An 83,534-nucleotide genomic window follows, 5' to 3' on the forward strand; every position below is an offset into this window, starting at 1 on the left:
TGGGCCGGCCTGTCCGGCGACTACCACGCCGCCGACGGCTGGGTCAGGCTGCACTGCAACTATCCGCATCACGCCGAGGCCGTGTGCCGCGCGCTGGGCGTGCCGGACGACCGGGACGCGGTGGCTTCGGCCGTGGCGGGCCGGAACTCCTGGGACGTGCAGGAAGCCGTGCTCGCCGAGCGCGGTGCGGCCGCGGCGATGCGCACCCGCGAACAATGGTTGCGTGGCGAGCAAAGCCAGGCGCTCGCCCAGGCGCCACTGGTGGACTTCTCCCCGATCGCCCCGTCTCCGGCGCGTCCTCTGTCTACTTCGGACCGTCCGCTTGGCGCGGTGCGGGTGCTGGAACTGACGCACGTGATCGCCGGCCCCGTCGCCGGGCGAGCGCTCGCCGCGCACGGGGCGGACGTGCTGCACATCGGGGCGGCGCATCTGCCCGTGCTGCCCACGCTGATGATGGACACCGGGCTCGGCAAGCGCTCCGCGCACCTGGATCTGCGCACGGACGCCGGGCGGGACCGGTTGTGGCGACTGATCTCCGAGGCCGACGTGTTCCTGCAGTCGTTCCGGCCGGGCGCACTGGCCGGGCTCGGCTTCACACCCGAACGGCTCGCCGAGGCGCGGCCGGGGATCGTGCTCGTCGAACTGGACGCCTACGGCTGGTCGGGCCCGTGGGCCGCGCGCCGCGGGTTCGACAGCCTGGTGCAGATGGCCAGCGGGATCGCCGCCGAAGGTGGTCTGGACAAGCCGCGGCCGCTGCCGGCGCAGGCGCTGGACCACGCCACGGGCTGGCTCGCCGCGGCGGCCGCGATGCTCGCCCTGCGGCGCAGGACCGTCGAGGGCGGTAGTTGGCGTGCCCGGCTGTCACTGGCCAGGACCGGGCTGTGGCTGGACTCTCTCGGCCGCCTCGAGGACGGCGGCGAACTGGATGTGTCCGGACTGCTGACGGAGACCGCCAGCGTCTACGGCACGCTCACCCATGTACGGGTGCCGGGCACGCTGCCCGCGTCGAATCCGCGCTGGGAGAACGGGTCCCCGTTGCCCGGAGCGGATCCGGCGGAGTTCCGGAAATGCTCCGGAAATGCTCGTCCGAAGAATTAGTTGACAACCCGGCCGGTATTTGAGGAATTTTTTTCCGAGGTCACGAAAAGTGGCTGATTTATTGCGCAACTGAGCCTGTTTGCCCTTTTTGCCGCCTTTACTTCGTGATTATTCGGAACTGTGCTCGCGATGTGGTTTCGCGGCGTCATGGCCCCTGTCAGAATCGTTGGCGGGCCGTCGTACGCGGACTGTGGGGAGGGCTCGCCGATGATGATCGAGTGGCCGTTTCGCGGACGTGAGGCGGAACTGTCCGCGATTCGTGCGGCCTTCGCGGACCCCGAGGTGTGTGGTTTGGTACTCACCGGGCGCGCCGGTGTCGGAAAAACACGACTGGCCCGGCATGCTTTGTCGGAAGCCACCGCGAATGGCGCACACACATTATGGGTGCGCGCGACCGCGGCGGCCCGCGCCATTTCTCTGGGGGCTTTCGCGCATTTGCTTCCCGGAAACATCGACAGCGCGGACCCGGCGCGCCTGCTGAACCAGACGGCCGGAGCTCTGGTGCGGTCGGCGGAGGGCAGGCGGCTGGTGCTGTGCGTCGACGACGCGCATTTGCTGGACGACCTCTCGGCGGCGCTGGTGCACCAGCTCGCGGCCACCGCGACGGCCTTCGTCGTGGTCATCGCGCCGCACGGGGTGGACGTGCCGGGACCGGTGTTCGCCATGTGGAAGGACCGGGTCGCCGAACGGCTCGACATCCGCGAGCTGTCCCGCGAGCAGACGGCGGAACTGGCCGAGGCCGCGCTGGGCGGGCGGCTCGACGGGGCGGCCGAGCACCGGCTCTGGCATCTGACGCTGGGAAATCCGCTGTTCCTCCGCGAGCTCGTGCAGGGCGGGATCGAGGCCGGCACGCTCACCGAACGCGACGGCGTGTGGCGCTGGACCGGTGAGCTGAGCGCGACTCCCCGCCTGGTGGAGCTGATCTCCGCGCGCACCGAACGCGCCGATCCGGACGAGCGGATGCTGCTGGAACTGCTCGCCTTCGGTGACCAGCTGGGCAGCGAACCGCTCGTGCGCCTCGGCGGGGCCGCGGCGCTGGCCGCCACGGAACGCGCCGGGCTGATCGTCTCCGAACGCCAGGGCCGCAGGCTGTCCGTGTGCCTCGCGCATCCGCTCTACGGGGAGGTCATCCGGCAGCGCACGTCGCCGCTGCGCCAGCGCCGAGTCCACCAGATCCTCGCGGAGATGCTGGAGGCCACCGGTGCGCGGCGCAAGGAGGACCCGCCGAAACTGGTCCGGTGGCGGCTCGCCGCGGGGCTGCCCACCGACCCGCGCCTCGTGTGCAGCGTGGCGGAGTCGTTGGTGTGGACTGATTTCGCGCAGGCCGAGCAGCTGGCCACCCAGGCCGTGCAACTCGGCGGGGGGTTTCGCGCGCGGTACCTGCTCGCGCGGTTGCTGGCCGGGCGCGGCCGCCACGACGCGGCCGACAGGCTCTTCGGCGAGGTGGCCGAGGACGCTCTGTCCGACGAGCAACGGTCCGGGGTGGAGGCCGCGCGCGCGGCCAACGTCGCCTTCGGCCTCGGCGATCCGGCGCGCGCACTGGCGAAGACGAGCGATCCGGTCGTGCGAGCGGCGATCCTGGCCGAACTGGGCGATTGCGGTACGGCACTCGAACTCGTCGGGCCGGTGCTGGACGAATCGGACTGCCCCGGCGTGCGGCGGCTGGCCGCGCTGACGGTCGCGGCCTCCGCGCTGGTCAAGACCGGCCGGACGCGCGCGTGCCTGAGCGCGGTCGAGGAGGGGCTCGTCGTGGCGCGGCATTCGCGGGAGGCGACCGTGCCCGGCGCACGCGTCCGGCTCGAACTCGCGCGGTGCGCGGCGCTGGCCGCGGCGGGCAGGCTGGAGGAGGCCGAGGATCGCGCGGCGGAAAGCTATCGGGAGGCGCTGGAGCACCGGTGGCCGTCGGCGATGGCGGGATGCGCGGCGGCGCTGGGGGTGGTCGCGCTGGGCTACGGAAACCTACCGGCCGCCGTGCGCTGGCTGCGCGAAGCGCTGACGCACACCGATCTCGACCGGCCCTATCCGTTCCGGACGGCGGTGCTGGCCCACCTGGTGCGCGCGGTGGCGATGACCGGGCGGGTGGCGGAGGCCGACCGGCTCCTGGAGCAGGACCTGGCGCGGCACCCGTTCTTCGCGCGGTGGGAGTCGTCCTGCCGGGCATGGGTGGCCGCGGCCGGCGGGGAGACCTCGCGCGCGGTGGACCTCGCGACCGGGGCGGCGGACCTGGCGCGCGAGGAGCAGCGGTGGGCGGAGGAACTGGTGGCGTTGCACGACATCGTGCGGTTCGGGGCGGCGCAGCAGGTGCTCGCGCGGCTGGAGAGCACCGCGGCGCGGGTCGGCGGGGAGTTCGCTCCGCTGTATTCCGGGCAGTGTCAAGCAGTCGCGGCGGGAGACGGGACCGCGCTCGACGCGATCGCGGACCGGTTCGCGGCCGCCGGGGCACGGTTACTCGCCGCGGAAGCGGCGGCACAGGCGACCAGGGCCCACCGGGTAGTGGGCCGTGTGGGCAGTGCGGCGGCGTCGGCGCGGCGGGCACGGGCCTGGCTGGAGACCTGTCCGGAGGCCCGCACCCCCGCGCTGTCGCTGCTGGAGACCCCGCTTGACCTCACCGTTCGGGAGCTGGAGATCGCCCGGCTGGTGGCGACGGGCCTCACCAGCAGGGCGGTCGCGGACCGGCTTGTGGTGTCGGTGCGCACGGTCGACAACGTGCTGCACGGCGTCTACGCGAAGCTCGGGATTTCGGGCCGTGGGGAGCTCGCGTCGGTGATCGGGATGCCGGGCGCGGGCGTGCCGGAGAGTAGGTCGGCACCGGTGGGCGAGTAGCCGGGGGCGGGCCGGCGCCGCGATCCGAGTAGCCCGTTACTCATGTCGCGCGCGGCGGCCGGGCCAAGACTGGTCTCACGGCAGGGAGACCGGCTCCCACCGAAAACCTAGGGAGACAAGGAAATGACCACTTCTTCGGGCGACACCTTCCAGAACGAGCAGGGCTCCGGCGAGGGCGGCAACCAGTTCAACGAGCAGGCCGCGAGCGGTTACGGCAGCGGGGACGTCTTCCAGAACGAGCAGGGCTCGGGCGGCTACGGCGGGAACCAGTTCAACGAGCAGGCGGCCAGTGGTTACGGCGGCGATGTGTTGGAGAACGAGCAGGGTTCCGGTGGTTACGGCGGGAATCAGTTCAACGAGCAGGCCGCGAGCGGTTACGGCAGCGGCGACGTCTTCCAGAACGAGCAGGGCTCGGGCGGCCGCGGCGGGAACCAGTTCAACGAGCAGGCCGCCGCGGGGCGGGCTTCCGGCGTTGTCTTCGAGAACGAGCAGGGGCGCGCGGGCTATGGCGGTGGGAACCAGTTCAACGAGCAGGCTGCGACGGGGCATGGTTCGGGCGATGTGTTCCAGAACGAGCAGGGGCGCGCGGGCTATGGCGGCGGGAACCAGTTCAACGAGCAGGCTGCGACGGGGCATGGTTCGGGCGATGTGTTCCAGAACGAGCAGGGCTCCGGCGGCTACGGCGGCAACCAGTTCAACGAGCAGGCCGCGACGGGGCATGGTTCGGGCAGTGTGTTCCAGAACGAGCAGGGCTCCGGCGGACACGGCGGCAACCAGTTCAACGAGCAGGCCGCGACGGGGCATGGTTCGGGCAGTGTGTTCCAGAACGAGCAAGGCCAGTCCGGTCACGGCGGTGGCAACCAGTTCAACGAACAAGCGGCCACCGGACGCGGGCACGACGTCTTCCAGAACGAGCAGGCGCACTCCGGCCACGGCTACGAGGGCCACCAGTACAACGAGCAGGCCTCGACCGAGCACGAGTACCACGAGGTGCACCCACTCGAGCACGAGCACGAGCATCTGGAAAGTCACCACCTGCACGACGTAGACCCGCACAGCTAGTCCACATCGGACGAAAGGAATGGCGATGTCCGGCCAGCAGGAGCCGAGTTCCGCGGTACGCGCCGCGCTCGACACCCTCGACCTCGCGGCGCGGGGCAGCCGCGCCTACGGGCGGGAAGACCTGGCGCGGCGGCTCACCGAAGCCCGGCACCTGCTGACCGAGCCGGACATCACCGTCTATGTCGTCGGGGAATTCAAGCAGGGCAAGAGTTCCCTCATCAACGCGCTGCTGACCGCCAAGGTCTGCCCGGTGGACGACGACATCGCCACCGCGGTGCCCACCGTGGTCCGCTACGCCGGCGAGTCCGGCGCGCTCGTCACCTACGAACCCGCCGACCCCGCCGCGGAGCCCTGGACCGAGCGCATCACGCTCGAACAGCTCACGTCCTACGCCTCCGAGGCGGGAAATCCGCACAACATCCGCAAACTGCGCAGCCTCACCGCCTCCATCAAACGCCAGCTGCTCGCGGGTGGGCTGGTCCTGGTCGACACCCCGGGCGTCGGCGGCCTCGGCTCGCTCCACAACGCCGTCACCGTCAGCTCCCTGCCGCGCGCCCACGCCGTGCTGTTCCTCTCCGACGCCTCGCAGGAGCTGACCGCGGCGGAACTACGGTTCCTCGCCACCGTCCGCGAACTGTGTCCCACCGTCCTTTTCGTACTGACCAAGACGGACCTCTATCCACAGTGGCGCCGCATTCTCGAACTCAACACCCGCCACCTGGCCGAGCGTGGGATTCACATCGAGCAGCTGCCGGTGTCCTCCGAACTCCGCCTGACCGCCGCGCGCTCCGCCGATCAGGACCTCAACGTCGAATCCGGCTTCCCGCGCCTGGTGGAACGCCTGCAGACCGTGGTCGCCGACGCCGAACGCTACGCCGTCTACTCGGCGGGCGCGCACGTCGCGTCGGCGGCCGGGCAGCTCGGCGCGGCGCTGCGCACGCGCCGCACCACGCTGACCCATCCCGAACGATCCGCCGGGCTTGTCACCGAGCTCGACCGGGTGAACAGCCGCGTCGACGCACTGCGCAGCCGGTCCGCGCGCTGGCAGCAACTTCTCGCCGACGGGTTCGCCGACATCTCCTCCGACACCGACTACGACCTGCGCACCCGCTCCCGCGCCGTACTGCACGAGGGGGAGCAGGCCATCGACGAGGGCGATCCGGCGAAGAACTGGCCCGAGTTCGAGAAATGGCTGCGCCAGCGGCTGGCCAACGAAACACTGGAGAACTACGCCAAATTCGTGCGCGACGCCCGCGAACTGGCCGGCCGGATCGCCGAGCACTTCGAACTGGCCGAGGCGCAGGCCGTGCTGCCGCCCGAGGTGCGCGCACCGGTCGGGGTGACCGACCGGATCGCGATCGACTCGTCGTTCACCACCGCCCGCGCCCGCGGCGCCACCGGGATGGCCGCGTTCCAGAAGGCCTACAGCGGTTTCCTGATGTTCTCGATGCTCACCAAGATCGCGACGCTGGCGATTCCCACGCCGTTCGGCCTCGCCGCCGGGCTGCTGCTGGGCCGCACCGGTTTCCTCGACGAACGCCGCAGGCAGCTGGAGAAGCGCCGCACGCTCGCCAAGAACGCGGTGCGCCGGTTCGTGGACGAGTTCAACCTCCAGGTGGGCAAGGACTCGCGCGACGCGATGCGCCAGGTGCAGCGCGAACTGCGTGACGCCTACGCCGCCCGCGTCGACGAACTCCAGCGGTCCACGGCCGAAGCGCTCGCCGCGGCCAGCCAGGCGGTGCGCGACGACAAGGCCGAGGCCGACGAGCTCCAGCGGCTGGAAAAGGACCTCGCCGCGCTGGACCTGCTGAGCAAACGCGCCGAGGAGCTGACCTCGCGGTCCGCGCCCGCACTCACGGCGGTGTCGCGGTGAACGCGCCGTTGCTCGGTGAGGTGCGCGCGCTGATCGGGCGCGCCGGCGCCGTCTACGCGGGCACCCCCGCCGAACCGCTGCTGCGCCGGCTCGCCGCCCGGCTGGACGAACCGTTGCGGGTGGCCATCGCGGGCCGGGTCAAGGCGGGAAAGTCGACGCTGCTCAACGCGCTCGTGGGCCAGGAACTGGCGGCTACCGACGCGAGCGAATGCACCAGGGTCGTGACCTGGTACCAGAACGGGCCCACCTACCGCGCGACGCTGTTTCCCACCGGCGGCGCGCCACGCCAGCTGCCGTTCGGGCCGCCCGATCTCGCAGAGCTGCCGCCCGAGCAGGTCGACCGCATCGTCGTGGACTGGCCCTCGTCGTGGCTGCGTTCGATGACGCTGATCGACACGCCGGGGCTGGGCTCGGCGAACCAGGCGGTGTCGGCGCGGACCGAAGCCGCGTTGCTGCCCGAGCAGAACGGGACGAACAACGCGGACGCGGTCATCTACCTGATGCGTCACGTGCACGGCGACGACGTGCGGTTCATGGAGGCCTTCCATGACGAGCCGGCCGAACGGCACCCGGTCAACACGATCGGCGTGCTCTCCCGCGCCGACGAGGTCGGCCACGGCAGGCTGGACGCGCTGACGTCCGCGGCACGCATCGCCGAACGCTACGCCCGCGACACGCGCGTCCGCGCGCTGTGCCAGACGGTGGTGCCGGTCGCCGGGCTGCTGGCGTCCTCGGCCGCGTCGTTGCGCGAGCGCGAGTACCGCTGCGTGCGGCTGCTGGCCGCCGCCTCCGATGCGGACCTGAGCGGGCTGCTGCTGTCCGCGGACCATTTCACCGGCGCCGAGTCACCGGCCGAGGTGTCCCCGCAGGAGCGCGCGGCGCTGCTCGACCGGCTGGGCATGTTCGGCGTCCGGCTCGCGATCCAGCTCAGCCGCGCCGACACCACCGCGGGCGCGCTTTCGGGCGAGCTGCTGGCGCGCAGCGGCCTGCACCAGCTGCGTGCACTGCTGACGACGCGGTTCGCCGAGCGCGCGGGACTGCTCAAGGCGCGCTCCGCGCTCAAGGCGGTGGAGCCCGTGCTGCGTGCCGACGGCCGGTTGCTGCCGGAGTGGGAACGGATCGTGGCCGGCGCGCACGAGTTCGCCGAACTGCGGCTGATCGACCAGATCCGCGTCGGTGCCGTTCTGCTCACGCGCGAGGAGGGTGTGGACGCGGAGCGGCTGCTCGGCGGAGCGGGCGCGGACGTGCCGTCCCGGCTCGGGTTGCCCCACGACGCGGGCGAATCGCTCGTCCGCCGCGCCGGGGAGGACCAGTTGCGCCGCTGGCAACGCCGGGCCGAGCATCCCGCCTCGCCACGCGACGTGCGGGACGCGGCCCGCGTGCTCGTCCGGACCTGTGAAGGAATCCTGCTGGCCCGCGCGCGATCGGATACGAGATCATGAGCACCGACCGGCCCGGCCGCAAGGCGGCCGCCGCGGCCGCGGGACTGACCGCCGGGGTGGCCGCGGAACTCGCGGGCACCGCCGCGACCACCGGCGACACCGCGCACGCGGACCCGGCCCCACCCGCACCCGCGCCCGAGCCGGCCGCACCGGACCAGCATCCCGACGGCGGCACCGAAGGCCACACCTGGCATCCGACCTCGGAAAACACGACCGTCACGCACGGCCCCGACGGGTCGGTGGGCGCGTCCACCGACACCGTGTGGCGTCCGGAGGGCGCACCCGCCACACCGGGCGCGGACGTGCCGACCATCGAGGAGTTCGAGCAGATCGACGTGCGCGAGGACGCGTTCGGCAACTTCATCGTCGACGCCACCGAACGCGTCGTCGTGCACGACCACGGCCACGACAAGGTCTACGAGGACCACCAGCATCTCGTGGTGCCGGGCAGCGGCACCCCGGGCGGCACCGATCTCGACATCACCGAACGTGAACACGTCGTGGTGCACGAAAACCGCGACGGCACCATCTCCGTGGACGAATCGAACACCCTTACCGTCGACACCCGTCCCGACGCGGCCGGGACGGGCGAGATCGACGTGTGGCAGGAGGAAGGCGTCGCGTTCGGTCACGGGCAGCCCGGCGTCGGCGTCAACGAGCAGGAGCAGGCGAACATCGACGATCCCTTCGGCGGGGCCGACACCGTGCACCAGGACGAGCGTTCCGGCTCGCTGTCCATAGTGGACAAGCCGGCCCACGACCCCGCGGAGCTGGCCGGCCCGCACGTGACCGTCCACACCGGAGCAGAACCCGCGCCGGTCGTGACACCGGCGGCGACCACTCCGCACCAGCCGCCGGCACCCCCGCAGCCACCACCCGAACCGCACGAGCAGCCGGAGACACACCACGACGCCGTCGAGGCCGATCCGGTCCCCGTTCACGACCACCTCGACCACGCGCACGGAGGCTGACATGGGTTACGGACTGGGCATCGACCTCGGCACGACCTTCACCGCCGCGGCGATCGACCGCGACGGGCACGCCGAGATGGCGACCCTGGGCGACCGGACCGCGTCCATTCCGTCCGTGGTGCTGCTGCGGTCGGACGGCACGGTGCTCGTCGGCGACGCGGCGGACCGGCGCGCGGCCGCCGAATCCGACCGGGTGGCCAGGGAATTCAAGCGGCGGCTCGGGGATCCGACGCCGATCCTGCTCGGCGGCGCGCCTCAGTCGGTCGCCTCGCTCATGGCGCGGTTGCTGGGGCACGTCGTCGCGCACGTGTCGGAGCGGCAGGGGGAGTCACCGGCCGGGATCGTGCTGACCCATCCCGCGAACTGGGGGCCGTACAAGCGGGAACTGTTCGCGCAGGTGCCGCGCCTGGCGGGGCTCGGCAGGACCGGCCTGATCACCGAACCCGAGGCGGCGGCGGCGCACTACGCCGCGCAGGAGCGCCTCGACGAGGGTTCCGTCGTCGCGGTCTACGACCTCGGCGGCGGCACCTTCGACGCGACCGTGCTGCGCAAACGCGCCCGCGGTTTCGAGATCCTCGGGGTGCCGGAAGGGATCGAGAACCTCGGCGGGGTCGATTTCGACGAGGCCGTCTTCGGGCACGTGGACCGCGCGCTCGACGGGCAGCTGTCCCGGATCGACCCGGACGACCCGAACGCGGTCGCGGCCGTGGTCCGGTTGCGCAAGGAATGCGTGCTGGCCAAGGAAGCGCTTTCCGCGGACACGGAGACCACGATTCCGGTGCTGGTGCCCGGAACGCAGACCGAGGTACGGCTCACCCGCGGCGAGTTCGAGGAGATGATCGCGCCGTCGCTGGCGGCCACGATCCAGTCGCTGCGCCGCGCGCTGGCCTCCGCGCGGCTGAGCCCGGCCGAGGTCACCGCCGTGCTGCTGGTCGGCGGCTCCTCCCGCATTCCGTTGGTGGCGCAACTCGTTTCGGCCGAACTGGGGCGGCCGGTCGCGGTCGACATCCATCCCAAGAACGGGGTCGCGCTCGGCGCCGCCGCGCTCGCCTCGGCCCGTGTCCAGCCCGAGCGCCCCACCGAGGTGGTGACGCCGGCCGAACCGCCGCCGGCCACTGGGACCAAGGTGATGCCCGCGGCCGCGGCCGCGTTCGGTGCCGGCGCGCCGGCCCCGGTGCTCGGCAAGGCGGCCAAGACGGGCACGGACGAGGGCCGTGTGAACAAACGCCGTCGCGGCGTGCTCGCGGGCATCACGGCCCTCGCGGTCGCGGCGATCGTCGGCATCGCCGTCGCGGTGAGCAACGCTTCGACACCCTCGGGCGGAAGCGGGCCGGCCCCGGCCACGCCACCGCCCGCGGTCACGACGACCGGCGCCGCCTCCGGCGCCGCGCAACCCGTTCCGCAGAACCAGGAACCGGCGCACTCGACCACCCGCGAGAATCCACCGCCGAATACGCCGAAAACGACCAGACCGACACACGACACCACCACGACGCGGCCCACAACTACCGTGCCCACAACAAAATCGACACCCGTCTCGGCCGGCCCGACTTCATAATGGGAAGGGCCGGACGAGAGGGGACTCGTTATGTATCGATGGCTGACCGCAACGACGATCGCCGTCGCGGCAGTGGGAATCGCGGTGGCCGGATGCTCACCCGCGCACCCGTCCGCGAACGGGGCCACGGCGTCCGCACCGGCGCGGCCCGCGGTCGCGGCCGTGCGGCTGACGATCAGCCCGGCGGACGCCGGCCGGGACGTGGCACCCGACCAGCCCATCGTGGTAACGGCGGCGGGCGGCCAGGTCCGCGACGTCAGCGTGCGCACCGGTGGTGACCAGGTCTCGGGCTCGCTCGACGCGACCCACACGACCTGGCGCAGCAGCACCGGGCTCAACGTGTCCCAGACCTACACGGTGACCGCGACCGGTGTCGACGCCGCGGGACTGACCACGACCGCGACCAGCACGTTCAGCACGCTCACGCCGTCGAGCACCTTCCGCACCCACATCTTCGAGGGCGACCACGACACCTACGGCGTCGGCATGCCCATCGAGCTGACGTTCAGCAAGGCGATCAAGAACAAGGCCGCGGTGGAGCAGGCACTGCGGGTCACCACGTCGCAGCCGGTGGTCGGCGCGTGGTCGTGGATCGACGACGAGCACGTGGACTTCCGGCCACGCGACTACTGGCCCGCGCACACCACCGTCAGCTTCACCGGGCTGCTCGACGGGGTGCAGGGCGCGCCCGGCGTCTACGGCGCCGCCGATCTGACCCAGACCTTCCTCATCGGCGACTCCCTGATCGTCACGGCCAGCACGACCACCCACCACATGCAGCTCTACCGCAACGGTCAGCTGCAGTACGACTGGCCGATCAGCACCGGGAAACCGGGCCACGACACGCCGAACGGGACCTACCTGACGATCGACAAGGCCAACCCGCAGGAGATGAAGCCCTCCGACATCGCACCCGGCCGGCCCGGCTACTACGACGTGCAGGTCCCGTGGTCGGTCCGGTTCACCTGGAGCGGCGACTTCCTGCACGCCGCCTCGTGGTCGGTGGGGCAGCAGGGCAGCGTCGACGTCAGCCACGGCTGCGTCAACATGCCGCCGGCGGCCGCGCAGACCTACTACCAGGAGGAGATCCCCGGCGACCCGGTGACCATCACGAACAGCCCGCTGGCCGGGACCGCGGGGGACGGCTGGACCGACTGGTTCGATTCCTGGCAGCAGCTGCTCGACCACAGCGCCACGCACGAAGCCGTGCAGGCGGGGCCGGACGGAAGCACGTTCGTCGCGCCGTCGGACCTGCCGGCCTCGACCGCGAGCGCGCCGCTGACCACCTCACCGGCCAACAACGCGGCCGGGGCCTGAGCCGGTCAGTCCTTCGGCGTCAGCCGCAGCGAGATCGAGTTGATGCAGTAACGCTGGTCGGTCGGCGTCGGGTAGCCCTCGCCGGTGAACAGGTGACCGAGGTGGCTGTGGCAGGTCGCGCACAGCACCTCGGTGCGCACCATGCCCAGCGATCGGTCCTCGCGCAGCAGCACCGCGTCGGAGTCCGACGGGTCGAAGAACGACGGCCAGCCGCAGTGGCTTTCGAACTTGGTGTCGCTGCGGAACAGCTCCGCGCCGCACGCGCGGCATTCGTAGACACCCTCGGTCTTGGTGTCGGTGTACTCGCCGGTGAACGGGCGCTCGGTGGCCGCCTCGCGGAGCACCGCGTACTCCTCCGGCGCGAGCTGCTCCCGCCATTCCTGTTCGGACTTGACCACCCGGGGCGTCGTGCCGGTGACAGGTTTCATGCGTTCCAGGCTACCCGGCGAGCCAGTGCAGGGCCCGGACCACGATGTCCCATGAGGCAACGATCACCCCGAACACGATGAGCGCCGCGACCGTGGCCGCGACCCACCAGGTCAGCCCGCCGGCTCGGTTGCTGGAATCGGCGAAGTCGGCGACCTTGTGCAGCGAGGACTCCACGGTGAAACCGGGCTCGCACCGGCGCATCCGGTCCAGATGCGCCGCGAACGCCCGCACCTCGGGATCGTCCGGGTCCAGCCCGGCCAGATCCTCGTCGGACTGGTGGTTGCGCTCACTCGCGGCCATACGACCACGGTAGGCCATCAACCGATGCGCGTGTCAGCGTCGATCAGCAGCTGGCCGTTGGTGCTGACCACGCGCCAGTGCGGCCTTCCGACGCCGGTGATGTCGACGTACATGTCCACCGAACCGTCGGCGTTGGCGCCGTTGTCGGCGCGGATCGACCGGTAGCCGTTGATCTTGTGTTCGGTCCAGTAGGCCTGGAACTGCGCCTGACTGCCGAAGACCGCCTGGGCTGCCGGGGTGAGCAGCCGCCACGCCGCGTCACCGCCGGCGGCGCTGATGTACTGGTCGACCACCGCTCCGGCCTGGGAGAAGCCGACCGCGCCCGCGTTGGGCGTCTGGCCGAGCCCCGCTGAGCTGGCCGAGCTGGAGGCGCTGGAAGGCGCGGAGCTGGCGGGCCGGCCACCCGACGCGTTGGGCGTCGTCGTGCCGGCGTCCTTCGAGGTCCCGCCCTGGTTGAGGACGATCAGCAGCACCGCCGCGACGACGACCACCGCCGCGGCGACCGAACCGATCACGATGCCCTTGCGCTTGCCGGAACCGGAGGCCGGGGCCTGCTGGGGTGCGGGACCGTCGGGGCGGATGAAGGCCGCGGTGGGATTGCGGGGCGAACGTGGTTGCAGGGGCGGCGCGGCGGCAGCGGCGGCCGCCGGGTTCTGCGTGCGCTGCCACGGGGGGCGCTCGGCCGGGGCCTGCGGAGGCGGCGGGTCGGCCGGTACCGCCGCGGGCTGGCGGCCGCCGCCGTAGAGCGGGGGAGAGACGAGCGTGCCCGCGCTGGACTCCGGCTCGCCGGAGGCCAGCGCGGAGAGCTTGTCCCGCGCCTCGGCCATGCTCGGGCGCTCCGCCGGCTCGACGCGCAGCAGGCTCATCAGCAGCGCGGTGGCCTTTCCGGACTGGCGCGGCGGGATGACCTGCCCGTTCGCGGCCGTGTAGAGCAGCGCGAGCTGGTTGGTGCTGTTGCCGTAGGGCGGCTGGCCCTCCAGCGCGTGGTACAGCGTGGCGCCGAGGGAGAACACGTCCGAGGCCGGTGACGGGTCGGAGCCGCGGGCCAGCTCGGGCGCGAGGTAGGCGGGGGTGCCGCCGATGAGGCCGGTCTGGGTGAGGGTGAGGTCACCCGCGGCGCGGGAGATGCCGAAGTCGGTGATCTTCGCCGTACCGGACTCGTCGATCAGGATGTTCGCCGGTTTGATGTCGCGATGCACGATTCCGGCGCGGTGCGCCGCGACGAGCGCGGCCGCGACCTGTTCACCGATGCGGGCCACCTGGCCCAGCGGCAGCGTGGTCTGCTCGCCCAGCACCGCGGACAGGCTCTTCGACGGCAGGTACTCCATGACCAGGCACGGGTCGCCGTCCTGCTCGGCGATGTCGAAGACGACGATCGCGTTGGGATGCTGGAAACGCGCCGCGTTCTTCGCCTCGCGCATCGCCCGTTGCCGCATGCTGGTGCGCTCGGCCTCGGAAAGCCCCGGCTGGGCGAGAATCTGCTTCACCGCCACCGCGCGTTCGAGGCGCTCGTCGACCGCGCGCCACACGACGCCCATGGCGCCGCTGCCGATGTGCTCAACGAGGCGATAGTGCCCTGCGATCAGCTGACCGGTGTCGATGGGACTACTCCTCGGAAACTACCTGCATTTCTTGGCTTGACCGAGCGCGAACACCCTCCTCGCGCACCGGACCGAGTGTAGCGGTCGCCCTCGTGGCGCTTCCGTAAGCTGTCCCGCGCACCACCTTGATCAATCCGAGCGCTCCGACCAGCGCGAACGCGAGATAACACGCGAGCAGTGCCGGTGGCGTGCCGCCGGTGAGCGCGTCGCCGAGCACGACGACCGCGACCGTGCCCGGGACGCTGCCCAGCACCGTGCCGAGCAGGTACGGGCGCCAGCCCACGTCGAGGATTCCGCAGCAGTAACCGAGCGGGGCGAAGGGAACCACGGGGATCAGCCGCAGCGAGGTGACCGCGAGGATCCCGCCGTCGGAAAGGCGTTCGTTGACCGCGCGCACGGACTTGCGGTGCAGGTGGCGGGACACGAGATCGCGGCCGAGCAGCCGGGCGAGCCCGAAACCGAGCATGCCGGAGATCGCGGTCGCGACCAGCGCGACGACGATGCCGACGACGTCACCGAGCAGCAGTCCCGCCGCGAGGTTGAACACTGTGCGCGGGATGGGGGCCACGGTGAGTATCGAATACGCGGCCAGCAGCAGGAGCGCGGTCGCCGGGCCGTGGCCCGCCGCCCAGTCGCGCAGCTGGGCCGGGCTGGGGACCGGCAGCACGAACGCGGCCGCGACCACCGCGGCGAGCACGACGGCCGCGACGATCAGTTTGGTGCGGCGGGTCATGCGACCACGGTATTGCACGCCGTTTTCCCGGTGGCGCGCGAGCCGTGGTGATGGTGAGCTGCCTGGGTGCGGCCGGACGTCTTTCACCCGCAGCCAACGCTCATCGGTGCGGTTCGCCTTCGAGTGCGCCGATCGGCGGCTACGGTGAAGCCGTGCCCAAAAACGGCGAAGCGGTCGAATACCAGGTCGGCGAGCGCACGGTGCGGTTGTCCAGCCCGGACAAGGTGTACTTCCCAGCCCGGGGGATCACCAAGCGGGAGGTGGCCGAGTACTACCTCGCCGTCGCGGATCCGCTGTTGCGTGCGCTCCGTGACCGGCCGACCACGCTGAAGCGGTACCCGGACGGCGTGACGGGCGAGTTCTTCTACGCCAAGCGTGTCCCGAAGGGTGCGCCGCCGTGGCTGGAGTCGGTGCGGATCACGTTCCCGTCCGGCCGCACGGCCGAGGAGGTGTGCCCGACCGAGGCCGCCGCGCTGCTGTGGGCGGCCAACCTGGGCACGTTCGACTTCCACCCGTGGCCCGTGCGGCGTCCCGACGTCGACCATCCCGACGAACTGCGCATCGACGTCGACCCGTCCGACGAGACCGGTTTCGGCGACGCCGTCCGTGTCGCGCGCACGGTGCGCGAGGTCCTGGACGAGGCGGGTCTGGTGGGTCACCCCAAGACGTCCGGTGGGCGCGGGGTGCACGTGCTCGTGCGGATCCGCCCGGACTGGGACTTCATCGACGTGCGGCACGCGGTGATCGCGCTGGGCCGGGAGGTGGAGCGGCGGATGCCGACGCTCGCGACGATCGCGTGGTGGAAGGAGGAGCGCGACGGGCGCGTGTTCCTGGACTACAACCAGGCCGCGCGCGACCGCACCGTCGCGTCCAGCTGGTCGGTGCGCGGAACCGAACGGGCCACCGTGTCCACGCCGCTGACGTGGGAGCAGCTGGACGAGGCACACCCGGACGACTTCGACGTGCTCACGGTGCCGGCCTGGCTGTCCGAACACGGCGACCCGCACGCCGCCATGGACGACCACGCGTACGGCATCGAGACGGCCCTGGAGTGGTACGCCCGCGACGAACGCGACCGTGGCCTCGGAGAGATGCCGTATCCGCCGGACTACCCCAAGATGCCGGGCGAACCCAAGCGCGTGCAGCCCAGCAAGGCGAGGGGCTGACCAGCGGAAACGCGGCCTTTCGCGCCGGTCCGGCCGTTCGCACATCGCTCACTCGCCCGATAACTTCGGTCACATGGCCGAAGCGCTCACCGACCTCGTGAACTCCTTCGCCCGCTACCTGCGGGCCGAAGGACGGGCGGGCTGTCTTCAACGGCTGCTCGCGGGCCGCACACAAGGGTTCTCCTCAGCCTATCGCCAGGACGATCTTGCCGAACCGGTCGGGCGAGTCGAGCCGGGCCTGGGCGTCCGCGGCTTCTGCCAGGGGGTAGACGGAGTCGACGACCGGGGTCAGGGTGCCGTTGGCCAGCAGCGGGAGGAATTCGCCGATCTCGGACCGGTTCGAGCCGTGGCTGCCGATCAGGCTGATCTCCCGGCGGTACAGAACCGACAGGTCGAGCTCGGCGAGCCTGCCGGTGTGCGATCCCATGCCGACCACGCGTCGACCGTGACGCGCCGACTGCGCGGATTTCCGGACGGTCGCGTTGCCGACGACCGTCTCGTGGACGACGTCCGCGCCCCCGGCCCCCATAACAAAGTTCACACCCAGCCGGGCGCCGCGCCACGGTCCGGTGGGCGCGGCGCCACTCGCCGAGGCGGTGAGCTATGCCGCCAGGCCCGGGTACAGCCGCCGCGCGGTGCCCGTGAAGATTTCGCGGCGGTCGGGTTCCGGCACCTTGTCCAGCACCTTCTGTGCGAGGGCCACCAACTCCGGCAGCGACTGTTCTGCCGCGGGCAGGTTCGAACCCCACGCGATCCGGTTGGCGCCAAAGGACTCCAGCACCGGGTCGAGGAACCCGGCCGCGTCCTTACCGGCGTCGTGCAGGCGTTCGAGGTTGCGGTGCGTGAGCTTCAGGTGCAGGCCGGGGTGGACGGCCAGTTCGGCGACCTCCTTGCCCGCAGCCGTGGGGGAGGCCGCGATATCCGGGTAACCCATGTGGTCGAGCAGTACGTATACCGACGGATGGCGGCGCAGCAGATCGTGCAGTTGTGCGGTCGCCGGGCCGAGCCGCATCTGCAGGCACACGGGGACACCGAGGTCGGAAGCCCTGCGCCAGAACGGATCCGTCTCCGGTGCCGCGAACCACTCGCCCTGGGTGGGGACCGTGCTGCCGCTGGTGAACAGCCGCACCCCGGCCAGACCATCGGCGCCTGTCACGGCTGCCAGGTTGTCGGCGGCGTCGGGTCGCAATGGGTCCACGGTGCCTACGGCGACGAACCGGTCCGGCCGCCGCGCGCGACTGTCGAGGACGTAGGAATTGTCGTAGCCGTAAGCCGTGGTGGCCTGCACGAGCACGGCCTGCGCGATGCCGGCTTCGTCCATGCGCCCGGCCATCCCCTCGGCGGTGACCGGCCGGGTGGTGGCCCAGCCGGACTGCTTGCCGCCGATCGGTGCCCGCGGGTAGCGGGCCAGATCGTCGGAGATGATGTGGCAGTGGGTGTCGATGATGTCCATGGGTGGGGCCCCTTTCAGGCATCGGGGTAGTCGCCATCGGCGAACAGGCGCCGCGGCTCATCGGGGAAGTCCGCGTCGAGCAGGCCCTGGTCCCGGGAGAACTTCACCAGTGCGCGCACGCTGACGTCGTTGGCCCGCAATCCATAGGGGATGGGGTCGCCGCCGATCTGCTTGGCCTGCTTGCCCAGTCGCGGCAGCGCCGACCACTCCGGGGCGGCCTCGGCCTGACGCCGCTTGCTCTCCGCGAAAGCGGCGTACAGCGCCGAAGGCAGGCCGGGATCGCTGTCGACGAGGTCGCCGCGGATCGCGATCACCGAATGCAGCGGATAGATCCCGGTGCGCAGGTACCAGTCCGCGGCCAGCACTTCGTGATCCGGGAACAGCGGGTAGGGCCCGTCCTCGCCGGCGGGCTGCTCGGCCGGCGCGGACCATCCGGCACGGGGAGCCCCGGCACGCCCGGTACCGGCGTTCCCGCTGAACGCGGCGTCGATCTCGCCCGCACGCAGCAGCTCACCCAGCGACCGGCCGTCGGACACGCGCTCGACGTTGCCCGGCGCGCGGCCTTCGATGTGGTCGTCATCGTCCACGACCCACGTCACCGTGTCGATGTCGAGCCCGTACTCGTCACGCAGGATCCCCCGCACCCACACCCCCGTCGTCACGGTGTAGGCCCGGACCCCGATCCGCTTTCCCTTGAGGTCACCGGGAAAGCGGATCCCCGAGGCCGCGCCGCACTGGACGTCGGCATGGTGGAACCGGCGGTTGAGGAACACCGGGATCCCGGTCAGGCGCACCCCGGCCTGCAACGCCATCAGGTACGAGGTCGGCGCCAGCTCACACACGTCGAACTCGAGATCGCGGATCATCCGCCGGTACGCGCCGATCACCGGCTTGACCTCGACCGGCTCGACCTCGTAACCGTCCACCGCCAGCGGCCGCGCGTGCGCGTAGTCGCCGACGACCACCGAGAGCTTGCTCATGTTCAGCCTTTCGTTGAAGTGGTTCAGCCGCCCAGCCGCGACGCGGGAACACCGAGCACGGAGCAGGTGCGCTCGACCAGTTCGTCGAACTCGACGCGCCGCGGCAGTACCTCCTGCTCGTAGGCGTAGCGGGCGACCCGCGTGACCGGGGCGCGCAACGCCTCGAAGCCGACGGGATTCAGCTCGGCCGGGCCGGTGATGGCTTCGGCCAGCGCGTCGTAGACCGCGAGCACGGACTTCGGGTCCTCGTGCGCGAAACCGGGTCCGAACGCGACGACGTGGTTGACGGGCACGAAACCTTCGCGTGCCGCCCAGGCCGCCGCGACATCGAGCGCGTCCGGGATGGCGGTGCGAATGCGGTCGTCGGCGGGCAGTTCGTTGCCCATGATCCCGAAGTCGAGCCTGCCCTCGAGGAAGTCCGCCTGCAGTTTGGTGCCCTCCGGGGCACGTTTGACCCACGCCGGATCGGTGTACTCGGCGATGTGCCCGTCCTCGTAGGTCCGCCAGTCCACTTCGGACAGATTCACGTCGTACTCGTCCGTGAGGAAGCCACGCAGCCAGACGCCGGTGGTCTGGCTCCAGGAGCGCACGCCGACACTGCGGCCCCACACGTCCGCCGCGCCCAGTCCGCCCATCGTCACCAGGGTCTGGTGCTGGTGGCGGCCCAGCATCGTGACGGGCAGCAGCGCCACCGGCTTGTCGTAGGCGGCCGCCTGCAACAGCGTCACCACGGCCAGTTCGCACACGTCGGCCGCCGCGTTGTTCACGAATCCTTTCGACGCCTTGTGCACGGGCTTGATGTCGAGCCGCTCGGCACCGGGAGCCGCTTCGAGCGCGGCCGCGGCGAGGTCGTCCCGTCCCAGCACGATCTTCATGTCCGTCTCCTCGGAAAGTCGGGTCACACGTCCTCGCCGTACTGGATGCGGCGATAGGGGACGCTGAGTACTTCGCGCGTGATCCGCACGTCGATCACCGTGGGCCGTGGGTCGCGGACGTATTCCGCGAGCGCCGCGCGAAGTTCGCCGGTTGTGCGGACCGTCGCGCCACTGCCGCCGAGCGCGGTGGCCACCGCGCCCAACTCGGGTGTCGGGATCACCGCGAGCTCGGGATCGAGGCCCTTGGCCTGGGCTTTGTGGTACTCGGCGCCGAGCCCTTCGTCGTTCATGACCACGACCAGCACCGGCAGCCCGTAGCGGCACGCCGTCTCGAACTCGGACAGGTGCATCAGGAAACTCGCGTCGCCCTCGACCACGAATGTGGGCTTGCCGTCGTTGCCGACCACGGCCCCGATGGTCAGCAGGGGAGCCTGGCCGATCGCGCCGAACATGCCGTAGTTCGAGGTGATCTCGCGGGAGCGCTGGAAGAGCATCGTGCCGAAGTCGGTCTGGTGGCCGCTGCCGAGCACGAGTCCGAACTCGCCGGGAAGCTCGGCGTCGACCACCGCGATCGCCTCGCGCGGATCCAGCAAACCGTTGCCGCTGCGGTACTCGGCCGGATCGATCAGCGGTGCGGTGAGGCGGCCGTGCACCTCGGGCGTGTGGAAGCCCTCCAGTTCGACGCCGCGGCCGGCCAGAGCGCTGGTCAGGGAGTCCAGTGCGGTGACCGCGTCGGCCTGGACGTAGCAGTCGGCGACCTGGCCGTTGCCCATCACCAGGTTCGGCGCGGTGTCGATCTGGATGTAGCGGGCATCGGGAAAGAGGTAGCCGCTCTCGATCGTGTAGTGGTTGAGGCTCGCGCCGACCGCGATCACGCAGTCGGCGTCCTGCAACAGTTCCATCGCGACCTTGCTGCCGAACAGGCCGGCGATCCCGACGTGGTAGTCGGTTTCGCCGTACAGCCAGTTCTTGGCCTGCAGGGTGGTGGCCAGCACGGCGCCGGTGCGCTGTTGCAGGGCGAGGATCTGCTGTCCGGCGTCGGCGCGGCGGGCGCCTCGCCCGGCGATGATCACCGGCCGTTTGCTGGTCGCGATGATCTCGCAGGCCTCCTCGATCCGCGCGGGGTGCGGCAGCAGCTTGGGCGCCCGGAGCAACTTCGTCGAGGGGACGTAGCCGCCGATGTCCTCGAACTCCTGGAGCTGGACGTCGAAGGGGGCGCTGATCATCACCGGACGCGATTCGGTGCGGGCGCGGTAGAAGGCGCGCTGCACGATCTCCTCGGCGGAGTCCGCTTTGGTCACCTGGAGGAAGTCGCATTCGATCGCGGCGGCGAAGCGCCGCTGGTCGAGGTACTGCACCGCGCCCTGGTCACCGAGCGCGGTCTCGCCGCAGAACGCGACCAGCGGGATGCGCGCACGGGCGGCCACGATCATCGACGTGGCCAGCTGCGCGGTACCGGGCCCACTCGTGGTGGTCACGACGCCGGGCCGGCCGGAGGCGCGGGCGAATCCGTGCGCCATGCTCAGCCCGGCGCCCTCGTGCCGTACCTCGTACAGCTTCACGCCGTGGCCGGCGAGGGCGTTCATCCAGTGCATGTTGGCGTCGCCCATCATGCCGAACACGTCGGTGGTGCCCTCGGCGGCGAACGCCGTGGCGAGTGCTTCGTAGACCTTCACCGTGCGACCTCCTGTTTCGTGGTGGACAGCACGCTTTCCAGGCGTGGGAAGACGCGGAGTGCGTTGTCGCCGTAGATGGCCTGCCGGTCGGTTTTGTTGATGGTGTTGATGGTGTCGAGGGTGGCTTTGACGTCGTCGAAGCGGCGGCCGGTTTCGGGGTCGGTGCTGCGGACGGCGCCGATCATTTCGGAGGCGAAGAGGATGTTGTGGGCGGGGATAGTGTCGGTGAGGAGTTGGAGGCCGGGTTTGTGGTAGACGCAGGTGTCGAAGAAAACGTTGCGCAGTACGGCTTCTTCGAGGGGTGGTCGGCCGCGGTCGAGCATCATGCCGCGGTAGCGGCCCCAGTGATAAGGCACCGCGCCGCCGCCGTGGGGCAGGATGAGGCGCAGGGTGGGGAAGTCGGTGAAGAGGTTTGATTCGCAGAGTTGCATGAAGGTGGTGGTGTCGCCGTTGAGGTAGTGGGCGCAGGTGCCTTGGATGGCGGGGTTGCGGGACATGGCGACGTGGATCATGGCGGGGACGTCCAGTTCGACCATTTTTTCGTAGAGGGGGTAGTAGACGCGGTCGGTCAACGGGGGTGCCTGCCAGTAGCCGTCAGAAGGGTCGGGGTTGAGCAGACACCCCACGAATCCCAGGTCAATGACACAGCGCTCCAGTTCCTCCGCGGAGTGGCGAATGGACGAAGCCAGGGCGTCGCCGGGGGATTGGGGGAGTTGGCATGCTGCGGCGAAGCGGTCGGGGAAGAGGTCGCGCACCCTGGCGATGAGGTTGTTGCTGACCTGGGACCAGACCAGGCTGGTGTGCACGTCGCCGTAGTGGTGGGCCATTTTGCCGGCGCCGGGGGAGAAGATGGTGAGGTCGGTGCCGCGTTCCCGCTGCAGTTTGAGCTGCGCGTTCTCGATGGCGGTGCGGATCTCCTCGTCGGTGATGTGTAGTTCGTCGGGGGAGATGCGTGCCCCCGAGTCCTCGAACGCCCTGATCTGGCGTTCGCGCCAGGTGGCGAGGGCGGGTGGTGCGGTGGTGAAGTGACCGTGACAGTCGATGATCATGGACGGTGTCTCCTGGGGGTCAGGATCGGCCGGTGAGGGTGCGGCCGAGGTCGAGTCCGGGGTGGGTTTGTACCGGGGCGGACATGAGGAAGCGGTAGCCCTGGTCGATGACCTGTGCGGCGTTGGTGGCGGTGACGTGGGGGTGGCCGACGATGACGTCGTGCTCGTGGCAGATCTTCACGATGCGGTCGCGGGCCTGGATCATCAGCGGGTGGTCGAGTTGGCGGGGCACGCCGAGTTCCTGGCTGAGGTCGCCTTCGCCGATGAGGATGAGGCCGATGCCGGGGACCTGCTCGAGGATGGCCGGGAGGTTGTGGATGCCGAGCTGGTCCTCGATCTGTATCACGACGAGGATTTCGCCGTCCGGCGCGAGTGGCCACACGTCGGCTTTGGCGTAGTAGTCCTGGTTCGAGACGCCCCAGTAGCGGGCGGCGGCGGTGGGGGCGTCGCCACGCAGGCCCGCCGGTTCGAACCGGTTTTCGCCGGGCATCCGGGGGTAGCGGCAGGCCGCGACGGCGTTGCGGGCTTCTTCGACCCGGCTGATGTGGGGCCAGACGATGCCGTAGGCGCCGAGGTCGAGTGCTTGTTTGGCGTGCCATTGGCCGTGTTCGGCGCCGTTGACCGGGACGCGGACGAGGGGAGTGGGGGCGGCGGCCAGCGTCCCGGCGTCGTGGATCCGTCTGCGGTTGAGCAGGTATTGCAGGCTGTCCCGTAACGTGGTGGCGTCCCACGGTTTGTGCTCGGCCTCGAACACCACACCGTCGTAGTCGCTGGTCGCGAACTCCAACGCCGCGGCCGGTTCGGGCGAGACGAACGCCGCGAACGCGTGCTTGCCTTCCTCGAGGACGCCGATGACGCTATTCAGCCTTGCCACTGGACACTCCGCTCTGCTCGATCTGTCGCTTGTGGACGACGCGGCGCCACCACGCCCGCACCCGCGCCCAGAGGGAAAGCTTCTCGGGGGCCGCCTGTTCGCCGGCGCACCGGCGGATCAGCTCGTCCGTGAAGTCCTTGGTCATCCGGGAGACCACGGCGCCGGCACCCGCTTCGATCAGCGACGCGAGCTTGCCCGCGAGGTTCACCTCGCCCGCCATGTGCACCCGTGCGCCGCCGGCCTGGTCGCCGGTGACACGGAAGGTCGCGTGCGCGCCGAACCGCGTCGCGCCCTGCCCGTCCCGGCCGCGCGCGGAAAGCCGTCCCTCGCGTTCGGGTTCGTCGAGGTCCAGCGACACCCTGGCGCCGAACCGCACCCGCACCGCGCTGAACTTCACGACCAGCGTGCCGTCGAAGGAGCCGTCATCGTGTGAGTCGCCGAGTTCGGCACCGCTGATGCAGGACACGACCTCGGCGGGGTCGGAGACGACCTGCCACACCCGTTCGGGCGGTGCGGGCACCGCGATCTCTTCGTCGATCTCTATCAAAGCCGTGACCTCGCCGCCCGCTCTAGATTGTTTAACAACTTGCTTCGGGTACGTTAGCAGTCGTGCGCAGATGTCTGCAAGAAGTCCTTCCGGTGACGATTCTGTACAACAATCGTGGAGAGGGTTGCGGAACTGGGGATTCGCAGGTCGTCCAGCGTGGGTCGCTTGCCCATGGGGCGAGCGATCGTCCAGATTGTTAAACGATTCGCGGAGAGTGGTCTTGATATCGCCTCGTCGTCCGCGTACGGTGACCGATACTGTTAGACATTCCCGGTGGTCGACGCCGGTCTTCCGGCCGACCCGGGCCACTCTCCGGGTACGGACGCAACAGAGGAGTTGTTCATGGCCAGAGCCTTGTCCATCGTGACGAAGTCCTACCCGCACACGGCATTCCTCGCCGACCCCGGCTTCCGCGCCGGCGGCCACGAAGTCGAGCTCGCCGCGGTGGACCCGATCTACAAGGCCTTCGCGCCGATGGTGCGCGAACTGCGGTACGACGTGAGTGAGCTGGCAGTCGCGACCTTCCTGCAGGCTCGCGAGGCCGGCGCCCCGATCTCGCTCCTTCCGGTGGTGCTGAGCGGGGACTTCCACCACCACTCACTCACCCGCTGGCCCGGCTCGCCCGAGATCGCCCCGGCCGACCTCACGGGCAAGCGGGTCGGGGTCCGCGCGTACAGCCAGACGACCGGCCTGTGGGTGCGGGGAATCCTGCACGAGGAGTTCGGTGTGGACGCCAAGGACGTCACGTGGGTGACCGTCGAAGAGCCGCACGTCGCGAGCTATGCCGAACCGCCGAACGTCGAACGCACCACCGGCAAGCTGCTCGACGTACTGAAGCGCGGGGACGTCGTGGCCGCCGTCCTCGGCCCGCCCGCGCTCGACAGCGCGCAGGGACCGCTCGTGCCGATCATCCCGGACTGGCGCGCGGCCGAGGAGGCTTGGGGCGAGCGGCACGCAACGGTGCCGATCAACCACATGCTCACCGTGCGGCGCGATCTCCTGGAAGCCGAGCCTGGCACGGTTTCCGAGCTGTACCAGGCCTTCAGTGCCCAGATCGAAGCGCGCAAGGCCGCTGACGCCGAGCCGGGGCCGCGCGTGCGCGCACTGCGGGCCGGCGTGACCGACGAACTCGTCGCGGGCCTGCAGACCGCGATCGACTACGCCCTGCAGCAGAACGTCATCCGCACGCCGGTGACCGTCGCCGAACTGCTCGACGACTTCACCCGTCACCTCGCCTGAGCGCGTCCATTCCACCCAGTCTCGAGGTACTCATGTTCAGCGTTGACACGCATACCCACATCATCTCGCCCGACACCGCCGCGTACCCGGCGGCGCCGCTCGGCGGGCACCGCTCCACCTGGTCGCAGGAACGGCCGACCGACATCGACGGCCTGCTGCGCGAGGCCGACGCCGCCGGCGTCGACCACCTCGTCGTCGTGCAGGCGTCCACGGTCTACGGATTCGACAACAGCTACGTGGCCGATCAGCTCGCGCGGCACCGCGACCGCCTCAGCGGGGTGTGCTCGGTGGACTTCCTGTCCCCGAAGGCCGTCGACGACCTGCACCACTGGGTCGACGAGCGCGGCTTCTCCGGCGTGCGTATCCGCGCCGCGGACGGCACCACCGCCGTACCGACGCCGGGCCGCGGTCTCGACGACGAGCGCATGACGCCGGTCTGGCAGTTCCTGTCCGACCGCCGGATCCCGGTGTGCATCCAGATGCACGCGCAGCACGCGACCATCCTTTCCGGACTACTCCGGCAGTACCCGGGCCTCACCGTGATCCTCGACCACGCGGGCAGGCCGCGGCTGGGCGGCGGCGAGCCGCTGTATGCCAGTCCCCTCAACGAAACCGGCCGCGTGTTCGTGAAGCTCACCCCGCCGGCCATCCTGCGCGCGCAACGCGAGACCGGGTCCGCCGCACCGCTGGTCCGCGCCCTGGTGGCGGAATTCGGCGCGGCGAATGTCATGTGGGGATCGAACTTTCCCGCCTCGGAGGGGGCTCTGTCCGAACTGGCCGGCCTGATCGAGGCGCAGCTGCCCACGCTCGCCCCCGCCGATCTGGCGCTGATCACGGGGGGTACCGCGGCAAGTCTGTACGGGCTTTCCGGCACCGAGGGCCGGTGATCGCCGTGAACCGGATCGGGCAGCGGACTCGCGCGGTTGTCGCGACCGCGCTGGGGATGGCGATCGCGCTCGTCGTGTCGGCGTGCGGCAGCAGTGCGCCGCCCGCGCCGACGGCCACCGACCTGAACGCGCTGTACCAGGAGGCCAAGGCCGAGGGCCAGGTCATCTGGTACGCGCCGAAGCCGGAGTCGCAGATGCGCGCCGCCATCAACGCGTTCAAGAAGAAGTACCCGGGCATCGATGTCAAGTACACCAACAAGAAGGCCCCGGACCTCGTCACGCAGCTCAACGTGGAACAGGCGGCCGATCGGGTCAGCTTCGACGTGTCCAACGCGGGCGGCCTCACGGTGCTGCCATCGCTGGACATGGCGGCGAAGGTGGACTGGGCCGACTTCAAGGTGCCCGCGAACCAGATCTTCGCCGGCAACTTCGTCTACATCTGGGCCGTGCCGAAGGTGTGGGCCTACAACACCGCCGCGGTGCCCAAGGCCCAGGCGCCCGCGAGCTGGAGCGCGCTGCTCGATCCGAAATGGAACAACGGCAAGCTCACCGTCGAGTCGCGCGGTTCCTTCATGACCGTGTGGGCGCAGGATCCGGCGCTGGGCACGAACGCCGGACTCGACTACGCGTCCAAGTTGGCGGCGCTGCATCCGCACTACACCGACAACACGACGCAGGCGCACACGAACATCGTCTCCGGCCAGACCCCGGTCGGCACGGACCTCATCAACCTCGTGCTGGAGGACCAGGCGAAGGGCGCGCCCGTGGCCGTCGCTCCGGTCGGCCCGACGAACGCGAACAAGGCCTACCTGTTCGTGCCCGAGGGCGCACCGCATCCGGCGGCGGGCCGCCTGCTCACCGCCTTCCTCGCCTCTCAGGAAGGCCAGGCCGCGCTCGTGAAGAGCTACAACTCGATCATCCCGACCAACACGGACTGCACGGACGCCGGGAAGAACCGCGTCATCGGCGCCCTGTGTGCCGCCGGTGTCCAATGGTTCAGCGAGACCGACATCAAGCAGTACCAGCAGTTCGCGGATTTCTTCCCCCAGGTCGAAAAGGCACTGGGCACGGACGTCAACTGACGACGCTGACCTTTGGAGACTCCAGCGATGCAGTCTGTCACCCAACAACTCTCGCCCGGCGTACGGCCCAAACGCCGGGACCGCGTCCTGGTGGGCGTCAACATCGCCATCGGCGTTATCCTCGCCTACCTGGTGCTGTTTCCACTGGGAATGCTGATTTACAGCAGCCTGAAGGACAGCGAGCTGAAGCTGCCCTTCGAGATACCCGGGTTCACGCTCGGAAACTTCACGAACATCCTCACCTCACACCGCCTGGCGGAGGTCGCGCTCAACTCGCTGATCTTCGTGCTCGGCACGGTGGCCGTGGCGCTGGTCATCAGCGTGAGCCTGGCGTACCTGTTCGAGCGCACCGACATCCCCGGGCGCCGGTTCCTCGCGCCGAGCACGCTCGCCCCGATGGCCGTGCCCGCCACCGTCATGGCGGTCGCGTGGGTGCTCACGGCCAATCCCGCGAACGGTCCGCTCGCCATCCTGGTCGAGCGCGTCTTCGGTTTCACCGTCGACATCTACTCGCTGCCGGGCATGATCCTGGTGGCCGGCATCTTCGGCGTGCCGGGCATGTACATCATGCTCGCGCCGACCTTCGCCCGGCTCAACCTCGAATTCGAGGAGGCCGCCGCGACGTCGGGAGCCGGGTGGCTGACCAGGACGCGCAAGGTCGTCCTGCCGCTCACCCTGCCCGCGATCACCGCGGCCTCGATGATGCTCGTCGTCATCGCGCTGGAGGAGTTCGCGATCCCGGCGATTCTCGGTATGCCGGACCAGATCTTCGTGTTCGCGAGCCTCGTCCAGGCGGCGCTGCAACCGCCGTCGGGGCAGTCGAACTACGGGCAGGCCAGTGCGTACGGTGTGCTGTTGGTGCTGCTCTCGCTCGTGATGATCGCCGTCTACCGCAGGCAGACACGCGAGTCGCACCGGTTCCAGGTGGTCGGTGGCAAGGGCTACCGTGCGACGCCGGTGCGGCTGGGCCGGTGGCGCGTCCCGGTGGTCGTCATCGTCACGCTCTACGTGCTCGTCGCGATCATCGTGCCCATCCTGACCCTGATCTGGACCAGTCTCACCCCGTTCCTGCAACCGATCCGGCTCGGCAGCTTCGGTTCCCTCAGCTTCGCCAACTACGCCGCGATCTTCGCCAACCCGGCGCTGAGCCACGCGCTGTTCAACACCGTGGTGATCAGTCTCGTGACGGCGACGCTGACCGCCGGCTTCGCTTTCTGGCTTGCGCTGGCCTCGACCAGAGGCGGCCGGGTGGGCAAGGCACTGTTCGACCTGTCCTTTCTGGTCTTCGCCATTCCCAGTGTGGTGCTGGGCGTCGCGGTGTTGTTCCTCTATCTGTTCCTGCCGTTCCGGGTGTACGGCACGATCTGGATCATCGTCATCGCGCTCACCACCCGCTACATCCCGCGCGGCTCCCGCATGATCCAGACCTCGCTGCTGCAACTCGACGGCGGGCTGGAGGAAGTCGGCCGTGTCTCCGGGGCGACGACGGGCACCGTGTTGCGCCGGATCGTCTTCCCGCTCGCCGCGCCCGCCGTGTCCCGGACGTGGCTGTGGGTCTTCGCCAACGCGCTGGGGGAGCTGCCCATCGCGCTGCTGCTGTCCAGCTCGGACAACCGGACCGTCGTGGTGCTGCTGTGGGACATGATCGGCGAGAGCGCGAACTATCCCGAGGCCAGCGCGCTCGCGGTGCTGCTGCTCGCGCTGTCGGCCGTCTCCGTCTGGTGGGTCAACCGTCGTGGCTTCCAACAACACATGTGAGGTGTGACCATGCTTTCTTCCAGCCATGCCGTGGAAATCTCCGGCTTGGAGAAACGATTCACCCGCAAACACGACGGCGAGGTGAGCCTCGCCGTGGACAACGTCAGCTTCGCCGTGCCGCGCAACAGCTTCTTCACGCTGCTGGGCCCGAGCGGATGCGGCAAGACGACGACACTGCGGTGCCTCGCCGGGCTCGAAACCGCCGACAGCGGCGAGATCTCGATGAACGGCCAACCCGTGTTCTCCGCCGCGGCGCGCCGGGACATCGCGCCGGAGGCACGGCCGATCGCGATGGTGCCGCAGTCCTACGGGATCTGGCCGCACATGAAGGTGTTCGACAACGCCGCGTTCCCGCTTCGCCACGGCCGCAAGACCTATCCGCGTGCCGAGACGAAGAAGCGCGTGCTCGCCATGCTGGAGCAGGTGGGGCTGTCGGAGTACGCCGACCGGTGGTCCACGCAGCTCAGTGGTGGCCAGCAGCAGCGGCTGGCGCTGGCGCGGGCGCTGCTGTGCGAGCCGGAAGTCCTGCTGCTCGACGAGCCGCTGTCCAATCTGGACGCGAAGCTGAGGTCGCAGTTGCGCGCGGAACTGCGCTCGTTCCAGCAGAAATTCGGTGTCACATCGATCTACGTGACACACGACCAGGGCGAGGCACTCGCGATGTCGGACACGATCGTCGTGATGAACCGCGGCCGGATCGAGCAGATCGGGTCGCCGAGCGAGATCTACGATTCGCCGGCGTCGCGGTTCGTGGCCGACTTCATCGGCAGCGCCAACCTCGTTCCCGGCGTCGTCGATGCCTCGGGTGACCGCGCGGTGGATGCCAAGACGGCCGTCGGAGTGGTGCGCTGCGAGCGGTTCACCGCGCCGCCGTCGCCGCCCACCGCGGGCCAGGAGCTGTCCGTGTGCATCCGGCCCGAGAACATCCGTGTCACCACGGAGCCGGCGGAGGGCCCGAACCGTTTCGCGGCGCGGATCACGACGACCGAGTACCTGGGCGACCGGCACGAGGTGGTGGCGATGGTGGGCGATGTGTCGCTCCGCGCCTACGCCGATGCGCACTTGTCCGTCCGGCCGGGGGATGAGGTGACCGTCGTGCTGGACCCGGCGTGGACGGTCGCGTTGTGGTCCTAGCTCGCCGCGGCGAACCGCAACTGGAGATCCCGCCGCGCCGCGGACAGGTGGTGACGCATCGCGGACGCGGCGGCCTCCGGATTGTGGGTGACGATGGCGGCGAGGATGGCCTCGTGCTCGCGCACGGAGTCGACGCGCGGATTGGTGCGGTCGGCGTCGCGGTACTGGCGCATGACCAGCGGGTAGAGCAGGCTGTCGACGAACCTGGTGAGGGTGGCCTGGCGCGCGGCCTGGCGGACCTGCTCGTGAAAGCGGCGGTTGAGTTCCCAGTATTCTTCGCGTCCGCCCGGCACCTGGCATTCCCACATGCGCTTGCAGGTCTTGGTCATCTCTTCGATTTCCGCTTCGGTGGCGCGTTTGGCGGCGTTCGCGGCGAGCGCCGACTCCAGCACCTCGCGGGTCTCGAGGATCTCGATCGCCTCCTCCACCGAGAACGAGCGGGTCCGCGCGCTGCGGTTGGCCTCGGCGGTGACGTAGCCCTCCTGCGCGAGGCGGGCGAGCACGGACCGCAGCGTGCCGCGCGAGATACCCAGCCGGCCGGTGAGGTCGGACTCGGTGAGGCGCGAGTCGGGTTCGTAGTGGCCGGACAGGATGAGCGAACGCAGCTCCTGATATGCCTGCGACGTCCGGTTGGCACCCGCATCCGGCCCGCGCTCGCCGGCCTGCTCCGTGCTCGCGGCTACCGCCATCGTGTGCGACCTCCAATGTTGTACAACAACATCAACCGTAGCGTGTCGTTCGTCGTGATTGACGATCGGATGCGACGAAATTGTTGCACAATTCTGGTGGTGACTCCACACCTGGGAGGGGCGCCGACGGCGGTCCGGCTCCCGCGCCGAATCGGGAGCCGATCTCGACGCGGTCGCGGCTCCTTCGTCCAGCCCCGGACAGTGCGACCGCGACCGTCTGCGGCGACGCGGCGACGTGCACGGTTACGGGCTTTCGGGTCGTGTTCCGGATTCCTGCTGCAGAGCGGACATGGCGAGCATCAGCTGGGGCCAGACGCCGACGTCGTGGGGGTCGAGGCCGGTGAGGGTCCGCACGCGGTTGAGCCGGTTGAGGACCGTGTTGCGGTGGCAGTACAGCGTTTTCGCCGCGCGGAATGGTGATCCGAGGCCGTGGACCCAGGCTTGGACAGTGCGTAGCAGCTCGTCCCGTTCGTGGGCAGGCAGCTGCAGCAGCGGTCCGAAGGTGGTGGCGACAAGGCGCCGTGCCAGGTCGGGGGAGGCCAGTAGCAGCGCGTCGGGCAGGCATCGGTCGAGTGTGGTCGCGGCCGGCCGGTGCGCCGGCAACGTGGCCATCGCCAGCGCCGCCATTCGGTAGCCGCTCGGGGTTTCGGGCAGTCCTTGGAGCATCGGCGACAGACCGATCCGTGCGGCGGCGGGCAGCCGTAGGATCGCGGCGACGTTGTCGGGTGTGGTGTCGGTGGTGGGTATGACGCCGACATGGGTACCGGCGTGCAGTCGCCAGGCCGAGTGGATGTCGTGGCTGTGCAGCGCTTGGGCCAGTGCGGTGGCGGCGCCGTGGTAGGGGGGCGCGTCCTCGGCGACGGCGACGAGGAAGCGCTGGTCCGCGCCGAGCCGCAGCGCCCGGACGGCTTCGGTCTCGACCTGCGCGACCCGCCCGTGCAGGAGTGCGTCGATGATTTCGGCCAGGTGGCGGTCGGTGCCGCCGAGGAGCCGGTGTTCCACGCGCTGGTAGGTGGCGGCCATCTCGATCGAGAATCGGTCGGTCACACCCCAGATATCGCTGGTGCACCGCACCAGTTGATGCAGCTCCGCCCCTTCGCCGGCCCCGGCACGCTGCGCGAGGTCGTTCCAGATGATTTCCCCGCCGCTGTGCCAGGCTTGCAGAACCCATTCCAGCGGACAGTGTTGCTGTGCCCGCCGGGCGCCGGTGGCCCGTGCCGTCTGCAGAAGCGTGTGTGGCGTGGGTACGCGCCCGCGCAGGGCCTCGAGCATGTTTCCCAGGTTGTCGTGGCAGGATCGCCACAGGTCGTCCTTGGGCACTGGCCCTGAGGGGTCGTAGACGTCGTCCCACATCTGCTCGACGAGGTGGTCCGCGAGACTGGGGAGGGCGTCGAGGGATCGGCCCGCGAGCTGGTGAAGCCAGCCGCCGGGAGTGGCGTTCTGCACGGTCATCGCGTTCGTCCTGACACATTGCCTTGTTGCGTATGACAACGATCGAACCGCGATCTGGTCATTTTCACCCGACAATCCCTCACTCGTTCGGGTGATCAGATCTATGTGCCCAGTGGCGAGGCGCTTTTCCTGTGCGGATTGCCCTGGATTCCGGTCGCGCGCCCGAACAGGATCCTCCCAACGCGCAACACGGGCGGGGCGTGTTCGTCCGCCTCGGGAGAGGATCAACGATGACCACTCGACGCCGCGACACCGGTGAACCACAGCCCGGACGCACGGATCGGCGCCGGTTTCTGGGGTACTTGCTGGCCGCGCCCACCCTGGTGGCGGCCGCGCAGCTGGGCGAGACGTTGCTGGGGTCCGGCCGCGCCTCGGCGGCCGTGCCGTCGGGCCCGCAGCCGTCGGACATCATTGACTTGAACGACATTCTGACCGATGCGACGGTGTCGACCGCGAACCTGATCACGGTCACGATCAATCCCGATGGCACTGCTTCGTTCGCGATGCCGCGCTGTGAGTCGGGCCAGGGCATCACCACCTCCTCGGCGATGCTGATCGCCGAGGAGCTCGACCTGCCCGTGGAAAAGGTGCACATCACCCTGGCCGACGCACGGCCGGAGCTGGTGTTCAACCAGGCGACCTACGGCTCGAACACCACCATCTCGACCTACACCCCGTTCCGGGTGGCTGCCGCGCTCGCTCGTCAACGATTGCTGCAAGCCGCGGCGATCGAGCTGGGCGACAACGTCACGAACCTCACGACCAAGGCGGGCACGATCATCTCCGCATCCGGGCTGCCGCTGTCCTACGGTGCGTTGGCGGCGAAGGCGGCGACCTCGGTGTCCAAACAGGTCTCGGTCACGCTGAAGCCGCAGTCGGAGTTCACGGTCATCGGCAAACCGCACAACCGCGTCGACGCGCTGGATGCCGTGACCGGCCGCAAGCCCTATGCCATGGACCTCCAGGTCCCCGGTGCGAAGCCGACTCTGATCTGCCGGGCGCCGACGATCAACGGCACCGTCAAGGCGGTGCGCAACCTCGCCGAGGTCAAGGCGATGCCCGGGATCACTGACGTCGCGGTGATCTCGACCGGCGTCGCCGTCCGCGGTGACACGTTCGGACAGTGCGTCGACGCCGTGCGCGCGCTGAAGGTGGTGTGGGGGCCGGGCAGCGTCGACGGCGAGTCCGACGACACCATCCTGTCCAAGCTGAAGAAGGCCGAGATTCCGCTCGCGGTGCCGAGCCTGCCGCCGCTGGCGAAGACGATCGAGCAGGTGTTCACCTTCCACTGGAAGAGCAACAGCGCGCTCGAACCGCAGACCGCGGTCGCCGACGTGCGTGGCGGGCGCGTCGAGTTGTGGGCGTGCATGCAAACGCCGATCTACGCCCAGCAAATGGTGGCGCAGAAACTCGGGCTACCGCAAAGCGCGGTCACCGCGCATGTCGTGCAGGGCGGCGGTGCGTTCGGGCGGCGCATGTTCCCCGACGTCATGGTCGAGGCGGCGGAGGCGTCGCAGAAGATGGGCAAGCCGGTCAAGCTGATGTGGCATCGCACCGACGAGTTCCGGTACGGGCGCGTGCATCCGATGTGCATCTCCCGGGTGCGCGCGAGCTATCTGGCCGGCAACGTGCTCTCGTTCGAGCAGCGGCACACCAGCGTCGCCACCGACTACACGATGGCACTCGGCGAGATGATCAGCGCGGACGCCGCCAAGCTCGTGCCGCTGGGGCTGGGCAACTTCACGCAGTACTCGCAGCCGGTGTTCGAGACCACGGCGAATGTGCCCTACAACTTCGGCGCGGTCACGCAGGCGCTCAACGAGATCATGCAGTGGGACACCTTCCACACCGGCAGCAACCGCAACCTGTACAACCCGGATGTGGTCACCGCGGTGGAGCTGATGGTCGACCAGTTGGCCGGCGCCATGGGCCAGGACCCCTACCGGTTCCGCCGGTCCTTCCTCAAGGACGACCGAGCCCGGGCGGTGCTGGACAAGGTTGCCCAGGTCGGCCGGTGGGGGCGGCCGATGGCACCCGGCACCGCGCAGGGCATCGCCCTGCACACCGAGTACAAGGGGGCGACCGCGGCGCTGGTCGAGATCGACGCCCGGCCCCGGACGGTCGACCGCAAGATCCGCGACGCCGTCACCGGCCCCCGTGTCACCAAGGTCGTATTCGCGATCGACGCGGGACTGGCGGTCAATCCGCGTGGTCTGGAAGCCCAGATGATGGGCGGCACGATGGATGCGATCGGGCAGGTACTGACCGAGAGCCTGCACCTGAAGGACGGCAATTTCCTGGAAGGCAGCTGGGACAACTACTTCTACTCGCGCCAGTGGAACACCCCGCCGGAGATGCAGATCATCGTCATGCCGCCGACCACCGGCGAACCGGGCGGCGCCGGCGAGTTCGGTGTCGCCGCGTCAAAGGCGGCCACCGCGTGCGCGCTCGCCCGTGCCACAGGGTCATTGCCGACCGGATTTCCGGTCAACCACAACGGCCCGCTCGCGTTTGAGCCGCTGCCCACGGTGCCGTCCATTCCGCAGTCCCCGACCGATGGCCTGCGCTACGCGCGCTGAAGGAGAGTCCCATGCCACAACACAGTTTCCGGCTCAACGGCAAGCCGGTCACCGTCGACTGCCCCGGTGACGTGCGGTTGTTGTGGGTGCTTCGCGACCTGCTCGGCGTGACCGGCCCGAAATACGGGTGTGGCCTCGACGTCTGCAAGGCGTGCACGTGCCACATCAACGGGAAGGCCTTCAATCCCTGTTCGGTGCAGGTCTCCGACATCAAGGACACCGACGAGATCACAACGATCGAAGGCTTGCCGGCTACCGTCGGCAAGGACCTGCATCCGATGCAGGAAGCGTGGCTCGACTACGACGTCGCCCAGTGCGGCTACTGCCAGCCCGGGCAGATCATGGCCGCCGTTGCCAAGGTTCGCCAGGCCCGCGCCGAGGGACACGAGATCGGCGACGCCGACCTCGACGAGATTCGCAACATCTGCCGCTGCGGCACGTACCACCGTATTCGGGAAGCCATCGTGTCCGCAGCGAAGAACATGTGAGCCCAGTTCCGCCGCCGAAACGTCCAGCCGGTGCCAGGGATCCCATCCAGTCGTGACGCCAGGACCGCCGCCATGCGGACGGTAAGCGTGCGAACGCGATCAGCACCACCAACAATGGGCCGGGTGCGTCGAGCACCTCGCGGCGCGTGGCATCCGGATGGTCGGCACTGACGCGCGCTCCATCGATCCGGCGGAGGCCGAGCACGGTGCCGACGGCCTGCCCGCGCACCGAGCCTGCCTGCGCGCGAGGATCGTCGTCTGCGAGAACCTCGACCTGCGTGAGAGGACGACATGAGCACTGATTCCACATTGGATCGGCGGCCGCGAGGTGCCGGGCAACGGTACTCGCCGGGCGCCGGTGTTCAACCCTGCGACGGGACAGCAGACTCCGCGTGGGTCGGTCGTCGCTGTCGAAACGGGCCGAGGTGCTGTTCGCGTTTCGTGAGCTGCTCCATGCCCGGGTCACCGACCTCGCCGCGGTGATCACCGCTGAGCACGGAAAGGTGCTCTCCGACGCGGCGGGCGAGGTCGCGCGGGGACTGGAGAACGTCGAGTACGCCACCGCTGTGCCGAACCTGCTGAAGGGTGAGTTTTCGGCGCAGGCCACGACCGGGGTGGACGTGCACTCGCTGCGGTAGCCGCTCGGTGTCGTCGCGGGCATCACCCCGTTCAACTTCCCGGCCATGGTGCCGCTGTGGATGTGCGCCAACGCGATCGCGGCCGGCAACGCGTTCGTCCTCAAACCGAGCGAGAAGGATCCGTCGGCGTCGATGTTCATCGCCCGGCTGTGGCAGGAGGCCGGTCTTCCCGACGGCGTTTTCACCGTGTTGCACGGCGACCGCGAAGCCGTCGAGGCGCTGCCGGCGCACCGGAAGATCAGCGCTGAGCACCGGGACCGCGTGGCCGGCTACATCGAGGCCGGTGAGCGAGCCGGGGCCACGGTCGTCGTCGACGGTCGTAAGGCCGACGCTGGGCATCGCGAAGGAATGGCCGATGACCGGGATGCGCGTGGACGCGGCCGAGGCCTACCGCACCGGCCTGGTCAACACGCCGGCGCCGTCAGACGATACGGTGCTCTTCGGTGAACCAAAGGGGCGAGCGGGGCAGGTCGATGAAGCGCCGTTCGTCTTCGAGCAGTTCCCTCGCCGCGTGGCGGCCGCTCGGGGTGGCGCCCGCCGCGCGCATATCGGCCATGCTGTCGAACCACAGGGAGGCCACGCCGTCGAACGGTGATGGCGCACCGCGCACAGCGGCCAATGCGTCGCCCGCCGCCGATTCCACGGAGTGGGCCTGTTCGTACCGCCGGATGTGCAGCGCCTCGGCGTGTGAGCGGACCAGCGGGCCGTGTTCCTCCAGCCAGTAGCGAAGAAACTCGTGCCGGGACAGGCCCGGGAGCCGCCGGAGGCAGAACACCAGTTTGATCATCCCGCCTCCACCCACGGTGCGGAGGCCGGATCCTTGAGCAGCCGGCGCGCGACCGACATCCGGTGGACCTCGTCCGGCCCGTCGTAGATGCGGGCGTACCGCGCCTCCCGGTACATCCGCTCCAGCGGCGTGTCGCTGGTGACCCCCAGCGCGCCGTGCACCTGGATCGCGCGGTCGATCACATCGTGCAGCATCGCCGCGCCGTGGAACTTGATCAGCCCGATCTCGACGCGTGCGTCCGCGCCGGCGTCCAGTCGTCGCGCCGCGTCGAGTGTCATCAGCCGGTGCGCTTGGATCTGCGCTGCGGATTCCGCGATATACCGGCGGATCTCGCCCTTCTCGGCCAGCTGTGAGCCGTGCGCGTACCGGCTGTTCGCGCGGTCGACCATCAGCTCGAACGCCCGTTGCGCCTGTCCGAGCCAGCGCATGCAGTGAAAGATCCGGCCGGGCCCGAGCCGCCGCTGCGCGATCACGAATCCCTCGCCGCGGCCGCCGAGCAGGTTCCCGGCAGGAACCCGCACGCCGTCGAGGCGGATCTCGCAGTGCCCGCCGCCGGTGTGTCCCATGGTCGGGACGACCCGTTCGATCCGGTAGCCGGGTGTTCCGGTCGGCACGATGATCGCGGAGAACCGGCGGTGCCTGCTCTGCGCGTCAGGATCGGTTTCCGCGAAGATCGTCGTGAATGCGGCGTTGGTGGCGCCGCTGGTGAACCACTTGTGTGCGTCCACCACGATCTCGTCGCCGTCGAACCGGGCACGCGAGCGTATCAGTGTCGGATCGGAGCCCGCCACCTCTGGTTCGGTCAGCCCGACCGACGGGAAGATCTCGCCCCGCACCATGGGCAACAGCCACTGCTGTTTCTGTTCCTCGGTGCCGTAGCGGTGCAGCATGATGCAGTCCTGCATCGAGCCCGATCCGACCGCGAACTGGCCGAGCTCGGAGCGGCCTATGATCTCGTTGAGGTAGACGAAGTCCATAAAGGACAAACCACCGCCACCGATCTCGGCGGGATGCCCCAGCGCCCACAGGCCCTGCCGCTTCGCCGACTGCCGCAGCTCGGCGAGCACTGGCGCTTGCCAGTACCCGGTTTCCTCCTGCTCGGCGAAGAACCGCGGCTCCGCCGGGATCACCTCGTCCTCGATGAAGCGGCCCAGCCTCTCCCGGAGGCCGGGCACGCCCTCAGCGGCCATGGAAGGTCGGCCGACGGCGTTCGAGGATCGCGGCGGCACCCTCGCGGAGATCCTCGGTGGCGTAGGACTGTGCCGCGGCGCGCACCTCCAGACCGGGATTGTCCGGCGGGAAGCTGTACGCCCGCTCGATCCCTGCCTTCGTCAGCCGGACCGCGACCGGGGCGCGGGTGGCCAGGTCGGCGGCGAGTTTGTCGGTCGCAGCCTCGAGCTCGTCCTCGGCCACCACGTCGGTGAGCAGTCCGAGTTCCTTCGCCCTCGGCGCTTTGAGCAGCTTGCCCTCGAACAGGATCTCCTTCGCCTGCCCGATCCCGACGAATCGCGCGAGACGTTGCGACGGCGCGAAGAACCCGACGTGGATCTCGGGCCAGCCGATCCGGCAGGTTTCGGCGGCGACCCGGAAATCGCACGCCAGCGCGATTTCGGCGGCGTTGCCGACGCAGGAGCCACGCAACAGCGCCACCGTCGTCAGCGGTAGCGTCTCGATCGCGCGGAACAGCCGGTATTCGGTCTCGATGTAGTCGATGTAGGTCGCCTCGTCCATGTCCAGAATGGACTGGAGGTCGGCGCCGCCGCTGAAGGTGTCGGCCCGTCCCTCGACGACCAGCACGCGAAGCTCGCCGGGCCGTTCGAGTTCGCCGACGTGTTCAGCCATCTCGCGCAACATCGGCAGGGTGAACACGTTGGCCGGGTGCTCGCTGCTGAAGCGCATCCTGCCGACGGGGCCGTCCTTCTCGAGTGTGATCGTGTGCGGGAAGTCGTTCACAGCACTCACCTTTCCGCTCGTACGTCCACGACGAACTTGCCGAGCACGGCCCGCTTTCCCAGCCCTGCCACGGCTTCGCCCGCGCGTGCGAGGGGAACGGTGCCACCGATCGGCGGGTCGACGGCGCCGGATTCGAGGTAGGGGTACAGCGTGTCCCACACCTTGCGCTGGTAGCCGGGGCGGGGGATCGCGTAGGCGCCCCAGCCGACCCCGCGCACGTCGATGTTGTTGAGCAGCAAGCGATTCACCTTCACCGTGGGGATATCGCCGCCGGTGAACCCGATGACGAGCAGCCTGCCGAGCGGGGCGAGGCTGCGCAGCGAATCGGTGAACCGGTCGCCGCCGACCGGATCGACGACCATATCGACGCCGGCGCCGCCGGTCAGCTCCTGCACCGCGTCCTTGAACCCCTCGGCGAGAACGACTTCGTAGGATCCGATCGAGGTGACGAACTCGGCCTTCTCCGGAGTCGAGACGACCGAGATCACCCTGGCGCCCATGGCGAGCGCGAGCTGCACCGTGGCGGTGCCGATGCCGCCTGCCGCGCCGTGGACCAGCACGGTTTCGCCCTTCTGCAGCTGCCCTCGGGTGAGCAGTGCGAAGGTCATCGTGAGGTAGTTCATCGGGAGGCACGCGCCCGCGGCGAAGGAAACCCGTTCGGGGAGCGGGAAAACGTCGTGTGCCGGGACGGTAACGACCTCGGCGAACGCGCCGGTCGTGCTGATGGCGGCGACGCGATCGCCCGGCGCGTACTCGGAGCCCTGCGGTGCCTGCCGCACCGTGCCCGCCAGTTCGCCGCCGAGAATGAACGGCAGTTCGGGTTTGTACTGGTACTTGTCCTGGGTCAGCAGCAGATCGGGGAAGTTCACCCCGGCCGCCTCGATATCGATCACGACGTCGCCCTCGGCGGGTTCGGGTTCGGGAACCTCTTCGAGCACGACGGATTCCGGGCCGTCGGTGCGGTTCACTCGTACTGCGCGCATGCGTCTCCCATCTTCGTTGGCGGGAAGGGTCAGTCTCTTGTGGTCGGATATCGCGGGTTCGCGGCGGCGAGGCGGGTCAGCACCGAGGATCGCACGGCGGCCGGCACGTCCGCGTCGGCGGGATCGAGTGCGCCGGATCTGATCGCGGTGCCGAGCTCGCCGTCGTCCGCGCAACCCAGTGCTGCCAGGCGTTTCCGGTGTGCCTCATGGCCGTCGCCGGAGCGCAGCTCGCGCCGGACCACGGTCACCGCCGTGCGTGCCACGCGCGCGAGATACCGGCTGCGCTCGTCACCCGCGACCAGTTCGCCGGTGAGGAACTCGGCAACGGCGTCGAGTAACTCGTCCGCCGTCGGATGGCCGAACGGTGCGGTGTGGGGCGCGGCGTCGAGCGGGTCGCCCGGCGCGTCCGCCCCGGCGAGGCCGAGTGTCAGCAGCGCGTCGTACTCGGCCTCGACCGCGCGCCTGCCCAGCACGGCCAGCTCGATGGAGCGCTCGCCACCGGACAGATGGCGCCGCGCCTGGATGCCGCAGATCGCGGCCCAGTGCACGCAGCCGAAGACTTCCCACCAGTGCACGGCTTCGGGGTCGGGGCTGCTGCCCGCGACCTCGGCGTACCCCGCGAACAGCTCGGCGCGGTCCCCGAAACCGCCCACCTCACCGGCGGCCCCGAACCGCCAGGCGCGGTTGCACAGCCAGCCGAGGTCCTCCCGTGGGTCACCGACGTGGGCCAGTTCCCAGTCCAGCACCGCGCGCAGCCCGTCCGGGGCGATGAGCAGGTTGCCGTTGCGGAAGTCCCCGTGCACGAGCGCGGACGGCACCTCGGGTGGCCGGTGGGCCGCCAGCCAACGGAACGCGACCTCGATCGCGGGCCTGGCCGCCGGGAACTCGTCGTGCTGGGCGCGAAGCGCGGCGAGGCGGTCCGGCACGCGGACGAGCGAGGGCACCTGATCAAGCGGCACGCGGTGGATGCGCGCGAGCACCCGGCCCAGTTCGCGAGCGAGCCCGGTGCGCACCGCCGCCCATCGGTCATCGCGCAGCAGACGGGACGGCAGCGTCTCGCCGTCGAGCCGTTCGACCACGAGGTAAGGACTTCCCACGGCGTCGGAACCGTCACCCGCGGCCACCAGTGCCGGAACCGGGACGCCGGCGTCTGCCGCGGCGCGAAAGCATTCGGCCTCCCTGACCATCTCGGCAGGCCGTGGCAGCCCGGGCGGGTCACGGCGCAGGATCAGCGCCGCGCCGTCAGCGTCGAAAGACCAGGTTTCCCTGCTCGCACCGGCCGACAACCGCCGCAGACCGGTGACGGCGGCGGCGCCGAGCCGTTCCGCGAGAGCCTCGCCCAGCCCGGCGTTCATCGGTGCCCCACGGCGTCGAGGGCGATGGCCTGGTACCGCTCGATGAGCTCGTTCCTGCCGAGCGGGCCGTCGGGGTGATACCACGAGGCGACGCTGGTGCAGGCGGCCGTGACGAAGCGGGCGGCGTCCTCGGGATGGCCGGTGGCGAACACCAGCCGCCGCATCCCGTCGCGGATCACCCGGTCGAAGATGCGCTGCTGCACATCGCGTTTGGCGACGATCAGCGCGCGGCCCGCCGGTTCGAGCGCACGGATCTCGCTGTTGCCGATCAGGCTCTCCCGTTGCGAATCCAGGTGCACGCCGACATGCGCGCCGACGATCGCGCGCAGCCGGTCCGCCGGATCGGGGCCCGCCAGGTCGTGCGCCTCCTCGGTCGCGTGGATCAGCACGTCCAGTCCCCGGTCGCAGATCGTCACCAGCAGCCGTTGCTTCGACTCGAAATGGTGGTAGAGCACGGCGGCGCTGGTTCCCGCGGCCGACGCGATGTCCCGCACCGACGTGCCGTGGTAGCCGTTGCGCGCCATGACCTCGACGGCCGCCGCGATCAACGCCGCCGCGGTCGGTTCGTCGCTGTCCCTGACCAGCACGCTCGGACGCACGGGCACCGGCGTCGGAGTCTCGGCACGCACCATGCCCCTCAGCTTAGCGGTGTCGAACGATCATTCGGCAACCCCTTGACCACAGAGCTCACGGCACTTATGTTCCGTTGAACGAGCGTTCGACGGCGAAGTTGAACGGAGGTGCCGGTCATGGCCGGTCCGTATGCCGGACTCAAAGTCTTCGACCTGAGCCACGTGATCGCGGGGCCGTTCTGCACCAGACTGCTCGCCGATCTGGGGGCGGACGTGGTCCGCGTCGAGCAGCCTGCGGGAGATCTGATGCGCTGGCTGCCGGTCGCCGTCGGCGCGCCCGGTGATCACCTGTCCAGCGCGTACGCCCAGTACAACAACGGGAAACGGTCGATCGGGCTGAATCTGAAGGAGCCGCGCGGCGTCGAACTGGCGTTGCGGCTCGCCGACTGGGCCGACGTCGTGGTCGAGAACTTCGCGCCGGGCGTGCTCACCGGACTGGGACTGGGCTGGGATGTGCTGCACGAGCGTGACGCGACCACGATCCTGTGCTCGTTGTCCACCTTCGGCGCGGAGGGGCCCTACGCCCACCTGTCGGGTTTCGGGCTCGTCGCCGAGGCCTACTCCGGGCTCATGTCGCTCACCGGAGAGGACGGCGGCCCGCCGATGCATTTCGGCACCGCGCTCGCCGACGTGAACTCCGCGGTACACGCGTTCGCCGCGATCGGCGCCGCACTGCATCACCGGCACAACACCGGCGCGGGCACGCACATCGACATCTCCGCGTTCGACGCGCTCTTCGCGATGATCGACCAGCAGCCCGCCGCGGGCGCGTTCACCGGTGGCGAAGCGGTCCGCGGCAAGTACGGCAACCGGCACACGACCAGCGTCCCGTCCGGTGTCACCCGCTGCGCGGACGGTTCGTATGTCTCATACGGAATGAGCGGGGACGTTTTCTTCGCGCGTCTCGTGAAGGCCATGGACGCGCCGGATCTGGCCGACACCTACGGAACGAGCGGGGCCCGCGTCACCGACCCCGGTCCGCTCTACGACCGGATCGACGAGTGGGCGGCGACGTGGCCGACGGCCGACGCGCTCGTGGAGCACCTTGTCGGGCATGGACTGTCGGCAGCAAGGGTCCGCGGGGTGCGCGAGAACCTCACCGATCCACATCTGCTCGCCAGGGGCACGCTCAGTCCCGTCCACTATCCGGGCCACGGCGACGTGCCGATGCAGACCGCCCCGTACCGCTTCTCCGATGCCGAAGTCCGGCCGGGCAAAGCGGCGGGCTCCATCGCCGCGGACACCGCGGTGGTACTGACCGAAGTGCTCGGCCTCGACGAGACCGCCGTGACGGCACTGCACGAGGACGGCGTGATACACGGAGGTATGCCCGATGATCGTTGACTTCCTTGCCGGTGCGGTGCCCGACGTGGACGCGTTCACGCTGTCGGAGGCGGTGACCAATGGCAGATTGCGCGGCTACGCCGAGCATTTCGGCGGCACCCTCAAACCCGCCCGCACCCACGCCGAGGTGACCGAACGCTGGGCGGCCGCGCGGGAAGCGGCGCGCGACCGCGCACCATCCGAAGAGGACTTCCTGCGGATGCTGGATGACGGCGGGATCGGGCTCGCCGGGGTGTACACCGAGTCCTTCGGGTCCAGGCTCGGCGTCCCGACCGCGGACAACCAGCTGGTCGCGGACTTCGTCAAGCGCAATCCGGAAAGGACAGTGGGGTTCGCCGGGATCGACCCGTGGGAGATCGACGCCGCGCACCATGTCGAGGAGGCGGTCCACATGGGTCTGTCCGGTGTGGTCATGTCGCCGTTCAAACAGCAGCTGCTGCCCGGCGATCCCCGGATGGCGCGGGTCTACGGCCGGTGCGAGGCACTGGGTGTGCCCGTGTTGCTGCACACCGGGATCAACTGGTCGCTCGACGCCGCCTACGACGTCGGGCATCCGCGTCACATCGACGCGGTGGCGAGCGCGTTTCCCGATCTGAAGCTCGTCGCGCTGCACGCGGGATGGCCCTGGGTCGAGGACATGATGATGGTGACCTGGCGGCACGAGAACGTCTACGTCGACCTCTCCGCCCACCGGCCGCGCACCTTCACCAAGCCGGATTCGGGCTGGGCGCCACTGCTGCGGTTCGGCAACCGGCAGCTGGCGGACCGGGTGCTCTTCGCCTCCACGTGGACACTGCTCGGCGTTGCACCCGCGGAGCTCGCCGCGGAAGTGCGCGAGCTGCCGCTCAAGGACGAGGTCGCCGAGAAGTGGCTTGGTGGCAACGCATTACGGCTACTCGGGAGGGAGTGACCCGTGCTCGTCTCGGATATCGTCCGCAACAACGCGCGATCCCGCGGCGGCTCGGTCGCGATCGTCAGCGAAGGCCGTGAGTACACCTACGCGGCGCTGCAGGAGCTGATCGAGCGCACCGCCGGAGCGCTGTCCGCGCGCGGGATCTCCTACGGCGACCGGGTCGCGGTGCTGGCGAAGAACAGCATGGAATACGTCCAGCTGTACTTCGCGACCGCGGCGCTCGGCGCGATCCTGGTGCCGCTCAACTTCTGGCACCGCGCCGCCGAGCACGTCTACACCATCACCGACTCCGAGCCGGCACTGTGGTTCGTCGAGCAGGCCTACGACGAGGTGTCCCGCGAGGCGCGTGCCGCGCACCCGGACCTGCCTGTGCTGCGGATCCCCGGCCCGGAGGGCGATCGTGGAGACTGGGACGCGTTCCTGGCCGCGGCGAGGGAAACGCCACACACCGAAGTGGACGAACGCGACCCGCACATGATCCTCTACACCTCGGGGACGACGGGCAAACCCAAGGGCGCGATGCTTTCCCATCGCCGCACCGTCGATGACGGCATGGCGATGGCCGCCACGATGCGTGTGGACGAACGCGACGTGTTCATGAACTACTTCCCGCCGTTCCACGTCGGGAACTGGGACCACATGAAACCCTTCCTGCTCATGGGCGGGAAGGTCATCCTGCTTCGCGAGTTCGATCCTGACGTCGTGCTCGAGCTGCTGCCCCGGCACCGGGTGTCGGTCATCCTGGGCGTGCCGACGATGTTGCACGCGCTGATCACGAATGCCCGTTTCGCCGACACGGATATGTCCTCGGTGCGATTGCTCTACTACGGTGCCTACGATCCGAGCGGGATCATGGACCGCGCCGCGGACGCGTTCGGTGCGCGCGAGGGCAAGGTGCAGTTCGCGCACACCTACGGGCTCACCGAGGGCGGCCCGTTCGTCACGTGGTGCCCGCCGCAGGACGTGTTCCAGCGATGGGGATCGATCGGCCGCGCGATGCCCGGTGTCGATGTCGCACTGCTCGACGAGGCCGGCGCCGAGGTCGCACGCGGCGAGCCCGGCGAGATCTGCGTGCGCGGACCGCGGATGAGCGGGTACTGGCGCAACGAAGCGGCGTCGGAAGCGGCGCTCGCCGGGGACTGGCTGCACACCGGCGACATCGCCGTGTCGGATGTGGACGGTTTCCTCACGATCGTGGACCGCAAGAAGGACATGATCCGCTCCGGTGGGCAGAACGTGTGGTCCAAGGAGGTGGAGGACTGTCTGGCCCGTCATCCCGGCGTCACCGACGTGGCGGTGATCGGCCTGCCGGATCCGGTCTACGAGGAGCAGGTTGTCGCGATCGTCATCCCCGCCGGTGCGGGCACAGCGGAGCTCGCCGAGGAGCTCAAGGCATTCGTGAAGACGCACCTCGCCGGTTATAACACCCCGAAACAGGTGCGTTTCGTACGCGAGTTCCCGCGCACCGCCGTGGGGAAGATCCAGAAGCACCTGCTGCGTAAGCAATTCGACGCCTGATCGATATCACGGTTTTGCCCCTACAAGGAAGTAGGAGAACCATGTCCAAATCCGCAGAGCCCGCCACTCCGGCGCACTCCATACAGCCGGCCCGCATCGCCGCGACACCCGCTTTCGGCCGGCTGGTCCGTGCGCGCAACCGGTTCGCCCTGCCCGCGACGGTGCTGGGTTTCGGTGCGTACCTGCTCGTGATCGTCCTTTCCGGATTCACCAAGGTCCTCTCCGGTGCGGCCGTAGGGGTACTGAGCTGGACTTTCCTGCTCACGGCACTGATCTTTCCGCTGGTGTGGCTGCTGAGCGCGCTCTATATGCGCCGGGCCGCCGGGTGGGATGCGCTCGCCGCGCAGGCCGTCGCCCAGTCCGGCGGTGCGCGATGAGCGCGAACGCCGTGACGATCGGGATCTTCGTCGCGGTGATCATCGTGACACTGGTGATCACCGCGTGGGCGGGGCGGCGCAACCGTGATGCCGGTTCGCATTACGTGGCGGGCGGCCAGATCACGGGCTGGCAGAACGGTCTGGCCATCTGCGGTGACCTGCTGTCCGCGTCGACCTTTCTCGGTGTCGCCGGAATCCTTGCCCTGCAAGGGGTCTACGGATTCTATCTGGTAGCGGGCGGGCTCGTGGCGTTCTTGCTCGTACTGCTGCTGGTCGCCGAACCGCTGCGCAACCTCGGCCGCTACACCATCGCCGACGTGCTCTCCAGCCGCTTCCGGTCGAAGGGCGTCCGTGCGGTGATGGCCGTCAACACACTCGTGGTCACGGTGTTCTACATGATCGCGCAGCTCGTCGGTGCCGGTGTGCTGATCAGCCTGCTGATCGGCGTGCCCTACTGGGTGGCCGTCATCGTCGTCGGCGTGCTGATGGCGATCTACATCACGGTCGGCGGCATGCTTGCGACAACGTGGATCCAGATCGTCAAGGCGATCCTGCTGCTCACCGCGATGGCCGCGCTGGTGGTGCTCGTGCTGGCGCGGTTCAGGTTCAATCCCATGGCGCTGTTCCAGGCCGTGCACGACACGTCGAAGACGGATCTGTTCGCACGGGCCAGCGGCCTGGTGCCCGGCCTTGACCTGCTTTCCGTCGCGCTCGCGCAGGTGCTGGGTACGGCGGCGCTGCCACATATCCTGATCCGCTTCTTCACCGTGCCCGACGCGAAGGTCGCCCGGCGCTCGATGAACGTCGCGCTGTGGATCCTCGGCCTCGCCTTCCTCGCGATGCCGTTCATCGGCTACGGGGCGGCCGCGATCGTGGGCCAGGTGAAGATCGCCGCGGCAAACAAGGCGGGCAACCTCGCCGCGCCGCAGCTCGCGGACGTACTCGGCGGGCCGGTGCTGTTCGCGCTGATCTCGGCGGTGGCGTTCGCGACCATCCTGGCCGTCGTCGCCGGGCTGGTGATCGCGGGATCCGGTGCGGTCGCACACGATATCTACAGTTCGATCATCCGCAAGGGCACGGCGAGCGACGCCGAACAGGTCAAGGCAGGCCGGATCGCCGCCGTCGCGATCGCCGCGGTGTCCATTGTGCTGGCACTCGGCGCGCAGAACACGAATATCGCACTGCTCGCACTGATGGCGGTGGTCGTCGCCGCGAGCGCGAACGTCCCGGTCTTGGTCCTGTTGCTGTTCTGGAAACGGCTCAATACCGTGGGCGTGATCAGCGGGGTGACGGCAGGCCTGATCGTGTCCGTCGCGCTGGTCCTCGTCGGGCCGGGGGTGATGGGCTCTTCGGCGCTGTACCCGCTGTCCTACCCGACGCTGGTCTCGGTACCGATCGGATTCCTCGGCTGCTACCTCGGCACGGTGCTCAGCCGCCCACGGCGGGACAACGAAGTTCCGTACGAGGAGATGCACGTGCAGGCCATGACGGGAGCGTGAGCGTCCTGCCGCCCAGCACCGAACGCCGCCACGTCAGGTGCTGGGCGCGCGGACGCGATTCGTGAGGACGCTTTTCCGGCTATCGAGATTCGAATGGTACGAACGCGATTGGCCCGTGGAATGTTTCCTTCCGGGCAGGGGAAGCATGGGCGTGACGATCGGCCTCGGTGGGAACCCGGCGACTGTGCGCCCGCAACTACCGCCCGACGGCGGCCGATGCCGGTGGTAACTCGTTGCTGTGGGTGGCAGCGGATGGGAAGATCTCCACGATCGCAACGTTTCCGGACCGGATTGGCCGACGCGCCGCCGCTCCTCGGCTTGCCGCCGCGCACCAGGATCCCGATGCAGTCCGTGCCGTCCTCCGTCGTCCGCGGTTCCGACGGCGCGTTCTATGTCGGCGAGCGGACCGGCTTCCCCTTGCCGAAGGGCGCGGCGGCCAGCATCCACCGCGTGGTCCCCGGCCACGCACCGACGGTCTACTCGGAAGCGCCTATCAGCATCATCGACATCGGTTTCGACGAGGGCACACTCTACGTGCTGGCCGACGCAGGGCTACCGACAACGCCGCCATGGTCCTCGACGTCCTCCACTTCTTGCGCTCCGGTGGGAAGCCGGACGACATCGAGGAGTCCCTGCTGGGCCGGGTCGCGGTGGTCCAACTCTCCGACGTCGTGACCCGCCCCGGCCGGTCATTTCCCCGTTCAACCCGGTTCCCAGAACTTTCTTGGTGATCAGCTTCAACAGCCCATCCGGGCCGGTCAGCTCCAGCCCGCGCTGCCGCGCCTGCGGGCGTTCGCCGACCCCTTTGCGCATGGGGGTGGTAACGAAATATCACCCATCTGAGGGGTTTTGGTCACCAGATTCCTAGCCGCGAAGCCGCGTAGCCTGAGCTAGGTCGGGCGGGCACATGAAGATCGAAAACTCGCCCGATGTCTTGGCCGGAAACGCTGCTGACCAGGCAGGGAAAGCCCGAGGTCGCACAACGCTGAAGCGGTGGGCATCCCGAAATGGCCGGCGAGCCCAAGCGGGTGCAGCCGAGCCGGGCGAGGGACTGAACCGGCGCCGGGGAGTGAGCGTCAGGACGCGGCGGCTCCCTCCAGAAAGGACCGCACGGACTGCGCGAACAGCTTCTCCGCGGTCCGCCACGAGTTCTGGCGTACCGCGTCGGCCAGTGCGGGCTCGTCGTCGGGGGCCAGGTGCGGGAAGATCCGCGCCCTGGCGTTCTCGGGTTTCATCGCCTGGGTCAGTGCGGCACCGAGAGTCAGGTTCTCCAGTCCGTCCAGGATCATCACGTGCGTGTGGGCCGGCACCCCGGCCTTCTGCAGGAACCCGGCCGCGTCGTTGTAGCGGGGGCTGAGCACGTCCCGCGGCACGAACTCGAGCAGGATCGACGCCGCGTTGGGGTGGCGCAGGATGACGCGCCGGAAGCTGACGGCCTGCGCGACGAGCCAGTCGATCCACTGCTCCGGGTCCCGCTTACGGGGCACCGGCGCTTCCAGAACGATCCGCCTGGCGACCCCGGCCATGATCTCCGCGCGATCGGCGAAGTGGTGGTAGAAGGAGGGCGCCTTCACGTTGAATTCGCGAGCCAGCCTGGGCAGGCTGCACGCCGCGAGGCCCTCGGCATCGATGATCTCCAGCGCCTTGGTGATGACGCGATCGCGGTCCAGCAGCGGTTGGGTAGGTCGGGGCATTACCTGATTATGCCCAAGCCTCGTCCCCGGTGAGGCACAAGCCGGGCAGCGGTGCCGCTCACGTCCGGCTCTTGCGGGCTAATGACTTTAGATTTAATCTATAGCCATTAGGTGAGGAGTGATCGTGCGCGGGGACACGCCAGCGGAAGGCGAGATGAACGTCAAGGTCGTCGGCAAGGAGTCGCTGGCCGACGGTGTGGTGCGCCTGGTGCTGCGGCACTCCTACGGCGGCGACTTCCCGGAGTGGCGGCCCGGCGCTCACGTCGACCTCGCACTCAGCGAGGACCTGGTCCGGCAGTACTCGCTCTGCGGCGATCCGGCGAACCGGGACGTGCTCGAGGTCGCCGTGCTGCGCGAACCGCAAAGCCGCGGCGGTTCTGCCCACGTCCACGACGAACTCCAGGAGGGAGACCGGATCCGGGTGCGCGGGCCGCGCAACCACTTCGCGCTGACCGAGGCCCGGAACTACCTCTTCATCGCCGGAGGCATCGGGATCACGCCGATACTGCCGATGATCCGGGCGGTCGCCGGAGACGGGGTGCCGTGGCGCCTGCTCTACGGCGGGCGTTCGAGGTCGTCGATGGCCTTTCTCGACGAGCTCGAACGCTACGGCGAGCGGGTCCGGATCTGCCCGCAGGACGAGACCGGTCTGCTGGATCTGGACTCGGCGCTGGGCAGCCCTGCCGAGGACACCGCCGTCTACTGCTGTGGTCCGGAGGCCCTGCTGGAGGCGGTCGAGAAACGGTGCGCGTCGTGGCCGGCCGGAAGCCTGCACGTCGAGCGGTTCACCCCGAGAGCCATCGACGAATCCGCGTCGTCGGAGTCGTTCGAGATCGAGCTGGCGAGCACCGGCGAGGTGCTGACCGTGCCACCGGACAAGACGATCGTCGACGTCCTCGAAGAGGCCGGTGTGGACGTGGAAGTGTCCTGTCTGGAAGGGACATGTGGCACGTGCGAGACCGCCGTGCTCGGCGGGACACCCGAGCACCGGGACTCGATTCTGACCGAAGAGGAGCGGGCGGCGGGCGACACGATGTTCCTGTGTGTGTCCCGTAGCTCCTCGCCCCGGCTGCGCATCGACCGATGACCGACCCAAGGAGACAGCCATGGACCACGTCGAGCTCGACCGGGAAGACCGCATCCGGCGCGCGTTGCAGCACCTGCGCGACGACACCACCGATCAATGGGACGACACGGTCACCTTCGAGGCGCGCGAGTACACCGATCCCGAACTGGCCAAGCGGGAACGCGAGCTGATCTTCGGGCGCGTTCCCTCGATCGTCGCGCATTCGTCGGAAGTTCCCAAGCCGAACGACTTCCTCACCATGCGGATGCCGTCGAACCAGGTGCTGATCGTGCGGCAACGCGACGGAAGCGTGCGTGCGTTCGTGAACCTCTGCCGGCACCGGGGCGCGCTGCTGGAAGAGCAGCCCTCCGGCCGTTGCAGGCTGTTCTCCTGCGCCTACCACCGGTGGTCCTACGACACGGACGGGTCGCTGCGGGCGATCACGCGGGACAACACCTTCGGCGACATCGACCGGTCGCGGTTCGGGCTCGTGGAGCTACCCGTCCAAGAGCGGCACGGCTTCATCTGGCTCATCGATGCGGCGGGCGCGAAGATCGACGTGGCGGCCTGGCTCGGCCCAGAAATGGACGCCATTCTCGGCGGTTACGACCTGGCGGACCTGCACTGCGTGCGGTCCGAGGGATTCGACGAGCCGGTGAACTGGAAAATCATGCAGGACGCGTTCCTGGACGGTTATCACATCCAGTACGCGCATCCCAACAGCGCGGCGAAACACATCCACACCAACGTGATGACCTTCGAGGACTTCGGCAGGCACTGCCGTTTCGTCGCGCCGCGCAAGACGATCGACCGCTGGATCGACGAGGATCCCGGGGACCGCAGCCTCGCGTCGCACATCACCGAAACGCACTTCCTCGGTCCTAACTGCACACTCCTGCGGCAGCCGGACCACTTCCAGTTGCTCACGTTCCGCCCGGATCCGGCCCGCCCCGGATACTCGCGGATGGAGATGCGCCTGATCGTCCCGCCCGTCGAGCGCAGCGGAATGGACCCGGCGAAGTGGCGGAAACTGTGGGACAAGAACTGGGAGATCCTGCTGGCGGTACTGCACCGCGAGGACTTCCCGCTGCTGCGGGCGTCGCAGACGGCGATGGTCAGCACCAGCGCGGGGCCGATGGTGCTCGGTCGCAACGAGGTCGCCAACCAGCTTTTCCGCCGCGAGACCAGGCGGCTGCTCGAAGCGGACGGCACGTGACGTGATCAGCTACGAGTGGCGGTCCGGGCTCGAAGGTCAGGAGGCCGCGGAGGTCGCCGGGCTCGTGAACGAGGCCGCGGAGTACGACGAGGAAGCGGGCTTCAGCCGCGTCACGTCACCCGCGGCCCGGCCCGGACACCATCTGCTCGTGCGGGTGCAACCCGGCGGAGAAGATGATCCATGGCCGCTGGCGGCGTACGCGCGGCTGGCGGTCTCCGGGGGTGCCGGGACCCTGCAGTTGGTCGTGCGTCCTGAATTCAGGTCGCTCGGCATTGCCACACTCGTGTTCGAAAAGCTGGGTCTGCCGCCCGCCGGCGACGACGGCTGGTGCGGTACGGGCGCCACGGTATTGCTGGCCTGGGCGCACGGCGACCACCCCGCCGCGGAGCGGATGGCGCGCAGGTTCGGGGCGGCGGCCGTGCGGCGGATGTGGAAACTCGTCGCGAAGATCGACGCCGTGAGCCGGAACGGCCATTGTGGAGACGTCACGGTCAGGCCGCTGGAGCCTGCCGATCTGATGGCACTCGAGCGGTTGGAACAGATCGAGGACACCGGCTGGGCCAGCCCGAGCGGCCGCGAGCATCTGATCGCCGACAGTTCGGTCCTGGTCGCGACGGACGCGGGCGGTGCGCTGCTGGGGGCGATCAGGCTGAGCGGGGTGCGGGGCAACGGGTCGCCGTCGCGTTCCGCCGGGACCGTCCTGACCCTGTCGGCCGGCGGACCGGCCGTGGCTCGGGTGCTGCTCGAGTCCGGTTTGGACTATTTGCGGAAGATGGGTTTCCGGCGCGCGCAGATCTATGTGGACGCCGGAAACGCGGAAACTGTCCGGATCACCCGCGCGCTCGGTTTCGTGCACGATCGTTCCGACGTCTGTTACGTGGTCTCCGGCTCGGTCTGACCGGACGCACTGCGCAGGAAGGTCCGGATCACCTCGACGTAGAGCCTTTCCGTGCTCCGCCACTCGTTGGCCTTGACCGCGCGCGCCAATGCCGATTCGCCGGCCCCGCCCGTGTGCGGGAAGATCATTTCGCGCGTGGCGGCGGGTTTTGTCGCCTGTGTCAGCGCCGCCCCGAGGGTAAGCGTTTCCAGGCCGTCGAGAATGAGCACGTGCCGTGAGGAAGGCACCCCGGATGCGGCGAGATAGGCAGCGGCGTCGTCGTACAAACGACTGAGAACGTCGCGGGGTACGAACTCCAGCAGAACGGGCGCGGCGTTGGGATGCCGCAGAATCGTGCGGCGGAAATTGCAGCCCAGCTCGACGAACCAGTCCGTCCAGAAGCAGTCTCGATCCCGTTGCGGCACAACGGTCTCCCGTACGATCGCGCGTGCCACCTCGGCCATGATCTCCGCCCGGTCGGTGAAATGGTGATAGAGCGACGGTGTCCGCACGCCGAATTGCCGCGCGAGCCTGGGCAGGCTGCAGGCGGCCAGCCCTTCGTTGTCGATGATCCGCAGTGCCGCGGCGACCACGCGGTCGCGGCTGAGCAAGGGACGAGCAGGGCGTGCCATGCCGCCAAGTATGCCCGGTTGACCCCTAAAAACTAAAGTGTTAAGGTTCAGGCACTCGGAGGTGCCGAGGTGGTGGGGACAAGTTCATGATCACGATGAACACCCGGACCGCAGGATGCCGCGGCGTTCTTTCGATGTTTTCCTGATTCTTTCCGGACTGTCGGTCGACGAGGACAAGAGGACAGCGAAGTCTGATGTTGAACTATCGGAATTTCATCGACGGTGACTGGCGGGAGTCGAGCCGGCCGTCGCTGGCCGTCGATGATCCATCGACCGGTGCGGTCATCGGGTCCATTCCGGACAGTGGCGCCGAGGAGATCGACGCCGCGGTGACGGCGGCGCGCCGGGCCTTCTCCGACGGTCCGTGGGCGCGGATGGCGCCCACGGACCGCGCGCAGGTGTTGCGTGACCTGGCCACCGTGCTCGAATCGAGGTTCGACGAGCTGGTCGACGGCCTGATCTCCGACACCGGGTGCAGCGCCCGTATGTGCCCGATGCTGCAGGCCGGCGCGCCACTCGCGCACCTGCGGGACTTCGCGGAAATGGCGCCCCTGCTGGAAAAGCCCGTCCCTTTCCCGATTCAGTCGTCTCCCGGATTCGGGCAGTGGGAGCTGCATCGCGAGCCGGTCGGCGTCGTCGGGGCCTTCACGCCCTACAACTTCCCACTCTTCATCGCCGTGTGGAAGGCGGCGCCCGCGTTGCTCGCCGGCAACACGGTCGTGCTCAAGCCGTCCCCGCTCACGCCGTACGGGCTCGACGCCTTCGCGCTCGCCGCGAAGGAAGCCGGGCTTCCGGACGGCGTGGTGAACGTGGTGCACGGGGACCGGGAAGCGGGCACCGCGCTCGTCGAGCATGCCGGTGTGGACCTGGTGACCTTCACCGGCAGCACGGCGGTCGGCAAGCGCGTGATGAGCGCGGCGGCGGGCACCGCCAAAGAGGTGATCCTGGAAATGGGCGGGAAATCCCCCGCCGTCGTGCTACCCGACGCGGACATCGAGCTCGCGGTGCGGGGCACGCTGTTCAGCAGCATGATGCACGGCGGACAGGCCTGCGTCGCGACCACCCGGATGCTGGTGCCCGACTCCCGGTACGAGGAGTTCCTCGAGGCGCTCGCCCGCCGGGCGAACCAGCTCGTGGTGGGCCCGGCGGCCGAGTTCACCACGGACGTCGGGCCCGTGGTCAGCCAGGCTCAGCGGGAAAAGGTGGAGAAATACGTCTCCGCCGCCGTCGAACAGGGCGGGCGGGTGATCGCGGGAGGCGACCGGCCCGCCGGGGTGCCGGAAGGCGGCCACTACGTGGCGCCGACCGTGCTCGCCGACCTCGCGAACGACAACATCGCCGCCAGGGAGGAGATCTTCGGCCCGGTGCTGTCGGTTCTGCGCTACTCCGATGTGGACGACGCGATCCGGATCGCGAACGACACCCAGTACGGGCTCGCCGCCGCCGTGTGGTCGTCCGATGTGGAGCGTGCGCGGTCGGTCGCCGCCCGGCTGCAATCCGGACTCACCTGGATCAACGACGTCGCGCAGGCCGAGGTCGCGCGCACTCCGTTCGCGGGCAAGAAGCAGAGCGGCGTCGGCACGGAACTGGGCGCCGACGGATTGTTCGGCTACACCAAGGTGAAGAGCCTCTACACGGCCCTGGACGAGAACCTCGACGCGCGCCCCTATGGCGCGGTCGGCAGCGAATGGGAGTGAGCGAACCATGACCGACGTCAGCGTGGACCGCGAGCTCTGTGTGGGGCACGGCCGCTGCTACGCGGCCGCGCCCGGGATCTTCGAACCGGACGACGAGGGCTTCGCCGTCGTCGTCGGCGAAGCCACCGACGACAGCCGGGCCGCACTGAGCCTGGCCGAGCAGAACTGTCCCGAACACGCCGTACTCGTCTCCGAGGGGTGAAAGACTTGACCACCACACCGAAAACGGCCGAGAGCCCGGAACTGCGGACCGATTTCGACATTCACGATCCGGCCATTGCCGACACCGTCTACGACTCGTATGCGGACCTGCGGTCGAAGTGCCCGGTGGCGCACTCCAGCGCCTACGGCGGGCACTGGGTGTTCACGAGGTACGAGGACATCCACCAGATCCTGCGCGATCCGGCGATCTTCTCCAGCGAATGCGTGAACATCCCGCCGACCATCGGCCAGGACGGCCCGATGATCCCGCTGGAGGTCGACCCGCCCGACCACACGACCTACCGGCAGCTGCTGACGCCACTGTTCTCGCCGACCAGGATGGCGGCGATCGAGCCCGAGGTGCGCAAGATCGTCAACGATCTGCTCGACGAGATGGCAGGCCAGGAACGGGTCGATTTCATCACCGCGTTCGCCAAGCCGTTGCCCACCAGGGTGTTTCTGACCCTGATGGGGTGGCCGCTGTCCGACGCGCCGAAGTTCCACCAGTGGACCGACACCATCGTGCTGGGCAAGCCGGGTGCCTCCGAGGAGGAGGCCACCGCGGTCCGGATGGAGGCCGCGATGGAGGTCTACGCCTACTTCGCGGAGATGCTGGACGAGCGCATGGAAAATCCTGGCTCGGGCCCGGACGACGTGACCTCGGTACTGGTCAACGGGAAGTTCCAGGATCGCGAGCTGACGCAGTTCGAGATGCTCAACATCCTGTTCATCATGATGATCGGTGGCCTGCACACGGTGCAGGGGCAGCTCGCGCACAGCGTGATCTACTTCGCCGAACATCCCGAGCGGCGCAAACAGCTTGTGGAGGATCTCGACCTGGTGCCGACCGCGGTCGAGGAGATGCTCCGCTACGAGTCGGCGATCGCGCCGGCGCGCGTGGTCAAGCAGGATGTCGAGATCGGCGGGGTCCAGCTCAAGGAGGGCGACCGCATTCTCATCCCGTTCGGCGCGGCCGACCGGGATCCGGAGAAGTTCGACAACCCCGACGATGTGGACCTGGCCCGCGATCCGAATCCGCATCTGGCCTTCGGCGGCGGCCGGCACCGCTGCCTCGGCTCCCATCTGGCGCGGATCGAGCTGCGCATCGCGTTCGAGGAACTGCACAAGCGGTTCCCGGACTACCGGCTCGACCCGGCCGACCCGCCCCACCGGCACCTGAGCCAGGTCAAGGGTGTGGAGAAGCTTCCGCTGGTACTCGGGCAGTCCGCCTGAGCTGTTCTGGTTCACCGATCCGAATTGGAGTGACAATGGCTGTCAAGTTCGGCACGCTCGACTTCTACAAGGCCATGGCCGACGAGCTCAACAACGACCCGGAATGGGCGGAGAAGGGCAAGAACCTCAGCTACACGATGGTCTACAACTACCTGGCGCCGGTGGAGGGCTCGTTCTTCGTCGAGTTCGACCACGGCAAGGTCGTCGAGGTCCGGGACGCGTCCGCCGCCGATTCCGAAAACGCCAACTTCGTCATCACGGGTTCCAGCGACGTCTGGCGCGGAATCTTCGAGAAGAAGATCAACCCGACGGTCGCGCTGACCCGCGGCCAGCTGCGCGTGCGCGGCAAGATGGCGCAGCTGCTCAAGAACATGTCCGCCTTCCAGCACGTCATCGTCGCCATGACGCGCGTGGACTTCGAGTAGGGGAGATCATGAAGTCGAAGGCAGCGGTGCTGTTCGAAGCACCGGGAAAATGGGACATCGTCGAGGTCGACGTCGACGAGCCCCAGGAGCACGAGGTGCTCGTCCGCTACGTGTCGGCGGGTCTGTGTCACTCCGACGACCACCTGACCAAGGGAGACGTCCCGTCGGCCCACTACCCCTACTGCGGCGGTCACGAGGGCGCGGGCATCGTCGAGGCCGTCGGCCCCGGCGTGCGGGACCTGCAGGTCGGCGACCACGTGGTGGCGGCGTTCATCCCCGGTTGCGGCCGGTGCAAGTGGTGCGCGGCCGGTATGCAGAACCTGTGCGACAACGGTGCCTTCATGATGATGGGCACCCAGCTCGACGGTACCTTCCGGTTGCACCACAACGGTGTGGACGTCGCACAGTGCTCGCTGGTGTCGACCTTCTCCGAGTACAGCGTGCTTCCCGAATGGGGCGCGGTGAAGATCGATGACGACATTCCCCTCGACAAGGCCGCGCTCGTCGGCTGTGGTGTCGCCACCGGCTGGGGTTCGGCCGTCAACGCCGCCGCGGTCAAGCCCGGTGACGTGGTGATCGTGATGGGGGTCGGCGGGATCGGCATCAACGCCGTCCAGGGCGCCAAGCACGCGGGCGCGACCCGCGTCATCGCCGTCGACCCGGTCGCGTTCAAGCGGGAAAGCGCTCTCAAGCTCGGCGCCACCGACGCGGTGGAGAACATGACGCAGGCGACCGACCTCGCGCAGTCGCTGACCTACGGCCAGGGCGCCGATTCGGCGATCGTCACGGTCGGCGTCGTCAAACCCGATCACGTCGGGGCGGCCTTCGCCGCGGTCCGCAAGGCCGGCACGGTCGTGGTGACCGGTGTCGCCAACATCGACGAGGCCACCATCCCGGTGAGCCTGTTCGAGTTGGCCATGTTCCAGAAGCGCATCCAGGGCGCGCTCTACGGTATGCTCTCGCCCTCGAGCGCCACCCCCTTCCTGCTGGACCTGTACAAGGCGGGACAGCTCAAGCTGGACGAGCTGGTGACCCGCCGGTACAAGCTCGAAGAGATCAACCAGGGGTACGAGGACATGCACGCGGGCGTCAACATCCGCGGCGTCATCGACTTCTGAACTCCCTTCCCTTCCGGTTTCTTCAATGTCGAGGAGTGTCATGGCCGCATCGGTGCAGTCCGCGCTGCGATGGTGGGCGCGGACCGAGGGTGAACAGACCGCGGTGCGTGTCGGCGAGGACGAGATCTCTTACCGAGACCTCCAGGACTGGACGAGCCGGGCCGCCCGCGCGCTGGGCGAGCGGGGAATCCGTCCGGGGGACCGCGTCGGAGTTCTCGGCACGAACTGCATGGACTGGTGCGCCGCCGCGCTCGGTGTGCTCAAGGCAGGCGGGGTGCTCGTCCCGCTGAACCCGCGGCTGGTGGCGGCGGAGCTGCACAAGATCGTCAGCGACGCCGGCGCCACCGCGATCATCGCCGCCACCGAGTTCCAGGCCGTGGCCAAGGAGGTGGCCGCACTCGGCTCCTCGCCGGAGCTCCTCGGTTTCGACGAGGTCGCGACGCTGCGAGCCGGTGGCACCGACGACTTCGGGATCGAGATCGGGGCGGACGAGCCCGCGATGGTGCTGTTCACCAGCGGCACCACCGGGCTGTCCAAGGGAGTCATCTGCACGAACCGGACACTGCTGAGCATCGTGTTCGAGGCGAGCCTCACCGAGGAAGGGCTGCGGCCCGGCTGCCGGACGTTGCTGGTGCTGCCACTGGCGTTCACGCCCGGCCTCGTGTGGGGCCTGTCGATGACGGTGGTGCTCGGCGGCACCATCGTCATCGAGCCGGATTTCGACCCCGGCCGCGCTGTGCGGTTGATCGGTGAGCAGCGGATCGACGCGATGTTCGGCGTGCCGCTGATCTTCGGGGCGATGGCCAAAGCCGCGGAGTTCGCCGGGGCCGATTTGACCTCGCTCAAGACCGCGCTCACCGGCGGCGCCGCGGTGCCGGTGCCGATGCTGGAGGCGTGGGGCACCAAGGGGGTCAAGCTCCGCCAGATCTACGGCATGACGGAGGCGGGCGGGGTCGCGACCAGCACGCTCGCCAAGGACGCCGCCGGACATCCGGACACCTGCGGCACGGGATCGATCTTCACGGAGTTCAAGGTGGTGCGTGAGGACGGTTCGGAGTGCGATCCGGGCGAGCCCGGCGAGGTCATCCTCAGCGGACCCGGTGTCACTCCGGGTTACTGGCAGGACACCGAGAACACCGCGCGGGCACTGCGTGACGGGTGGCTGTACAGCGGCGATCTCGGGATGCGCGATGCCGAGGGCAGGCTCAAGTTCGTCGACCGCATCAAGGATCTGATCATCTCGGGCGGTATCAACGTGTCGCCGGTCGAGATCGAGCAGGTCATCTCCGGGATCGACGGGGTCGACGAGGTCGCGGTCATCAGCGCCGCGGACGAGAAGTTCGGGGAGACCCCGGCCGCCGTCGTGGTCGGCAAGGGGGAGCTGACCGCGCAGTCCATCGTGGACGGATGTAAGCGCCTCCTCGCCGGCTACAAGGTGCCGCGCTACATCGTGTTCCGTGACGAGCCGTTGCCTCGACTGCCGAGTGGAAAGCTCGCGAAGGTCGCGATCCGCAAGGAGTACGCCGACATCGCGCGCGAACACCCCAAGGTCCGTTAGTCCGCAAAGGACGATCTCGTGATCGCAAGGAGGCGAACGGGATGTCGAGGCACGATGAGTCCTGGGAAGTCGTCCACGCCGTGCAGCGCGGCGACATCGCGCTGTTCGGCGAGATCTACCGGCGGCACCGTTCGGTACTGATCGCGTTCTTCGTCGCCCGCCGGTTCGATCGCCCCACCGCCGAGGACCTGACCAGCGAGACCTTCGTGCGCGCGCTGCAGGCGATCAGGACGGTGACCGATCAGGGCAGGGATATCGGCGCCTGGCTGGTGACCATCGCCCGTAACCTCGCGGCCGACTATCGCAAATCGAGCCGGGTGCGGCGGGAAACCTCGGTGGCCGAGGTGTTCGACGTGGGCAATTGCGTCGACGGCCCGGAAAAGCGGGTGATCGCCGCGATGGAACTCGATCAGGCGTACCGGCTGCTCGCCGAGCTGACCAGTGAGCAACGGGACTGCCTGCTGCTCAGGCGTGTCTACGGTTACTCGGTGACCGAGACGGCGTCGTTGATGCGACGGTCGGAGGGCGCGGTCCGCGCGTTGCAGCATCGCGCCGGGCGCCAGCTGGCCGCGGTCGCGGGTGCCTGACAAGCCTGCGAGAAAATCTCGCGACACGGGCTTGGAAAGACCTTTTTGGACTTGACGCACGGGTCGCACCTGTGTTTAAACTAAAGCCAATAGGTTCCCGCTTGGTGAAAATGTCGCGAGTGAACGGCAGCCTCAATGGAGAGACGATATGCCTGAGTCGCAAGCCCGGCCTTCGTGGTCCGACGAGAACAGTGATCTGACTGCTCTGCGTTCCGGCTCGGTGTCGTCGCGTGCCGATCGGCGCTTCCGCGGCCCGTGTCCGTGCGTTCTCAGTGGTCGTGCGTATCGGCGGAGACCTCGTCCCGATGGTCGGACCGCAAGGGAGCCAGCAGGTCGCCGACTTCCCTGCGCCGCGGGCCGAACAACACCGCGAGATCCACCGCGATACAGGGAATGAGCACGCCGAATTCGAGGAGTACGAGATAGCCGGGCGCGCGCGTCTCGGTGAACAGCGTGATGAAGACAAGCAGCAGAATCACTGCGCTCATCACGGTCCTCCTGAAGTCGGACAGCTGGTTTTCCGCGGCTACCGCGATTTCCAGTGTACAGGCCCGCAAAGCGTTTTCATGCCTCCATCCGGAGTGATCCGTCAACCGCTGCTTCCAAGGGAAAAGACACAGCTATGGGTGATGTGCCAAGGCATTCGGCGCAATGGCCGGTGCCGGAGGACCAGTCCGCGGACGGTGCGCGCGGGGGGAGCACCGTCGTGGACGTGCACCGGCCTCCACCGCCACGGGTCCGCCCCACGCGGGCCTCACGTCTGGTCGGTGCCGTTCCCGCCGGAACGGTCGGGCTGGGGGCGGAAGTCGGTGGGATGGTCCAGTTCGCGGGCAGCGTGCTGTGGAGCATCGTGCGGTATCCGCTCGGCTACTGGGGTGCGGTGCGGGACGAGCTGTACAGCACCCTGAAACTGATCTGGCTCCCGATGATCGCCGCGGTGTTCTGCTTCGGCATGTTCGTCGGCATCCTGTCGCTGACGTTCCTCATCCTGATCGGCGCGAACTACCTGTACGGCCCCGTCATGCTGACGACGAGCATGCGGGACTTCTCGACGTGGATCAACGCGATGGTGGTGGCGGGTGTGGTCGGTGCGGCGATCACCGCCGACCTCGGTGCCCGCCGCATCCGCGAGGAGATCGACGCGCTCGAGGTGCTCGGCGTGGATCCGATCCGCTCGCTGGTGGTGCCCCGCGTGGTGGCGACGACGATCATGACGGGCCTGCTGTCCATCATCTCGGTGACCGTCGCCATCGTGGACTCCGCGGCGGCGACGAACTACATGGGCCATCTGCCGATCGGCGTGTACTTCAGCAACGTCTTCAACGACGTGACGCCGGCCGCGGTGATCGCCTTCGTCGTCGACGCGATCCTGACCGGATTCGTCATCGCGGTCGTGTGCTCCTACAAAGGACTCTACGCCAAGGGTGGCGCCATCGGGGTGGGTCGCGCGGTCAACCAGGCCGTGGTGATCTCGTTCGTCGGGATCTGGATCCTCCAGTTCTTCTATTCGGCGATCGTGCTCGGTCTCTTTCCCGCGATCTCCAGTACTGCGAGGTAGAAAGTGGACACGACGCGATGACGGAATCGTTCAGGCCCTCGCAAGGGCAGCTCACACTGCCGCCGCAGAATCCGGTGGCACCGCGTGCCAAGCCGTCGGGCGCGGCGCAGTTCTTCGGGCGCACGGCCGAGATGCTGCGGTTCGCCGGCGGGACGATCAAGGATCTGCCTACCGTGCGGCTGTATGCCTCGGAGGTGTTCGCGCAGGCCGGCGTGATCATCCTGTCGAGCGCGCTCGTGCTGTGGTTCATGGAGTTCATGCTGGGAGCGGTGCTCGGTATCGAGACGCACTACCTGTTCCGGCAGATGGGCGCCGCCAGCTACGTGGGCGCCGTGCCCGCGATCTTCGCCACGCGCGGTGCCTCGGAGACCATGTGGGGCTGGATCCTCTCGGCGAAGGTCGGCTGCGGCATCGTCGCCGAGATCGGTTCGATGCGCATCGGCGAGGAAGTCGACGCCATGGAGGTGATGGGCGTCAACTCCCGCGCGTACCTGGTCGGCACGAGGGTGGTCGCCTCGATCATCGCGATGCCGTTCCTGTACGTGGTCGGGTTCCTGATGTCCTTCGCCGGCGCCTACGTGATGAACGTGGTCAGCCTCAAAACGGTTTCCGAGGGCGGTTTCTTCGCTGTCCTCTGGAGTTTCCAGAACCTGACGGACTTCGTCTACGCGGTGCTGTGGGCGATGGTGGTCACGATCGTGATCATTCTCGTGTCCTGTTTCTTCGGCTACACGGCTTCGGGTGGCCCGGTCGGCGTCGGGAACGCCACCGCCAAATCGATGGCGGTGAACATGGTGCTGATCAGTGTGCTCGCGATGGCGGTCGTCCAGTTGCTGTACGGCAACAATCCGAACGCGCCGATCGCGAACTGAGAATCAGATGGAGGCTTGATGAGTACCACGCGGCCGAGCACGGCGGACCGTGCGACGGTGGAGTTCGCGAAGAACCAGGGCCTGCCCGGCTATTCGGTCGAGCTCAAGAACGTCTACAAGGCGTTCGGCGCGTCACAGGTGCTGAACGGGGTGAGCGTGGGCTTCGCCGAGAACGCGATCACCACGGTGCTGGGCCCCTCCGGTACCGGCAAGAGCGTTCTGCTCAAGCATGTGATGGGGCTGCTCGAACCGGACGCGGGCGACATCAGCGTGTTCGGGCAGGACATCTGGGACCTCAAACAGAAGGACCGGTACGAACTGCGTAAGCGGTGCGGGGTGCTGTTCCAGGACGGTGCGCTGTTCGGCTCGATGAACATCTACGACAACGTGGCCTTTCCGCTGCGCAAGCACACGGACAAGACCGAGGACGAGATCCACGACATCGTCGTCGCGCGGCTGCGCGAAGTCGGCCTGGAACAAGCGGCTTCGAAGGCACCCGGTGAGATCTCCGGCGGTATGCGCAAGCGAGCCGGCTTCGCCCGTGCGCTCGTGCTCAACCCGGAACTGGTGATGTTCGACGAGCCGGACTCGGGTCTGGACCCGGTGCGCACCAGCCTGCTGTGCGACCTGATCCTGGAGATCCACAAGCACCACGGTGGGTCCTATGTGGTCATCACGCACGACATCGCCAGTGCCCGCAAGGTCAGTGACTACGTCGCCGTGCTGTGGCGTGGTCGGATCGTGTACTACGGCGCCGCCAAAGAGGCGTTCGAGTGCCCGGACCCGTTCGTGCAGCAGTTCCTGTCCGGTTCCTCCAGCGGACCACTGGGAATGGACTGAGCGGATGCGTGGGAAGAAAGTCGCACTGATAGCCGTCGTGGCCACGGCTGTCGTAGGCGCGGTCGCGTTCGGGGCCGCCGGGCTGGTGGACTCGTCGCGGTACGAGCTGCAGGTCGAGGTTCCCTCGGCCGAGGGCGTGCACGAGGGCGGCAACGTCATGGCCGACGGCGTGACCGTCGGTGACATCACGTCCATCGCCACGAAGGACGGCAAGGCGCTGCTCACGGTCGCGCTCTCCGGGCACGACGTGCCGTTCCACGCGGGCACCACGGCGCGCATCTCGTGGGACTCCCTGATCGGTGCACGGCATCTGGATCTGGTTCCCGGACCGCAGACGAACCCGGTGCTGCCTTCCGGCCACCTCATCACGTCGAGCATCGACCGGGTCGAGCTCGACCAGGTGCTGGCGGCGTTCACGCCGGAGACACGCCAGTCTCTCGACTCGCTGGTCTCCCAGTTGCAGAACACCGTGAACGGGCACGAGCCCGACATGAACGCGATGCTGAAGAACGCCGGGCCCGCCATCGGCGCGCTCGCGCAGGTACTGCAGGCCGTCGGTTCCGACGGCCCCGCGCTGCAGGACGTGGTCACCAGGCTGAACTCCGTCGTGGGCACGCTTGTCGACAGGCAGCAGAACCTGAAGAACACGGTCGGCAACGTCGGCACGCTCACCAGCTCCGTGGCCGGTCAGCAGGGCCAGCTGAGCGAGGCGCTCAAACAGCTGCCGTCGACACTGACGACCACGAAGTCCACTTTGGACAAGGTTCCCTCTGCGGTCGACGCGGCGCTTCCGCTGCTGAACACGCTGGCACCCGCGATCGACGAACTTCCCGCGCTGTCGAACAACCTCGGCCCGCTGCTGACCGATCTGCGGCCCGCGGTGGCGAAACTGGACCCGACTCTGGTGGCGGCGCAGACGCTGCTCACCGAAACGCCCGGCCTGCTCGACAGTGCGCACGCCGCCGTTCCTGGTGTGTCGAAAGCCTTGCAGAGCGCCTCACCGGCCGTGGCCTTCCTCCGCCCCTACATTCCCGACCTCATGGGCTGGCTCACCGAATGGGGTTCGGCGTTCAGCCCGTACGACTCGCAGGGGCACTACATCGACGCGCTCATCAACAGCTCGGGCCTGAGCCTGGACAACAACCCGGGTGTGCCGATCCCGTTCGTCGGCAAGAACGACCATCCTCAGCCCGGTTACGTGGCCGGCCAGCCGTGGACCGATGCCAACGGGAGTGGAATGCGATGACGAAGCGACGTAACAAGCTGCTGCTCGCGGGCGTGGTGCTGGTCGTGGCCGCGGCCGTCGCGGGCACCGTCGTGGCGACCCGCGGTTCCGACGAGGCAACGGTCTACGGCCTGTTCGCCGACGCCAACCCGATCATCGCGGGCGACACGGTGCGTGCCGCCGGCGTGCAGGTCGGCAAGGTCGAGTCGGTGACGTTGCAGAACGGCCAGGCGCGCGTCACGATGCAGGTCGACAAGTCGGTCCTGCCGCTGCACGACGACGCCAGCCTGAGCATCCAGCCGGTGAACCTGCTGGGAGAGCAGTACATCGAGCTGAAGACCGGCACCGACGCCGCGCCCTACGTCGGCTCGCCGGTGACCATTCCGGTGTCGCGGACGAGCCGGAGCGTGTCGCTGCAGCAGGTGTTCAACACGCTGAACGACCCGACGTCCACCGCGCTGGCGGCACTGGTCACCGCGATGGGCGACGGAATGCAGGGCAACGGGCAGAACGTCGCCGAGACCCTCAAGTCGCTGGGACCGGCGCTCACCCAAGTCGACCAGCTCGGCAAGGTGCTGCGCGACCAGAACGGCATGCTCAACGACCTCATCGACAAGGTGCATCCGGTGGCCGCCGCGTTGAACGCCGACCAGGGCAAGTCACTGGACCAGCTGGTCGGCTCGACGCAGCAGGTGCTGTCGGCGGTGGCGTCGAACCGGGCCTCGGTCGAGCAGTCGCTGTCGGCGCTGCCGGCCACCTTGCTCAAAGCGGAAAGCACGTTCGCCGCGGTGCAGAAGCTGTCCGGCTCGGCCACCCCGACGCTGCAGGCCGTTCGCCCGATCACCGACAACCTGACGGCGATCGCGCACGAGCTGGAGGACTTCTCCAAGGCCGCGAACCCGGCACTGGCCACGCTCAACCCGGTCCTGCAGAAAGCGCAGAGCATGCTGGACCAGGCCCGGCCGCTGGTCGACCAGCTGGGTCCGGCCGGTGCGGACCTCGCGGCCGACGCGCACAATCTGCGGCCGGTCGGCGAAATGGCCGTCAACAACATCGACGACATCATGACCTTCGTGAAGTGGTGGGCCATGTCCACCAACGGCCGCGACGGGATCAGCAACTACTTCCGCGGTGTCGCCGTGGTGACCCCGCAGGCGCTGCTCGGCGCCGTGCAGGGCGCCCTGCCCGCCGCGGCACCCGCCGCGGCGCCGCCACAACCGGCACCCGGTAGCGGCCAGGCGGGGTCGCCGTTGCCGCTGCTGGGTGGCGGCGGACCGAACGGAGGCGTCACCGGCCTCACCGACAAGCAGGAGACTTCGATGCTGGGCCAACTGTTGGGTGGTCTGTGATGGCGGCCGCCCGCGTTCACCCGCGCATTGCGCGACGGTTCCTCGTCGGGATCGCGGCCGTCGTCGTGGCCGGCGGGATCGTCTACTACTCCACGCTCGCGAACTCGACCGGTGGCCTCCCGGGCAGTGACCACACCTACGTGCAGGCGGTGTTCGGCGACGTCGGCACGCTGCAGGTCAACGACGAGGTGCGGGAGAACAGCGTGCGCGTCGGCCAGATCTCGGCGATCAAGGTCGACAACGGCCGCGCGCTGGTCACGATGCAACTCGACGGCAAGGTGCCGGTGTACGGCGATGCCCAGGCTTCGGTGTGGGACCAGTCGGCGCTCGCCGTGAAGTTCGTCGAACTCGACCCCGGCAAGGCCGGGGCGGGCCCGCTCGGCGATCGGCCGATTCCGCAGGAGCACACGAACAACTCGGTCTCGCTCGACCAGGTCTTCGACGTGTTCGACCCGCCGACGCGTACCGGATTGCAGACCGCGGTCCAGCAGCTCGGGCTCGGCACGGCCGGGCACGGCGGCGACCTCAACGCACTGCTGCACGTGGCGCCGAAACTGGTCCCGGACGCGCAGGAGGTGGCGGGAACGCTCGCCTCCCCGCAGGCGAACCTGCCCGCCCTGCTGGCCAGCGCCGACCGGCTGGCCGGACGTTTCCAGGGCCAGCAGGACGAGATCACGTCGCTGATCAACCAGGCGAGGGACACCTTCGACGCGATCGACGTGGACCAGGCCAAACCGCTGACGCAGACGCTGCACCAGCTGCCGCAGACCCTCCTCGACGCGCAGTCCGCGTTCGATCACCTCAACCAGCCGCTGAACGACGCGAGCGCGGCGATGACCACGCTGCGGCCGGGCGGGATCGCACTCGGCGCCTCCGCGGACGACCTGCGTGGCTTCCTGCGCGAGGCGGTCACCCCGCTGAACAAGGTGCCGGGCGTGGCGGGCCAGGCGCAACCCGCGGTGGACGCGCTGACCACCACTTTCGCGGACGCGCGGCCGGTCGTGCCCGATCTGGCCGAAGGGCTGGCCAGCGCTCGCCCGCTGCTGACGACCCTGGCGCCGTTCACGAACGACATCCAGCAGTTCTTCGCGTCCAAATCGCTGCTGTCCAACCACGTCGGTGACGACCACATGCTGCGGATCGCGGTCGTGCTGCCCTATCCGGAGTCCGAACTGGCCGAGGTGGCGCCGACACTGACCCGCGACCCGTATCCGGCCCCCGGACAGGCGCGCCAGGACAAGAGCGGCGCGAGCATGCCGCTCGGCCTGATTGGAGGCGGACGATGAGCCCGAAGGCCCTGCCGGGAACCGGAATCTTCCGGGGCAGGCGAAACGTTCTACTGTGGACGATCGTGGTCGCCGTCGTCGCGCTGGCGCTGCTGGGCCTTGCGGTCAAGCCGGAGGTCCAGACGTGGCTGAAGTCCGGTGACACGATCAAGGCGGCGTTCAGCGCCAACGACCAGCTTTACCCCAACGAGAGCAAGGTCAAGCTCGACGGCCTCGACGTCGGTGTGGTCACCGACGTGACGCCCACCCAGAGCGGGCCGGTCGTGGTCACCATGAAGGTGGACTCGGGAACGCTGGAAAAGCTGGGTTCGCAGCCGCGCGCGGCCATCGAGCCGACCACGGTGCTCGGCGGGATCTACAGCGTCAGCCTCAGCCAGGGCGGCCATTCCGGCACCTACGACGCGGCCACCACGATCCCCGTCGAGCGCACGAGCACCCCGGTCGAACTGGACCGGGTACTGGAGGCGCTGCCGCCGTCCGCGCTGACCGGTCTGCAGAGCACGGTCAAGAACCTCGACCAGAGCCTGCGCAACGGCGCGGGGGCCGAGCTGGACACCTTCGCGCAGAAGGCGCCCGATGTGATGCAGAACGGCGGTCAGGTGCTCGATGCCGTCCAGGGCACCCGCCCGTACACGGATCTGCAGTCCATGGTGACCAATGTGGACTCGCTAGCGGGCGCACTGTCCAAGAACGACGGTCAGCTGGACGGCATCATGCGCGACCTCGACACGACGACCCGTGCGCTCGCCGGCGGTAGCAAGCCGCTCGCGTCGGCCATCTCGACGCTGCCGCAGACTCTCGTCTCGACCCGTACCGGGATGCAGCAGCTCGGCCAGACACTGGACGAGCTGACCGCGACCGCACCGGCGTTCATCCCCGCGGCTGGGGAGCTCACGCCCGCGCTGAAGAAGCTCAGCCCGGTGGTGGCGCAGGCCCGGCCGGTGGTGCACGACCTCGTGCCGCTGCTGGACGACGCGCAGCCGCTGGTCGAGCAGCTGGTGCCGGCGAGCAAGACCGCGACCGGCGTGCTCGACGACGTCCGCGGCCCGGTGCTGGACCGGGTCAACGGGCCGATCATGTCCGCCCTGCTCAACACGTGGCACGGCACCGGCCCGTACGAGGGCGATGGCGGCGGCGATCAGGCCGACCAGAAGTTCTACCAGGAGATCGCCTACACGTTCGCCGGTTTCGACAACGTCGCGAAGATCTTCTCCAAGAACGGCTACACGATCAACTTCGCGCTCGGCACGGGCACCAGCGGTATCGAGACCGGGAAGACCCCGCTCGTGGGCCAGCTGCCGCTGGTGCCACAGCTGCTCCAGAACCTTGGCAAGCCGTCCGGAGGACAATGATGGGGTTGTTACTGCGGCGCACCTGGGACCGCGTGCGCACTGTTCCTGGACTGGGACGTGACCTCACCGCGTTGCTCGTGGTGGTGGCGCTGGGGATCTCGTCCGCGGTCTACATGCTGTCCCACTACGGGGTGCACGCCCCGTGGCAGCAGCGGTTCGAGTTCTCGGCGTATTTCGCCGACGCCCACGGCGTCACGCCGGACAATCACCAGGAGGTCCAGATCGCGGGCGTGCCGGTCGGCACGATCGTCGGTGCCAAGCCCGCCGCGAACGGGACCGCCGAGCTGACGATGTCGCTCGATCCCGGCGTCAAGGTCTACCGCAACGCGCAGCTCGTGCTGGACACCAAGAACCCGATCAACGAGATGTACGTCGAGCTGAACCCGGGCGGGCCTCCCGCGGACGAGCTGTCCGAGCACGGCGTTCTCCCGGTCACGCAGACGAAACGTCCGGTGCAGTCCTATGAGGTGCTGGACAAGCTGGACACGAACACGCGCTCGGCACTGAGCTACCTGCTGGACGCGTCCAACACGGCACTGGCCGACGCGCCCGCGGACCTGCCCGCCGACCTGCGGGTGCTCAACCAGAACGCCACCGACTTCCGGCCGGTGTTCGACGCGCTGGCGACCCGCCGCGAGCGGATCGCCTCGCTGGTGACCGACCTGTCGCAGATCTCGGCGGCGGTCGGCGACGACGACACCAGGTTGACGAGCTTGGTCGACGGCCTGCAGCAGACACTCGGCGCGTTGTCCGATCGCAACTCCGACCTGAGCGCGACGCTCGGCGATCTGCCCGGGTTCACCGATCAGCTCAACGGTGCGATGCAGGGCGTGGGCGCGCTGACAGGTCAGCTGAACCCGACGCTGACCGATCTGCACAACGCCGCCACCGCCCTGCCGCCCGCGCTGAAGCAGTTCGGCTCGACGGCCGACCAGCTGGGACAGACGGTGCGCCTGGCCGGCCCGGTGATCGACCAGGCCCGGCCCGTGGTGAGCGGGCTGCGCCCGATCGTCGGTGACCTGAACAGCTCGCTGACCGACCTCAAGCCGATCACGGCACGGCTCGGTGACGTCACCGGCAAGGCGGTCCCCTGGATGAACGACCTGGCCGCGTTCTTCTACAACGACGCCTCGCTGCTGTCGAACTACGACGCGAACGCCGCCCTGGCACGCGGGCACCTCGCGATCGACCCCTCGAACCCGACGGGTATCGGCGCGCCGAACGGAGGACAGAAATGAGCGTCTTGCGACGGCCGCTGGCCAAGCTGGGCACGTTCCGGCTGCTCGTCGTCCTGGCCTTCGTCGGAGTCTGCGCGCTGCTGTTCGGCTGGATGTGGACCAGCGGCGGCGGCTCGATCCCCGGCGTGACCTCCACCCCGTCGTACCAGGTGTCCTTCGAGGACCCCGACGTGCTCAACCTCGTGCAGATGAGCGAGGTGCAGATCGCGGGCGTGGTGGCGGGCCGGGTCCAGGAGATCGATCCCAAGGCCGGTGGCGCGCACGTCGTCATCGGCATGAACCCCGACGCCGCTCCGCTGCACGAGGGGGTGACCGTGCGGGTGGGCATCCGCTCGCTCGAAGGTCCGTCCTATGTGGAGGTTCAGGACGGCAAGGGGCCCGTGGTGCCCGCCGGTACGGCGCTTCCCGCGAGCGCGGTCAGGCCGACCGTGGACGTGCGGGCGCTGCTGAGCAGCCTCGACGGCAACACGCGGGCGCAGCTCGGCTCGCTGATCCGCGGTCTGGGTTCGTCGGCGGATGGCACCAGCCAGAGCGTCTCGCAGCTGATGTCCGCGTTCGGCACGCTGGGCGGCCAGGGCTACACCGCGGTGGACGCCCTCGCCGGGCAGTCCCGGCAACTCCAGCAGCTCGCCGCCCAGGCGTCGACGCTGCTGAACGCGCTGGACACCGGCCGGGGCCAGATCGCCGACGTCGTCCACGACGCCCAGCAGGTCACCGCGGCGACCTCGGGGCAGAGCGCGGCCATCGCGGACACCGTTCGCCAGTTCCCGGGAGTGCTCACCAGCGCGGACGCGGCCACGAAGAAGCTCAGCCAGCTCTCGGGTTCACTGTCTCCCGTCGCGTCGGGCCTGCACGCCGCGGCACCGGGGCTGAACCAGGCGCTGGTGGAACTGCCGCAGACGACCAGTGATCTTCGTGGGCTGCTGCCGGCGTTGAACGGGACACTCGACGAGTCGCCCGCGACGCTGGGCCGGGTGCCGGCGGTCGGCAACGATCTCGACGACCTGCTGCCCAAGGCGCAGTTCGAGCTGCGGGACATCGACCCGATGCTGTCGTACATGAGCCCGTTCGGGCGCGACATCGGGGCGTTCTTCGCGAACTTCGGCGCCGCCTTCAGCTACAAGGACGAAAACGGCGACAACTACCTGCGCCTGATGCCGTTCTTCAACGAGCAGAGCCTGAAGGGCTACCCGGTCAACACCTCGAAACTGCTGCCGATCGCACCGCTGATGCAGACCAACCCCTACCCGGGGGCGGGCTCGGCAGCCAACCCGCAGCCGTTCGCCGGCCCCGCACCACACCTGGAGCGTAACGGGCAATGATTCGGTTCATACGGCGCGCACCCCGGTCCACGATCGCCTTGCTGAGGCGGTCGGCCGTGGGTGCGCGCCGGGCACCCGGCCACATCGCGCGCAGCCTGCGCCGTGTCCCGCCGCGCCGAGCGGCGGCCGTGCTGCTGCTGCTCGCACTCGGCGGCGCGACCGTGGCCGGGCTGCTGCAGTTCCGGATCGACACCGGCACCGACTCGTTCCTGCCCGCCAGCGACCTGACGATGCGGTCGCTGGAATCGGTGGCGCGCGGGTTCGGCGGCGACCCCATCGTGGTGACGCTGCAGTCGCGATCACCGCAAGCGCTGCTGACCGATCAGGAGCAACTGCCGCGGCTGCTGCAACTGGAAGGCAAGCTGTCGCAATCGCCTGGCGTGCAAAGCGTGTACGGGCCAGGCACCGTGCTCAACCAGGTCGCCATCTCCGCGGGCAACGTGCTCTCCCGGATCGCCGGGGCGCGTGACGGCGTGCAGGCCGCCGCCGAGCAGGAGGCGCGGCAGAAGGGTCAGTCGCCCGCGCAGGCCGCGGCCGCGGGGCAGGCCGCCGTGCGCTCGTTCGACGAGCGCTACGGCAAGCTGCTCGTCCAGGGCATGCCGGCGGGGCTGCCGACCCTGCACAACCCGAACTTCGTCAAGGCGGTGGTCTTCGACAGGAACGGCGACCCGCAACAGGCCTGGACACCTCTGGTGCCCAATTCGTCGACGGTGGCGATCCTCGTCCGGCCCGCCGCCGGGATCACCAGCGCGCAGACCTCGCAGCTCGTGGCCTCGGTCCGCGCGGACGTGGCGCACAGCGGGCTGGCGACGCAGCGTGTCACGGTCAGCGGGGTTCCGGCGGTGATCTCCGGGCTCGCCGAGGAGGTGCAGCACGAGCTGCCGATCATCGGTGGGATCGCGGTCGCCGCCATCGGGGTGCTGCTGGTCGCGTCGCAACGGTCGCGACCGCGGTGGCGGCGCGTGCTTCCGCTGGTGGTGGCACTGGCGGGCACGGCGATGACACTGGCCGCGTTCGGCTGGCTCGATCACCCCGTATCCCTTGGCGTGGTGGCGTTCCTGCCGATCCTGCTGGGCATCGGCAGCGACTTCCCGCTCTACCTGTTCCGTTCCACCGCACGGCGGCGGGTCATCGTGGCCGCCGCGGCCAGTGCCGCCGGTTTCCTCGCGATGGTCGTCTCGCCGCTGCCGTTCGTGCGCGAGCTCGGCATCGCGCTGGCGGTCGGTATCGCGCTCACCGTCGGGATCACGATGGCCGTTCTCCGGCTGAGCGGGCGGCCGGCCGAAGCTGTGGCGGCTCCCGCACGCGTGCGCTCCACGCGGGGAGCGCTCGGTTCCGCGCCGCGATGGGCCCGCTTGGTGGTTCTCGGTGTTCTCGTGGCGATGGCCGGGTTCGGCTGGTCCCAGCTGCCCTCGGTGGGAGTCGCCGCCGACCCGGAGACACTGGCCGCGGGGGTGCCGTCGATGACCGACGCCCAGTACACCCAGAGCGTCGTGGGCTATTCCGGCGACATCAGCGTGACGGTCAAGGGGAACAACCTGCTCACGCCCGAGGCTTTCCAGTGGGAGAAGAAGGCCGAGGACGAGATCCTCGCCAAGTTCGGCGGCCAGGTCTCCGCCATCGTCACGCCGCCCGGCCTGCTGTCCTTCCTCGGTGACACACCCGACGGCCGGCAGATCGTCGCGGCGTTGCAGATCGTGCCGAGCTACATCAGCTCCGCGGTCGTCTCGCCGGACGGCCGGATGGCGACGATGCTCTTCGGCATCAAACTGCAGGATCTCGGGCAGCAGCGCGATCTCATCCGGCAGATCACCCAGAGCCTGCCCCCGGCGCCGCCCGGTGTCAGCGCGGAACTCACCGGCTTGCCGGTCGCCGCGGCCCGTGGTTACACGCTGATCTCCGACGGCCGGTTGCTGGCCAACGTGGGCGGCATTCTCGCGGCCGGGGCCGTGCTGTTGCTCGGCCTGCGCAACCGGCGGGACGCGGTGCGGGCGCTGCTGGCCGCGGCGATGTCGTCGGGCTGGATGCTGGCGACGATGTGGCTGCTCGGGTGGTCGTTCACGCCGCTCGATGTCGCACTGGGCTCGCTGATCGCGGCGACCGGATGCGAGTACACGGTGCTGCTGGCGGACAGCTACCGGCGCGGGCGGCCGCAGGTGCGGCGCTCGGTCGCCATCGCGTGTGCCTGTGCCTGCGCGGGATACCTGGCGCTGACCGCGTCGGGCTTGTCGGTTCTCCGCGAGTTCGGCGCGACGCTCGCGGCGAGCGTGCTGCTGTCCATGCTCGCGGCGATCGTGGTGATCTGGTCGTGGCGGCCGGAGCCCGGCACACGAGGGGAAAGCGTTGTCGAACCGGAGAAGGTACCGGTGAAAGTCGAGGTGCACGCATGAGTGTGGCGATTGGCGCAACACGAGGCTGGGCAACGGGAATCGCGCGGTCGGTGCGTTCCGGTGATACCGGCTGGTTCGTTCCCCGGCGACGATGGCGCCGGCTCGTGGCCGTGATCCTGACCGCGGCGCTGGGACTCGCGGCGGTCGCGGTGCTCGTGGTGCGGGCCGTGTTCGGGCTGCCCGCCGGTGCCGCGCTGGAAGTCAACGGCACCGTGGTGTCGACACAGGAACTCCAGCACCGCGTGAGCGTGCTGACCGCGCTCTACAGTGTCCAGCCACCGCAAGGAGGTCAGGCGCTGGACACCTTCGACCGCCTGGCGGCGAAATCGCAGGCGCTGACGCTGGTCATCGACGACGCGGCCAAGGCGCAGGGCATCACGGTCGCCGACAAGGACGCGAGCGCCGCCCTCGACCAGTTGATCCAGCAGGGTTTTCCGCAGGGGCGCCAGGCCTTCCTCAACGCGCTGTCGGCGAAGGGTGCCTCCGAACAGGATGTGCTCAACGAGGTCAAGCTCCAGTTGGAAACCTCGCGGCTGTACGACAAGACGACCGCGGGCGTGCCCGCCGCGACCGATCAGGACGTGCAGCAGGCGATCGCTTCCCGCGCGGCCACCGCCTTCTCGCCGGAGAAACGCCACATCCGCAACATCGTGGTGAGCACGCAGGAACAGGCACAGCAGATTCTGCAACAGGCCAGGTCCGGCCAGGATTTCACCGCCCTCGCCCAGCAGTTCTCCGAAGACGGGAGCACGAAGTCGAACGGTGGTGACCTCGGCAGCGTCGCCGTCACGCAACTCGACGCCGGCTATGGCAAGCAGGCCTTCGCGACGGCGGCGGGCGGGGTCTTCGGCCCGGTCCAGGACGCCTACGGCTGGAACGTCGGGCAGATCGTCGACGTGACACAGCCGGCGCAGCTTCCCGACGCGCAGATCAAGACCAACGTCACCAACGCGCACAAGAACGACGCCTGGAACGCATGGCTGACGGGGCAACTGCGGAACGCGAAGATCCGGTATGCCGATCAGTACCAGCCCGCCGACCCGAACGTGCTCACGGGGACGACGGTGCCATGACGGTCATGCTGATCATCGTCGCGCTGATACTGGCCGGGATCGGCCAATGGGGCCGGCGCCGCCTGTTGCCGGCCGTGGCGGCCGAACTCGGTGACGGTGATCCCGCCATCACCGCGCGGGTGGCGGTCTTGCGGCGGGGCACGCTCGCCTGCCACGTGGTGGCGGCCGTCCTGCTGGTAACGGCGGTGATGCCGTTCCTATGAAAACCGGCCCGAGCCACCACCGACTTGTCCGCGACAACAACAAGGTCGTTGATGCAGCTATGTTGATTTCACTGTTCGCCTGCGTTTCCGCCGCGCTTCTCGCGTTGTGCATCGTGTTCACCGATCCGTGGTACGGGTACGGTGCCGTCGCCGCCAGCCTCATCGGCGTGGCGATCTATTTCGTCGACAAAGTGCTCCGGCGGCGCAAGGCCGCCGAACCGGCGGTCGAGTCCGGTGAGACCGGCGAAACGGAGCAGACCGAGTCCGAAGAGGACGAGCCAGCCGCCGAGGAGCCGGAAGAGACCCTCAACGTCGAGATCGTGCACGACAGCGGCGACGTCGTCGTGGCCACGATTCCCGGCCGCCGGCGCTACCACACCCTGGACTGTGAGCTGCTGCGCGGCGAAGACTTCGAGGAGATCACCGAGACGGAAGCGCGTGCCGAGGGCTTCACCGCGTGCACGGCGTGCGCGCACGCCGCCGGGAAACGCGTCCGGATCGCCTGATGACAATCGAACGTTGAGAAATAAATCTAAAGTCATTAGGCTTACGAACTGATTCCACGATTCGAGGAGAGTTCGGAGGCCTGTTCATGTCACTGCCGCTGGCCGGTATCCGGGTACTGGACCTGACCGACGGGCTCGGCGAATCGTCCGGGCGTTACCTGGCCGACCTGGGTGCCGAAGTCGTTCGCGCGGAAGTGCCCGGCGGCTCCCGCTCGCGCCACGCCGAACCGGTGCTCGACGGGGTCAGCGTCCCGTTCGCGTTGCGCAACGCGAACAAGCTGGGCATCACGCTGAACCTCGACGACGGGGGCGATCGCGAGCGTCTTCGTGATCTCGCCGCGGGCGCCGATATCGTCGTCCAATCGGGATGGCGGCTCGACTCCGGCGAACTGACGGCGCTCAACCCGGCGCTGGTGTGGGTGTCGGTCAGCCCGTTCGGGCAGACCGGGCCTTACCGCGACTGGGCCGCCACGGAGGACGTGCTGTACGCGCTGAGCGGGGTACTTTCGCGCTCGGGCGCGCCGGGAGCGCAACCCCTGCTGCCGCCCGCGGGCCTGGCCGAGGAGACGGTGGGTGTACACGCCGCGTGGGCGGCGCTGCTGGCCTACTACCAGCGGTTGCGCACCGGTCGCGGCGAGACCGTCGACGTGTCCGCCTTCGAGGTGCTGGTGCACGGCTTCGACCCGGCGTTCGGTACGCAAGGGTCGGCCGCGGCGGGACGCTCGGAGGACTTTCCGCGCGGGCGGCCCGACGCGGCCGGCTTTTATCCGGTCTTCCGGTGTCTCGACGGTCAGGTCCGCATCTGCCTGCTGGCCAAACGGCAGTGGCGGGGCATGTTCGAGTGGCTCGGCGAGCCCGAGGAGTTCGCGGATCCGAAGTACGACACCATTCCCGCGAGGTTCGCCGCGGCGAACCGGCTGCACCCGCTGATCGCACGGCTGTTCGCCACGAAGACCAGGGACGAACTGGTGGCCGAAGGCGCGGCCAGGGGAGTGCCGGTCGGCGGTGTGCTCGACCTGCCCGAGGTTCTGACGGCCGAACATTTCCTGGCTTCGGGAGCGCTGACCGACGCCGAGATCAGCCCGGGCGTGCGCGCGCGGATACCGTCCGGCTACACCAGGATCGATGGCGAACGGGCGGGATTCCGGACGCGTGCGCCACGCGTCGGCGAGCACGACGCCGTCGTCGGGCCGCGTCCGTCCATTGTGGCCGATACCGGCACCGACGGCGGCTCGCCGTTCGAGGGACTGCGGGTCCTGGACCTCGGCGTGATCGTGTTCGGCGCGGAGCTGAGCAGGCAGTTCGCCGACTACGGCGCCGACGTCATCAAGATCGAGAACAAGCATTTCCCGGACGGGCTCCGGCAGTCCAAGCGCGGCTCGGCCCTGGCCGCCTCGGTGGCCTGGGGGCACCGCAACAAGCGCAGCCTCGGCCTCGATCTCCGCCAGGCCGAGGGCAAGGAGATCTTCCGCAGGCTCGTCGCGCAGGCCGATGTCGTGCTGGCCAACTTCAAACCCGGCACGCTCGAGTCGATGGGACTGTCCTACGCGGACCTCGCGAAGATCAATCCGAGGATCGTCGTGTCGGACAGCAGCGCGTTCGGCGGCAACGGCCCGTGGCGCACGCGCCTCGGGTACGGGCCGCTGGTGCGCGCGTCGTGCGGGGTGTCCGCGCTGTGGCGCTACCCGGGCGAGGAGGACCTGCTGTGCGACGGCTCGACCGTCTTTCCCGACCACGTCGCGGCGCAGGTCGCCGCGGTCGCGGTGCTCGCCGCCCTCATCCAGCGCACGGGCTCTGGCCGCGGGACGGCGGTGGAGGTCGCGCAGGCGGACGTCGCGCTCGTGCAGCTCGGGGCACAACTGGTCGCCGGACGCGCCGCCGGATCACCGGTGTACGCCTGCGCGGGAGACGACGAGTGGTGCGTCGTGTCGATACGCGACGACGAAGACCGGGCTCGGCTGGAGAAGGTGACCGGCGACCAGGCACTGGAGGCGTGGCTGCGGGAGCGGTCGCCGCTCGAGGCGATGACGGCGCTGCAGGAAGCCGGTGTTGCGGCGGGTGCGATGCGCCGCCTTCCCGAACTTCTCACCGATCCGCAGCTCGAGGCCCGGCAGGCCTACACCGTCCTCGAACACGATCTGCTGCCCCGGCCGCTGCCCGCCGCGGCGCGGGTCGTGCGGTTCTCGGCGATCCCCGATCCGAGCCTGCGGCAAGCCCCGGTCGCCGGCCGGCACACGCGGCAGATCTGCGAATCCGTGCTCGGTATGAGTGCGACCGAGATCGGCGCGCTGGTCGAATCGGGTGTCCTTCAGCCGGCCGAAGTTCAGTGACGGGCCGGGCGTGAAGGGGTGCGTTGCCGGCGCCTTCACGCCCGCCAGATCTGTTCGCCCGCGCGGGTCAGCACGATGCTGGGCACCACGGCGTGCGCGGACAGCCGCGAAACGGACAGCACCAGTTCGGCGACGTCTCGGGTGGTGAGCATGGCGTCCCGGCCGAGGCTGTCGCGTTTGAAGGTGGTCATGTCCGTGTCCACGTAGCCGGGGCACAGTGCGGTCGCGGTGACGCCGCTGGCCGACTCTTCGAGCGTGAGGGTTTCGCACAGCGAGATCAGGCCCGCCTTGCTCGCTCCGTAGGCGGACAAGCCGGCCTCGCCCGCGACACCCGTGATGGAGGACAGCGCCACGACCTTGGCGCCGCGTGCCGGGGTCGCCGCGGCCGATTTCCGCAGCAGCGGCAGGGTCTGCTGGATCAGCTGGAACTGGGCGCGCAGATTGACGTTGAGGACCAGGTCGTAGGTCTTCAACGGCAACTCGGCCACCGTGCCTTCCGCGCCGACGCCACCGTTGAGCACAAGAAGATCCAGCGCGCCGAACCGCTCCGTGTGCTCGGCCGCCAGGCGATCGACGTCCTGCTCACGCCCGAGGTTGGCGACCACGGGATGCGCCTCCGCGCCCGCTTCGCGCAATGCCGCCGCCGCGTCGAGGAGGCCGGGCTCGCGTCGGGCGGCCAAAGTCAGCGCGTAGCCCTCATCGGCCAGCCTGCGCGCGATCTCCAGGCCGATGCCCCGCGACGCGCCGGTCACGAGTGCCGTCCGGGTCGTTGTCATGGCGATCACTTGCCTTGGAAGCGGGGGCGCCGCTTCTCCTGGAAGGCGGCGGTGCCTTCGGCGAAGTCGGCGGTACCGAACAGTGCGACCTGGCCTTCGCGTTCGATGGCGAGCGCGGTTTCCAGTTGTGCGAGGGCGGTGGCGTTGAAGGCGCGTTTCGTCTGGGCGTAGGAGGCGGTGGGGCCGTTGGCGAGCTTGGTGACGAGACCGTCCACTGTGGTCTGGAACTCCTGGTCGGGGACGGCCTGGGTGATCATGCCCCAGTCTTCGGCGGTGCTGGCGCCGATGCGTTCGCCCAGCATCGCCATGCGCACGGCGCGGGCGCGGCCGACCGCGGCGGGCACGAGCGCGGTCGACCCGCCGTCGGGCATCAGCCCGATGCCGGCGAAGGCGAGCAGGAAGTAGGCCGATTTGGCGGCCACGGTGAGGTCCGCGGCCAGCGCGATCGAGCACCCGACCCCGGCGGCGGGCCCGTTGACGGCTGCCACCACCGGTTTGGGCACCTGCCGGATCGCACGGATGAGCCGGTTGGCGTTGTCGAGCGTCTCGTAGCCGACCGCCTCGCCGGGGTTGACTTCGCCGATATCGGCGCCGGAGCTGAAGGCCCGCCCCGCACCGGTGAGCACGATGACCCGGACGTCGCCGTCCTGGCCGTGCGCCTCGATGAGGTCACTGACCTCGTTGAGCATCTCGCCGGTGAACGCGTTGAGCGAATCGGGCCGGTCGAACGTGATGCGCAGGGCGTTGTCCGCGCGGCGCGTGGTGACGGTGGACATCAGTGTGTTTCTTTCCACTCGGATGGCACGAGATCGGTGTGCGCGCCGGGTTCGGGCGGGGCGGCCGGAACCGCGGGCACGGTACGGGAGAACCGGGGCGGGGGAGCGGGTTGGGTCACGCCGTCGAGTTCGGTGAGCGTGCCCCGGGCCGCCATTTGCGGATGCTGGGCGGCCTCGGCGAACGTGAGTACCGGGGTCACGCACGCGTCGGTGCCCGCGAACACCTTTTCCCAGTGGTCACGCGGATGCGCGCCGAACACCTCGGTGAAGCGGGCGCGGACCGTGGGCCAGCCCTCGGTGTCCAGCTGCGCGGGCAGATCGGCCGCGTCGAGCCCGAGGCCGTCGAGCAGCCGGGCGTAGAACTGCGGTTCGATCGCACCGACCGCGACGTAGCGGCCGTCGGAGCATGCGTAGGTGTCGTAGAAGGGCGCGCCGCCGTCGAGCAGGTTGACGCCGCGCTCGTCGGACCAGCTGCCCTGTCCCCGGAACGCCCACATCATCTGGGTCAGCACACTCGCCCCGTCGACCATGGCGGCGTCGACGACCTGGCCCTGGCCGGAGCGTTCGCGTTCCCACAGCGCGGCCAGCACCCCGGCGAGCAGGAACATCGACCCGCCACCGAAATCGCCCACCAGGTTCAGCGGCGGTACGGGCCGCTCACCCGCGCGCCCGATGGCGTGCAGGCTTCCGGTGAGGCTGATGTAGTTGATGTCATGGCCCGCGCGCTGCGCCAGCGGCCCCTCCTGGCCCCAGCCCGTCATGCGGCCGTAGATCAGCCTGGGGTTGACGGCGTGACAGGCCTGCGGCCCGACACCGAGCCGTTCCGCGACACCCGGCCGGTAGCCCTCGATGAGCACGTCGGCGGCCCCGGCGAGGCCGAGCACCCGGTCGCGGCCCTCGGCGGTTTTGAGGTCGGCGAAGACCGAGCGGCGCCCGCGCAGCAAGGCGTCGCGATCCTTGCTGCCGGGACGTTCCACCCGCACGACGTCGGCGCCCAGGTCGGCCAGGAGCATCGCCGCGTGCGGGCCAGGGCCGATGCCGGCCAGTTCGACCACGCGCAGCCCGGTGAGCGGGCCCGCCACGTCAGTTCTCCGCGCGGGCGAGGTCGCGGCCGATGATCTCCTTCATGATCTCGGTCGTGCCGCCGTAGATGGTCTGGATGCGGGCGTCGATGTAGGCCTTGGCGACGGGGTATTCGAGCATGTAGCCGTAGCCGCCGTGCAGTTGCACGCAACGGTCGATGACGCGCTTCTGCAGTTCGGTGGCCCACCATTTCGCCTTGGCGGCATCGACGGCGCTGAGCTTGCCCTCGTTGAGCGCGAGGACGGCCCGGTCGTGGTAGGCGCGGGTCACGTCCAGTTCGGTGGCCATCTCGGCGAGCTGGAAACGGGTGTTCTGGAAGTCGCCGATCGGACGCCCGAAGGCGTTGCGCTCGAAGCAGTAGCGACGGGTTTCGGCGAACACCGCCTCGGCGCAGGCGAGCCCGACCGTGGCGATGGACAGCCGTTCCAGCGGAAGACGTTCCATCAGGTGCACGAATCCGCGGCCCTCGTTCCCGAGAAGGTTCGACGCCGGGACACGGACGTTGTCGAAGAACAACTCGGCGGTGTCCTGGGCGTGCAGGCCGATCTTGTCGAGCTTGCGGCCGCGGGTGAAACCGGGGGTGCCGGTCTCGACGACGATCAGGCTGAACCCGCGTGATCCCGCGTCGGGGTCGGTGCGGGCGACGACGATGACGAAGTCGGCGTTGATGCCGCTGGTGATGAACGTCTTCTGCCCGTTGATCACCCATTCCTCGCCGTCGCGTTCGGCGGTGGTGCGCACCCCTTGCAGGTCACTGCCCGCGCCGGGTTCGGTCATCGCGATCGCGCCGATCAGCTCGCCCGAGGCCATGCCGGGCAGCCAGCGGCGTTTCTGCTCCTCGGTGCCCAGGTCCTTGACGTAGGGCACGATGATGTTGTCCTGCAAGGAGAAACTGGAGATCAGCGAGGCTGCGCCGACCTTGGCGAACTCCTCGATCACCACGACCTGGTACCGGTAGTCCGGCTGATCGCCACCGCCGTGGGACTCGGGGATGCTCAGCCCGATGATGCCCTGCTTGCCCGCGGCGAGCCAGGTCTGGCGGTCGATGCTGCGTTCGATGTCCCAGCGCCGCAGGTGGGGTTGCACCTCGCGCGCCACGAACTCGCGCACCACCTCGCGGTAGGCGTCGTGATCGGCGGTGAACAGGTTGCGTTCCATCCCGGGGCTCCTAGAGACGTTCGATCAGGGTCGCGTTGGCCATGCCGCCGCCCTCGCACATGGTCTGCAGGCCGTAGCGGCCGCCGGTGGCCTCGAGGTGGTTGACCAGCGTCGTGAGCAGCCGGGTGCCCGACGCACCGAGCGGGTGGCCCAGCGCGATCGCACCACCGCGCGGGTTGAGGCGCTCGGGGTCGGCGCCCAGTTCACGCTGCCACACCAGCGGAACCGGTGCGAACGCCTCGTTGACCTCGTAGGCGTCGACGTCCTCAATGGACACCCCGGCGCGGGCGAGCAGTTTCTGCGTCGCGGGAACGACACCGGTCAGCATCAGCAGCGGGTCGCTGCCGGTGACGGCGAAGCTGTGGAACCGGGCCCGCGGGCGCAGGCCCAGCGCGTTGGCCTTGTCCTCGCTCATGATCAGCACCGCCGACGCCCCATCGGTCAGCGGCGAGGAGTTACCCGGCGTGATCCGCCAGTCGATCTCGGGGAACCGCTGCGCGAGACGCTCGTCGTAGAACGAGGGTTTGAGACCCGCGAGTTTCTCGGCGGTCGTGGCGGCACGCACCGTTTCGTCCGTGACTACCGTCGTGCCGTCGATCGTGACCGGCAGAACCTCGGAGTCGAAGCCACCCGCGGCCGCCGTGGCCGCGGCCAGCGCGTGCGAGCGGGCCGAGAACTCGTCCAGCTCCGCACGGCCGAACTTCCACCGGGCCGCGATCAGCTCCGCCGACACACCCTGGTTGACCAGGCCCTCCGGGTAGCGCGCCGCGACGGCCGGGCCGGCGGCGTTCTTGCCCATGCTCGGCGTGCCCATCGGCACCCGGCTCATCGACTCGACCCCGCACGCGATCACGACGTCATAGGCACCGGCCAGCACGCCCTGCGCCGCGAAATGCGCCGCCTGCTGACTCGACCCGCACTGCCGGTCGATCGTCGTCGCCGGCACCGCCTCCGGAAAACCCGCACCCAGCACCGCGTTGCGGGTGATGTTGAGCGCCTGCTCGCCCGCCTGGCCCACACACCCGCCGATCACATCATCCACCAGCGCCGGATCCAGCCCGGTCCGCTCGACCAGGGCCCGCAGCACGCGGCTGAGCAGATCGGCCGGATGCACCTCCGACAGCTGCCCACCGGGCTTGCCCTTCCCGGACGGGGTACGGATCGCGTCGACAATGACGGCACTGGGCATGGCAGTCCTCCTCCACGGTTCCGTTTAACGATCGCTAAGTAAGTGCCTGGAGTCAAGGCGATGCCACGGGAGATGCGAATCACTTATGCGGTCGATGGTCGCTCAGTAGCCTGACCACAACTGCCGGATACGAGAGGTCAGCAATGGTGCACACGCGGTTTTGTGACGTGTTCGGGGTGGATCACCCGATCGTGCAAGGCGGGATGCAGTGGGTCGGGCGCGCCGAACTCGTGGCCGCGGTCGCGAACGCGGGTGGGCTCGGTTTCATCACGGCTCTGACCCAGCCGACCCCGGAGGATCTCGCGAAGGAGATCGCGCGGTGCCGGGAGATGACCGACAAGCCGTTCGGGGTGAACCTGACGATCCTGCCCTCGATCAACCCGCCGCCGTATGCGGAGTACCGGGACGTGATCGTCGATTCCGGGGTGCCGGTGGTGGAGACGGCGGGGTTCAACCCGGCCGAGCACCTGCCGGCGTTTCGTGCGGGCGGGGTGAAGGTGCTGCACAAGTGCACCAGCGTGCGGCACGCGGTCAAGGCGCAGGAACTCGGTGTCGACGGGATCTCGATCGACGGGTTCGAGTGCGCGGGGCATCCGGGCGAGGACGACATTCCCGGCCTGGTCCTGATTCCCGCGGCGGCGGAGAAGATCACGATCCCGATGGTGGCCTCGGGTGGCTTCGGGGACGCCCGCGGCCTGGTCGCCGCCCTGGCTCTGGGCGCGGACGGGATCAACATGGGCACGCGGTTCCTGGCCACCGTGGAGGCGCCGGTGCACGACGCGGTCAAACGCCGTCTGGTCGAGGCCACGGAGCGGGACACCGACCTGATCTTCCGGCCGTTGCGCAACACCGCGCGGGTGGCACGCAACGCCGTGAGCGGCGAGGTCGTGTCTATTTTGGACAAGGGCGGTAAGTTCGAGGACGTGCGCGAGCTGGTGGCGGGTGCCCGCGGCCGGAAGGTGTTCGAGACCGGGGATCTGGATCTGGGTGTCTGGACCGCGGGCCTGGTGCAGGGCATCATCCACGACATCCCGACCGTGGCGGAGCTGATCGGCCGGATCGTGCGCGAAGCGCGTGAACTCATTGCCGGCCGGCTGGCCGGTGTGCTGGACTGAAAAGGAGTCTGAAGTGGACATCGCGGGCGCGGTCGCGCTGGTGACCGGAGGTGCGTCGGGCCTGGGTCAGGCCACGGTGCGTGAGCTGCACGCCAAGGGCGCGAAGGTCGTGATCGTCGACCTGCCGTCGTCGGACGGTGCGTCTGTGGCGAAGGAACTCGGCGACGGCGTCGCGTTCGCTCCGGCGGATGTGACCAGTGAGGACGAGGTGAGCGCGGCGCTGGATGTGGTCGCGGAGCTGGGTTCGCTGCGGGTGGCGGTGAACTGTGCGGGTATCGGTAATGCGATCAAGACGGTGGGCAAGCAGGGTGCGTTTCCGCTGCCGGATTTCACCAAGATCATCAATGTGAACCTGATCGGGACGTTCAACGTGATCCGGCTGGCCGCGGAGCGGATCTCGAAGACCGAGCCGGTGGGGGAGGAGCGCGGCGTCATCGTCAACACGGCGTCGGTGG

At 69.0% G+C, this 83,534-nt stretch carries 76 protein-coding genes and 1 pseudogene (1 of these 77 cut by a window edge); 49 read left to right on the top strand and 28 right to left on the bottom strand.

The features are described from left to right. From HFP15_RS09705 to HFP15_RS09740, 8 genes are all read left to right on the top strand, one after another. Positions 1 to 1,098, top strand: the 3' portion of a protein-coding gene (locus HFP15_RS09705; protein ID WP_168513798.1) for a CoA transferase. It extends 252 nt beyond the left edge of the window; 1,098 of the gene's 1,350 nt are visible here — the last part of the coding sequence; the start codon falls outside the window, past its left edge; the stop codon is at positions 1,096 to 1,098. Between the two features lie 210 nt (positions 1,099 to 1,308). Then, a complete protein-coding gene (locus tag HFP15_RS09710) occupies positions 1,309 to 3,921 on the top strand; it encodes a helix-turn-helix transcriptional regulator (protein ID WP_246271577.1) in 2,613 nt (870 codons plus the stop codon). Positions 3,922 to 4,044: 123 nt separating this feature from the next. Then, entirely contained in the window at positions 4,045 to 4,983 is a 939-nt protein-coding gene (locus HFP15_RS09715) for a glycoprotein (RefSeq protein ID WP_246271546.1), read from the top strand. A 25-nt stretch (positions 4,984 to 5,008) separates the two neighbouring features. Beyond that, positions 5,009 to 6,856, top strand: a complete 1,848-nt coding sequence (locus HFP15_RS09720) for a dynamin family protein (protein ID WP_168513802.1) — start codon at positions 5,009 to 5,011, stop codon at positions 6,854 to 6,856. Then, positions 6,853 to 8,298 carry a dynamin family protein gene (locus HFP15_RS09725; protein WP_168513804.1) on the top strand — a complete coding sequence of 482 codons (1,446 nt, stop codon included), beginning with the start codon at positions 6,853 to 6,855 and terminating at the stop codon, positions 8,296 to 8,298. Before HFP15_RS09720 ends, HFP15_RS09725 begins: the two co-directional genes overlap by 4 nt. Further along, positions 8,295 to 9,269: a hypothetical protein gene (locus HFP15_RS09730; protein ID WP_168513806.1), complete on the top strand. Its 975-nt coding sequence runs from the start codon at positions 8,295 to 8,297 to the stop codon at positions 9,267 to 9,269. Before HFP15_RS09725 ends, HFP15_RS09730 begins: the two co-directional genes overlap by 4 nt. Position 9,270: 1 nt before the next feature. Next, a complete protein-coding gene (locus HFP15_RS09735; RefSeq protein WP_168513808.1) occupies positions 9,271 to 10,827 on the top strand; it encodes an Hsp70 family protein in 1,557 nt (518 codons plus the stop codon). A gap of 30 nt (positions 10,828 to 10,857) precedes the next feature. Then, positions 10,858 to 12,144, top strand: coding sequence for a L,D-transpeptidase (locus HFP15_RS09740; protein WP_168513810.1), 1,287 nt, complete (start codon positions 10,858 to 10,860; stop codon positions 12,142 to 12,144). Between the two features lie 5 nt (positions 12,145 to 12,149). Here the strand turns inward: HFP15_RS09740 and msrB are convergent, their stop codons facing one another. From msrB to HFP15_RS09760, 4 genes are read right to left on the bottom strand one after another with little or no spacing between them, the layout of a single operon-like run. After that, positions 12,150 to 12,572, bottom strand: a complete 423-nt coding sequence (msrB, locus tag HFP15_RS09745; RefSeq protein ID WP_168513812.1) for a peptide-methionine (R)-S-oxide reductase MsrB — start codon at positions 12,570 to 12,572, stop codon at positions 12,150 to 12,152. 10 nt (positions 12,573 to 12,582) lie between these two features. Then, entirely contained in the window at positions 12,583 to 12,873 is a 291-nt protein-coding gene (locus tag HFP15_RS09750) for a hypothetical protein (protein WP_246271547.1), read from the bottom strand. A 17-nt stretch (positions 12,874 to 12,890) separates the two neighbouring features. Further along, complete coding sequence (locus tag HFP15_RS09755) at positions 12,891 to 14,459, bottom strand: serine/threonine-protein kinase (protein WP_168513972.1); 1,569 nt, start codon at positions 14,457 to 14,459, stop codon at positions 12,891 to 12,893. A 19-nt stretch (positions 14,460 to 14,478) separates the two neighbouring features. Continuing rightward, a complete protein-coding gene (locus HFP15_RS09760) occupies positions 14,479 to 15,207 on the bottom strand; it encodes a TVP38/TMEM64 family protein (protein WP_168513816.1) in 729 nt (242 codons plus the stop codon). Positions 15,208 to 15,359: 152 nt separating this feature from the next. On the opposite strand from HFP15_RS09760, the gene ligD reads away from it, so the two are divergent. Next, positions 15,360 to 16,373 carry a non-homologous end-joining DNA ligase gene (ligD, locus tag HFP15_RS09765; protein ID WP_168513818.1) on the top strand — a complete coding sequence of 338 codons (1,014 nt, stop codon included), beginning with the start codon at positions 15,360 to 15,362 and terminating at the stop codon, positions 16,371 to 16,373. A gap of 184 nt (positions 16,374 to 16,557) precedes the next feature. On the opposite strand, the gene HFP15_RS09770 is transcribed toward ligD, so the two are convergent. The 8 genes from HFP15_RS09770 to HFP15_RS09805 all read right to left on the bottom strand — a co-directional run bounded on the left by HFP15_RS09770 (position 16,558) and on the right by HFP15_RS09805 (position 23,827). Beyond that, entirely contained in the window at positions 16,558 to 16,902 is a 345-nt protein-coding gene (locus tag HFP15_RS09770) for a zinc-binding dehydrogenase (RefSeq protein ID WP_168513820.1), read from the bottom strand. 72 nt (positions 16,903 to 16,974) lie between these two features. Next, entirely contained in the window at positions 16,975 to 17,826 is an 852-nt protein-coding gene (locus HFP15_RS09775) for an amidohydrolase family protein (RefSeq protein WP_168513822.1), read from the bottom strand. Positions 17,827 to 17,840: 14 nt separating this feature from the next. Next, entirely contained in the window at positions 17,841 to 18,806 is a 966-nt protein-coding gene (locus HFP15_RS09780; protein ID WP_168513824.1) for a substrate-binding domain-containing protein, read from the bottom strand. 23 nt (positions 18,807 to 18,829) lie between these two features. Next, on the bottom strand, positions 18,830 to 19,681 hold the full coding sequence (locus tag HFP15_RS09785) for a hypothetical protein (RefSeq protein WP_168513826.1): 852 nt from the start codon (positions 19,679 to 19,681) through the stop codon (positions 18,830 to 18,832). Positions 19,682 to 19,704: 23 nt separating this feature from the next. Further along, the gene (locus HFP15_RS43835) at positions 19,705 to 21,357 is read right to left on the bottom strand and encodes a thiamine pyrophosphate-binding protein (RefSeq protein ID WP_168513829.1); all 1,653 of its coding nucleotides are present in this window, start codon (positions 21,355 to 21,357) and stop codon (positions 19,705 to 19,707) included. After that, on the bottom strand, positions 21,354 to 22,406 hold the full coding sequence (locus tag HFP15_RS09795; protein ID WP_168513831.1) for an amidohydrolase family protein: 1,053 nt from the start codon (positions 22,404 to 22,406) through the stop codon (positions 21,354 to 21,356). Before HFP15_RS09795 ends, HFP15_RS43835 begins: the two co-directional genes overlap by 4 nt. Positions 22,407 to 22,425: 19 nt before the next feature. Further along, a complete protein-coding gene (locus HFP15_RS09800; protein ID WP_168513833.1) occupies positions 22,426 to 23,280 on the bottom strand; it encodes an HpcH/HpaI aldolase family protein in 855 nt (284 codons plus the stop codon). Beyond that, complete coding sequence (locus HFP15_RS09805; protein WP_168513835.1) at positions 23,264 to 23,827, bottom strand: SRPBCC family protein; 564 nt, start codon at positions 23,825 to 23,827, stop codon at positions 23,264 to 23,266. Before HFP15_RS09805 ends, HFP15_RS09800 begins: the two co-directional genes overlap by 17 nt. A 342-nt stretch (positions 23,828 to 24,169) precedes the next feature. On the opposite strand from HFP15_RS09805, the gene HFP15_RS09810 reads away from it, so the two are divergent. From HFP15_RS09810 to HFP15_RS09830, 5 genes are read left to right on the top strand one after another with little or no spacing between them, the layout of a single operon-like run. After that, positions 24,170 to 25,066 carry a substrate-binding domain-containing protein gene (locus tag HFP15_RS09810; protein ID WP_168513837.1) on the top strand — a complete coding sequence of 299 codons (897 nt, stop codon included), beginning with the start codon at positions 24,170 to 24,172 and terminating at the stop codon, positions 25,064 to 25,066. A 32-nt stretch (positions 25,067 to 25,098) separates the two neighbouring features. Then, complete coding sequence (locus tag HFP15_RS09815) at positions 25,099 to 25,953, top strand: amidohydrolase family protein (protein WP_168513839.1); 855 nt, start codon at positions 25,099 to 25,101, stop codon at positions 25,951 to 25,953. Then, positions 25,950 to 27,035, top strand: a complete 1,086-nt coding sequence (locus HFP15_RS09820) for an ABC transporter substrate-binding protein (protein ID WP_210716968.1) — start codon at positions 25,950 to 25,952, stop codon at positions 27,033 to 27,035. The genes HFP15_RS09815 and HFP15_RS09820 overlap by 4 nt, the downstream gene beginning before the upstream one ends. A 27-nt stretch (positions 27,036 to 27,062) precedes the next feature. Continuing rightward, complete coding sequence (locus HFP15_RS09825) at positions 27,063 to 28,793, top strand: ABC transporter permease (RefSeq protein WP_168513841.1); 1,731 nt, start codon at positions 27,063 to 27,065, stop codon at positions 28,791 to 28,793. 9 nt (positions 28,794 to 28,802) lie between these two features. Further along, positions 28,803 to 29,927, top strand: coding sequence for an ABC transporter ATP-binding protein (locus HFP15_RS09830; RefSeq protein WP_168513843.1), 1,125 nt, complete (start codon positions 28,803 to 28,805; stop codon positions 29,925 to 29,927). Here HFP15_RS09830 and HFP15_RS09835 read toward each other — a convergent pair. Both HFP15_RS09835 and HFP15_RS09840 read right to left on the bottom strand, forming a co-directional pair. After that, a complete protein-coding gene (locus HFP15_RS09835) occupies positions 29,924 to 30,616 on the bottom strand; it encodes a GntR family transcriptional regulator (protein ID WP_168513845.1) in 693 nt (230 codons plus the stop codon). The genes HFP15_RS09830 and HFP15_RS09835 overlap by 4 nt on opposite strands. A 243-nt stretch (positions 30,617 to 30,859) precedes the next feature. After that, positions 30,860 to 32,068, bottom strand: a complete 1,209-nt coding sequence (locus tag HFP15_RS09840; RefSeq protein WP_168513847.1) for a PucR family transcriptional regulator — start codon at positions 32,066 to 32,068, stop codon at positions 30,860 to 30,862. A gap of 230 nt (positions 32,069 to 32,298) precedes the next feature. Between HFP15_RS09840 and HFP15_RS09845 the strand changes: the two genes are divergently transcribed. The 4 genes and pseudogenes from HFP15_RS09845 to HFP15_RS42660 form a co-directional block, all read left to right on the top strand. Continuing rightward, on the top strand, positions 32,299 to 34,647 hold the full coding sequence (locus tag HFP15_RS09845) for a molybdopterin cofactor-binding domain-containing protein (RefSeq protein WP_168513849.1): 2,349 nt from the start codon (positions 32,299 to 32,301) through the stop codon (positions 34,645 to 34,647). Between the two features lie 11 nt (positions 34,648 to 34,658). After that, positions 34,659 to 35,135, top strand: a complete 477-nt coding sequence (locus HFP15_RS09850) for a (2Fe-2S)-binding protein (protein ID WP_168513851.1) — start codon at positions 34,659 to 34,661, stop codon at positions 35,133 to 35,135. A gap of 157 nt (positions 35,136 to 35,292) precedes the next feature. Continuing rightward, on the top strand, positions 35,293 to 35,430 hold the full coding sequence (locus tag HFP15_RS09855) for a hypothetical protein (protein WP_168513853.1): 138 nt from the start codon (positions 35,293 to 35,295) through the stop codon (positions 35,428 to 35,430). A 3-nt stretch (positions 35,431 to 35,433) separates the two neighbouring features. Continuing rightward, positions 35,434 to 36,019 (top strand): annotated as a pseudogene (locus HFP15_RS42660) (aldehyde dehydrogenase family protein); the annotation flags it as partial. Between the two features lie 175 nt (positions 36,020 to 36,194). On the opposite strand, the gene HFP15_RS09865 reads toward HFP15_RS42660, so the two are convergent. The 6 genes from HFP15_RS09865 to HFP15_RS09890 are packed head-to-tail and all read right to left on the bottom strand — an operon-like array spanning position 36,195 to position 41,483. Beyond that, positions 36,195 to 36,560, bottom strand: coding sequence for an EthD domain-containing protein (locus tag HFP15_RS09865; protein WP_168513855.1), 366 nt, complete (start codon positions 36,558 to 36,560; stop codon positions 36,195 to 36,197). Continuing rightward, positions 36,557 to 37,750, bottom strand: a complete 1,194-nt coding sequence (locus HFP15_RS09870) for an acyl-CoA dehydrogenase family protein (protein ID WP_168513857.1) — start codon at positions 37,748 to 37,750, stop codon at positions 36,557 to 36,559. Before HFP15_RS09870 ends, HFP15_RS09865 begins: the two co-directional genes overlap by 4 nt. Then, positions 37,740 to 38,513, bottom strand: coding sequence for an enoyl-CoA hydratase/isomerase family protein (locus HFP15_RS09875; protein ID WP_168513859.1), 774 nt, complete (start codon positions 38,511 to 38,513; stop codon positions 37,740 to 37,742). Before HFP15_RS09875 ends, HFP15_RS09870 begins: the two co-directional genes overlap by 11 nt. Positions 38,514 to 38,518: 5 nt before the next feature. Beyond that, the gene (locus HFP15_RS09880; protein WP_168513861.1) at positions 38,519 to 39,496 is read right to left on the bottom strand and encodes an NADPH:quinone oxidoreductase family protein; all 978 of its coding nucleotides are present in this window, start codon (positions 39,494 to 39,496) and stop codon (positions 38,519 to 38,521) included. A 29-nt stretch (positions 39,497 to 39,525) separates the two neighbouring features. Further along, the gene (locus HFP15_RS09885; RefSeq protein ID WP_168513863.1) at positions 39,526 to 40,851 is read right to left on the bottom strand and encodes a phosphotransferase family protein; all 1,326 of its coding nucleotides are present in this window, start codon (positions 40,849 to 40,851) and stop codon (positions 39,526 to 39,528) included. Beyond that, a complete protein-coding gene (locus HFP15_RS09890; protein ID WP_168513865.1) occupies positions 40,848 to 41,483 on the bottom strand; it encodes a TetR/AcrR family transcriptional regulator in 636 nt (211 codons plus the stop codon). The genes HFP15_RS09885 and HFP15_RS09890 overlap by 4 nt, the downstream gene beginning before the upstream one ends. Before the next feature lie 117 nt (positions 41,484 to 41,600). Here HFP15_RS09890 and HFP15_RS09895 point away from each other — a divergent pair, with 117 nt between their 5' ends. Genes HFP15_RS09895 through HFP15_RS09915 form a run of 5 tightly spaced genes read left to right on the top strand, consistent with a single transcriptional unit; the run spans position 41,601 to position 47,134 of the window. Then, the gene (locus HFP15_RS09895) at positions 41,601 to 42,827 is read left to right on the top strand and encodes a CaiB/BaiF CoA transferase family protein (protein WP_168513867.1); all 1,227 of its coding nucleotides are present in this window, start codon (positions 41,601 to 41,603) and stop codon (positions 42,825 to 42,827) included. Further along, positions 42,817 to 43,737, top strand: coding sequence for an amidohydrolase family protein (locus tag HFP15_RS09900; protein WP_168513869.1), 921 nt, complete (start codon positions 42,817 to 42,819; stop codon positions 43,735 to 43,737). Before HFP15_RS09895 ends, HFP15_RS09900 begins: the two co-directional genes overlap by 11 nt. Before the next feature lie 3 nt (positions 43,738 to 43,740). Beyond that, positions 43,741 to 45,258: an AMP-binding protein gene (locus HFP15_RS09905; RefSeq protein WP_168513870.1), complete on the top strand. Its 1,518-nt coding sequence runs from the start codon at positions 43,741 to 43,743 to the stop codon at positions 45,256 to 45,258. A gap of 41 nt (positions 45,259 to 45,299) precedes the next feature. After that, positions 45,300 to 45,635 carry a DUF485 domain-containing protein gene (locus HFP15_RS09910; RefSeq protein WP_168513872.1) on the top strand — a complete coding sequence of 112 codons (336 nt, stop codon included), beginning with the start codon at positions 45,300 to 45,302 and terminating at the stop codon, positions 45,633 to 45,635. After that, entirely contained in the window at positions 45,632 to 47,134 is a 1,503-nt protein-coding gene (locus HFP15_RS09915; protein WP_168513874.1) for a solute symporter family protein, read from the top strand. Before HFP15_RS09910 ends, HFP15_RS09915 begins: the two co-directional genes overlap by 4 nt. A gap of 1,076 nt (positions 47,135 to 48,210) precedes the next feature. On the opposite strand, the gene HFP15_RS09920 is transcribed toward HFP15_RS09915, so the two are convergent. Continuing rightward, complete coding sequence (locus tag HFP15_RS09920) at positions 48,211 to 48,828, bottom strand: TetR family transcriptional regulator (RefSeq protein ID WP_168513876.1); 618 nt, start codon at positions 48,826 to 48,828, stop codon at positions 48,211 to 48,213. A gap of 154 nt (positions 48,829 to 48,982) precedes the next feature. On the opposite strand from HFP15_RS09920, the gene HFP15_RS09925 reads away from it, so the two are divergent. Genes HFP15_RS09925 through HFP15_RS09935 form a run of 3 tightly spaced genes read left to right on the top strand, consistent with a single transcriptional unit; the run spans position 48,983 to position 52,008 of the window. Beyond that, positions 48,983 to 49,915 carry a PDR/VanB family oxidoreductase gene (locus tag HFP15_RS09925; protein WP_168513976.1) on the top strand — a complete coding sequence of 311 codons (933 nt, stop codon included), beginning with the start codon at positions 48,983 to 48,985 and terminating at the stop codon, positions 49,913 to 49,915. A gap of 19 nt (positions 49,916 to 49,934) precedes the next feature. Next, positions 49,935 to 51,110, top strand: coding sequence for an aromatic ring-hydroxylating oxygenase subunit alpha (locus tag HFP15_RS09930; RefSeq protein ID WP_168513878.1), 1,176 nt, complete (start codon positions 49,935 to 49,937; stop codon positions 51,108 to 51,110). Between the two features lies 1 nt (position 51,111). Further along, positions 51,112 to 52,008 carry a GNAT family N-acetyltransferase gene (locus HFP15_RS09935; RefSeq protein ID WP_168513880.1) on the top strand — a complete coding sequence of 299 codons (897 nt, stop codon included), beginning with the start codon at positions 51,112 to 51,114 and terminating at the stop codon, positions 52,006 to 52,008. On the opposite strand, the gene HFP15_RS09940 is transcribed toward HFP15_RS09935, so the two are convergent. Then, the gene (locus HFP15_RS09940; RefSeq protein WP_246271549.1) at positions 51,984 to 52,598 is read right to left on the bottom strand and encodes a TetR/AcrR family transcriptional regulator; all 615 of its coding nucleotides are present in this window, start codon (positions 52,596 to 52,598) and stop codon (positions 51,984 to 51,986) included. The genes HFP15_RS09935 and HFP15_RS09940 overlap by 25 nt on opposite strands. Before the next feature lie 215 nt (positions 52,599 to 52,813). On the opposite strand from HFP15_RS09940, the gene HFP15_RS09945 reads away from it, so the two are divergent. The 7 genes from HFP15_RS09945 to HFP15_RS09975 are packed head-to-tail and all read left to right on the top strand — an operon-like array spanning position 52,814 to position 59,438. Next, positions 52,814 to 54,316, top strand: coding sequence for an aldehyde dehydrogenase family protein (locus HFP15_RS09945; protein ID WP_168513883.1), 1,503 nt, complete (start codon positions 52,814 to 52,816; stop codon positions 54,314 to 54,316). A 7-nt stretch (positions 54,317 to 54,323) separates the two neighbouring features. Further along, complete coding sequence (locus tag HFP15_RS09950) at positions 54,324 to 54,518, top strand: ferredoxin (RefSeq protein ID WP_168513885.1); 195 nt, start codon at positions 54,324 to 54,326, stop codon at positions 54,516 to 54,518. A gap of 5 nt (positions 54,519 to 54,523) precedes the next feature. Further along, entirely contained in the window at positions 54,524 to 55,750 is a 1,227-nt protein-coding gene (locus HFP15_RS09955; protein ID WP_168513887.1) for a cytochrome P450, read from the top strand. Between the two features lie 35 nt (positions 55,751 to 55,785). Continuing rightward, a complete protein-coding gene (locus HFP15_RS09960; RefSeq protein WP_168513890.1) occupies positions 55,786 to 56,175 on the top strand; it encodes an SCP2 sterol-binding domain-containing protein in 390 nt (129 codons plus the stop codon). 8 nt (positions 56,176 to 56,183) lie between these two features. Then, complete coding sequence (locus HFP15_RS09965) at positions 56,184 to 57,293, top strand: NDMA-dependent alcohol dehydrogenase (RefSeq protein ID WP_168513892.1); 1,110 nt, start codon at positions 56,184 to 56,186, stop codon at positions 57,291 to 57,293. 40 nt (positions 57,294 to 57,333) lie between these two features. Beyond that, positions 57,334 to 58,851 (top strand): class I adenylate-forming enzyme family protein, encoded by a 1,518-nt coding sequence (locus tag HFP15_RS09970; protein WP_168513894.1) that lies wholly within the window; start codon positions 57,334 to 57,336, stop codon positions 58,849 to 58,851. A gap of 41 nt (positions 58,852 to 58,892) precedes the next feature. After that, on the top strand, positions 58,893 to 59,438 hold the full coding sequence (locus HFP15_RS09975; protein WP_168513896.1) for an RNA polymerase sigma factor: 546 nt from the start codon (positions 58,893 to 58,895) through the stop codon (positions 59,436 to 59,438). Positions 59,439 to 59,707: 269 nt separating this feature from the next. On the opposite strand, the gene HFP15_RS09980 is transcribed toward HFP15_RS09975, so the two are convergent. Continuing rightward, positions 59,708 to 59,926 carry a hypothetical protein gene (locus tag HFP15_RS09980; protein WP_168513898.1) on the bottom strand — a complete coding sequence of 73 codons (219 nt, stop codon included), beginning with the start codon at positions 59,924 to 59,926 and terminating at the stop codon, positions 59,708 to 59,710. A gap of 134 nt (positions 59,927 to 60,060) precedes the next feature. Here HFP15_RS09980 and HFP15_RS09985 point away from each other — a divergent pair, with 134 nt between their 5' ends. From HFP15_RS09985 to HFP15_RS10050, 14 genes are all read left to right on the top strand, one after another. Next, on the top strand, positions 60,061 to 60,996 hold the full coding sequence (locus HFP15_RS09985; RefSeq protein ID WP_246271550.1) for an MlaE family ABC transporter permease: 936 nt from the start codon (positions 60,061 to 60,063) through the stop codon (positions 60,994 to 60,996). Positions 60,997 to 61,013: 17 nt separating this feature from the next. Beyond that, the gene (locus HFP15_RS09990) at positions 61,014 to 61,868 is read left to right on the top strand and encodes an ABC transporter permease (RefSeq protein ID WP_168513900.1); all 855 of its coding nucleotides are present in this window, start codon (positions 61,014 to 61,016) and stop codon (positions 61,866 to 61,868) included. A gap of 18 nt (positions 61,869 to 61,886) precedes the next feature. Next, a complete protein-coding gene (locus HFP15_RS09995; RefSeq protein WP_168513902.1) occupies positions 61,887 to 62,708 on the top strand; it encodes an ABC transporter ATP-binding protein in 822 nt (273 codons plus the stop codon). A 4-nt stretch (positions 62,709 to 62,712) separates the two neighbouring features. Beyond that, positions 62,713 to 63,954 (top strand): MlaD family protein, encoded by a 1,242-nt coding sequence (locus HFP15_RS10000; RefSeq protein WP_168513904.1) that lies wholly within the window; start codon positions 62,713 to 62,715, stop codon positions 63,952 to 63,954. Further along, entirely contained in the window at positions 63,951 to 65,282 is a 1,332-nt protein-coding gene (locus HFP15_RS10005) for an MlaD family protein (protein WP_168513906.1), read from the top strand. Before HFP15_RS10000 ends, HFP15_RS10005 begins: the two co-directional genes overlap by 4 nt. Further along, positions 65,282 to 66,568: an MlaD family protein gene (locus HFP15_RS10010; RefSeq protein WP_168513908.1), complete on the top strand. Its 1,287-nt coding sequence runs from the start codon at positions 65,282 to 65,284 to the stop codon at positions 66,566 to 66,568. Before HFP15_RS10005 ends, HFP15_RS10010 begins: the two co-directional genes overlap by 1 nt. Beyond that, complete coding sequence (locus HFP15_RS10015; protein ID WP_168513910.1) at positions 66,565 to 67,920, top strand: MlaD family protein; 1,356 nt, start codon at positions 66,565 to 66,567, stop codon at positions 67,918 to 67,920. The genes HFP15_RS10010 and HFP15_RS10015 overlap by 4 nt, the downstream gene beginning before the upstream one ends. Then, positions 67,920 to 69,158 (top strand): MlaD family protein, encoded by a 1,239-nt coding sequence (locus tag HFP15_RS10020; RefSeq protein ID WP_168513913.1) that lies wholly within the window; start codon positions 67,920 to 67,922, stop codon positions 69,156 to 69,158. Before HFP15_RS10015 ends, HFP15_RS10020 begins: the two co-directional genes overlap by 1 nt. Next, positions 69,155 to 70,480, top strand: coding sequence for an MlaD family protein (locus HFP15_RS10025; RefSeq protein WP_168513915.1), 1,326 nt, complete (start codon positions 69,155 to 69,157; stop codon positions 70,478 to 70,480). The genes HFP15_RS10020 and HFP15_RS10025 overlap by 4 nt, the downstream gene beginning before the upstream one ends. A 56-nt stretch (positions 70,481 to 70,536) precedes the next feature. After that, positions 70,537 to 72,870, top strand: coding sequence for an MMPL family transporter (locus HFP15_RS43840; RefSeq protein ID WP_168513917.1), 2,334 nt, complete (start codon positions 70,537 to 70,539; stop codon positions 72,868 to 72,870). Next, positions 72,867 to 73,943 carry a peptidylprolyl isomerase gene (locus tag HFP15_RS10035; protein ID WP_168513919.1) on the top strand — a complete coding sequence of 359 codons (1,077 nt, stop codon included), beginning with the start codon at positions 72,867 to 72,869 and terminating at the stop codon, positions 73,941 to 73,943. The genes HFP15_RS43840 and HFP15_RS10035 overlap by 4 nt, the downstream gene beginning before the upstream one ends. Continuing rightward, positions 73,940 to 74,146: a hypothetical protein gene (locus HFP15_RS10040; protein ID WP_168513921.1), complete on the top strand. Its 207-nt coding sequence runs from the start codon at positions 73,940 to 73,942 to the stop codon at positions 74,144 to 74,146. Before HFP15_RS10035 ends, HFP15_RS10040 begins: the two co-directional genes overlap by 4 nt. Positions 74,147 to 74,205: 59 nt before the next feature. Next, positions 74,206 to 74,652, top strand: coding sequence for a hypothetical protein (locus HFP15_RS10045; protein WP_168513923.1), 447 nt, complete (start codon positions 74,206 to 74,208; stop codon positions 74,650 to 74,652). 86 nt (positions 74,653 to 74,738) lie between these two features. Further along, positions 74,739 to 76,982 (top strand): CaiB/BaiF CoA transferase family protein, encoded by a 2,244-nt coding sequence (locus tag HFP15_RS10050; protein ID WP_168513925.1) that lies wholly within the window; start codon positions 74,739 to 74,741, stop codon positions 76,980 to 76,982. A gap of 35 nt (positions 76,983 to 77,017) precedes the next feature. Here HFP15_RS10050 and HFP15_RS10055 read toward each other — a convergent pair whose 3' ends face one another. From HFP15_RS10055 to HFP15_RS10075, 5 genes are read right to left on the bottom strand one after another with little or no spacing between them, the layout of a single operon-like run. Further along, positions 77,018 to 77,758: an SDR family NAD(P)-dependent oxidoreductase gene (locus HFP15_RS10055; RefSeq protein ID WP_168513927.1), complete on the bottom strand. Its 741-nt coding sequence runs from the start codon at positions 77,756 to 77,758 to the stop codon at positions 77,018 to 77,020. Positions 77,759 to 77,763: 5 nt separating this feature from the next. Next, complete coding sequence (locus HFP15_RS10060; RefSeq protein ID WP_168513928.1) at positions 77,764 to 78,534, bottom strand: enoyl-CoA hydratase; 771 nt, start codon at positions 78,532 to 78,534, stop codon at positions 77,764 to 77,766. Then, positions 78,534 to 79,616, bottom strand: a complete 1,083-nt coding sequence (locus HFP15_RS10065; protein WP_168513930.1) for a CaiB/BaiF CoA transferase family protein — start codon at positions 79,614 to 79,616, stop codon at positions 78,534 to 78,536. The genes HFP15_RS10060 and HFP15_RS10065 overlap by 1 nt, the downstream gene beginning before the upstream one ends. Before the next feature lies 1 nt (position 79,617). Further along, positions 79,618 to 80,775: an acyl-CoA dehydrogenase family protein gene (locus tag HFP15_RS10070; RefSeq protein ID WP_168513932.1), complete on the bottom strand. Its 1,158-nt coding sequence runs from the start codon at positions 80,773 to 80,775 to the stop codon at positions 79,618 to 79,620. Positions 80,776 to 80,785: 10 nt separating this feature from the next. Next, entirely contained in the window at positions 80,786 to 81,964 is a 1,179-nt protein-coding gene (locus HFP15_RS10075; protein ID WP_168513934.1) for a thiolase family protein, read from the bottom strand. A 143-nt stretch (positions 81,965 to 82,107) separates the two neighbouring features. Here HFP15_RS10075 and HFP15_RS10080 point away from each other — a divergent pair, with 143 nt between their 5' ends. Further along, a complete protein-coding gene (locus HFP15_RS10080) occupies positions 82,108 to 83,079 on the top strand; it encodes an NAD(P)H-dependent flavin oxidoreductase (RefSeq protein ID WP_168513936.1) in 972 nt (323 codons plus the stop codon). A gap of 13 nt (positions 83,080 to 83,092) precedes the next feature. Next, the coding region (locus tag HFP15_RS10085) for an SDR family NAD(P)-dependent oxidoreductase (protein WP_168513938.1) at positions 83,093 to 83,534 on the top strand (442 nt) is incomplete at its 3' end.

Origin of the sequence: Amycolatopsis acididurans, assembly GCF_012328925.1 — a bacterium.
GTDB lineage: Bacteria > Actinomycetota > Actinomycetes > Mycobacteriales > Pseudonocardiaceae > Amycolatopsis_E > Amycolatopsis_E acididurans.

What these genes read in the sequence shown, in the direction of transcription:
- HFP15_RS09835 (WP_168513845.1), bottom strand. Translation starts at nt 30,616, where the DNA reads ATGGCGGTAGCCGCGAGCACGGAGCAGGCCGGCGAGCGCGGGCCGGAT.
- HFP15_RS10055 (WP_168513927.1), bottom strand. Translation starts at nt 77,758, where the DNA reads ATGACAACGACCCGGACGGCACTCGTGACCGGCGCGTCGCGGGGCATC.
- HFP15_RS10010 (WP_168513908.1), top strand. Translation starts at nt 65,282, where the DNA reads ATGGCGGCCGCCCGCGTTCACCCGCGCATTGCGCGACGGTTCCTCGTC.
- HFP15_RS10000 (WP_168513904.1), top strand. Translation starts at nt 62,713, where the DNA reads ATGCGTGGGAAGAAAGTCGCACTGATAGCCGTCGTGGCCACGGCTGTC.
- HFP15_RS09960 (WP_168513890.1), top strand. Translation starts at nt 55,786, where the DNA reads ATGGCTGTCAAGTTCGGCACGCTCGACTTCTACAAGGCCATGGCCGAC.
- HFP15_RS09930 (WP_168513878.1), top strand. Translation starts at nt 49,935, where the DNA reads ATGGACCACGTCGAGCTCGACCGGGAAGACCGCATCCGGCGCGCGTTG.
- HFP15_RS10035 (WP_168513919.1), top strand. Translation starts at nt 72,867, where the DNA reads ATGAGTGTGGCGATTGGCGCAACACGAGGCTGGGCAACGGGAATCGCG.
- HFP15_RS09985 (WP_246271550.1), top strand. Translation starts at nt 60,061, where the DNA reads ATGGGTGATGTGCCAAGGCATTCGGCGCAATGGCCGGTGCCGGAGGAC.
- HFP15_RS09910 (WP_168513872.1), top strand. Translation starts at nt 45,300, where the DNA reads ATGTCCAAATCCGCAGAGCCCGCCACTCCGGCGCACTCCATACAGCCG.
- HFP15_RS09975 (WP_168513896.1), top strand. Translation starts at nt 58,893, where the DNA reads ATGTCGAGGCACGATGAGTCCTGGGAAGTCGTCCACGCCGTGCAGCGC.
- HFP15_RS10070 (WP_168513932.1), bottom strand. Translation starts at nt 80,775, where the DNA reads ATGGAACGCAACCTGTTCACCGCCGATCACGACGCCTACCGCGAGGTG.
- HFP15_RS10060 (WP_168513928.1), bottom strand. Translation starts at nt 78,534, where the DNA reads ATGTCCACCGTCACCACGCGCCGCGCGGACAACGCCCTGCGCATCACG.
- HFP15_RS09965 (WP_168513892.1), top strand. Translation starts at nt 56,184, where the DNA reads ATGAAGTCGAAGGCAGCGGTGCTGTTCGAAGCACCGGGAAAATGGGAC.
- HFP15_RS09920 (WP_168513876.1), bottom strand. Translation starts at nt 48,828, where the DNA reads ATGCCCCGACCTACCCAACCGCTGCTGGACCGCGATCGCGTCATCACC.
- HFP15_RS09895 (WP_168513867.1), top strand. Translation starts at nt 41,601, where the DNA reads ATGGCCGGTCCGTATGCCGGACTCAAAGTCTTCGACCTGAGCCACGTG.
- msrB (WP_168513812.1), bottom strand. Translation starts at nt 12,572, where the DNA reads ATGAAACCTGTCACCGGCACGACGCCCCGGGTGGTCAAGTCCGAACAG.
- HFP15_RS09825 (WP_168513841.1), top strand. Translation starts at nt 27,063, where the DNA reads ATGCAGTCTGTCACCCAACAACTCTCGCCCGGCGTACGGCCCAAACGC.
- HFP15_RS09795 (WP_168513831.1), bottom strand. Translation starts at nt 22,406, where the DNA reads ATGATCATCGACTGTCACGGTCACTTCACCACCGCACCACCCGCCCTC.
- HFP15_RS09750 (WP_246271547.1), bottom strand. Translation starts at nt 12,873, where the DNA reads ATGGCCGCGAGTGAGCGCAACCACCAGTCCGACGAGGATCTGGCCGGG.
- HFP15_RS09740 (WP_168513810.1), top strand. Translation starts at nt 10,858, where the DNA reads ATGTATCGATGGCTGACCGCAACGACGATCGCCGTCGCGGCAGTGGGA.
- HFP15_RS09865 (WP_168513855.1), bottom strand. Translation starts at nt 36,560, where the DNA reads ATGATCAAACTGGTGTTCTGCCTCCGGCGGCTCCCGGGCCTGTCCCGG.
- HFP15_RS09845 (WP_168513849.1), top strand. Translation starts at nt 32,299, where the DNA reads ATGACCACTCGACGCCGCGACACCGGTGAACCACAGCCCGGACGCACG.
- HFP15_RS09855 (WP_168513853.1), top strand. Translation starts at nt 35,293, where the DNA reads ATGGTCGGCACTGACGCGCGCTCCATCGATCCGGCGGAGGCCGAGCAC.
- HFP15_RS09990 (WP_168513900.1), top strand. Translation starts at nt 61,014, where the DNA reads ATGACGGAATCGTTCAGGCCCTCGCAAGGGCAGCTCACACTGCCGCCG.
- HFP15_RS09890 (WP_168513865.1), bottom strand. Translation starts at nt 41,483, where the DNA reads ATGGTGCGTGCCGAGACTCCGACGCCGGTGCCCGTGCGTCCGAGCGTG.
- HFP15_RS09880 (WP_168513861.1), bottom strand. Translation starts at nt 39,496, where the DNA reads ATGCGCGCAGTACGAGTGAACCGCACCGACGGCCCGGAATCCGTCGTG.
- HFP15_RS09730 (WP_168513806.1), top strand. Translation starts at nt 8,295, where the DNA reads ATGAGCACCGACCGGCCCGGCCGCAAGGCGGCCGCCGCGGCCGCGGGA.
- HFP15_RS09870 (WP_168513857.1), bottom strand. Translation starts at nt 37,750, where the DNA reads ATGGCCGCTGAGGGCGTGCCCGGCCTCCGGGAGAGGCTGGGCCGCTTC.
- HFP15_RS09780 (WP_168513824.1), bottom strand. Translation starts at nt 18,806, where the DNA reads ATGAGCAAGCTCTCGGTGGTCGTCGGCGACTACGCGCACGCGCGGCCG.
- HFP15_RS10075 (WP_168513934.1), bottom strand. Translation starts at nt 81,964, where the DNA reads ATGCCCAGTGCCGTCATTGTCGACGCGATCCGTACCCCGTCCGGGAAG.
- HFP15_RS09815 (WP_168513839.1), top strand. Translation starts at nt 25,099, where the DNA reads ATGTTCAGCGTTGACACGCATACCCACATCATCTCGCCCGACACCGCC.
- HFP15_RS10080 (WP_168513936.1), top strand. Translation starts at nt 82,108, where the DNA reads ATGGTGCACACGCGGTTTTGTGACGTGTTCGGGGTGGATCACCCGATC.
- HFP15_RS09840 (WP_168513847.1), bottom strand. Translation starts at nt 32,068, where the DNA reads ATGACCGTGCAGAACGCCACTCCCGGCGGCTGGCTTCACCAGCTCGCG.
- HFP15_RS10015 (WP_168513910.1), top strand. Translation starts at nt 66,565, where the DNA reads ATGAGCCCGAAGGCCCTGCCGGGAACCGGAATCTTCCGGGGCAGGCGA.
- HFP15_RS10050 (WP_168513925.1), top strand. Translation starts at nt 74,739, where the DNA reads ATGTCACTGCCGCTGGCCGGTATCCGGGTACTGGACCTGACCGACGGG.
- HFP15_RS09720 (WP_168513802.1), top strand. Translation starts at nt 5,009, where the DNA reads ATGTCCGGCCAGCAGGAGCCGAGTTCCGCGGTACGCGCCGCGCTCGAC.
- HFP15_RS09885 (WP_168513863.1), bottom strand. Translation starts at nt 40,851, where the DNA reads ATGAACGCCGGGCTGGGCGAGGCTCTCGCGGAACGGCTCGGCGCCGCC.
- HFP15_RS09970 (WP_168513894.1), top strand. Translation starts at nt 57,334, where the DNA reads ATGGCCGCATCGGTGCAGTCCGCGCTGCGATGGTGGGCGCGGACCGAG.
- HFP15_RS09995 (WP_168513902.1), top strand. Translation starts at nt 61,887, where the DNA reads ATGAGTACCACGCGGCCGAGCACGGCGGACCGTGCGACGGTGGAGTTC.
- HFP15_RS09785 (WP_168513826.1), bottom strand. Translation starts at nt 19,681, where the DNA reads ATGAAGATCGTGCTGGGACGGGACGACCTCGCCGCGGCCGCGCTCGAA.
- HFP15_RS10025 (WP_168513915.1), top strand. Translation starts at nt 69,155, where the DNA reads ATGAGCGTCTTGCGACGGCCGCTGGCCAAGCTGGGCACGTTCCGGCTG.
- HFP15_RS10045 (WP_168513923.1), top strand. Translation starts at nt 74,206, where the DNA reads ATGTTGATTTCACTGTTCGCCTGCGTTTCCGCCGCGCTTCTCGCGTTG.
- HFP15_RS09710 (WP_246271577.1), top strand. Translation starts at nt 1,309, where the DNA reads ATGATCGAGTGGCCGTTTCGCGGACGTGAGGCGGAACTGTCCGCGATT.
- HFP15_RS09715 (WP_246271546.1), top strand. Translation starts at nt 4,045, where the DNA reads ATGACCACTTCTTCGGGCGACACCTTCCAGAACGAGCAGGGCTCCGGC.
- HFP15_RS09980 (WP_168513898.1), bottom strand. Translation starts at nt 59,926, where the DNA reads ATGAGCGCAGTGATTCTGCTGCTTGTCTTCATCACGCTGTTCACCGAG.
- HFP15_RS09850 (WP_168513851.1), top strand. Translation starts at nt 34,659, where the DNA reads ATGCCACAACACAGTTTCCGGCTCAACGGCAAGCCGGTCACCGTCGAC.
- HFP15_RS10005 (WP_168513906.1), top strand. Translation starts at nt 63,951, where the DNA reads ATGACGAAGCGACGTAACAAGCTGCTGCTCGCGGGCGTGGTGCTGGTC.
- HFP15_RS09810 (WP_168513837.1), top strand. Translation starts at nt 24,170, where the DNA reads ATGGCCAGAGCCTTGTCCATCGTGACGAAGTCCTACCCGCACACGGCA.
- HFP15_RS09830 (WP_168513843.1), top strand. Translation starts at nt 28,803, where the DNA reads ATGCTTTCTTCCAGCCATGCCGTGGAAATCTCCGGCTTGGAGAAACGA.
- HFP15_RS09775 (WP_168513822.1), bottom strand. Translation starts at nt 17,826, where the DNA reads ATGGACATCATCGACACCCACTGCCACATCATCTCCGACGATCTGGCC.
- HFP15_RS09735 (WP_168513808.1), top strand. Translation starts at nt 9,271, where the DNA reads ATGGGTTACGGACTGGGCATCGACCTCGGCACGACCTTCACCGCCGCG.
- HFP15_RS09900 (WP_168513869.1), top strand. Translation starts at nt 42,817, where the DNA reads ATGATCGTTGACTTCCTTGCCGGTGCGGTGCCCGACGTGGACGCGTTC.
- HFP15_RS09945 (WP_168513883.1), top strand. Translation starts at nt 52,814, where the DNA reads ATGTTGAACTATCGGAATTTCATCGACGGTGACTGGCGGGAGTCGAGC.
- HFP15_RS09950 (WP_168513885.1), top strand. Translation starts at nt 54,324, where the DNA reads ATGACCGACGTCAGCGTGGACCGCGAGCTCTGTGTGGGGCACGGCCGC.
- HFP15_RS09915 (WP_168513874.1), top strand. Translation starts at nt 45,632, where the DNA reads ATGAGCGCGAACGCCGTGACGATCGGGATCTTCGTCGCGGTGATCATC.
- HFP15_RS10040 (WP_168513921.1), top strand. Translation starts at nt 73,940, where the DNA reads ATGACGGTCATGCTGATCATCGTCGCGCTGATACTGGCCGGGATCGGC.
- HFP15_RS09925 (WP_168513976.1), top strand. Translation starts at nt 48,983, where the DNA reads ATGAACGTCAAGGTCGTCGGCAAGGAGTCGCTGGCCGACGGTGTGGTG.
- HFP15_RS09770 (WP_168513820.1), bottom strand. Translation starts at nt 16,902, where the DNA reads ATGGGGGCCGGGGGCGCGGACGTCGTCCACGAGACGGTCGTCGGCAAC.
- HFP15_RS09760 (WP_168513816.1), bottom strand. Translation starts at nt 15,207, where the DNA reads ATGACCCGCCGCACCAAACTGATCGTCGCGGCCGTCGTGCTCGCCGCG.
- HFP15_RS10020 (WP_168513913.1), top strand. Translation starts at nt 67,920, where the DNA reads ATGGGGTTGTTACTGCGGCGCACCTGGGACCGCGTGCGCACTGTTCCT.